The organism is Marinobacter sp. OP 3.4, from assembly GCF_036224885.1.
GTDB lineage: Bacteria > Pseudomonadota > Gammaproteobacteria > Pseudomonadales > Oleiphilaceae > Marinobacter.
The window spans coordinates 1-115343 of record NZ_JAVVLT010000113.1 but is presented as its reverse complement, the minus strand read 5'-3'; the positions used below and the strand labels follow the sequence as shown (position 1 = coordinate 115343).

Sequence of the window (115343 nt, the reverse complement as noted above, 5' to 3'; positions counted from 1 at the left end):
ACAGATCATCACAATGGGAATATCCCCGAGTATATTGCCGATGACGCCGCTCACCACCAGCAGGGGCAGGAACGCCGCCACCGTGGTCAGGGACGACGCCACCACCGGCCATAGCATTCGTTTCGCGGCCCCCTCGGACGCGTACAGGGAGTCCTCCCCCAGCCGGGCGTGGGCGTCGGCATCCTCCCCCACCACGATGGCATCGTCGACGATCACGCCCAGGGCCATGATCAGGGCAAACAGGGAGATCATGTTGATGGAGCCACCCAGCAGCCACAGCACGCCCAGGGCCGCCAGGAATGCCGTGGGAATACCGACCGCCACCCAGAAGGCCACGCGACCGGGCAGGAACAGGTACAGCAACACCAGTACCAGCAGCAGACCGCCCAGGCCATTGCTGATGAGCAGCGAGATACGCTGGTCGATCAGGCTCCAGGTTTCGTCGTAGACATCCAGCTCCACGGTGGGTGGTAGCGTGGGCCGAACGTTCTCCAGCCAATGCGCCAGGGACTCGGCCGCGTGCAGCGAATGGCCCTGCTCCGCCCGCAGCAGTTGCAGCTCCACCGCCGGCATGCCGTCACGGGTCAGGGTCACCTGCTGGTCCCGGGGCTCCTGGCGGATGATGGCAACGTCCCCCAGCCGGATACGCTCACGGTTGTCGGCCACCACCGACAGGTCGGCAAAATCCTCGGGACTGCGTCCCTGGCCGGTGGCCCGCAGCTCACGGGTGGAGTCCTGCTGCCCCATGAGGCCCGCGGGCAGGTCCCGGGACAGCGCCTGTACCCGATCGGCAATGTCGTCCAGCGACAACCCCAGGGCCTGCAATCGTTCCACCGGCACGTCGATGCTCATCTGCAGTTCCGGCAGGCCACGGATCTCCACCCGGTCGATGCCAGCGCGCAGCAACTCGTCCTCATAGCGGTAGGCCAACCGGCGCAGCTCATCCGGAGACAGGTCGCCATAGATCAGTAGCCGGGCCACCGGCTCGTAGCGCCCTACCCGGGCTACCCGGGGCGTTTCCGCGTCCGCCGGCAGGTTGCTGAACTCCGCCACCTGCTGGCGCACATCGTCCACCGCCTGAATGGGTTCGGTGCCCTCCCGGAACTCCAGGGTAATGCTGGCAACACCCTGGGCCGAGGTGGAGGTCATTTTCTTGAGGCCATTGATACTGCGGAAACGCTGCTCCAGGGGATCGGTGATGGCCTGCTCCACGTCCTCCGCGGACGCCCCGCTCCACACCACGCTGACACTCACGATGTCCAGCTCGAAGGTGGGGAAGAACTGGATGTTCATGCGATTGACGGCCAGCACACCCGCCAGCAGCATCACGATCATCACCAGGTTGGCGGCCACCCGGTGATGCACGAAGAATCCGAGCACGCCCCTCTGACGCTCCGTCATTCGGCCAGCGCTCCCGGCGCCTGGGCCACCGAAACCTTCAGCCCTTCGATGGCGTTGGGCAGATGGGTGATGATGATCCGGTCACCCTCGTTGAGTTGGTCACTGCGAACGATGGCGTCATAGTCGCCGTCCTCCCTCAACAGGTCTCCCACGCGCTCGACGTCCAGCCTGCGCATGCGCTGCTCTGCGGTCATCACATACAGGCTGTCGCTGCCGTAGAGGGCGCTGTAGGGCACTGGCACCACGTTTTCCAGGGGAGGTCGGAACACCACCAGTGGCATCATGTCGCCGGGGCGCAGGCCGGGAGGCCCACCAGTTACTCTGAAGATTCCCAGCGGCCCCCGGGGATCGCTCTCGCCAGCAAAGCGGACCAGTCTCAGCTGATATCGGCCATCTTCCGAATCCGCTTCCACCGGTCGCCCCCGCGCCAGTTCGGTTTCCAGTGCCCGGGCGAACCGCGAAGGGATACGGGCCCGGATTTCCAGACCGCCGGGGCGATAGAGGGACAGCAGTGGCGCGCCGGCGCTGACCCGATCACCCACGGCCACCTCCACCCGTGACACAACGCCACTGAATGGTGCCGTGGCACTGGCCCGGTCGGTGTCCCGCTGGGTCGCCGCCAGTGCCGCCTCGGCCCTTTCCAGCCGGGCCTGCAGGCTTTGCAGGGTGGCCGGGTGTTCCGCCAGGCTTTGCTCTCGCAGGGTCACCGACAGTTCCGCCTGCTCAAGGGCGTCCCGTGCATTGTCCACCTCCCGCTGGGAAGCCAGCCTGTTGCCCTGTAGCGACCGGGTACGCTCCAGTTGCCGGCGGGCGCTGTCCCTGACCGCCTGCTCCCGGGCCAGGGCCTTGCGATCGGTTTCGGCACGAATGCGTTCGCTGCGGATCTGGGCTTCCAGATCCGCCACCTCGGCACGGGCCTGGGCCAGTTGTGGTTGCACGTCGGCCGGATCGAGGGCCACCAGCAGATGCCCCTTGCTGACGGATTCACCTTCGCCCACCGGACGCCGGGCAATGCGCCCGGACACCGATGCGGTGATCGTCATCAGGTCGGGGGCGGCAACTTCGCCATACAGCGGCATGGCTGGCCGCAGTTCGCCGGGGTTGGCGCTCATCACCCGCACCGGCCAGGCCCGCTCGGTCTCGCCCACCGGTTCCGGTTCGGGGGCGGTCATGCGGAGGATCTGGAATACGGCAATGCCGGCAACAATGACGAAGATGGGTATGAGGCGTCTGATCATGGCGTGATACATCCAGGCGGCGAACGTACTTGGTCCGCAAAGCGCACAGTATAGTTCAGGATAATGGCTTACCCGCTCTCCGGGATTTGACGCCGGTCATAAAAATGACCCCGCCGCGGAAATCCGCCCGGGGCCGCAAGGGTGCCTGCCTGCCATGGAGACAGGCAACCGCCAGAACCCCCAGTATAGGGTTCCCTCCGCCGCCCGGAATGGGACAGAATGTCGCGGCCCACTGACCGGCAATGGCGATATAATCCCCCCATGAAACTGCATACCATTTCCCAGGTGGGCTTCCGCCAGTCTGCCCGCTACCTGCTGCTGATGCGGCTGTCCATTGTCAGCATGGAATGGCTGGCGCTGGTGGCACTGTCGTTCCTGGCACCGTCCCTGGCCGGCCCCGCTCCACTGCTGGTCACCCTGGCCCATGCCCTGTTTGCCGCCGCAAGCTGGCTGTGGCTGACCTGGCACCCGCCCGGTCGTCCGCTGCCGGTCAGCTTTTCCCTGGGCGCGGATATGGTGGCCCTCGGCATCTGGCTGGCCCTGACCGGCGGCTTTGCCAATCCGCTGGTTTCCCTGCTGTTGCTGCCACTGGTGACCGGGCTGGTGCTGGTCCCGCTGCGGCAGAACCTGGTGATCACCCTGCTGGCCATCGGCCTCTACACGCTGCTGATCCTGTTTCCCGCGCCGCCGCCCTCCGGTCTCTCCCGCAACGATTACATGCACCTGCACCTGATGGGCATGTGGGGGACCTTTGCCCTGACCGCCACCATCATGCTGGTGGTGGTCGGCTCCCTGGCCGGTCGCCTGCGGGAGCAGCAACGGGCCCTGTCCCAGAGCCGTGAAGACCGCCTGCGGGATGAACAGATCATCGCCCTGGGTCTGTCCGCCGCCAATGTCGCCCACCGCCTGGGCACGCCCCTGAACACCATGACCCTGGTGGTGGATGACCTGAAGACCCTGCCCGACGCCCGCCCCTTCCGGGACGACCTGGAACTGCTGGAACAACAGATCGGGCTCTGCCGCAGCCAGCTCCAGACCATGACCGAGGCGGCGATCCAGTGTCGCGAGGCCGCCACCGAGACCATCACCCTCGGCCAGTGGCTGCACCGGCTGCGGGAGTCCGCCACCCTGCTATGGCCGGATGCCCCCATCCGCTGGCCGAAGACGCCACCGGAGCTGACCGTGCAGGTGGATGCCACCCTGGACCAGGCCATCCTCAACCTGCTGGCCAATGCCCTGCGGGCCAGCCCCCAGGGCGTGACGGTGGGAGCGGACGACGACGCCGGTCGGGCCCGCTTGCGGATTGTGGACCAGGGCAGCGGCATCGGCGATACCCTGCCCGGACAGCAGCCGGTGGCATCCGAGCAGGGCCTGGGCGTGGGCCTGTTCCTTTCCAACGCCACCATCCAGCGGCTGGGCGGACAACTCAGCGCCGAGGCCCGCACCAACGGCGAAGACCGTGGCACCACCATGACCATCGACCTTCCCGCCCGGCATCCGGAGCCTGCCCATGACTGAGCCCTGCTGGTTACTGGTGGACGATGACGAGACCTTTGCCCACACCCTGGCCCGGTCCCTGGGACGCCGGGGCATCGGCACCGAGGTCGCCATCACCCCCGAACAGGCCCTGGAACGGCTGGTCCAAAGCTGGGCAAGCCGGTGCGTGCTGGACCTGAATCTGGCCGGCGAAAGCGGGCTGCAACTGCTCCCGGAACTGCTGGCGGTAAGGCCAGGGCTGGAGGTACTGATCCTCACCGGCTACGGCAGCATCGCCACGGCGGTGGAAGCCATGCGCAAGGGGGCAGTGAACTACCTGTGCAAACCGGTTACGGTGGACCAGATCATCGAGGGCTTCCAGCCGGAACGTCAGGAACCGTCGCTACGGCGCCAGCCGCCATCGGTGGAGGAACTGGAGTGGGAGCACATCCAGCGGGTGCTGACCGAACATGACGGCAACATCTCCGCCACCGCCCGGGCCCTCAACATGCACCGACGCACCCTGCAGCGCAAGCTGGGCAAGCATTCCCGCTGGCGGGAGTAAGGCAGGACGGAAGCGCTCCCGTTGACTACCGATACCGTCGTTCGTCCAGGGTGGTCAGCATCTCCGGGTGGAATACCATCAGCCCGGTCACCACGGCGCCGTTGACGAAACCCTCCGGCAGGATGAACAGTGGCAGGTAGCGCAGGTAATCGTGGACCAGGTGGTACCAGTCATAGACGCCGGTGAGCCACAGCAGTGCCACCATGGTCAGCCCCGCAGCGGCCACCGAGGCACCGGCGCCGAAGAAACCACAGAAGAAGATATAGGCAAAGAAGTTACGGAAGTTCACCCACCGCTCCCAGCGCATGATGGCGTGGGTGACCAGGGCCGGCACCATCACCGTGATCAGGCCGTTGATGGCGAACAGGCCCGGCGGCTCCCGCCCGGTGATCACCACGATCACCAGCGCCAGCAGGCCGGAGAAGACCGCCAGGCGCCAGCCCAGCATCAGGGTGACGGCGGTCATGCCGAAGATGTGGATGCTCAACCCCGGTGACAGCCCCGCCCGCAACTGCCACAGGAACCCCAGCACCACGGCGGCACCGAACAGGCTGTGCTGCAGGCGCTGGTTCGCCCTCAGCGCTGTCCAGTCGGTCTGCCGGATGGCCCTGATCAGAATGCCCGCAAACAGCACGCCGGTTATCACCAGCAGCCATCCGGGGAACAGATTGTCAGTCAGGCCCATAGGCAGTTCATCCGCAGTGACAGGAGTGATGGACGGGTTGCTTTGACAGGGGCCAACAGCTTGCCACGAGTGCATCGGCAGGTGAAGTGACGAATAATCCTGACGACGCCAATTGCTTATATTGCACTGCCGTGGTGCAATCACTGTCCCAAAGATTCATATCGTCGCTTACTTCTGGAGACAACTATGGCTGCACGCCTGGACGAAAAGCTTGAACCCATTTTCCAGGATGTCCTGCACCGGAACCCCGGTGAGTCGGAATTCCACCAAGCCGTCCACGAGGTACTGGAAACACTGGGCCCGGTGCTGGTGAAATACCCGGAGTTCGTGGAGAGAAAGATCATCCAGCGTATCTGTGAGCCGGAGCGCCAGATTATTTTCCGCGTGCCCTGGCAGGACGACCAGGGCGAGATCCACATCAACCGGGCCTTTCGGGTGGAGTTCAACAGTGCCCTGGGGCCTTACAAGGGGGGCATGCGGTTCCACCCCTCCGTCTACCTGGGCATCATCAAGTTCCTGGGCTTTGAGCAGATCTTCAAAAACGCGCTCACCGGCCTGCCCATCGGCGGCGGCAAGGGCGGCAGCGACTTCGACCCCAAGGGCAAATCCGATGACGAAATCATGCGCTTCTGCCAGAGCCTGATGACCGAGCTGTACCGCCACCTTGGGGAATACACGGATGTGCCCGCTGGCGACATCGGTGTGGGGGGCCGCGAGATCGGCTACCTGTTCGGTCAGTACAAGCGCATCACCAACCGCTATGAGTCCGGCGTACTGACCGGCAAGGGCCTGGACTGGGGTGGCAGTCGTGCCCGTACCGAGGCCACCGGTTTCGGCACCGTGTTCTTTACCCAGGAAATGCTCCGGGCCAGGGGGGACTCCCTGGACGGCAAGACGGTGGTGGTGTCCGGCTCCGGCAACGTAGCCATCTACGCCATCGAGAAAGCCCACCAGCTGGGTGCGAAAGTCATCGCCTGCTCCGACTCCGGCGGTATCATCGTGGACGAGCAGGGTATCGACCTGGATACCGTCAAGCGCCTCAAGGAAGTGGAACGCCGCCGCATCAGTGCCTATGTGGAAGCCCACAAACACGCCAGGTATGTGGAGAATGGCAACATCTGGAGCGTTCCCTGTGATGTGGCCCTGCCCTGCGCCACCCAGAACGAACTCAACGGCTCCGATGCGAAGACCCTGGTGGAGAACGGCTGCATCGCCGTGGCGGAGGGTGCCAACATGCCCACCACCCCGGAGGGCATTCAGATCTTCCAGGAGGCAAAGCTGTCCTACGGGCCCGGCAAGGCCGCCAATGCCGGCGGTGTCGCCACCAGCGCACTGGAAATGCAGCAGAACGCCAGTCGCGATTCATGGACCTTCGACTACACTGAGAAGCGCCTGGAGGAGATCATGATCAACATCCACAAGAGCTGCTTCGAAACCGCCGGAGAGTTCGGCTCCCCGGACAATTATGTACTGGGTGCGAACATTACCGGCTTCATCAAGGTGGCCCGGGCCATGGATGCCATGGGTCTGATCTGATCATGACCACTGTCACCGACGCCGGGCCCGACCCGGCGGTATCCACCGGTGTCCCGGGTCTTGACCAGGTACTGGACGGACTGCGGATCGGTGACAATGTGGTCTGGCGGGTGACCGACCTGGAGGATTACCGGCGCTTTGTCACCCCTTTCGTGGCGTCAGCCACCGACGCTGGCCGCCAGATCATCTACCTGCGCTTTGGTCAGCACCCACCGCTGCTGGCTGCCGGCCCGGGCATCCGCGTTATCGAAGTGGACGCCCGGGACGGCTTCGAGTCCTTCACCGCCCGCATCTGGGAACTGGTGGAAACCTGGGGCCGCGGTGCCTTCTACGTGTGCGACTGTCTCAGTGACCTGCTCAACGCCTGGGCCACCGACACCATGGTGGGCTATTTCTTCCGAGTGATCTGCCCCTTGCTGTATGAACTGGACACCGTCGCCTGGTTCGCGTTGCTGCCACAACGACACTCCCGCCAGACTCTGGACCGCATACGTGCCACCACCCAGGTCATGATCGACGTGTACCGGGCCGAGGACGACATGCAGGTGCAGCCGGTGAAGGTCTGGCAACGGCAGTCTCCCACCATGTTCCTGCCCCACCGTTACCGCGACGGGGACTTCATACCGGTCACCGACAGTTCCAGTGCCACCCGGCTGCAGGCGGCCATCGAACAGCAGGCCCATGCCTCCCAGCAGTTGCTGGACGGCTGGGACAGACTGTTCCTGGAGGCGGAAGAGCATGCCGGGCGGACCCGTGACGAGACCGGCCACGCCCTGGTTCGACGCATCCTCCGGGTGCTGATCAGCCGTGACCACCGTATGCTGGACCTGGCACAACGCTACCTGACCCTCGATGATCTCACCGCCATCCACAACCGCACTATCGGCAGTGGCTTTATCGGCGGCAAGGCGGTGGGCATGCTACTGGCCCGTGCCATGCTGTTGCAGGACGACCCGGACACCTGGCACACCGCCCTGGACCCCCACGATTCCATGTTCATGGCCTCGGACGTGTGGTACGCCTTCCTGGTGTACAACGGGTTGTGGCCCGCCGTCATGGAACACCGTACCCGGGAAGGCTTCTTTGAGCAGGCGCCGGCATTGGGGGACGCCATCCTGGCCGGCGAGTTTCCGCCGGAGGTGCGACCGGAACTGATCCGGACCCTGGACCACTTCGGCCAGTATCCGATTCTGGTGCGCTCCAGCAGCCTGCTGGAAGACGGCTTTGGCAATGCCTTTGCGGGCAAGTACGAGAGCGTGTTCCTGATCAACCAGGGCGATCCGGAGCACCGGCTGGAGGCGTTGGAAAATGCCATCCGCCAGGTCTACGCCTCCACCATGAGCGATGACGCCCTCAGCTACCGACGCAGCCGTGGCCTGGAAGAGCAGGAGGAGCCCATGGCCCTGCTGATCCAGCGGGTCAATGGACGCTTTCATGACCATTGGTACCTGCCGGATGCCGCGGCCGTCGGCGTATCCCGCAATACCTTTGTCTGGGCCCCGGAGATGGACCCCAAGGCGGGTATGCTTCGGCTGGTGATGGGCCTGGGTACCCGCGCCGTCGACCGGATCGAGGGGGACCACGCCTGGGTTATCGCCCTGGATCAGCCCCTCAAACAACCCTTTCGCAGTCTTGAGGAAAACTACCGGTTCAGCCAGCACCTGGTGGACAGCCTGGACGTAAACGGCCCGGGCCTCACCACCACCGACCTGACCACCCTGGCCCGGGAAGCGCCGGACCTGCCCCTGACCAGCCTGGGGGAAACTGACCGGGCGGCCTCGGAGCGGGCCCGGGAACTGGGGCTGGATCACCCCGTGTGGCGCCTGACCTTCCGACCGTTGATCCGCCAGGGCGAGGTGATCCGATTGGCGAGCCGGATGCTGTCCACCCTGGAGGCAGCCTATGCCCACCCGGTTGACGTGGAGTTCACCATCCACCTGGGCGGGGCGGGTGAGAGCCCCCGGATCAATCTGGTGCAGTGCCGGCCCCTGGCCACCATCGGCGACGCCAGTCCGGTATCCCTGCCACCCCAGCCCGACCCGCACCGGCTGTTGATGGCTACCCGGGGGCACTTCATGGGGGGCAATATCAACCTCGCCATCCACCGGATCATCCAGGTAAACGCCGAGGCCTATAGCGCCCTGGATGTCCACGGCAAGTACCAGGTTGCCACCCTGGTGGGGCGGCTGGCCCGGCAGACCCCGGAGCGTTTCAACCTGATGCTGGCCGGTCCCGGGCGGTGGGGCACCAGCAGCCCGGAGTTAGGGGTACCGGTGGGGTTTGCGGACATCAGCCGGGTGTCGGTGCTGGCGGAAATCGCCGACATGGGCAACGGCATGGTGCCGGACCTGTCCTATGGTTCCCACTTCTTCCAGGATCTGGTGGAAACCGGTATCGCCTATGTTGCCCTGTTCCCCGGTGAACGGGACTGCCTCTGGAATCCGGGCTGGCTGGAACAGCACACCCAGCAACGGACCATCGACTGCCTGCTGCCGGACGACCTGCCTGCGGTCGCCATCCGGGAGTGCGTAGAAGTCATGGAATGCGAGGAGGTACCGTTACGCATTCTTGCAGACATCACCCGTCAGCGGCTCCTGGGCGGCCATCCGTGAGCCAGCCCCGAGGGCCTGCCAGGCCTGGTAGCTGGTCAGGTAGATGTGCCCGGTCAGACGCTCCAGGAAGCGTGTCCCCTCCAGCCGGTCCATCACCGGGCCCTTGACTTCCGACAGGTGAAAACGCACACCACCGGCCTCAAGGCGTTCATTGATGGCCTCCAGGCTCTCCAGCGCGGAGGCGTCGATCAGGTTTACCGCCGGGCATACCAGCACGATATCGGTCAGCTCGGGCTGGCTGCTGACCAGCTCCAGGACCCGGTCTTCCAGGAAGCGGGCATTGGCGAAATAGAGGCTCTCGTCCACCCGCAACATGGCCAAATGGGCACGGGTTTCCACCTGGTGGCGGCGCACATTGCGGAAATGCTCGGTCCCCGGCACCCGACCGACCACGGCGCTGTGGGGCCGACTGGTGCGGTACAGGAACAACCCGATAGACAGCCCCACCCCCGCCAGGATACCGGCCTCCACGCTATAGCCCAGGGTCAGCGAGATCGTCGCCAGCATGGCCACGAAATCCGCCCGGGAGTATCGCCAGGTCCGCACCAGCGCCGGCAGATCGATCAGCGACAACACCGACACGATAATGGTGGCCGCCAGGGTGGCCACCGGTAACAGGGCAATGGCCGGGGTCAGGAACACCGTGGCCAGTGCCACGCCAAGGGCCGCCAGGGCCCCAGCGGCGGGCGTCTCGGCACCGGCGTCCACGTTCACCGCCGACCGGGAAAAGCTCCCGGCCACGGGCATGCCTCCGGACATCCCCGAGACCAGGTTCGACGCCCCCAGGCCCACCAGCTCCTGGTCGGGATCGATACGCTCTCGCCGCCTGGCCGCCTGGGTCTGCGCAATGGACACGGACTCCACAAAGCTCACAATGCTGATCAGCACGGCACTGATCGCCAGCTGTCGCCACAGGGACAGATCGGCGGCCGGCATGACCAGTTCCGGCAGGCCCGACGGCACGTCGCCCACCACCGCCACCCCGGCCCTGTCCAGCCCCAGGGCCCAGGTGACGGCTGTGGTCACCGCCACAGCAAGCACGGGGGCGATCCTGGCAAGGTTGTCCGCAAGCCTGGAACCCACGCCCAGCCCCGTCAGCAACGGCTTCAGGTACCTACGGGCGGCCAGCAAAGCCAGCAGCACACCGCCACCGATGGCCAGCGTCAGCCCGTGGAGTTCGTCCCGGTGCCGGACCAGCGCCATCGCCACCTCGTAGAGGTTCTGGCCGCCGGCCTGTATACCCAGCACGGGCCCCAACTGACTCGCCACGATCACCAGTCCGGAGGCGGTAATAAACCCGGAGATCACCGGATGACTGAGGAAATTGGCCAGGAATCCGAGGCGACATACGCCCATGACCAGGAGCATCAGCCCGGTCATGGCGGTCAACAGGATAGCGCCACCAACCATATCCGCCGATCCCGGCTCGAACAGTTGCCCCAGGGCGGCGGCAGCCATCAGCGCGGTTATCGCCACCGGTCCCACTGACAGGGTCCGGCTGGAGCCGAACACGGCGTACAACACCAGCGGCAGGATACTGGCATAAAGCCCCATCTGCGGTGGCAGACCCGCCAGCATGGCATAGGCCAGGGATTGGGGAATCAGCATGACGGTGACAATCACCGCCGCCAGCAGGTCACGGGCCAGGAAGGCACGGTTATAACAGGGCAGCCACGTCAGTACCGGCAGGAAACGGGACAGTTTCACGATGATCGCCCCTGGAAGCGGTTAGTGGGTAGCGTCAGGGATCGCGCCAGACAAAATGGCATCCCAGGAAACGCGAATACGTTCTAAGCATATACCAAAAGGCAATATATAAGGAAGTCGATGTTCCTAGGAACGGATGGGGCCGGACGCGTCCACCAGGCAGTCCCGCCCGGACCCCTTGGCCTTGTACAGGCGACGATCCGCCTCGGTGATCAGTGCGTCACTGCTCAGGGTCTCCCAGGGCAGGTCCGTCACATGGACCAGGCCGGCGCTGACCGACACCGGAACCGCCTCCCCCTCGAAGCAGACCGGCTGTTCCCGGACCAGCTCCAGTATCCGTTGCAGGGCGCGGCAGGCCTGGTCCGGCGTAACATCCGCCAGGGCGATAACAAATTCCTCGCCGCCATACCGGGCCGCCACATCCGTGCCACGACGCTGGCCCTGGAGGAGACCGGCAAAATGTCGCAGCACCCGGTCACCGGCCAGGTGACCGTGGTTGTCATTCACCTGCTTGAAATGGTCAATGTCCAGCATGGCCAGGGCCAGCCCCTCCCCGGTGCGCTGGTAATGGGCCAGCATCTCTTCAATCCGTGGCTCAAGGTAGCGGCGATTGTGTATCCCCGTCAGCGGGTCGAGGATGGACTGATCCAGGAGTTCCTGCTCCAGGCGGAACCGCTCCACGGCCTGGGCCAGCATGTTGGCCACCAGTACCAGCAGGTCGTCCAGGTCCCCGCGCCAGTGGCGGACGGTGAGGGAATCCATGCCGAAGAACCCCTCCACCACACCCCGGACCTGCAGCGGAGCGCAGAACATGGCGGCCACCTCCTCCTCCTCCAGCAGGGCCCGCTCCTCGACGGCAGTCTCTGGTAGCCGGCTGACATCCTCCACGAACACCACCTGGTTCCGACCCAGCACGTCCCGGATCTGCTGTTGCCACCAGTGAAACCCGGTGATGTCCACATCCTGCTGGCTGTCCTTGAGGGCGGTCACCCCATCGCGGCACCATTCGTGAGTATTGGTCATGTGGGTCAGATCATCGGAAAACTGGTAGATATAGGCCCGATCAAGCTGGAAGAAGTTACCGATACGGGCCAGGAAGTGGTTGATCTCCGCATCGATATCACCAATCGCGGAGTCCATGAATTCCGAGGACAGGCTGGCCAGCAACTGGTGAAAACGTAGCTGATAGTCCGTCTCGGCCTCACTGGCCCGAAGACTGAGCTCCAGGTCCTTGTGGGCCTGGATATTGGTGAACTGGCCGAACCAGAGGGTACTGCCATCCGCCAGGCGCTTGGGCAGGGAATGGCCCTCGAACCATTGGTAACTGCCATCCTTGAGGCGAACCCTGGCCTGGTATTGCCAGGGTTGGAGGGTACGGGCGGATTCATCGGTGGACGGGCGCAGTCCCTCCACGTCGTCCGGGTGTACCAGCTCCGTTAGCAGCAACCCGTCCTGACCCAGTTCCTCGGGCGTCACGTCAAACAGGTCACTGACACGGCTGCTGATATAGGGAAAACGCCGCTGGGTACCGTCGGCACTCACCCAATAGCTGAACAGGACACCGGGCACGCCAGACGCCAGTTCTTCCAGCAGATCTGGAACATGCTTGTCATCCTTCCCGGAAGCAGACTCCAGTGCCATAGCCTATGTCCAGTCGCTAAATGGATCGTTAAAGTCTGGACCACCAAACATGTATTAGTTTAGTACATTAATTCTAATTCACACATGTTCCAACCAAGTGTGGACCACTTTCGCCACTCACGAAACGTGCCGCCGATAGACACTCCCTGGCGAATCCACCCCGGGATCGTCAGAATAGGCCTTTTCAGATGGATACGGATGTAACGTGCAGACACCCTCTTTTCTAGCCTCCCGGGAATGGCAGGCCTTCTGGCTGGCGGTGGGCTTCCTGACGCGGATTCCCATGCCGGTTCGCATCGACTACTCGCAGCGCCTGATGAACCAGAGCAGTCTCTACTTTCCGCTGGTGGGCCTGTTGCTGGGGGCTCTCTATGCGGCGGCTTTCAGTCTGCTGGACGCCTGGTTCCCGCCGATGGTGTCCATCCTGCTGGTGATGGTCCTGCACCTGTGGCTCACCGGGGCCTTCCACGAGGACGGACTGGCGGACAGCATCGATGCCCTGGGCGGTGGCTATACGGTGGAAAAACGTCTGGCCATCATGAAGGACAGCCGTATCGGCACCTACGGCACGGTGGCACTGGTGATGGCCCTGGGGTTGAAGGCGGCATTGCTGCTGGAAAGCCGCCATATCCCGATGGCACTGTTGCTGGCACCGGCGGTGTCACGCCTGACCCCCCTGTTGTTGATGGGCTACCTGCCCTATGTGACCCAGTCCGACCAGAGCAAGAGCAAGCCGGTGGCGGACGGTTTCTCCCGCCGGCGCCTGGCACTGGCCGCCGCCTTCACCACGGTGCTGGGTGTGGTGGCCAGCCTCTGGCACAGCCACCTGTTGCTGTGGTGCCTGCTGGCCACCCTGGGCGTGGCCCTGTTGTGGGGGCGCTACCTGCGATCGCAACTGGGCGGCTATACCGGGGATGCGCTGGGTGCCAGCGTGGTGCTGTCGGAACTGGTGCTACTGTTGCTGATGGCGTCCTGATCCTCCTTTACCGGTGACAGCAGCGACAGGGGCGCATCCTGTGCCAGTCGGGTCACGATCAGATAACGGGCATGGGAGTAACTGCCACCATCGACCCCGTCCGTGAGGTAGACGATGGCATCCTCCAGCCCGTCCCCGTTGTAGTCCCCCCGGGCCAGCACCCGCAGGCGCTGTACCGAACCGTCCTGGCCCCGGTATACCGCTTCATAGTTGCTGACCGGCTCGAACCCCGCCGGCGTTTCCACCCCGGCCCAGGTTTCCATGGCCCGGACCCGTTGCCGGGTGTCGCCGGAAATGGCCAGGGCGAACTCCGCCGGTGCCGCCATGGGCAACTCCCGGTCCAGCAGCGACGGCTCCAGGAAACTGCGATCAAAACCGGTCAGGCTGGCCGATGCCCTCACTGCCTGGCAGAGGGCGGTGCGGGCCTGCAGGAAGGGCTGTTCGAACAGGTTGCGGGCCTCGTAGCCCCGGGTGGTCAGGGCCATCAGTTCCAGGCAGTTGCCGGCTTCCCGATCGTCCTCGTAGGCGTGCACCAGCGGGGCGGGATACTCCCATTCCCAGGCGAGCTGGGCCTGGGCCCAGTCATCGGGAGCGCCCTGCTCCGTTTCAGGCACGGGGATCGGGTGTTCCGGGCTCAGGGTGGCCGGATTCTTGGTGGTGGTACAGGCCACCAGGGCCAGACCGAGGAAGGGCAGCAGTGACTTCAGTTCAGGCATGGGGTGATCCTCCGTGATCCGCTATCGATTGGGCTGCCTGCGGACTGGCTGAATACCCGGATATCTGTCCATGTTTACGCTTGTAACCGGCAAACGTGAAGTATCTTGCCAATAGACAGATCCGTGGATAAGCCGTGAGCCATCCGGGAATCGGGAACGAAGGGAATATTCAGAAAGAGCCACGATCACTCATTTCCCTGAGTCGGATTTCCAGAGTCCTTTCCGCCAATCATTGCGGGGCCCACTGCAGGCACATCATTGCACCCGGGCAACCGGCGTCCAGCCTGGAATCAGGCAAACGCGTAACATGAACTTTACGTCATATTGGCGCCCATGACCAGTGCGGGATTCTCCAGTTTCACTGAGCAATGGGCACCTGAAGCCCCATTACCAACCATGGGGTAGGTAATGGGGCCAGTGTTACGGCCCAACGATTTTGGCGGCCTCTTCCACCGGCGTATGGCGTACGTCCTCGCCCTCCACCATGTAGATCACATTCTCCGCCAGGTTGCAGGCGTGATCCCCCACCCTTTCCAGGGCACGCAACACCCACATGACGGCCATGCAGCGCGAAATATTGCGGGAATCTTCCATCATGAAGGTCAGCAGCGTCCGGGTGGCCGCCTGGTATTCCTCATCCACCCGCTTGTCTTCCCGCATGACCTTCAGGGCCTGCTGCGAATCCAGACGGGAGAAGGCATCCAGGGCATCGTGGAGCATGCTGGTAACGTGGGTGCTGATATGCCGGACTTCCACGTATCCCCGCGGCGCATGGCCTTCCTGGGATAGCGTCAGGGCGAATTTGGCAATTTTCTTGGCTTCATCACCGACCCGCTCCAGATCGGATACCATCTTGACCACGGCGATGACCAGCCGCAGGTCCCGGGCAGCGGGCTGGCGCCGGGCGATCAGCCGGGTGGCTTCCTCGTCCAGATCCTTTTCCATCTTATCCACCAGCTTGTCCCGCGCGCGGATCTCATCGGCGGAGTGGCCATCACCATCAATCAGCGCATTGACCGCATCAATGGTCTGCTGTTCAACCAGACCACCCATCTTGAGAAAGTCATTCTTCAGGTTGGACAGATCTTCGTTGAACTGATGGGAAATATGATCCCCATACATATCATCTTTTTTAGTGGGCATTCTCTGCTCCTCGGAATCGCAACCTGTTTAGCCGAAACGACCGGTGATGTAGGACTCGGTGAGTTCGTGTTCGGGCGCGGTAAAGACCTTGTTGGTTTCGTTGACCTCCACCAGGTGACCCAGATGGAAATAGGCGGTGCGATGGGACACTCGGGCCGCCTGCTGCATGGAGTGGGTCACGATAACGATGGTGTAGCTTTCGGACATTTCCGCAATCAGCTCTTCCACCTTCGCCGTGGCGATGGGGTCCAGCGCAGAACAGGGCTCATCCATCAGGATCACCTCGGGGCTGACGGCGATGGCCCGGGCAATACAGAGCCGCTGCTGCTGGCCGCCGGACATGCCGGTGGCGGTGGCATCCAGCCGGTCCTTCACCTCGTTCCACAGCCCTGCCTTGCGCAGGCTGTTTTCCACGATGTCATCCAGGTCCGACTTGCGGTTGGCCAGGCCGTGGATACGGGGGCCGTAGGCCACGTTCTCATAGATGGATTTGGGGAACGGGTTCGGCTTCTGGAACACCATGCCCACCCGGGCCCGCAACTCCACCACGTCCCGTTTGGGGTCGTAGATATTGTCGTCGTCCAGCATCAATTCTCCCTTCACACGGCAGATATCGATACTGTCGTTCATCCGGTTGAGGCAGCGCAGGAAGGTGGACTTGCCGCAGCCGGACGGACCGATAAAGGCGATAACCTCATTGCGGGCGATGTCCAGGCTGATTTTCTTGATCGCCGGGGTGTCACCGTAGAGCACCTCCACATTGCGAAGCTTGAACTTGGGGTCGTCCGCGAATGGCGAGCCAACCGTCTTGCCCTCTTCGATTAGGGTTTCCGCCGGTTTTTCTTCCGGAATCGGGATAGCAGTTTCCTCCGGCATGCTTGCCTCTTTATCTACTGTCGTATTCAAGGTGTTCATCGCCATTCTCCTTACCACCGGCGCTCAAGACGCTTGCGCATCCAGATCGCCAATGCGTTCATACTGATCAGGAAGGCCAGCAGCACCATAATGGCCGCCGACGCCCGCTCGATAAAGGCCAGCTCCGGACTGCCCGCCCACAGGAACACCTGCACCGGCAATACCGTGGCGGAGTCCAGGAAACCCTCGGGTACATCCACGATAAACGCCACCATGCCAATCAGCAGCAGCGGCGCGGTCTCGCCCAGGGCCTGGGCCATGCCGATAATGGAACCGGTAAGCATGCCCGGCAGCGCCAGGGGCAGCACATGGTGCAGCACCACCTGCATCTTGGAGGCCCCCATGCCTTCGGCGGCCTCGCGAATGGACGGCGGTACACTCTTGATCGCCGCCCGGCTGGAAATAATGATGGTGGGCAGGGTCATCAGGGTCAGCACCAGACCACCCACCAACGGCACCGACCGGGGCATGCCGAACAGATTGATGAAGACCGCCAGGCCCAACAGACCGAAGATGATGGATGGCACCGCCGCCAGATTGTTGATATTCACCTCGATGAAATCGGTCAGCTTGTTCTGGGGCGCAAACTCCTCAAGATAGATGGCCGCCGCCACCCCGATGGGAAACGACAGTAACAGGGTCACAACCATGGTCAGCAGGGAGCCCACGATGGCACCGAGGATGCCGGCCCGGGACGGATCCCGGGAATCACCCCGACTGAACAGGACGTCGTTGAACGAGTTCTGCACCACGCCCTGCTCCACCAGTTGATCCACCCACCGCCGCTGTTGCTCGGTGAGTTTTATGGAGTACTGATCATCGCCAGCGTGCTTGACGTAGACGTCCACATTGGTATGGGACAGGAACGTCATGGTCTGGGTGGTACCCAGCAGGTCCGGGTTTTTCTCCAGGGCATCCCGCAACTGGTTCGAGGCATAGGGGTTGATCAGCCCGCGCACCGCGCTGCGGTCGGATTCCGTGGCGCCGGGAATCTGTTTCATCAACGCCTGGATCAGCGGTTCGACGAAATCCGCGTTCTTCATCTGGCGTTCGTCGCTGGCGTCATCGAGATACATCATCTCACCATCGACATCCACTTCCATGGTGATGGTGGTCTTGACGAAGGCCGTGTGCCCCTTGCCGATAATATCGGTGAAAAGCACCACCAGCGCCGTCAACGCGATGGCAATGGCCACGATGCCATAGGCCCGGAAACGGCGCTCCTTGCGGTAGCGGCGCTTCAGCGACTGGCGGACAATGGCCGCCTGTGACTGTTGATCATTCATACTGTTCCCGATATTTGCGTACGATGTGAAGGGCGAACACGTTGAGGATCAGGGTGGCCAGGAAGAGCATGGCACCCAGGGCGAAGGCCGCCAGGGTCTTGGCGCTGTCGAACTCCTGGTCTCCGGTCAGCAGGGTCACGATCTGCACAGTGACGGTGGTGACCGTTTCCAGCGGATTGGCCGTCAGGTTGGCCGCCAGGCCCGCCGCCATGACCACGATCATGGTCTCGCCAATGGCACGGGACACCGCCAGCAGTATGCCCCCCATGATGCCCGGCAGGGCCGCGGGAAAGATCACCTTCTTCATGGTTTCCGACTGGGTGGCCCCCAGGGCCAGTGAGCCGTCGCGGAGCGTCTGGGGCACCGCGTTGATGACGTCGTCGGAGAGCGACGACACAAAGGGAATGATCATGATGCCCATGACACCACCGGCCGCCAGGGCGCTCTGGGATGAGGCATCAATGCCCAGGGAAGCGGCAAAGTTGCTGATAAACGGCGCCACGGTCAGGGCGGCAAAGAAGCCATAGACCACGGTAGGGATGCCGGCCAGCATTTCCAGCAGGGGTTTGACGACGCCCCGTACCTTCTTGTTGGCGTATTCAGACAGGTAGATCGCCGACAGCAGCCCGACCGGCACCGCCACCACCATGGCAATCGCCGAGATCAGCAGGGTGCCGGTAAACAGCGGGATCATGCCAAAGGAGCCTTCTGCCGCCACCTGGTCCGCGCGCAGGGCGGTCTGCGGACTCCAGCTGGTACCGAAGAAGAACTCAAAGAACGAAATCTTGCCGAAGAAACGAACCGTCTCGAAGAACACCGAGAAAATAATGCCCAGGGTGGTGAGGATGGCCAGGGCCGCGCAGGAAAAGAAGATCCACTTCAGGGTGGTCTCTACCTGAACGCGGGCATTCAGCCGTGGCCGGATACGCACCCAGCCCAGGAAACCGGCCAGCACGGCCACCGCCACAACCAGCGACGTCATGTACCAGCGACTCAGCTCCCGTAGCGTAGCCAGGCGTTCGGCGGCCTCCGCCACCGGCGGCTCGACGAAATCAGCCGGCAACGCTCCGCTGGCCACATTGCTGATCTTGCTCAGCAGCAGGCTGGCGGCACCATCGGAATCCGGGATCATGTCCGGCGGCAGGGAGCCCACCACCAGTAACTGGATGACCTTTCCCTGGAACGCCGCCCATAGCGCCAGTACGATCAACGCCGGAATACCGCACCACAGCGCCGCCCGGGCACCATAGTAGAACGGCAGGGATTTCAGGTGGCGAATACCACCCAGGGGCATGGCCAGCGATCGCGAGCGGGCGTACCCGAGCCCGTACGCCACCAGCGCCATGACCAGCGTGAGTAGGAAAAGATTGGCCGCTTGCATGCAATTGTCCGTCTTCAGAAACTTCAGGACCAGTGGCTCCAGAAGAAGTTTTCTTCCGTTACCAGACTGACCGCCTCACATACGCCAAAGGGTGCGGGCCCTGTTGGACCCGCACCCTCGGTGTCATCCGGTTGAGACCGGACCTTACATCAACTCGTCCTTGCTCAGGTTCGGCATCTCTGCCGCCTTGTCCTGCAGATCCATCAGCGCATCACGGGGAGGCACGATCAGGCCAACGGCCTTCAGGTAGCCGTTCGGGCCCATGGCGCCGGCGCTGGTGAATTCCTCGGTATACTCGGTAATACCCGGAACCACGCCGATGTGAGCCTTCTTCACGTAGAAGAACAGGGAGCGGGCAACAGGGTACTCGTCAGCGGCGATGTTCTCCACTGTCGGCACCATGCCGTTCAGGCGGGCAGCCTGCAGGCGGTCCGAGTTCTCTTCCAGGAAGCTGTAGCCGAACACACCGAACATGTCGGTATCGTCGATCAGCTTCTGGACGATCAGGTTGTCGTTCTCGCCGGCTTCGATGAAGGCGCCGTCTTCACGGATGCTGTGGCATACGCCTTCCATGTCGTCTTCGCTCATGTTGGCAACGGCCGGCAGGTCTTCACAGCCGCCCTGCATGGCCAGCTCGACGAAGGCGTCACGGGTACCGGACGTCGGGGGCGGGCCCATAACCATGATCGGCTTGTTCGGCAGGCTGGAGTCAACATCGCTCCAGTTCTCGTAGGGGTTATCGATCAGTTTGGACTCATCGTCCGGATCCGGAACCTGCTTGCCCAGGGCCAGGAACAGCTGCTCCAGGGTGATGTCCAGGTTCTCGGCTTCGCTGGAGCTGGCGATAACGATACCGTCGGAACCGATACGGAACTCGGTGATGTCCTCAACGCCATTGCTCTGGCACAGGTCGTACTCGGACGGCTTCATGCGACGGGAGGCGTTGGTGATGTCCGGGTGCTGGGTGCCGATGCCCTGGCAGAACAGCTTCAGGCCACCGCCGGAACCGGTGGATTCCAGTTTCGGGGTCGGGAAGTCGGAGTTGGCACCAAAACGCTCGGCCACAACGGTAGCAAACGGGTAAACGGTGGAAGAACCCACGATGCTGATCGTGTCACGGGCCATGGCCGGCGTGGATACGGCGGCAACAGAGCCTGCCAGTGCTGCGGTTGCGAGTGCTGCTCTCAGTTTCATACGTTGCATCTCCATCGGTTTATTCGCTGTCGGGTTATCCGATGGTGGGCAGATTACGGACAGTCTATGACAACTTTGTGACACACGCAGGATTAATTTCCACTTGCGGCGCCTTCAACTAACTGTCGATTTCACTTGCATACAGCGGCGTGATGAATACCATGCTCAGCAAATAATCAGGGAATCCGGAATTGACGGCCCTCCCGATCATGAATATAGGGCTTACCCGACGGCCCCAATCCAAGAAAAACAAGGTAGCGCTCAATGACTGACTTCGACGACGACAGGCCCACTCCCCGTGGGGAACTGGTGATCCAGATAGTGCCCCTGCCCGCCGACACCAATGCCAACGGTGACGTCTACGCCGGCTGGCTGGTGCAGCAGATGGACACCGCCGCCGGCACCCTCGCCGGACGCATCTCCCAGGGCCGCAACGCCACCGTCGCCATGGACCGCATGGAATTCCTCTCGCCCCTGCGCATCGGCGCCCAGGTGGGCTGCTACTGCGAGCTGGTGGACATCGGTCGCAGCTCCATGAAGATCAATGTGGAAGTGTGGACCCGGGACCGCAACAACAAGGGGGCCCGCAAGGTAACCGAAGGCCTGTTTGTGTATGTGGCCATTGATGAGCATGGCCGCATTCGCGAGGTTCCGGAACAGGCCCGCTGAAGCCTCCCGTGGCGTGGCGCGCCGCCGTTCCTTTATATCGAAGGAAGCTCGTCCTGCCATCGATGTGTCGCGTCTGCACCTTGCTGTCATAAAAGCATCATCGGATTGCCTTACTGTCCGGGAGTGAACCTATTCCCAGACAACAAGGAGTCCGACGATGACCATGAAGCCGCTGACGTTACTGGCCTGCCTTCCCCTGATGCTGCCCCTGGCCGGCCACGCCGAGTTCACCCTCGACAGCCGCTATCAGGACCAGGACGGCGACCTGGTGGCCGACATCCCCGCCGATGCCGACCAGCAGGTGGATCCCTCCACCCTCATCTTTGCCTACACCCCGGTTGAAGACCCGGCGGTCTACCGGGAAGTCTGGTCCGAATTCCTGGACCACCTGGCTGACGCCACCGGCAAGCAAGTCCAGTTTTTCCCGGTACAGTCCAACGCCGCCCAGATCGAAGCCATGCGCGCCGGTCGCCTGCATATTGCCGGCTTCAACACCGGTTCCAACCCGCTGGCGGTAGCCTGCGCGGGCTTTCGTCCCTTTACCATGATGGCGGCGGAAGATGGCTCTTTCGGCTACGAGATGGAAATCATCACCCATCCCGACTCAGGCATTGACGAGGTCGAGGACATTCGCGGTGGTGAGCTGGCGTTCACTTCCCAGACCTCCAACTCCGGCTTCAAGGCGCCGTCGGCGATCCTGAAAGCCGACTATGGCATGATCGCCGGCGAGGACTTCGAACCGGTGTTCTCCGGCAAGCACGACAACTCCATCCTGGGCGTCGCCAACCAGGACTATCCCGCCGCAGCCATCGCCAACTCGGTGCTCAACCGCATGTTGAGCCGCGACGTGGTGAGCGAAGACCAGATCAATACCATCTATACGTCCCAGACCTTTCCCACCACCGGCTATGGCATCGCCCACAACCTGACACCGGAGTTGCAGGAAGCCATCCAGGACGCCTTCTTTTCCTTCGAATGGGAAGGCACCGCACTGGAAGAGGAATTCTCCAAATCCGGTGAGGCCCAGTTTATTCCGATTACCTTCAAGGAACACTGGGAAGTGATCCGCAAGATCGACAATGCCAACGGCGTTCAATACAACTGCCAATAAGCGGTGAACCGGCCACGTGCTTACACTCAGTCATCTCTCAAAAACCTATCCCGCCGGAGATACCGCCCTCCGCCAGGTCAGCTTCGAGGTACCGGCTGGCCAGGTGGTGGGGCTGATCGGCCCTTCCGGTGCGGGCAAGTCCACCCTGATCCGGTGCATCAACCGCCTGGTGGAACCGTCCGCCGGGGAGATCCTGCTGTCGGACACCAACCTGGCGACCCTGCGGGGCGGTGCACTGCGACGTGCCCGGCGCCGGATCGGCATGATCTTCCAGGAGTACGCCCTGGTGGAGCGCCTGACGGTGATGGAGAACGTACTGTCCGGTCGGCTCGGTTACGTGCCGGCCTGGCGGTCGTTCCTGCGCCGCTACTCGCCACGGGACGTGGCCCAGGCATTCTCGTTGCTGGATCAGGTGGGGCTGTCCGATCACTTCAACAAGCGGGCCGACGCCCTATCCGGCGGCCAGCGCCAGCGCGTTGGCATCGCCCGGGCCCTGGAACAGGATCCGGAACTGCTGCTGGTGGACGAGCCCACCGCGTCCCTGGACCCCAAGACCTCGCGCCAGATCATGCGCCTGATCGGCAGTGCCTGCCGGGAGAGGAACCTGCCGGCCATCATCAATATCCACGACGTGATGCTGGCCCAGCAGTTCACCGACCGGATCATCGGCCTGAGGGCCGGTGAAGTGGTCTTCGACGGCGCGCCGAACGCCCTGACCGACGAGGTGCTGACCCGTATCTACGGGGATGAGGACTGGACCCGGATGCGGGGCGAGGACACCGGGAATGAGCATACCCAGGCACCGTCGGTCGACCTGGCCGAAGGGGTGTAACGGATGCAATCGCCGACCACCTCCTACCCGACACGCTGGAAGCGACCGCCACTCATCCTCACCCATCCGGTCTGGCGACGGGTTATCTACCTGGGCGCCCTGATCTACCTGGTGCTTGCGGTCCAGAGTATCGAGATCGACTGGCAGCGGGTGTGGCTGGGTCTGGACCGTGGCTGGAAATTCGTGGAAGGCTTCCTGGTGCCGGATTTCGTCACCCGGTGGCGGGATATCAGCGAAGGCCTGATGGAGAGCCTGACCATGACGGTGACCTCAACGGTGGCCGGCATCCTGATTTCCGTGCCCATCGGCATCGGTGCCGCCCGCAACCTGGCACCGGCGCCGGTCTACCTGGCCTGCCGGAGCATCATCACCCTGTCCCGCTCGTTCCAGGAGGTGATCATCGCCATCCTGCTGGTGGCCATGTTCGGCTTCGGGCCTTTTGCGGGCTTCCTGACCCTGGCGTTCGCCACCATCGGTTTCCTGTCGAAACTGCTGGCGGAGGACATCGAGGAATGCGACCACAGTCAGCTTGAAGCCATCCGCGCCACCGGCGCAAGCTGGTGGCAGGTGGTTAACTACGCCGTGCAGCCCCAGGTCATGCCCCGGCTGGTGGGGCTGTCCCTGTACCGCCTGGATATCAACTTCCGGGAATCGGCGGTGATCGGCATTGTCGGTGCCGGTGGTATCGGGGCCACCCTGAACACGGCCATCGACCGCTACGAGTATGACTCCGCCGGCGCCATCCTGATCATCATCATCGCCATCGTGCTGGTGGTGGAATATTCGTCTTCCTGGATTCGCAGGTGGGTACAATGACCGACACCTCCACACCGGTATGGCACTACCGGACACCGAAGCAGACACTGCTGCGGTGGCTGGGCTGGTTCTCGCTGGTGGCGCTGACCGTGCTCTGCTGGCAGTTGATGACCGAGAACACCATCTGGGCGTTCGTCAGCGACGCGCCCGACCAGGCGGCGGACATTGGCGAGCGCATGTTTCCGCCAGCCTGGGGATACATCGGCGAATTGTGGGAGCCCCTCTGGGACACCATCAACATTGCCACCCTTGGCACCCTGATCGGCGTGGCCATTGCGGTCCCCGTGGCCTTCCTGGCCGCCAGCAACACCACTCCCAGCACCCGATTTGTGCGCCCCCTGGCCCTGCTGGTGATCGTCGCCTCCCGCTCCATCAATTCACTGATCTGGGCCCTGCTGCTGGTGGCCATTATCGGGCCGGGCCTGCTGGCAGGGGTGATTGCCATCGGGCTGCGGTCCATCGGCTTTGTGGCCAAACTGCTTTACGAGGCGATCGAGGAAATCGACACAACCCAGGTTGAGGCCGTTCGCGCCACCGGTGCCAGCGGTGCCCAGGTGATCGACTATGCCATCGTGCCGCAGATACTACCGGCGTTCTGGGGCATCAGCGTGTTCCGCTGGGACATCAACATCCGCGAGTCCACCATCCTGGGACTGGTGGGTGCCGGTGGCCTGGGCATACAGCTCAGCGCTTCGTTGGCCACCCTGGCCTGGAACCAGGTGGCCATGATCTTCGTGGTGATTCTGGTCACGGTCATTGCCTCAGAGTGGGTATCCGCCCGGGTACGTCAGGCGGTAATCTGAGGGCATGACCGACAGCCATCCCACCACCTTTGACGGCGTTACCCCGACCCCCGCCTGGGCCTTTGACCAGTACCAGCGGCTGCGGGATCAGCTCCCGGCCACGTCCGCCAGCCGTGGTACTCCCCGGTGGATAGCGTCACTGGAGCCGCTGGCCGGTGAGTTCGACGCCTTTGTGTTCGATGCCTTCGGGGTGCTGAATACCGGCATGGCGGTTATCCCCGGCGCGGTAGAACGACTCGCCAGCCTGCAGGTCAGCGGTAAACCGATACTGGTGCTTTCCAACGCCGCCACTGCCAGCCAGCAGGTCCTGACCGCGAAATACCGGGCCATGGGGTTCGAACTGACCGAAGACAGGATCATCTCCAGCCGCTGGCTGCTGGAAGATTCCCTCGCCCGGGAACCCAGGCACGGCGTGTGGGGCGTGATCGCGCCGGCCCATTCGGACAGCCACTCACTGGGCCCTCTCACACAGCAGCCGGTACGCCCCGGCGTGACCGACCAGGCACTGGATGCCTGCGACGGGTTTATCTTCCTGAGCAGTGAGCATTGGGATGAGTCCCTGCACACGCAAGTGTCCAACAGCCTGAAGCGTCGCCAGCGACCGCTGGAGGTGGCGAACCCGGACCTGGTGGCGCCCCGCGGCGACTGCCTGACCCTGGAACCAGGCTTCTTCGCCCACAGACTGCGGGAGGAGACCGGCATCAACCCGCGCTTCTTCGGCAAGCCTTACGGCCCGGCCTTTGACGCCGCCCTTGAGCGCCTGGCCGGCATTCCCGCCCATCGCATACTGATGGTCGGCGACACCCTGCACACGGATATCCTGGGCGCCAGGGCCAAGGGAATGGCGAGCCTGCTGGTCACCGACCATGGCTCACTGGCGGGTATGGACCTGGACGCCTGCATCCGGGCGTCTGGCATTACGCCGGACTTTGTCACTGGCTCGATCTGACCAGCCGGCCCGCCTTTCGGAATCGTAACCCCCTGATGCGTGACACCACAGGCAGAATAGGGACACCGTTTGCCATAGGAGTCACCCATGGATCGACGTTCCCTGTTGCTTCACCTGGCCGCTGCCGCCGGCGTATCTGGCCTGCCCCTGTCCGCGCTGCTGGCACCCCGCCCGGCGGCGGCCAGCAAGGTTCCGCTGCCCGAGCAGTTCGACTTTGCCTGGCTCAAGGGTCATGCCCGTCACCTGGCCGACCAGCCCCACGCCCCTGCCAGGGAACAGGTGCCCCAGGCCCTGAAGGACATCTCCTGGGATGATTACCAGTCGATCCGGTTCAAGGCCGACCAGGCACTCTGGCATGACCAGGACAATCCCTTCGAGATCGGTTTCTTCCACCTGGGTCTGTATTTCCAGGAACCCGTGCACCTGTACGAACTGGTGAACGGCCAGCCCCGGGAGATCCCCTACAGCCCGGACAACTTCACCTACCAGGGCGAACAATCCCTGCAGGGGCTGCCGGATGATCTCGGTTACGCCGGCTTCCGGGTCCGCTTCCATACCGACCATGAACGGGACCTGGCCGCCTTCCTGGGGGCCAGCTACTTCCGCGCCGTGGGCGAATCCATGCAGTACGGCCTGTCCGCCCGGGGGCTGGCGGTGGATACGGCCCTGGACAGCGGCGAGGAGTTTCCCCGCTTCACCGCGTTCTGGTTCCAGCAGCCGCCGGCAGGGTCTTCACGACTCACCCTCTATGCGTTGCTGGAATCCGACAGCGTTACCGGTGCCTACGCCTTCGACCTCTACCCGGGGCGGAACATGGTGATGGACATCGACGCGGTCCTCTATCCTCGCCGCACCATCGAACGCGTCGGCATTGCCCCGCTCACCAGCATGTACCAGATGGGCGAGAACGACCGCCGCATGGCCAACGACTGGCGACCGGAAATCCACGATTCCGACGGCCTTTCCCTGTGGACCGGGGCGGGTGAGTGGATCTGGCGACCGCTGCGCAATCCCCGCCACCTGCGGGTAAACAGCTTCCTGGACAACAATCCCCGGGGCTTTGGCCTGCTGCAGCGGGACCGGGATTTCGACCACTACCAGGACGACAGCGTGTTCTATGAAAAGCGGCCCAGCCTGTGGGTGGAGCCCAGTAGCGGCTGGGGTGAAGGCTCGGTGATGCTGGTGGAGATTTCCACGGCGGATGAAACCATGGACAACATCGTCGCCTTCTGGCACCCCAAGGAACCACTGGAGCCGGGCCGGGAGCACCTGTTCAGCTACCGGCTGACCTGGGGAGAGAATCCGCCGGTTTCCTATGGCAACCTGGCGACGGTGCAGGCAACCCGAACCGGCATCGGCGGTGTGGTGGGGCAGGAGCGCACCTACTTCTCGCGGCGCTTTGCCATCGATTTTGCCGGTGGCATGCTGGACATGATGGGCGAGGATGCCGAGGTGGAGCCGGTGATCGAGGTCAGCCGGGGCAAGGTGGAAATCACGTCGGCCCGGCCACTGGACGCCATCAATGGCTACCGGGCCATGTTCGACCTGGTGCCGGATGACTCATCCGAACCCATTGATATGCGCGTGTACCTGCGCCTGGGCGACCAGCCACTGACGGAGACCTGGGTGTACCAGTACACCCCGCCGCCTGTGGCGGAAAGGGAGTACTGACACCTAAGTCCGATGCGTCTCGGTGTGGGGAGGTCTTTCCGCCGGGAAAAAGGTGTCTGAGCGAAGCGAGTTCTTTTTCCCAGAGGAAAGGCCTCCCCTCGCCGGGACGCCCCCCAAACCTCAGCAGGCCTCCAAAGGCGCATAGGCCAACACCAGCCATTTGGCGCCATCGTCGAAGTTCACCTGAACGCGGGTATGGTGGCCACTGCCCTCGCTGTTCATCACGATCCCTTCGCCAAACTTGGGGTGGCGCACCCGCTGACCCAGGGTGAACCCGGCCTGTTCCGCCGGGCCCGCATTGTCGAACAGCCCCTCGTTGGGCCGTGACACCATCGCCGGGCGGCTGATGCTGTTGCGTAGTCGCACTTCCTGCAGGCAGTCCGCCGGAATCTCACGCACAAAGCGGGACAGGGCGTGGAACTTCTCCTGCCCGTACAGCCGGCGTGATTCGGCGTAGGTGAGGATCAGACGCTTCATGGCCCGGGTGATGCCCACGTAGGCCAGCCGGCGTTCCTCCTCCATGCGCCCCGGCTCTTCAAGCGACATGCTGTGGGGGAACAGCCCTTCCTCGACACCGGCCAGGAACACCAGCGGGAACTCCAGGCCCTTGGCGGAGTGCAGGGTCATCAACTGCACGCTGTCCTCATGGGTGTCCGCCTGGGCCTCGCCCGCGTCCAGGGCCGCCTGGGCGATGAATTCCGACAGCGCGTCCTCGTCGTCCTCCACCTCATAGTCCGACAGGGCATTGACCAGTTCCTCCAGGTTCTCCACCCGGGCCTGGCCCTTCTCACCCTTCTCGTTGGCGTGGAAATCCTTGAGGCCGCTGAGTTCCAGGGTTTCCTTCATCAAGCCCTGCAGGGACGACTGGTCCACCTTATCGGTCAGGGTCTGGATAATGTCAATAAACTGTTGCAGGCCGGTGCGTGCCTTGCCCTTGACCACGCCGGCGTCCAGCATGCGCTCGGACGCCTCCCACAGGGAGATGCCCTGCTCGGTGGCGTAGGCCCGCAAATCCCCCAGGCTCTTGGCGCCAATGCCCCGGGTGGGCACGTTCACCACCCGTTCGAAGGCGGCATCGTCCCGGCGGTAGTGCACCAGCCGCAGGTAGGCGATGGCATTGCGGATTTCCTGGCGATCATAGAACCGCAGGCCGCCGTAGACCCGGTAGGGAATGCCCTGGCGCATCAGGGATTCCTCCAGCACCCGGGACTGGGCGTTGGAGCGGTAGAGAATGGCCGCCTCGCTGCGCAGGTTGCCCTCGTCCACCCAGGCACTGATGGTGTCGGCAATGTAGTTCGCCTCGTCCATCTCGTTGAACGCGGCATACAGGCTGATGGGTTCGCCGTCGGGGCCATCGGTCCACAGCTCCTTGCCGAGACGCCCCTGGTTGTTGGCGATAACGGCGTTGGCGGCCTTGAGGATCAGTTGGGTGGAACGGTAGTTCTGCTCCAGGCGCACCAGCCGGGAATTGGGGAAGTCCCGCTGGTACTGCTGGATGTTCTCGATCTTCGCGCCCCGCCATCCATAGATGGACTGGTCGTCGTCACCCACCACGGTCAGCGGCACCCGGTTGCTGGCCAGGATCTGCAGCCAGGCGTACTGGATGGTGTTGGTGTCCTGGAACTCATCCACCAGGATGTGCTGGAAGCGGCGCTGGTAATGGGCCAGCAGTTCTGGCCGGTGCAGCCAGAGTTCGTGGGATCGCAGCAGCAGCTCACCGAAATCCACCAGGCCGCCCTGGTGGCACAGTTTTTCGTACTGGCGGTAGATCTGCAGCATGGTGCTGGTGAAGTGGTCGCCCGGGTTCTCCTGGATGTGGCCGGCCCGCAGGCCTTCATCCTTGTGGCTGTTGATGAACCACTGGGCCTGGCGGGGCGGCCAGCGGCCCTCGTCGATCTGCAGCTCCCGCATTACCCGCTTGACCAGGCGCAACTGGTCGTCGCTGTCCAGCACCTGGAAGTTCTCCGGCAGGCCGGCGTCCTGGTAGTGGGCCCGCAGCAGGCGGTGGGCAATGCCATGGAAGGTGCCGAACCACATGCCCCGGGCCGGAACGTCCATCATCTGTTCGATGCGGTAGCGCATCTCCTTCGCCGCCTTGTTGGTGAAGGTCACGGCCAGGATGCCGGTGGGCGGCACCCCATCCACCTGCATCAGCCAGGCCATGCGATGGACCAGCACCCGGGTCTTGCCACTGCCGGCACCCGCCAGCACCAGCAGATGGTCGTTCTGGGCGGTGACCGCTTCACGCTGGGCGTCGTTCAGGGGATCGATGATGGGGGAGACATCCATAATAAAGTCCAATACTGGCTATTTAAACAGGTCCCGAAGTATAACAGGGGCCATGCGCAGATGCGGTTATGGCATCAGCAGGACTGCGAATCGTATCAAAGCGAGGGTCAGCCTCACATCGTTAAAGCCCCCCAAATATGTCGAATAAATTTACATAGATTTGTTCTGATCAAAAAACACTCACATGGAACCAACTGAAATCATTCGCAGTGACACATTCAGGTATGGGTGATGCTTTACCTCGCATCGGAGTCGCAAGACTTCATACCGATAACTGGAAAGGACGAGAAACCATGGACAAGAAACTGACTTGCATGCTGCTGGCAGCGGCGGTCTGGGTGCTACCGTTAAATGCCAACGCTCATACGATAGCGCTCGGATGGGACGTTCTAGGCAATGGTGACGTCATGTTCTACGACGCTCACTGGCACGGGAACCTGGGCGGTCCAAATGGCTCGTTATTTATCGACGGCGATGAATACGCTTTTACCGGCATCGAGAATGACGTGAATTCCCGAACAGGGCTGGAAGGAGCATTGATCAATTCGCAGTACTACTCCTGGGACTCGGGGCCGGGTACCCTGACAGCGATCACTTCGAATAACGACTGGTTGACGGTGTTGGTCTCTGGCCTGGAGCCAGGCTCCCATACCTTTGCCACAACCAATATCGCGCTCACTCAATGGACGCTCGACGATAACCAGAGCAGCGTTACCATTGATCTGCCCCCGCCCCCGACCAGCAATGTGCCAGAACCTTCTTCCCTGGCTCTGATGGCACTGGGATTGCTGGGATTGGGTTTCGCACGCAGGCGGACAAACCGCGCCTGACTCCCTGAGCCTTCCGGGCACTTCTCGGCAGCAGGATCGGATTCGGTCCTGCTGCCTCTATTTTCCCGAAGCACCTTGCTTTCAGAACCCCCGCGGCACCGCCTGCGGCTCCACAAACTCAAACAGGCCCTCGGTGCCGCCCTCGCGGCCGATGCCGGAGGCTTTCATGCCGCCGAAGGGGGCTTCCGGGGCCGGGCCGGTGCCGGTGTTCCAGCCCACATGGCCGAAGCGCAGGCCGCCGGCGACGCGCTGGGCGCGGTCCTCGTCGGCGGTGAACACGTAGGACGCCAGGCCGAACTCGGTGTCGTTGCCCATTTCGATGGCTTCATCCTCGGAGCTGAAGGCCACCATGGGCACCAGCGGGCCGAAGGTTTCCTCCCGGAAACAGGCCATATCGCGCTTGACGCCGGACACCACCGTGGGCGGGAAGAACAGCTTGTCCTTCGGCAGGTCATCCGGCTGGGTGCCCGCCACCAGGCTGGCGCCTTTCTTCAGGGCATCTGCCAGGTGGTCGCGGACCTTGTCGAAGCCGGCCCGGTTGATCAGCGGGCCGATATCCACGTCGCCGTTGATGCCATCGCCCACGGTCATTTTATTGACCCGGTCCGCCAGCTTGCTGGCGAAGGTGTCCATTACCTTCTCATGGACGAAGATGCGGTTGGCGCAGACACAGGTCTGCCCGCCGCCCCGGAATTTGTTGGCGATCAGGTTGTCCGCAGCCTTGTCCAGGTCGGCGTCGTCGAACACGATGAACGGCGCGTTGCCGCCCAGCTCCAGGGCCAGTTTCTTGACCTGGTCGGCGGTGTCGATGATCAGCTTGCGGCCCACTTCGGTGGAGCCGGTGAAGCTGAGCATGGGCACGTCCGGGTTTTCGCATAGTTCCTTGCCGATCACGCTGGCCTTGCCCATCACCAGGTTGATCATGCCTTCGGGCAGGTCCACGTTCTCGTCGATGACGGTGAACATGGCAATCATGGTGAGCGGGGTTTCACTGGCGGGCTTGATCACCGACGGGCAGCCGGCGGCCATGGCGGCGGACAGTTTCTTGGCGATCATGCCGATGGGGAAGTTCCACGGGGTGATCAGCCCCACCACGCCCACCGGACGGTAGTGGATGGTCCAGGTGCAGTCCCGGGGCTTTTCCTCCAGGGTATGGGCATTCAGGTCGCCGATGGTCTTGGAGAAATAGTCGAAGAAACCGGCGGCGTAGTCCACCTCGCCCTGGGCCTCGTTCAGGGGCTTTCCGTGCTCCAGGCAGAGGATACGGCCGATCTCCTCCCGGTTGTCCTTGAGGGCATCGCGGATGCCTTCCAGCCACTGCCGGCGGGTCTCGATGGCGTAAGGTTCGGTCAGCTTGAGGGCCGACTTGCCGGCCTCGATGGCCGCCCTGACATCCTCCACCGGCATCGAGGGCACACTGGCGAGTACTTGCCCCGTCGCCGGGTTGTAAACATCAAAGGTATTGTCGCCGGTGGCTTTCCACTGGCCGCCAATATAGCCTTTCAGGTTTTTCAGCAGGGGTGACTCGATCATGGTGACTCCTCTTTTTGAGAGACAGTGTTTGAGAGACAGCTGCTATCGCTTGTTCGCTGTTGTTCGACGCTGTCCGGGGTGTTGACGAAAACGTCCGGGAGTGAGACTACTGGTGAAACCGCTGACCACCCTGACGATCCGTGAAGGGTTCAGACGTTCTGTGGACATATTGGCTGCCTTTGTGACGTCTGTAAAGGCAATCGGCCAGCCCCTGCAAGAAGCCGGCAGGCATCTATACTGGTCAAAAACGTTGATTCATCAGGAGACCGGAACATGAAAGCGTATTTTCACCCGTCACAGGACCTGCACGCTCCCAAGACGTACTTCACCCGCGGTCAGATGCGCCAGCCCCAGGAGGTGGCGGACCGTACCGGTCAGATGCTGGAGGGCCTGAAGGAACTGGGGGTGGAAGTGCTCCAGCCCGCGGACCAGGGGGCCGGCCCCATCTCCGACATCCATGACCTGGGCTACCTGCGCTTCCTGGAATCCGCCCATCGCCGCTGGATGGAGCAGGAGGACTGGGGCGAGGAGGTAATCTCCAATATCTTCGTGCGCGCCCCCAACCACCTGCAGGGCATTCTCGCGGAGGCGGCCCGCTACCAGGCCGATGGCAGCTCGCCCATCGGTCCGAAAACCTGGGAGGCGGCCTACTGGTCGGCCCAGTCCGCGCTGGGCGCGGCGGACGCCATCAAGGCCGGCGACCGGGTATCCTATGCCGTCTGTCGGCCACCGGGACACCACGCCCGCCGTGATGCCGCCGGTGGCTTCTGCTACCTCAACAATGCCGCCATCGCCGCCCAGCACCTGCAGGACCGGTTCGCGCGGGTGGCGATCCTGGATACCGACATGCACCACGGCCAGGGCGTGCAGGAGATCTTCTACGACCGCAGCGACATCCTCTACATCTCGATCCACGGTGACCCCACCAATTTCTACCCGGTGGTCACCGGTTTCCAGAATGAGCGGGGTGAAGGCGATGGCGAGGGGTACAACATCAACTATCCCATGCCCCACGGGTCCAGCGAGGAGCATTTCTTCGACACCCTGGACCAGGCTCTCACCGACATCAAACTCTACGATCCAGACGTGCTGGTCCTGTGCCTGGGCTTTGATATCTACAAGAACGACCCCCAGGCCAAGGTATCGGTAACCTCCGAGGGCTTTGGCCGCCTCGGCAAACACATCAGCCAGTTGCACCTGCCCACCCTGGTGGTGCAGGAAGGCGGTTACGACCTGGAGTCCCTGAGCGAGAACGTGCAGCAGTTTTTCCGGGGCATCGGCGGGGTCTGAGATTCCGGTTTAAAGGGTCAGCCAGTAGTAGACACGCCCGATCTGCTCATGGAGCAGACGGGTGTTCTGCTGCAGGTAGTAGGTGCGGGGTACCAGTTCGATGCCGTCGTGATCCCCGGTATGGATAAAGCCCATGGGCGCGGGGATCACCTCAAAGCCCAGGCGCTCGAACTCGGGGATGGCCCGGGTCAGGTGGGCGGCGTGGGTCACCAGCAGGATGGTATCCAGGTTGCCGGCGTTGAGGATACGGGCGCTGAACTCGGCGTTCTCCCGGGTGTCGCTGCTCTCGTGCTCCAGCCAGCGGGCCTGGATGTTGAAGGCCTCGTCCAGCATGCGGTTCATCAACTGCGCCTCGGACTCCAGGTCCCGCTCCTCATTTCTGCCACCGGTCAGCAGTAGCGGCAGACCGGTACGACGGTGCCAGCGAGCGGCCTCCGCCAACCGGGCCAGGGGTGCCTCGGCCACCACGTCCCGCCCGGACCACTGGGGCGCATCGGTCTCACGGCCACCGCCCAGGACCACGATGACATCCGCCCGGGACGCCTCCTCCACCGTCGGCACCGGATGGTCTTCCAGACCGATGCTGAGCACCGACTGGGCGGGCGGTATTGACAGCAGGTAGAGGGTGACCAGTCCCAGGATCATCAGTGCCCAGCCGACTCGGGGAAAACGCCTTACCAGCAGCATGCCCGCTGCCATCAGCAGGATATTCAGGAACGGGGGCAACACGGCGTACTTGAGAACGTAGAGCATGGGCAGGAGTCCTTTCGCGCATGGGAGAACTGCCCCGGACGACCGGGGCGCAAGCGGTTATTCTAGCGGCAGATCAGCCCGGCACATACACCTTGATATTGTCGTGCCCCTCGGCCTTCAGGTGGCCGGCGTGCATGCGGCTCATGGTGCCCTTGTCGCAATAGAGCAGGTAACAGCGTCCCCGGTCCAGGTCGTCAACCTGCTGGTTGAGTTCGTAGAACGGGATGTTGATCACCTGGTTATTGGTCAGGGTCAGGGGCGAGCGCTGCTCCTCATCGGGATGGCGCACATCGATGATCACGTCGTCCACGGCCGGGGTACTGACCAGCTCCACGTCCTCGGGAGTCACCTCCGAGATCATCATGCGGGAGACCGGGGTTTCGGTGCGGTTGTCCACCGCCTGTTGCAGGGCCGCCGGGTCCATCAGGGCCTCGTCCGCCTCAACCCGATGCAGTCTGGCCCGGGTGGCGGGTTTCTGGGAGATCACCCCGCAGTACTCGGGCATGTTGCGGGCGTAGGATTCCGTATCGATATCATGGGCGATACGGATGATCTGCTGCTTGTCCATGGCAATCAGGGGTCGCAGCACAATCATGTCGCTGGCCCGGTCCACCACATTCAGGTTGGTCAGGGTCTGGCTGGACACCTGGGCCACCGCGTCCCCCATCACCAGGCCCTCGACCCGCAGCTCTTCCGCCACCCGGTCCGCCGCCTTCAGCATCTGGCGTTTGAGCACCACCCCCCAGTGCCGGTGATTGACCGAGCGCATGATCTCGGCTACTACTCCTTCAAAGGGCACGGAAACAAACTTCACCGAATGGGACGAGCCGTAACGCTGCCAGAGGTGACTGACCACCTGTTTCACGCCCACCTCGTGGGCCTGCCCGCCCAGGTTGAAGAAGAGGAAGTGACTACGAAGGCCCCGGCGCATCATCAGGTAGGCCGCCACCGAGGAATCGTAGCCACCGGAGATCAGCGTCATCACGGTTTCGACACTGCCGATGGGGTAGCCACCCATGCCCTCATGCTTACGGTGGGAGATGTGGAATCGGTCGTCGCGCACGTCGATGCGCACCTCCACATCCGGCTCCTTGAGCCGCACACCGGCGGCATCGGTGTGGGCCAGCAGGTAGCCGCCCACCTGACGCTCCAGCTCGCTGGAGGTGAAATCGTGCTTGCCACTGCGCCGGGCCCGAACCGCGAAGGTCTGACCGGCAAGACGCTGCTGGTAGGCTGCCAGGGCCTTCTCGGCGACATCGTCCAGGTCCTGCAGGGGGTATACGGAAATCTCCTGGATGGACGAAATGCCGGGAATGCGGCTCAACTCGTCCAGCACCGGGCTCAGCAGACCCCGATCCTCCGGAACGTCCACATCGATCCGGTCCCAGGCGCCTTCCACCCGGATGTCGCCATCAAGCCGCGTCAGCAGCTTGCGGATATTCTGGCGTAGCTGGCGCATCTGCTGGCGACGGACGGGCTTACTCTTGATGGCCACTTCGGCGGCCGGGCGAATCAGTAACATCATGGGATTAAAGGATCGGGTCGGGGGTGACTGGCGCTTCTAACGTGAATCACCTAGTTTACCCGGTTCCCGTAATGGCTCAAAATCCGGCCTTGCCGAAATCAGAAAGGATGCCTGGAATGCAGAAACAACCCACGGTCAATGCCCTCGTTTCACCGGAGGGCAGCCTCGAGATCCTGTCCAACCACGAGGTCAACCGCCTCAAGGACCGGAGCGAGGGTGGCCTCTACCAGTTGTTCCGTCAGTGCGCGCTGGCCGTGCTCAATACCGGCGCGGAGACCGACGACTGCAAGGACCTGATGGAGGCCTACGCCGACTTCGACATCCGGCTGGTGCCCCAGCCCCGGGGCCTCAAGCTGGAAGTGGTGAATGCACCGGCCAGCGCCTTCGTGGACGGGGAAATGCTGCGGGCCATCCGTGAACACCTGTTTGCAGTGCTCAGGGACCTGGTCTACTCGAATACCATTCCCTCCTCGGTGGCCGGTTTCCGCCGGGACAACCCGGAAGACATCACCAACCTGATCTTCCACGTGCTGCGCAATGCCCGCGCCCTGCAGGCGGGCCGCCAGCCCGACCTGGTGGTGTGCTGGGGCGGTCACTCCATCAGTCGCGAGGAATACACCTACAGCAAGGAAGTGGGGCACCAGTTGGGCCTTCGTGGCCTGAGCATCTGCACCGGCTGTGGTCCGGGCGCCATGAAGGGTCCCATGAAGGGCGCCACCATTGGCCACGCCAAACAGCGGGTGAAGAATGGCCGCTACATCGGCATCACCGAACCGGGCATTATCGGGGCCGAGGCCCCCAACCCCATCGTCAACGAGCTGGTGATCCTGCCGGATATCGAGAAGCGCCTGGAGGCCTTCGTGCGGGCCGGCCATGGCATCATCGTGTTCCCCGGTGGCGTGGGCACCGCGGAGGAAATCCTCTACCTGCTGGGCATCCTGCTGCACCCGGACAATGCCGATATCCCCTTCCCGGTGGTGTTCACCGGCCTGAAGGAGAATGCCGAGTATTTCGAGATGATCGACCGCTTTATCCGCAACGCCCTGGGGGACAAGGCGGCGGAGAAGTACGAGATCATCATCGACGACCCGGAACGGGTGGCCCAGACCATGAAGAAAGGCGTCACCGAAGTGGAGACCTTCCGCCGGGCCATGCAGGACGCCTACCACTTCAACTGGATGCTGAAAATCGACCCGGTGTTCCAGCTACCCTTCGACCCCACCCACGTCAGTATGCGGGCCCTGGACCTGCACACCGAACAGCCGGCACACCTGATCGCGGCCAACCTGCGCAAGGCATTCAGTGGCATTGTGGCGGGCAACGTGAAAGCGGACGGCATCCGCCAGGTGCAGGCGAAAGGTCCGTTCGAGATTGCCGGCGACCCGGTGTTGCTGGATCCCCTGGAAGAGATGCTGGCGGCCTTCGTGGCCCAGGATCGCATGAAACTGCCTGGTGGCTCCGCCTATATCCCCAGTTACCGGATCGTCAGCGGGGGGTACTGACCGCAGGGAGACAGAAAACCGGCCAGGCAAGGGCCGGTTTTTCATCGGTGAGGGGCTGGTCTATTCGCCCCCGTCCGCTGGCAGGCTGGCATAATAGGCTGCCAGGTTGGCGATATCCTCATCGCTCAGGCCCGCGGCCTGTCCCTGCATGACCACCGCCTGGCCACCACCACGCTCCTTGCTGCGATAGGCTTTCAGGGCGGAAATAAGGTAGGCCTCATTCTGGCCCGCCAGGTTGGGATACCCCGGGATCTGGGCAATACCATTACTGCCATGGCAGGCTGCGCAAACTGCGGCCTTGGCCTTGCCAGCCTCAGGATTACCGGCGGCGGAAACCGCACCAGTCCATATCACGCTCGCCATGAGCGCACCTGCTATTACCACTTTGCCAACATTCATAGGTCTCTCCATCTGTTTTTTGATGTTATAACACAGGTTCAGGAAGTCGCGGTTGAGGCATATCAAGTCGGTCTATCCGCCTGTGACCTGCGACCTTCGTACGCTTTATTTCTGGTAGAGTTATCGCCAAAGTAAGTGATTCGAGCGTTGCAAGACAAACCAGAAGGACTGCGCCAGACAGCATGAGCATCCAGACCCGGGAAATCCCCTGCCGAAGCGGCACCCTCGGCATCCTCACCCTGAATTCGCCGGACAAACTGAATGCCCTGTCCACCGCCATGCTCACCGGACTGCAGACGCAACTGGATGCCTGGGCCGAAAACGATGACATCTGCCTGGTTCTGATCACCGCCAACGGGGATCGCGCCTTCTCGGCGGGGATCGATCTGCGGGAGGTATACCAGGCCACCCGGGCAACAGCACCATCCACGGCCGTTGCAGACATATTCGCCCGGGAGTACCGGGTGGATTACACCCTGCACACCTTTCCCAAGCCGGTGATCACCCTGGCCCAAGGTATTACCATGGGCGGCGGCATGGGCCTGCTGCAAGCCAGCCGCTACCGACTGATCACACCGGAAACGGTCATGGCCATGCCCGAGGCCACCATCGGCCTGTTCCCGGACGCGGGGGCCAGCTGGTTCCTCAACCGCCTGCCCGGCAGCATCGGCCTGTTCATGGGCCTGACCGGGGCCCGGCTCAATGCCAGTGACGCCATGCGGGTGGGACTGGCCGACCTGACACTTGATCGTGAACGACAGGATGAGCTTGTCGAACGCATCAGCGAGCAATACTGGACCGGCGAGATTGCCGCCGACGACAACCGCCTGTTCCGGCTGCTGAACCAGACCAGCGAGGCCCATCCATCGAACCTGCCGGACAGTGAACTGGCCCTCTACGAACAGGATATCGCCCGCCTGTGCCGCCGGGATGAGCTGTCACGTGTAATCGCAAGGCTGCTGGAAAGCCCGCCCGGCGACGACTGGTGGAACGCCTGCATGGACGGCCTCCGCAGGGCCTGCCCGGTATCACTGGGCCTGCTGGAGAGCCAGCTTGCCCATGGCCTGCAGATGTCCCTGAAGGATATCTTCCGGATGGAACTGGCCATGGCCGCCAACTGCGGTTGCCACCCCGACCTGCAGGAAGGTATCCGTGCCCTGGTCATCGACCGGGACCGGCACCCGACCTGGTCCTGTCGTTCATTGGCAGAGGTATCGGAAGCCACTATCGAGGGCTATTTCGAGGCGCCCTGGCCGGAACAGGAATCACCACTGACGGACCTTTGACACGGCACCATAACGTCCGTCGATCTGTAGATTCCGGTCATGCTGACCGTTTATCAATGCCCCGATCAGGCTACACTGGTTATCCGGAACCATCGTGGATGGCGCGCGCTGTCCAGGGCAAAGTAACGACTCCCCGAGAGACAGAGGACGTTCCCGTAACCATGACCAGACAACCGGCACCATCGCCACGACCCCGCGCCCTCACCCTTGGTCTGCTCCTGCTGCTGGCGGCACTGTCTACCGGCCCGGCCACCGCCGCCATCACCGATCTGCTGCCATCCGGCGCCCGGGAAGCCGTGGATAGCGAGGGTAGCCAGGCGGAACCGGGGGAGGTCGAGAACAACGAACAGGGTAACCAGCCGGCAGGCGACGGCAACGGGTCAGCCGACGCTGACGGGGAAAAGGAACAGGCACCACCACCGGAACCCTCCCCCAACCCGGTACAGCCAAGCCTGGAAGACTACGAGGAAGAGCCCGTTGAAAGCCAGCTACAGGCCGCCGAGAATGCCGATATTCGCCAGCAGATCCAGGTGTTGCGCGATTCCCTCGATAAACGCCAGGCAGCGCTGGAGGCCACGAACCAGCGGCTGGCCCACGCCGAGTCCCAACTGGAGCGCCTCAACCAGGAGTACCAGAGTTTCGAGCTACGCCTGGAGAAAGCCGGCCTCAACCTGACCGAGGAGTACGCCCGCCTGCTGCGCCAGCGGCTGGACCGCCTGGAAAGCCAGACCGTTGCCGCCGGGCTGACCCAGGGCATCAGCGAGCAGCTTTCCGCGGCGCGGGAGGAACAGCTTCGCCTCGAGGAATACGGCGCCGTCACCTCCCCCGAGGCCACCAGCCGGGACCGTATGAAGCAGAAACGCACTGACCTGATTGCCCAGCTCCACTCGGCGGTCACCCAGCATATTGAAGCACTCAACGAATATTACAACACTGTCATCGACCTGCAGGATCGGTTCTACGATTACCAGGAACTGCTGCAGCAACGGCTGTTCTGGCTGCCCAGTGCCGACCCGGTCAGTCTCGATCTGTTCCGTCACCTGTACGAGAGTGTCACCTGGTTCCTTTCCGGGTTCCGGGGGCCCGATCTCATGGAAACCCTGGAGCGGTCGGTGTCCGAGCGGGGCCTGCGCATCCTGGCGATGACACTGGGCGTGGTCCTGCTGCTGGCCCGGCGCAAGCGCATCGTCCGGGCGCTGATCGATTCCGGGCAGTATGTGGGCAATGTGGGCCGGGACCGGATACACCACACGCTGGCCGCTGCCCTGTTCAGCGTATTGCTGGCCTTGCCCGGGGTTCTGCTCCTGTCCATCCTGGCCCTGTTGCTGAAGGAGGGTAACGCCTTCTTTGCGGCCCTGGCTTCAGGCCTGACCGGCGCGGCATTCGTGACCCTGCTACTACGGACCCTTCACTCCGTGGCCCGCCGGGAAGGACTGGGTGAACGCCACTTCCGCTGGAACGCCGACTCCCTGCAGGCCATCCGCCGCAATATTCCTCTGCTGCTGGCGGTGCTTGTTCCCGTCACCATCATCATGGCGCCACTGAACACGCCCCAGGGGGCCAGTTTTAACGACAGCCTTGGCCGCCTGTTGTTCGCCATTGCCTCCGCCGCCCTGTCCCTGTTCGCCCACCGGGTGATGTCGTCGGTGCGCCTCCATCATCCCGAACGCCGCCTGCTGAAAGGCGCTTACATCCTCGCCGTTGGCCTGCCGATACTGCTGGCACTGGCATCATTATGGGGCTACCACTACACGGCAGTGGAACTGGAAGGCCTGATGTTTATCAGCATTTCCTGGCTGGCGTTTGTCATGCTGCTGTACTACATGGCCCTGCGGGGGCTGGCGGTCAGGGAGCGTCGGCTGACCCTGGATCGCCTGCGGGAGCAGCGGGCCGCCGAACGCCGGCTGGCGGAAGCCCGGGAGGCGGCGGAATCCTCCGGCGAGGGGGTGCCGGTCGCCCTGGACATGCCGGAGATGGACCTCAAGGACATCAGCCAGCAGAGCAAGGCGCTGCTCAGGATTCTTGCGGTTGTCCTGGCGGTGGCCGTGTTGTGGGTCTTCTGGGCCGATGTCATACCAGCCCTTCAGGTCTTCGACAATATCACCCTGTGGACCATCACCACCGGTGTCGAAGGGGCCGACCCGTTGCCCATCACCCTCGGTGACCTGATGATGGCCCTGCTGTTTGGTGCCGGCACGGTGCTGGCCGCCCGCAACCTTCCCGGCACCCTGGAGGTCATGGTGCTCAGCCGGCTCAAGCTGGAGCCCGGAGCGGGCTACGCCATCACCACCATGGCCACCTACGTCATCGTGTTCATCGGCATTGCCGCGTCGCTGGCAGTGATCGGCCTGCAGTGGTCCAAGCTGCAATGGCTGGTGGCGGCCCTCGGCGTTGGCCTGGGCTTTGGCCTGCAGGAAATCGTGGCCAACTTCGTTTCCGGCATCATCCTGCTGTTCGAGCGCCCCATCCGCGTGGGGGATACCGTGTCCATCGGCACCACCACCGGCACCGTCTCCCGTATCCGCATCCGCGCCACCACCCTGGTGGACTGGGACCGCAAGGAGCAGATCATCCCCAACAAGACGTTCGTGACCCAGGACCTGACCAACTGGACCCTGTCCGACCCCATCACCCGGGTCATCATCCGCGTGGGCGTCGCATTCGGTTCGGATGTGGACAAGGTACGCGACCTGCTCTACGACGTGGCCCTGAAGAACGACCGGGTGGTGGACGATCCGGCGCCAGCGGTGTTCTGCGTGGGCTTTGGGGACAGCAGCGTGAACTTCGAGGTGCGGGTGTTCGTGCGGGATCTGCTGGACTTCATGCCGTTGTCCCACGAGCTGCATTCCGCCATTACCCGGTCACTGCACGAGGCGGGCGTCGAGATCCCCTTCCCGCAGCGGGATATCCACATCCGCACGGCGTCGGGGGCCTGGAATCCCGGCCAGCCCGACGGTGATCAGCAGAAAGGGGATGCCTGACCCGCCGGCAGTGGCGCTACTCCTCCACCCGCCGGGTCAGGCACCGGGCCAGTTGCTCATCGAATGCCACGCTGAGCCGGTCAATGAACTCATCAGCGCTGTCACCGGGCACATGGGCCTCGCCGACGACGACATCGCAGTTGAACGGCACGATCATGGAGCCCCCCTTGGGCATGGCACGGCCAAGCCCGTGCATCACCACCGTGGTCACGTTGACACCGGCCACGCTGCGGGCCAGGTGATAGACCCCCTTGCGCAGGGGTTGCATCTTTTCCGGATCACCCCGACTGCCCTCCGGAAACAGCAGCAGGATCTCACCGTTGTCCAGGGCGGCCTGGCACTCGGCAAACAGTTCCTCCCTTGACGCGCCACCCTGCCGGTCCAGGGGAATAATGCCGATCACCCGAAGGGCGAACCAGGCCAGCAGCCGGTTGCGCAGGAAATAATCGGCCGCCGCCACCGGTCGCACCTTCGGCAACTGGCGGATGGGAAACAGCGCCATCAGCACCATGGTGTCCAGGTGGCTGTTGTGATTGGCCGCAATGATGGCCGGGCCGGAGCGGGGAAGGCGCTCGCGGTTATACAGGTTGAGCCCCAGCACGATGAACACCACCGGCTTGACCAGCAGCAGGAAGAACAGTTTTTTCAGGCTGTTGCCAAACATGACGCCCCCTTCAGTACTTGAGGTAGTAGATGAAGTGGAAGAACAGCGGCGCCGTGTACATCAGGCTGTCGATGCGATCGAGGATGCCGCCATGGCCCGGAATCAACTGCCCGGTGTCCTTGATACCCAGGTCCCGCTTGGTGGCCGACACCGTCAGGTCCCCCACAAATCCCGCCACGCCAATCAGCAGGCCGGCCCCCAGCCCTTCGAACCAGGACAGTGGCGTCAGCCAGGTGGACAGCAGCATCGCCAGTACCATGGTGGTACCCACGCCCCCCAGGAAGCCGGCCCAGGTCTTGTTGGGGCTGATCTTCGGCACGATCTTGCGCTTGCCCAGGGTCTTGCCCCAGAGGTACTGGGCCACGTCGTTGAACTGGGTCAGGAACAGCAGGTAGAGCACCAGCCCGATGGGCCCACCCGCCGGGTTGCGCTCCCCGGGCAGGATCAGCAGGTAGGCAATATGGCTGATGGCGAACACCGTGGTCATCACCGCCCATTGGTAAGAAGTGGCGGACCGGATAAAGCCCCGGGTTTCCCCCAGCATCAGCAGGGCGAAGGGAATGAACAGGAACAGGTAGACCGGGATGAAGATGATGAACACCCCGTACCAGTCCAGGGCGACCCAGTAGTACTGCACCGGGATCATCAGGTACAGGGCCAGGATCACGCGGCGGTCCGTATGGCGAACGGGGAGTATGGAGAAGAACTCCCGCAGCGCCAGGAAGCTCAGCACAGCAAAGAAGGCCAGCGACGCCCCACGACCGATGATCAGCACCACGAACACCACGCCCACCATGATCCACCAGGAGTTGATACGCTGGCGCAACTCCCGGTGGGCCTCCGCCGCCATGCGGCTTGCCAGTAACCGTTCCGCCACCGAGCCGATGACCAGCAGCAGGAACACCGCCAGCATGGCATACTGGATACTGGCGGGTAGCGACAGGATCAGCAGGAAGGACAGGTCCATGGTTTATCCCTCCCCCCGGCTGAGTGCGTCATGGATGCCCATCAACCGCCGGGCACAGGTGGCCACGCTGCCCACGGCAATCAGCACCAGGGCCAGCCACATGGCCATGCCCGGCACCGCCCAGGTAACGTCGAGGACAGACAGCACACACGCAACGGTGAGCACCGCCATGCGATGCTGCTTCGCCATGGGTCCCCGGAAATCCGCCGGCACCCCAAGGGAACTGCCCAGCACCCGCACATAGGCGGTAAGCACCGCCAGCAATGCCCCCAGCCAGCCGAGCCAGGGCGCGGAGTCGAACCCCGGCAGTGAGTACCCCAGGGCCACCAGCAACAGGGCGTCACTGACCCGGTCCGGCACATCGTTGAACAGTTCGCCGGCGGGCGTACTCTTGCCCCCCTCGACCGCCACCATGCCATCAAACAGGTTGCACAGCAGGCGGCCCTGGATCATCGCCGCCGCCAGCAGCAGGAACAGCCAGCGCCACCCGCCATCAAGCAGGCCACTGACCAGGAAGGCACCGGCCCCCAGCAGCGCAAACAGGACGCTCGCCAGGGAAATCTGGTTGGGGGTGATCTCACGCTGCGCCAGCCAACGGGCGAACCGGCCAGTCCACTGTTTCTGTCGAACCTTGAGCGGCCTTCTCTGGCCTTGTACATCATTCCTTTCCATGGTCTCCCGTCCCTGGAATAACGGCCTTTGGATGACACGAATGTAACAGTGAATGCGGCCAAAATCACCCGGCACATTGTTCCATCGACCCGTCGCAAACGCCACGCGGCGATCTCCGGGAGCCACCGGAAAAGTGAACCGGGTTCATAAACCGGAAGGCTTTTACATCAATTGACAATGTGAAGCTCCGCCCCTGACAGCCTCTCCGATAAACTTTCCCCCACTCCAACAAACCCGGCATGGCCCACGTGGTTCGGCCTGATCCTGTAAGGACACTGTTCATGACACGACGGAATTTGCGGCCGCTGGCCCTGATCATCCTGCTGGCCACGTCTTCCCTGACACAGGCCGGCGTCTACAAGTGCGAGATGACCGATGGCCGGATCGCCTACTCCGACAAGCCCTGCATGGACGGCAAGTCCAGCGAGATGCGGGTAAGCACCCGTTCCGGTTCCGGCCACTCCAGTCACAGTCCGTCCATGGCTTCGTCCGGAGCTGGTGAAGGCCTGGACTGCCCGACATCGGTGTCCAATGGCCAGGACTGGATCGACAGCATGAGGGAAGTGGGTCAACGCAACCTGGATACCGGCCACATGTCGCGAGAGGAGTACAACAACGGCATGAAACAGATCGACGATATGGCAGGCAATATCACGGTCGGCAACTGCCAGCGCTCAACCGGCGATACCCGCAAGTTCTTCGAGTGCCTGGGAGACATCTCCAACCACCTCGCCCGTTGCGGGCAGCGTCATAATCCGGTGTTCTGACCGGATAGACACGGCCACTCAACCGGATTGATTCAGCCTGGCCCAATTTGGCCCGATCCCCATGCCATTCCCGTGGATGTGTCATGGATGGCAGAACTGATCATGGATATCCGTTAATGTCAGTCTGATTTCAAGCAGAGCAGGGAAAGCCTGGACCCATGATGCAGACTGTTATCATCGCCGTACTCCTGGTGGCCGTCGCCTTCGGAGCGATGTTCGTAACCGCCTATCGCCAGATCCGAAGCATGCGCTGGAAGCAGGCCCCTGTTTTCACGCCCATTGATGCCCATCGTGTCCCCTTGGACGAAAAGTCCCTTGTGGAGGAGAAAGCGCGCGAACTGGAAGCCCTGGGCTTCGAACCCCGCTTCTGGCTGGTAATCAACCCGCCGCTGAGTCACCCGGACAACACCCTTCACGCCCTCGTGCTTTTCCATCCCGATACCGGTAGCTACGGCGAAGTCACCATTCACCCGCAGCCCGAACCCGGCCATGAGTTCAACGTGGAATTCCTCCACTTCCCCGGCAGCGGTGACATCCTCTACACCACCAACCGCATTCGCCATGTCCTGGGCGCAACACCCCAGGGCTACCAGTGGGAAGATCCTTACCTGAATACCCTGGACGAACTCTGGGACTACCACCGGAACCGTGTTTCCGGTCAGGCAGCCAACGCAAGGGAAGTGTCCGCCAGCGATTTCTGCCGACATGGTCATGGCTTCTTCGACGGCCTGGCGGTCGAACTCAGCCACCGTGGAGACCTCACCAGGGACAATCGGGAAGCCGGCCACCGATTCAGCCACCTGGGAGCCTGGCGCCTCATCCGACGTATCCAGAAGGCAGGACGCAAACTCGCCCGGTCAACGGCAAGCAGTGATCCACAGGCGCCGCGGTTTCCCGATCCCCGGGTTTCCGTGATTGCCCACGCGAACAACGAAGCGGATATGGCCCGCAAACCCGCGCCCGCTTCCCACAAGCTGGGCCTGCTACTGGTTTCCCTGGTGCTGTTCATGATCAGCTTCGGTATGCGGCTGGACCTGACCGCCGTAATCGTCCTTGTCGCAGTCCTGTTCTTCCACGAAATGGGCCATATAGCGGCCATGCGGCTGTGTGGATTCCAGCGTTTGCAGGTGCTGTTCATCCCGTTCCTGGGCGCCATTGCCCGGGGCGAAAAAGAGGGCGCCTCGCCCCTGCAGGGCACCTTCATCGCCCTGGCAGGACCGGTGCCCGGTATCGTGCTTGGGGCTGCACTCTGGCTCACCTACCCCGAGTGGAGCCCGGAGTGGATGAGTACATTGATTTTCATGTTGCTGTTCATCAACTTCTTCAACCTGCTGCCCATCTACCCCCTCGACGGCGGCCAGGTGGCCAATCTCCTGGTGTTCCAGCGCTGGCCCGGACTCCAGGCCGCCTTCGGCGGGATCAGTATGCTGGCCTTCTTCGGGCTGGCCTGGTGGCTGTCCGAGCCGTTGCTGGCCGGTATCGGCATACTGCTGGCGTTCGGCCTGGTTCACCAGTACCGGGAAGCACAGGTACTCGCCCATATCCGGCGTAGTGCCCGGGATGGGCGGAAGACCGGAGAGACACCTTCCCTGCATGACATCTACCAGGGCTTCGAGGCCACGCGGACCATCCTGCCCTTCCATGGCCGCTTCCAGCTTGCCAGGGGGTTGGCCAAGCGGATCAAGGAGCCCACACCAACACTGCGGGACAGCGTTATCGGGCTGACCCTGTACCTGCTCTTCCTGCTGGGAACACCGGTAGCCGCCGCCTACCACGGTATCGTGGACTGGCCGTTCAATGACTACGAGACCGTAGACTGGGAAGCCCGCATCGCGGAGACGGAGGACGACGCAACGCGGGCACAGTTGCTTCACTCCGCCGCCCGGGACGCCTATTACATGGACCACTTCCAGAAAGCTCGGGAGTATCTGGACGACTCCCGGGCATTGCTGGCCAGACTGGACCAGTCGGAATCACTGTTGATGGCCCGGAACCTGCACCTGTCGGCCGAGATCGCCCACTACTACGACGAGGAACTGGCAGGCGACGATACGGAAGCCCTTGAGCAGTTGCGGAAAGACGTCATCAAGGATCTGCACCAGGCCGTGGAGCTCTATCAGCTCAATGAGCCAACGGTTGAAGCCATTGACGGCCACGCCGAAGTGCTGGACCAGCTCGCCAGCATCGCGGAAGCAGACGATGCGCCCGAAAAGGCACTGGCGCATCTCAAGGACGCCGAAGCTCTCTGGCGGCAACTGTCGGCGGGCGACAATGACTACGGCCTCGCCTACAAACTGATCTATAACCTGAACCATCAGGCCCGGATCTACTCCAAACTGGAAAACCCCTCTGCGGCCGTAAGCCGGCTGCAGGAAAGCATGTCGGTGGCCAGGGACATGGACGAATTCTCCCGCCCTTACCTGCTGCAGACATCCGCCAATCAGCTGATCGACCTGTACCTTGACCAGGGCGAGCACACCAGGGCCCTGGCACTGGCGGACGAACTCCTCGACCCGCCGGACACGGAACCCGACCTGTCGGAACGACGCGCCTGGGCCCACTTGAAGCTCAACGACCATGCCAGCGCCAGGGCCGACCTGGAGGCCGCCATTGCCACGCTGGAATCCGATGAAGGCGAAGACTACCGCTACTATTACGACAAGGAGAAAGCGGATTATCTGGCCCAGTTACTGATGGTGCACCGTGAGGAAAGCCAGGAAGGCCTGACCCGCGAACCACCCACCCGGGATACCGAACGTTTGCTGGCGGAGCTGGAAGCCATCGACCTGAGCCCCGAAGACTACAAGGCCCACCTGCAACGCAGGTGCGAGTGTCGCGACAAGTCCGGCTACCGATACCAGCGTAGCCTGCTGATGCGCGACGCGGTTCACGAATATTTGCCCTAGTTCGGTACCCGTCCACCTGAACTGCGATAGGCTGGTTAGCCTGGATGGAACGCAATGTAAAAGGAGCTTACATGTTCTCGAACCGACAGATCACCTTTACCAGAAAGGCCGGGCGCGTTTTCACACTGCTCGGCTGGCTCAGTCTCATCATGACCGCGCTGATTGGAGTAGCGGTAGCTATACCGATGATGGCTGAAGGGGCCGGCAGGGTCGGCTCAAGCGAAATCACCCTGCTTGTGTCCATTACCGGCGTGCTGTTTTTGCTCTCTGTTCTCTACCTGTGGGTAGGCAGTGCCCTGAAGAAACACCGACAATGGGCACGCAATGCTGGCGCTCTCCTGGCATTCCTTTCGCTGGTCAACGTGCCAATTGGCACCCTGATCGCGTTTGCGGTGCTCTATTACCTCCACAAGGGATGGAACGAGGCCCCGCTACTGACATAGCCGGCATGGATCATTCCGCCTTCGCGGAAACACCTTCCACCAACCATTGCTGGAAGTTCGTGCCAAGATGGTACTGGGGATAGGACCAGTCATCCTCCTCCATACCGATCTCTTTCTCCCACACCCTGATCTGCTTGCTGATCTGGTCGAACATGGCGTCCGGGTCGGTGAGTGACAGGCCCACGCTTCGGTACACCGCCTTGGTAAACCAGGTCATTTTCGAGTCATCGCCGCACCCGAACGAGGTGCGGTCTTTGCGAGCGGAGGTCATGATCAACGTGTTGCTGTCCTCGAGCTGATCCACCCAGTGGCCGGAGTAGCAGGCCGACACCACCAGTAGCTTCCGGCGGACCTCCAGCGACTCCAGCATCGTTGCAAACGCTTCCGGCGACAGGTCCGGCAGATCGATGCCGGGCTGTCGCAACACCAACTGCCCGTCGCTTCCGCCATGGCTGACCAGGTGGATGACCAGCAGATCCTCGTCCGGATTCATGTGCTGGTCCAGAGCCTCCAGTGCCGTTTCAATGGAAGGCCTGGTTGCCAGGGGAAGGGATTCGTAATCCCGGTGGTTGAGCAGCATGATGGCGCGATTCTCAGTATCGAACAGCGCCTGCACGCCTTTCCTGGCGACCTCGATGTCGCGCATGAAAACGGACTCGGTGCCGTCGCCACCCACGGCAAGGAAGTAAGCGTCCGTCACACCCGGACGCTCCGGTGCCAGGTTATCGATCTGCTGGTCCAGGCGCTGACGATCCTCGGCCAGAATCGTTTCGGTGAGCGCTTCTGCGGGTTCCTCCGGAACCGGTGCTTCGGGGATGTATTCATCCCCTCCGACAAACTCACCCTCTTCCCAGGTGCCCGAGAGGCTGCCCATATCCGCCGATTCCCCGGAATAGTAATAGGTTCCCTCACCGTGGTAATACCAGTCACGGAATTCCCCCTGGTAGGTCCCGTACTCGTCGATATGCATGCCCTTCAAGGGGCTGCCATCGGCAAACTCCGCCACGTAAACGCTGTGACCGGACTCGTAACGACCATGGCCGTGGAAGTTATCCTTCCGGAAACCACCCTCATAGCGGCTGTGCAAATCCTCAAGCACACCCTGGCCCGACATCATGCCTTCCCTGAAACTGCCCTCGTAGCGCCAACCCGCCGGGGATTCCAGCACACCCTGACCATGCCAGTACCCATTCCTGAATTCACCGCGGTACACCATGCCGCTGTTGAATTCCTGGACGCCCTCGCCGTGGAAACGGCCCTCTTCAATATCGCCAGTGAAGGTGCTGCCGTCGGGGAGGCCGGCATCAGGGGGGAGCAGTTGCGCGGTGTCGCAGGCTGCGAGTAGAAGAATTGCGATCAGTGGTAGGGGCAGTCGCAGGGAACGTGATAATACAGTCTTCATCTTGTCTTCTTTGCTTGTAGGATATGCGCCAGTTTGCCAGTGTATCGGTTGACCGTCATCCGAACAGAGCACCTCAACGCCTGTTCGTTCACATCAGGCCATGTCTGTATTTAAAACCATGCGCTAATCCAGAGCCAACTCCCTGACCCCAGCTCCATAAAATCAAGGATTACCACATAATGAAAAAGTTACGCACAAAGTAAGCTGACAAGAAGATGAAAATCAGAGCAGATAAACCATCCAATACCGCCTTACCCGAGAAAAGCCTCAGAAGCTCAAACCCTAAATAGGCGATCGAACCCCATCTCACCAGAGATGAAGCCAACTCCAGATCGAAAATGGCCTCAAGCCTTCCATTTTCCGGGATTAGCATCATACCCGGCCGAATCACTTCAGAGCCCAACAATAAAAATATCGTCAATGAGAAGATTTTCAATATGTGCATGACAACCACAAAATTCCTGTTCGTAAAAAATAGGCTCAAATAGATATCCTTATCAAACCAAAATCATTAGTCATGATTTCTCTTGGAGTCCCAAGGATGTTTGATCAGATGCTCATTAATCCGGGCGCTTCACTTGATGCTGGAGACCGCCGCGCATCAATACTCCCATTTTCGTTATTAAGAGGACCAGACTATGAGACCGGCCATTACCTGACCTAGAAATAGCCATTACAAACCAATCAACCCCACCCACCCAAAACAATAGTCGTCACAGAAAATACAAAGACCAAGAAAATAGATAACAATATAGAAACAATAAACAAAAGAAGGCCCACCTTAGAGCCAGAAACTTTGACCTTACCCCGCCAATATAGGAAGCCAAAAACGTATAGAGGAAGTAGCACTATCAAAAGCACTGACAACCAATAGCCCATAAACTTAATGGCACACCATGAAAAAGTGAAGATTGCCTCCATAATATTACCAGACACCCTTAAAACCCATTTATGACTTCCCAGCGCCGCTTGATCAGGCAGCCGTAGCGGTCATGGATCTGGGCCCTGGTTATCCAGGATGCGGCGGATAGACCTTCTCCTGACATAAGGCCTGTCGGTTACGGCCTCTTTCTTACCACTGCCAGTCGTTAGTTCGTACCTCTTCCACCCAGAACTCATAGAAGGTCAATGTCCGGATCTATATCCCCCAACCCCATTTGATCTGGATCGATACCAAAAGCATCTGCTTGCTGCTTCATGAGCGAAACCACCTCATAAAATGCCATAAGATAACCAAGATCATACCCTGCACTTTCCTGGCCAATAGACCGTTCCTTGGAGACTTTTGCATCAAGTGCCTTCTCTTTTATAAGCACGCCCAAATCATGAAGGTAGTTTCCATACTGATCGTCATTCATATAACTAACCTCTCTCACTCAAAATACCCTCAAGTATATTTTTTTGCTCTCGTTGCCGCTTGATATCAGATGGCCATTTCTTTTCAAGCAACGCTCTTTGCTGCCTCGGATCTAGAGAATCCCAATCTCCTTTCCCAAGCTCTTCCATCATTCCAGAGGGCCGCCCATCAGATATCCAATCTTCTTTAGTACCATTTCCACCATTAGCCAACCAAGTCCTGTAGCCTATGTCATCCTGAGGATTATCCGTCTGCCAAGTAGCCCCGTCCGGCCCCGTAGCATTAAAGATACGCTCACTGCCGTGTTTCTGATAAACCGTTCCATCAGGACCAACAACGCGATCTATACCGCCGCCCAGTGAAGGACTGTACAGCATACCCGTCACAAACGTTCCCAGTGTTCCCAGCACCGGCGTGACTCTGGACAACAACGACCGTTCAGCAGCATACACCGCATCATTCGCCGCTGCGCCTGTTGCCACACGGGTAACGGTTGTTGTGGTTGGCGTCGGGGACGGCGCGGGGGCACGGGCCAGTGCCGCAGCACCTGCCAGTTCAGTGTTCTGGAAGGCTGGACCTTCATCTCCGACAAGCCCGTCTTCACCAAGCGCAGCCTGCCCTAGAGTTACGCCGGACGTATCACAGCCACTCAAACCCAACGGGTCGATGTAATCGAGCGGGTTCCTGGTGTAGCGATACGAACTGAGCCCCCCTTGCAGTCCAAGCGGATCAGGATTGAGATATCGCCCTGATCCCGGGCTGTAGTCCCGGAACCGGTTCTGGACGATGCCCGTCAGTTCGTCCTCAAACTGGCCCGGTAGTCGTATCGGTTGATGGATCGAAGTTTCTGTCTTATGTGGCTGGACACCGCCCCAGGCATCAGCATTGCCCTGCCACACGAGGTTTCCGTCCTCGGACCACAGGCGCAGGGGCATCATTCGATGATCAAGCTCGTAATAGAACCGGTTGTCATTGGCGATGATTAGCAGAGGGGCGTCATCTTCCGGATCCCGGATGTACCAGGGACGACCACCTACTCGTAAATCGATGAAATAAATAAGATGCGAAAATTAACTGACCCAAACCTAAAAAATCCATGTAGTCAACGAACGTAAAAACATAAACGCCGTAAGCCACCTCCGCCAACATCATAAGCACAACAAATGTGTAGCCGGCTCGGTAAAGCTTTCTCTTCTTTATAAGGAAAAACTCACCCACCCCGTATTGTACAGCCAGAACCAGAATAAAAGGCAATGACCAAAATATCAATAATAGAATCATTCAGATACTCCAGATTTAACGGAGTTCCCTATCTGAACTGCATCATGCACAACCACAGTACGGTTCCCTGTAGTAAAAGCAGGCACAGCCTTTTCACCTGTAATGGTCATAGGCCCCACTACTTTGACATTCACCGGTGACAGCAAACCGCCTACTCCTAAACCAGCATCAGTTAAATGGAAGGCGGTAGTACCCAAACTTGGATCTTGTCCTGCAAAGCTGAAAATATTTTCGTAGCCTTGGCGCGTTAGATTCCAATCTCGAGCTCCATTATCAAAAATGTTCAGATAGTCGCCCACCCCTCCAGACAAGTTTCCAGCCGCATGCACACCAATAAATGCGCCCGCAGCTCCTCCAGTTGCATACATTAAAGCCCCTTCAGCTATCCCAGCCGCAATCGAGAGCTCAGCCTTAACCGCTTCGATGATACGGTCTCTTACAACTCCAGTCTTTACATCTTCCCAAAACCAAGCGCTAAACTGTTTAGTGTGCCCCCAAAATCCGGTAGGAGCCGATGGAATCTCAGAGAGGGCAGGCGTTTCCTCTGGAAAAGGCGGAAGCTCCCCACATGTTAACAAAAGCATGCCAGGCTTAATCTCACTAGCGCATAGCCCCAAGGGATCAATAAGGTCTAATGGGTTTGAAGTATATCGGTAGGAATTGACGCCTCCACCAACACCAAGCATATCAGCCGAAATATACCGCCCACTATCTGAGGCGTAATCCCTAAACCGATTCTGCACGATACCAGTGAGTTCATCCTCAAACTGTCCAGGCAGCCGAATCGGCTGATGAACATAGCCCTTAGGCACTTCCGACTGGCAGAGTCCCCAAGCATTTACGTTGGCGAGCCAGACCAGCTCACCGTCTTTGTCCCACAACCGAATCGGCATCATCCGCCAGTCCAGTTCGTAGTAGTGGGCCTGTCCGTCGATCAGGGTGAGCAGAGGCTCGTCAGTTTTGGGGTCTCGGATGTACCACTGCCACTGTCCTTCCGGGGTCTGTTCGCCCATCAGCACATCGTTGTACCACAGGTAGGTGGTAGTACCCGCTTCGCTCTTGCGCCAGGCTCGTCTGCCCAGGGCGTCGTAGCCGTAGGTGACGTGGATGCCCGGCTTCTTCACTTCAATGAGCTGGCCTTCGGCGTCGAATTTTCGGTGCTCGGTGGTCTTTCCGATGACTCGGATTTCGGCGCCCAAGGTGTCGTACTCGCGCTTGTCGTTTTCCGTTTCGACCAGGCGGTCATTCTCGACCTTGCCGCCTTCCGGGATTCGGTTGCCGCCCAGGTCGTAGCTGTAGATCGTATCGTTTTCTTTGATGAGCTGGCCCTGGGGGTCACGCTCGTAGTAGGTGTCGCCGGTGAGGCTGTCAATGGCCGCTTCCAGTCGGGATTCGGCGTCCCAGCGGTAACGCCGGGTCGCCGGGATCTTGCCCTGCCAGCGACGTTTGATCAGGCAGCCGTAGCGGTCGTAGATCTGGGCCTGCTTGTTGCGGCCGGCTTCCCGGTCGGTTTCCCGACCCTGGTTGTCGAGGGTGCGGCGGATGGCGGATTGGCCGTTGAGGTCCAGGTGGGTCCAGTGGCCGTGCTTGTCGTAGCGGTACCGGACTTCCGTGCCATCCGGGAGGGTGATGGTTTCCAGGTTACCGCCGGTGGTGTAGGTGTATTGGACGGTGTGCTGGTCCTGGTGGTGTTCGGTGACCTGGCCCTTGTTGTTCCAGCTCCAGCGGACCTTGCGGTCGGCACAACTGGCGTGAGTGCGGCGGCCAAACCTGTCGTACTGGTAGTGGCGGGTGACCGGGGCACGATCCTTGCCCTGGCTGGTCTGGGTAATGACGCGGCCGCCCTCGTCCCGTTCCACGGTCTGCACCCAGGCGCCTGGGTGCTCGCGGCGGATGATTTCGCCGGCTTCGTTGTAGTGGAAGTGGATATCCCGTCCGTCCGGCGCCTGGCAGCGGTCCACCTTGCCCCGGGCGTTCCAGCCCAGTTGCCACTGGTTGCCGTCGGCCCGGGTGACGCGGGTCAGGCGTTCTTCCAGATCGTAGTCGTACTGGACGCTGTGGCCGTCCGGGCGGCGATAGGCTTCCGGGCGGGCGAGTTTGCCGTAGTCGTAGTGGTGGGTGTCGCCCACGGCGTTGGTGTAGCTGGTCAGCAAGCCGGCGTCGTTGTAGCCGAACTGGCGGCTGCGGCGCTGCTCCGGGGCCTGTTCCGGGTACTGGTGGAGGGCGAGGAGTTTGGCACCCTCGTAGTCGTATTCGGTGACCAGGTCCTGTTGCAGGTAGCCCGCGACGCGCCCCTGGGGGTCGAACGCAAAACGGCGGAGGTTGCCCTGGCGTTCGTCCGCCAGTACGTCGCCGTTGGCGCTGTAGCCGATCCGGCGGACTTCGCCGGTGTCGCTGGTGGCTTGGGTCATCCAGCCGTTGGCGTCGTACTGGTAACGCCACTGGCTGCCGTCCGGGCGTTCCTCGCTGAGCAGGCGACCGACGCTGTCGAACTGGCGGCGGGTGGTGAGGCCATCCGGGGTCTGCTCGGCGGTACAGAACCCCATGGCGTTGTAGTGCCAGCGGTGCTGGCGACCGTCCGGCAGTTGTTCGATGACCTTGCGGCCCCAGGCGTCGTAACCATATTGGGTGGTACGTCCATCCGGCAGGCGGTAAGCCACCAGCAGGCCGCTGTCGTCGTCATAGGCCCATTGGTAGGTGGCGCCATCCGGCTCCTGGCGAGCGGTGATACGACCCTGGTCGTCGTAGTGGAAGACCTGGGTGTTGCCAAAGGCGTCAGTGACGGTGGTCTGGTATTGGTCCGGCTGGTAGTCGAAGTGGAATTCGTGGTGGCCGTCGTCGCCCCGGCTGTGGAGGCATCGGGCGGCAGGCCCATGGCCCTGCCATTGAAAGTTGATGCCATAGCCGGTTGGCAACTCACGGCGCGTGAGCAAATGGTCCTGATACCGATAGGTCTCCCGGCCATGGTGACTGGCACTGGCGACCAGGTCGCCCGCCTCGCTGTAGTCATATCGGGCCAGTTCCGAGCGCTTGTCATCCTGGCAGAGCAACACCTGAACAAGCCGCTCCCGGGACTGCGGCGTCGTCCGTTTCCAGACCAGTTGAAGGTATCGTTCCGGTGCCACTTCGATGCGGAACAGGCGGTGCTCCCGGTCGTACTGGAAGCGCCACTGTTGGCCTCGCAGGTTCTGGACCGAAACGGGGTGCCACAGATGATTGTCGGCGGTGGAAAAACGCCACGCGGTGCCATCCTTCTCCGTCAGCACCATGCGACTGTCGCGCATGTACTCCAGACGCATGCCGGCGCTGACCTGGACGCTGATTTCCCCCGGGGACAGGGGCTTGAAACGGACCACCCGCCCCTGATGATCCAACACCCGTATGCCTTCTTCCTCCATCCAGATAGTGCGCAGGCAATCGACGCTCCAGCCCGCGCCGAACCCCAGGTCCCGGTCGCAGTTGCCCGAGCGGTAACGGCGTTGCCAGGTCAGGGGCATGGCGGCGGGGACGGTGAAGTCTTCCAGGGTCAGGACTTCCTCGCCGGTGGCGGGGGCTACCGGGTCGCCGACGCGCTCATCATGCTCATCGTCATTTCCAACGGCGGTATCGCTGATGCCCGCAGATTCAGACGCGCCGCCACTGTCAGGGACGGAAGCCACCTTGGGCTCCTGAGTCCGGGATTCAGACGAGCCTTCCATACCTTCGGTAGACGGCGTGGTTGCCGGGGCTTCCGATGGCAATTGGTAGGCAAGCAGTTCGCCCGACTCAAGTCGCTGCCCAAGGCGAATGTAGTAGTGGCTGGCCGAGGCATTGCGCGCCATTTGCCCGGTAGGTCTGCCACCCAACCTGCCCCAGCGCTGTCGGTAGTCATCGAAGTACCGATTGAATGCGCGGTTCAGCCACGCGGCATAGTCCTGGGCGGAGGTCTTTTCGATACGGGTACCGGTGCCTGCACCAATGTCGCCTTCGGCGGCACCAATGGCGTACATCGTTCCATCGATCGCGGTGAACTTCTCCATGCTTTCCCTGTTTCCCTATGCGTTGTAGTCAACCACCGATAACCCCACCAGCGGGCTCGTATCCATATCCAGAATCACTGTGGGTGCCTGCCAGTCCCCCAGCCGGTACCCCTCGTGCATCCAGTACCAGTTAAACAGGCTGCCAACCGTGCCCAGCGGCCCGATACGGGCTTCGGCGAACTCCCAGCGCACATCCCGGCCCACCCAGTTGCCCATGGCGGACAGGCCGGGCATCAGCCGGTCGAGGCTGCCGTCACTGCCGGTGCCCGGCAGGAAGATCACTTCCGGGTCCGGTACCACGGCCCGGGCCTGGTCCAGCAGGGAGGTGAGATCAGTGTCGCCATCCAGCCGGCCGTCCACCAGGTTGAGCATCAGGCCCAGGCCCGTCTGCGACGATTCCAGGTCCACCTGCAGCCGGCTTTCCACCACGGTCTGCGGTTGCGGGCCGGGCATCCGGTCCAGGGCCACCAGGGTGGCCGGGGCCTGCAGGCGGTTGATCTGGCTCAGGGCCAGGGTGATGCCGGAACGGCCGAAGCCTACTTCCACCTGGCCGGCGGCCAGGTCCTGCCAGAGATGCCGCTCACTTCTTTCCCGATCCGGGAGGACAACCCAGGTGGGGCGGTCGCTGCCCAGGTAATCGCGAAACGATTGCTCCAGGCAGGCCTGCTCGCCGGCCCGGTCATCCTTTTGCGGTACGACCTCCGGAACGCCTGCCAGTACACCGCCGTTGTCCAGGATATCGTCCAGGGAGGCCCCCGCGAGGACGCCTTCAGCCCGGGTCAGTCGCCAACGCACCACTGGCCTCCGAACAACGACCAGGGGGATCCGTTAATCTGCTGGCCACTCCAGTACCAGCAGCGCTCTCGAAAGCCCATGGGCAGAGCCGTGAACCGTTTCTGCCAACTGGCGGGCTTCAGGCCGTGGCCATCCCTGAGGATCTCGCCCCAGCACTGGTAGCCGAAGGGGGATGGCTCCTGCTGACGACCGCGACGGTCTCCCATAAGCCAGCGCAGTTCCCGTTCAGCGGCGTCGGCCACGTCCTCGTTCCCGTCCAGGCCGGTACCGGCACCAATGGCCTCCAGCCAGGACAGGAAGCGACGGGCACAACTCACGCCCATGGCCTCGACGGTGGTTGTGGTGTCCACCTCGGCCAGCAGCCAGTTCACCATCCATAATTGCCAGTCGTCGTGGGCGCCGACCATCAGCGGGTAGAACCAGTCCTTCCAGCTGGCGAAACCCTCGACCCGGGCATCGGCGGGCAGTATGTCCCACAGGGTTTCCACCAGTGGCCTGGACAGCTCCTTGTGGCCATCCACCACTGCGGCCCACTCCTTCCAGGGCTGGGGTAGCTTGTCGTTCTGCCCCCTGCGCCAGTGGGCCCGTGCCGCCAGCACCTGTAACTCGGGTGCCTCCGGGAATTCACGGGTGACCGACAGGCCCGGATAGTTGGCCGCCAGCCACCAACTCAACGATTCACCGCCGGGTTCCTTCGCCAGGGCGTCCAGCGCCGGGCGCACCTGGACACCGCCGATGGACACCGCAACCTCCAGCCAGAGCGTGGCTTCGTCCACCGGCAGGGACGCCAGGGGCAGCAGGCTGCCTTCCGTCAGGTTGTCCGGCAAAGGCGATGCGGCGTCTCCCCGCTCGGCCCGGGTCAGCAGGCGGCGGTCCACCTGGCGCAGCTGTTCCAGGGAGGCGTCGTCGCTGGCCAGCAGGGCGCGACGGGTGGCGATCAGTTCGTCGAGTGTCTGTTGCATCATGCGACAGCCATCAGTTCAGGTTGATTTTCGGCGCTTTGAGGTTAATGGCCGAGGAGCCTTTGACATTAATGGCGCTGCCTTCGATGTTGATCAAACCGGAGCTGTACATGGTAATGGAGGCCGCACCGGTCTTGATGGTGATACTGTCGCCGGCTTCCAGTACGTGGTTCTTGCCGACGTTGACGGTCTGGTTGTTGCCGACGGTCTCGGTATCATCGTTACCTATGGTGGTGGTGCGATCGACACCCACATCGTCGGTCTGGTTGTTCTCCACCGTCAGCTCGTGGTCCTTCTCGGCATGGACCCGCAGCCACTCGCTGCCCAGGGTGTCGTCAAAGCTGATCTCGTTGTAGTTGGCACCGCTACCCTTGGTGGTGGAACGGGACTTGATGCCGGAGATGTTCTTCTGGGACTCCGGGTCATAGGGCATCTGGTTCTTGCCGTTGTAGACGGAGCCGGTGATCAGGGGCTGGTCCGGGTCGCCGTTGACGAACTCCACCAGCACTTCCTGGCCCACCCGGGGGATAAACTGGGCCCCCCAGCGCTCGCCCGCCCAACTCTGGGCCACACGGATCCAGCAGGAACTCTTCTGGTCGTACTGGCCCTCACGGTCCCAGTGAAACTGCACCTTGACCCGACCATGCTCGTCCACGTGGATTTCTTCCCCGGCGGCGCAGGTCACGGTAGCCGTCTGGAGGCCCGGCATAACCGGCTTGGCGATGCGCGCCGGCACGTAGGGCTGGTTGGCGGGCCGGCACAGGAATTCGTTGTGGTAGGCGATGGTGCCCATGGACGGCTGATTGTCCGCGTTCAGGGGCACTTCCGCCTGTATGAGGATGTCGGTAATCAGGAACTCGTTGGGGTCCTGGGGACCGTCCTCGTGGGACTGGAAGCTGAAGGTGAGGCCAGCGCCAAAGGATCGATAGGTAGAGATGGCCTCCAGGGTTTCCGCCTCCATGGCCAGGGCCTGCAGGTGTTTCTTGGTCAGGTTGGCCTTGTCTTTCAGGGGCCGGTCTTCGCCATGGTATTCAAACAGTTCCCGCTGCCCGAACAGGTCACCGGGAACCTTTTCCTGGCTTTGGGTCAGCACCCGGTCGTCCGGGCGGGTAAAGTCGAAACCGTGCTCCATCATCCGGTCGGACATGGCACGGTAACCCCGTTCCCAATGGGATATACGGGCGGAACCAGTGTTGCGCGAGCTAAACACCACCTGATTCTCCAGTGCGGGCTGGAAAGCCGTATCACTGTCGGTAATCACCATGGTGTGGGCGCTGTCGGTGTGCTCGAAGAAGAAAGTCAGGCCTTCGTTGGCCAGCACACGACTGATAAATTCCCAGTCCGTCTCGTTGTACTGCACGTAGTAACGGTGCGTATAGAGTGCGCCATTGAGCACCTTGCGGTGGTCAACGCTGTGTTCACCCAGCAGGATTTCAACGATGTCCAGGGCGGTCTTGTCCTGGAATATGCGGCAGTTGGTGCGACTGGTGGCGGACCAGGCACGGGGGACAATCCGCGCTTTGTAGCGCTGTCCGTCCTTGTTGTGCATGGGTTTGCCAAGCTCGCTGATGTCGAGAAAATGGCCGTGGAAATAACGTTCCCTGGATCCCAGCTTGTCGGTCATGGCGAGACTGATGACAACTTCCTCGCCGATGTGCTGTTTCATATCACTGATCCGCTGATTGGCGGTGAAGCCAACCTGGATATTAAACAGTCGTGACATACCCTCGCTGACCGTGAGTCTTTCGAGGATCAGCTCATCCTCGCCCAGCGAACTGTGAATCTTGAGAAAATGATGCTGAGTTTCCTTGCTCATGAACGTCCACGCCATCCTGAATGAATCGGGGAAGGAGGGCACCCGAAGGTGCCCTCCCGGAGACAGAGAACCCTGGTTTAGAGCTTCTGACCCTTGACACCGCTGTAGCCGTAAACCTTCGGCTGAGTGATGTCGTTCTTGTCGTTGCTCGGGCTGGCCGTCATGGTCAGCTCGGTGTAGGAAATGGTGATGCACTCGGTCGGGCGATCACCCTGTACAGACAGGCTGTAGTTGGAAATCATGGCGTCGGTCAGTTCGATCTTCATGATTTCTTCGATTTCATCACCCTGCTTGGTGATGAAGAAAGTGGCTTTACGGCCCTTGCCGATGGTGGCTTCACGGAACAGGTCAGGAGACGCGTTGTCCTGCAGCTTGGTGATAGTGATATCGCCCAGGCGGGTTGCAGAGGCTTCGCGGTCCATCGCGGTACCGGTGTAGGCAGTGATTTCCCGATGAACGTTAAAGTCCATGGAAAGCACGGTGATCATGTCTTTGTACTGGTTTGCAGTCGCTTCACCAGAAATGCCTTCATAGTCCAGATAGGTATTAGCTTGCATGTGTATCTCCTTAGGTTTTTTGTACGTCCTGTAACAAGGACATGGTCATCCTGGCCGCCGCTCAAGCGCCGTCCATGGATTCGGTCTGGCGTTCGGATACCATCCGTGTACTGACAACGACGTCCAGGTCGCCATCATTTACGGTGATATCCACCGCCGTAATCGGGGTTTCATCCGCCAGGCATTCCAGGATTTTCCTGGAGGCGGCGGGCAGCACATCCCGGTGCAGGATCTGCTGGATATTACGGGCGCCGGAGCTGGCTTCGGTGCAACGGTCCACCACGGCGTCCACCACACCATCGTCGTAGCCCAGTGCGACATCGTGATGACGCAGCAGGCGCTGGTTGATACGTTCCAGTTGCAGGCGGGTGATTTCCGCCAGCTGGTCCCGGCCCAGGGGCCGATAGGGCAGCACGGTGGTGCGCCCCAGGAAGGCCGGCTTGAAGATCTCCAGCAACTGGCCCCAGATGGCCGTCTTCAGGGTCTTCGGGTCTTCCGGCGCGGTCATTTCATCCGCGTACAGATCGGCAATCTGCTCGGAACCGGCGTTGGAGGTCATCAGGATCACGGTGTTGCGGAAGTCCACGTCCTGGCCCTCGCCATCCCGCAGGGAGCCCTTGTCGAACACCTGGTAGAAGATGTCCTGCACCCCCGGATGGGCCTTCTCCATCTCGTCCAGCAGGATCACGCTGTAGGGCTTGCGGCGCACGGCTTCGGTGAGCACACCGCCTTCGCCATAGCCGACATAACCGGGGGGCGAGCCCACTAGCTGCGACACCTTGTGCTCCTCCTTGAACTCGGACATGTTGATCACGGTGAGGTTGGACTCGCTGCCGTAGACCTGTTCGGCCAGGGCCAACGCGGTTTCGGTCTTGCCCACGCCGCTGGGACCCACCAGCAGGAACACGCCCAGGGGCTTCTTCTCGTCCGCCAGGTCGGCACGGGCCACACGGATGGTTTCGGCGATATCGTCCAGGGCGTGGTCCTGGCCTTTCACCCGGGTCTTGAGGTTCTGGTCCAGCTTCAGGATGCCGGCCACCTCGTCTGCCTGCATGCGACCCATGGGGATACCCGTCCAGTCGGACAACACTTCCGACACCAACTGACTGTCCACCTGCCAGTGCACCATGGGCTGCTCACGCTCGGCGAGCTGGGCCCGCAGTTCGTTGAGCTCCGAGCGCAGTTCCTCGTCGGCTTCCTCGCTGAGCTTCTCGCCCAACTCGGACGCGGAGGCCACCAGGGTCTGCTCGGTCTGCCAGATTTTCTCCAGGCGTTCGACCTTCTCCTCCGCCTGCTGGCGACGGTCGGCCAGTTCCTCCAGGCGGCGACTGTGGTCGGCCCCGGTGCGGCTTTCCCGGGCGAGGATTTCGTCCTCCAGCTCCAGGGCCGCCAGCTCGGCACGGGCCTTCTCCAGCAGCGTGGGCATGCTGGCCTGGCTCATGGCCACCCGGGCACAGCAAGTGTCCAGCAGGGCCACGGCCTTGTCCGGCAGCTGCCGTCCGGCCAGGAAACGCATGGACAGTCGTACCGCGGTACCGACAGCTTCGTCGGTGATGATGACACCGTGGTGTTTCTCCAAGGTGGGGGCCAGCCCCCGCAGGATCTGGATGGCGATGTCCTCGGAGGGCTCGTCCACCTTCACCACCTGGAAGCGGCGGGTCAGGGCGGCGTCCTTCTCGAAGAATTTCTTGTACTCGGCCCAGGTGGTGGCGGCGATGGTACGCAGTTCACCCCGGGCGAGGGCCGGTTTGAGCAGGTTGGCGGCGTCGTTCTGGCCCGCCTGGCCACCGGCACCCACCATGTTGTGGGCCTCATCGATAAACAGGATCACCGGGTCGACGGAATTCTTCACTTCCTCGATCACGCCCTTGAGGCGATTCTCGAATTCCCCTTTCACACCGGCACCCGCCTGCAGCAGCGCCAGATCCAGGGTCAGCAGCCGGGCCTTTTTCAGGGCCTCGGGCACGGAGCCGTCGGCGATGCGCTGGGCCAGGCCTTCCACCACGGCGGTCTTGCCGACCCCGGCTTCACCGGTGAGGATCGGGTTGTTCTGGCGGCGACGGGTGAGGATGTCGATCATCTGACGGATTTCGTCGTCACGGCCCAGCACCGGGTCCAGCTTGCCTTCCCGGGCCTGACCGGTCAGGTCGATGGTAAACTGGGACAGGTGCTCTTCCTTACCCCGGCCCGCCGGACGACGGGGCTCGGCCGCCTCACTGCCACCCAGCTTGTCCCGAAGTTGGGCCCAGTTGGACAGCAGTTGCTGCGGGTCCAGGCGCTCCAGTTCCCGGGCATGGCGGGTGGCCAGCGCGGCCATGGCGGTATCGTTCAGCAGGGTGTACAGCAGGGTGGCACCGCGCATGGCGGGTTCACCGAACTCGATGGACGTGTCCAGCCAGCACTGTCGCAGCAGGTCCACCAGCCGTGGGGACAGACTCGGCGTGGCGCCACTGCCGGTGCGGAAGCTCTCCAGGCCTTCGTTCAGCTGGTCTTCCAGACGATCGAGGCTGAGGCCGAAGTGGTCGAAGACCAGTGCAAGGTCTTCGTCCCGGGACTGCAACAGGGCCTTCAACAGGTGTTCGGTCTCCACGGTGTGGTGGGTCCGCTGGAAACATTGCCCGACAGCGCCTTCCAGGGCCTGACGGGTGCTGTCGTTCATTTTCTCTACCAGTGACTTCAGAGTCATTGAGGACATCGCGCTTATTCCTTTCCTTGGCTTGGCTTGAAGCTGACTTCCACCTGCCGGTCAGAAGTCGGCCCAGCGGCTATAAAACTGTCGGCACCGAGGCGACCCTGCTGGCCGAGGCGCGCACCGGTCAGGTCCCGGGCCTTGGCCACCAGCAGGTAGCGGACCCGGGTCTGCCCCCCCACCAGGCGGTGGGCCATGCGGGCGACAGCGGCGCTACAGCGCCCCTTGGGCAACACATCCTTCACCTGCTGGCGATTACGGGGATAGAACACCACGTCGGCGCCCCGGTCCGCCATCCAGGCCCGGCTGCCCAGCATGGCGTCTCCCAGCCGGGCGTACTGACCCTCGGGATCCCGGCGGGTCGGCAGCCTGCTCTGGTCTTCCGGAGCCACCCGCACCCAGCCACCCTGCAAGGTACGCACCGCTACCGGCATGCCGGAGACATCCGACAGCACGGCCTTCAACGTGGCGGCAGAGCGGGCGCCCCGGGACATGGCGCCGCCGTACCAGATCTCCCACTGCTGTTCGCTGCCGGTCAGTGACTTGAGGATCCGGGTGAAATCGTCCTCCCCCTTGCGTTCCTGGTGGACCGCCGGCTGGGTCTTTTCCCAGCTTCGGTAGTACAGGGACAGCAACCGGTGGTTGAACAGGTCGAAGAAGTCCCGCATCGCCGGCGATTTCTGTTTCAGTTGCGCCAGCACCATTTCCGAGTAATGGGCCGGCAAGGCACCGCGGGCCCCCGTGAGCCCCATGGTGTCCACCGTCAGTTCCGCCTGTTGCAGGCCGTTGTCGAGCCGGTTCACCTTGCGCTCCACCACATCCTGGCCGGCAAAGCCCATATGCTGGCTCGACCGGAAATGCACCAGCTCCCGATCCGGCCAGCCGTCGTGGCCAATGCGGTGGTAGCCGGCCTTCTCGCCCGGCAACTGGCGTTCGGTGCGCCAGACTTCACGGAAGAAGGTTCCCAGGGGCTGCTTCATACCAGCTCCCTCTCCCCTGCCCGGGCCGGCCAGGCGTGATAGTCGCGGCTGTGTCCGCTAAGGCGGATGCGCAGACGGGTGAAACTGTTAAGCTGGGCAAACTGGGCCAGGAAACGGTCCAGTACCGCCGAGAACAGGTAGATGCTGGTGCCGGCATACCGGGGTCGGGAAAAGGTGATCCGGAACTCGGTGCCCTGGGTCAGGCCGCTACGCACGCCCTTGCCCACCCGGGCGGCCACCCGGCGTACCTCGACCTTTTCGATACCTTCCACCATGGCCCGGGATTCCGGTGTCTGGCGGAAGTCGTACAGCTGCAGCACCGCCTTGAGGCGTTCACAGGCGTCGTCGCCGGTGAAGTATTCCAGGTTCAGGTGGCGGATAAACTGCCACCGGCTAGCCCCGGAGAGTTCCGGGCGCACCGTGGAGGTGGGCGCCAGCAGCGCCACCGCCCTGTCGATCAACGGTTCGGAGACCGCCTTGAAGGTGGGATCACCACCGCCGAACGGCAGCCGGTCCGGCACGTTGCGGTTGCAGCACTGGGCCTTGATGACCAGTGCCTCGTCGTCGGGGATGGCATCCAGGTCGCGGTTCTCGTAGCGGTTGTCCACCAGGCTGAGGACGGTTTCCGTGCCCGGCTCCAACTGACCGCCCACCCAGTCCGCCGGGCGCCGCTGCAAGTGCCAGAACAGGTCCAGGTCGGTTTGCCAGCGGGGATGCCCCAGGCCGTAGTAGGGGGCCATCTCGCGGATCTTGCCGCTGTTCACCAGGGACACGGAATCCACGTTAACCACCTCGAAGGCATCCGCCTTGCGGTAGCGGGACACCAGCCGGTGCTCATGGCGGGTATCATCCAGCGGCGAGGGTTCCAGGGTTTCCTCGAACAGGTTGACCACCGGCACGCACCAAAGCCGCATATGATCCGACTGGAAGCTTTTCTCCAGCTCGGGGGAGGTTTCCGACAGATAGAAGGTGATGTCGATTTCCGTCGCCTCCGGCCAGCAACCGGTCATGTCATCAAGCTGGGTAAACAGGAACTTCTCCGGGAACAGGAAGAACTCCGTCAGCAGACGGTAGCCCGCCATACTGCGCTTGCTGTAGGGGACCAGCGCCTCGTTCTCATCGAAGCCCACCGGACGGATGCGATTGGCCGGCAGGAACGTCGACTGGCGTCGGTCACTCACCGGCGCGATGGCCACCCCCAGGCCGGTGCGGTGGATCAGGTCATAGAGCTCGTTGCTCAGGTGGGCCTGACCGTGGAGGAAGAACCTCAGCCATGGCAGGTCAATCTCACTGAACGGGGTCGGCGCCGACAGTCGCAGCGTGATCACGCTCTGGGCGCCTTCGGTGCCCGGCGGGCGCGGCGCATCGAACGGCGCGTTCTGGAAATCGGCGCTCTCCACGGTCACTGGTGCGATGTAGTGGTCACCGGGGGCGCGGAACTCGCAGTCCGGCATCTTTTCCACCCGGGTCTCGAAGGCCTGTCCCTCGGTCAGTGGCGAGCAGTGGGTCTGGGCCCGGGAGGCCGTCAACTGCAGTACCGTCATGGACGGGATCGGTGCCTGATAGTCGGGATACAGGCTGCCCATCAGGATATCCGTCAGTTCCGGAAAATGGCCGTCCAGGCGCTGGCGGATCTGGGACGTCAGGAACGCCACCCCTTCCAGCAAACGGGACACATGGGGGTCTTCCACGGCTTCATCACTCACCCGCAGCCGACCTGCCACCTTCGGGTAGGCACGGGCAAACTCGGCACCCTGACGTCGCAGGTAGGCCAGCTCGCGGTTGTAATACTGAAGAAGCTCTTCACTCATCAGGCACACTCCTGAAGGGTCACTGCCAGGGTGACCGGTTCGACTTCCGAATCAAATGCAACCGGTTCGGGCACTGGATCCACCAGCAGTACCGCATCGATACGCAGCCTTAGCTGACGGTCCAGGGGCGCCTCCGCATCCCGCATGGCAACCTGGACACGGGTCAGGCGGGGCTCGAACCGGTTGATGGTGTTGCGGACCTCATCGCAGAGCCACTGGCGGCCATCTTCCGTACTCAGGTCCATGACCGTGAAGTCCGGCAGGCCGTAGCCCAGTACCGAGGTCTGCAATTCCCTGCCCCCCTGATCCAGCGGTAACCAGGACCGGCGGGCGTTCAGCAGACACTCCAGATCGCGACGGACAGCCTGGCGGATACGGGCGAGGGTCGGACGGCTGTCGTCCCCCTCCGCCAGTCTGTCGAGCACGCTCATCTGGAGTTTGGTGTTCATCCGTTGGCCCCTGCGTCCGCGGTCTCACTGGTGGCCGGTTCGTCACAACACTCAAGGAGGCGGACGCTCTCCAGGGTGACGGCGTCGTCACCCAGCAGGAAGGTTTTCAGGCCGAGGCCGGTGACCAGACCGCCATCGTGCTCCTGCCAGTCGGTTTCACGACCCAGTTTCTGGTTCGCGGTCTGGCTGCGCAGGTAAGTCAGCGGTACAAATACCTCGCCCTGGCGGCCATCCTTCAGGGTGACGCTGGCGCGGCGCCAGATCATTTCCACCGGCGAGGTGGCGGCGTGGAACTCCACTTCCTGGATATCACTCCACAGCCACAGGTAGTAATGGCCATCGGTGCCCAGGCCTTCGAAAAAGCCGGCAAGACTGTCGTCGCAATCGCGGAAACCCCCTTCCTGGTCGCCAACCCGGTAACGGGTGTCGGTGCGACCGGCTTCCAGGTTGCGGGCTGCCTCGGATGCGGCTTCCGGGTTGCCTTCGGTCAGGTTCAGGTTGACCGCCAGCAGGGCTTCAAGCTGCTCACCCGGGGTGGCCACCACGTCGTCGGCGAGCTTGCCGTCAGCCAGGGCCAGGCGGGCGTGCTGCGCCCGCATCAACTGACGCAGGTTGGCGGCGCCGGCGAGCCAGTCCGGCTGGTGTTTGGCGAGGGACATCAACATCTCGTCGGCCCGTTCCAGCTGGCCGTCCAGGCACAGCAGTTCGATCAGGCAGGCGCGCACATCGGTGGCTGAGGGATCCTTGCGGAGTATGTCCTGGGCTTGGGTAATGGCCTCGTCCAGTTGGCCTGAAGACAGCAGTTCCCTGATCGCTTCCATTCTCGGTTTCCTTCTTCCGTGGCCGGCAAACCGGCCAGTGGTTTGTCCTTTTGTCCAGCGTCCTGGCTGGATGGCCTGCCTCGGCAGGCCAGCGCATTATATCCGGTTAACAGGCGTTAACTCGGTGATCAGCTTCATACCCGTGACCAACTGATCAATCTGGAAATGGGGTTGCAGGCGAATGACCGAGTAGAATTTGCCAGGGTCACCCGCCCTGGCCTTCACCGACACATGGGCATCCCGTAGCGGGAAGCGGGCCCGCATCTCGTCCGATGCACCCTCGGTGGCCATGGTGTAGCCCCGCAGCCACTTGCGCAGCTGTTCCTCGCAGTCCTCGGGAGTGCGGTAGCCGCCCACCCGGTCGCGCCCCATCACCTTGAGGTAGTGGGCAAAGCGGGAAACACAGAGGGTGTAATGGAGCATGGCGGAGAGCCGCGCGCTCATTTCCGCTGACGGTTTCTCGTAGGCCGCCGGCTGTTGCACCGAGGGTACCGAGTGAAAGGCCAGCATCTCGGTATTGGCCAGTGGCGACAAGGGCAGGAAACCTTCGTCCGCCAGTGCCCGTTCCATCCTGTCGGTGATCTGCCAGTCCACCGCGTGGCGACTGGGAAAGAGCACCCCGGTTCTGGTGTTTGCCTGGATGGAGGGCAGGTTGTCCACCACCCCATGGGCCACCTGGCCCGCCCGGAACCCGCGGATCTGGGCAAACCAGCCGGATTCGCAGAAGGCACGGATCGCCACGGTGCCAAATCCGAAACAGGCCGGCCCCCACAGGTAGTCGGTGGCGGCCTGGCTGCCGGACTCCCGGAACCGGAAACCCTCGACGCCCTGCCCCGGCCCCAAGTGAGGAGCCCGCAGCATGATCCGGGGCATGGCCAGCCCCAGGAAGCGGGCATCCTCTTCCTGTCGCAGCGACTGCCACTTCACCAGCTCCGGCTGGCTGAAATGGCTCTCCAGCTCGCTGACGGCGGTGAGGTCGGCAAACTGATCGACGCCAAAGAAACTGGGATCGGCATTGACGATCACCGGTGCAAATGCCGCGGCACCCACCCGAGCCAGCTCCTTGAGGGTATCCATATTGGACTGGCCACCCTCGGTGCGGTGGCTGACCGTGTAGGTTCCGAGCAACAGACCAAAGGGCTCACCACCCGGGTTACCGAACTCCTCGGAGTAGATCTTGGCAAACAGGCGGGAATGGTCGAACTCAATGGACCGGGTCAGGTCCTTGCGCAGCTGGTTCCAGCTCAGGTCCAGGAAACGGACCTTCACCAGGCCCTCACTGTCGCTTTCCACCACCTGGTCCGACAGCAGTTGCAGACCACGCCAGTTGGCTTCCAGGGCCTGGAAGTCCGGATGGTGGAGGATCGCATTGATCTGGTCGTTGAGCAGCCGGTCCAGCTTGACCAGCATCCCAGCCAGCAGTGCCGTGATATCCGGGCGTGTCCACTGCCTTTCCGGATCCGTCCGGCCCAGCAGCAGCAACAGCGCCTGCATATCGTCGGCCTCGGCCACCAGCCGCTCGGCAAAGCCCCGATCCGGTACGATCGGGGCCTTCGCCGGTGGCTGGCGATCAAGGTAATCCTTGTCAACGAAGCTCAGCGCTGCGCCCATAAAGCATCCCTGCTTATCGTTCATTCCTGATTCCCGTTGGGGGTGTCACCCGCCAGGATCAGTTCCCCATTTCCGGAATCTTGGCGACCATACGGAGGGACGTGGTCAGTTCCTCCATCTGCAGCCAGGGCCGGAGCCAGGCGATGGCATTGTAGGAACCGGGACGACCCGGAATCTCACGCACCTGTACCCGGGCATCCGCCAGCGGGAACTTGGCACGGATTTCCTGACCACCGCCTTCAGAGGCGTTCACGTAGTTCAGGATCCAGCGGTTCAGCCAGTGTTCCACGTCCTCGGCTTCCATGAAGGAGCCGATCTTGTCCCGGGCCATCACCTTCAGGTAGTGGGCAAAACGGGAGGTGGCCATCATGTACGGCAGGCGTGCGGAAATGGCCGCGTTGGCGGTGGCATCCGGGTTGTCGTAGATCTTCGGGCGCTGGCAGGTCTGGGCCCCGAAGAACACGGCGTAGTCGGTGTTCTTGTAGTGACACAGGGGCAGGAAGCCCAGCTTGCTCAGTTCCGCCTCACGACGGTCGGTAATGCCGATCTCGGTGGGGCACTTCAGGTCCGGGTCGCCATCGTCGCTCTGGAAGATGTGGGCCGGCAGGCCTTCCACCTTGCCGCCGCCCTCGGCGCCACGTATCGCGGTGCAGAAGCCGTACTTGGCGAAGGCGTTGGTCATGCGGCTGCCCATGACATAGGCCGCGTTCATCCAGCAGTAATCCTCGTGGTCGGGTTCGACCGCCATGCCGGTATCCGAATCCACCTCGAATTCCTCGAAGCCGAACTCCTCCACCGGACGGGTGGCCTGACCGTAGGGCAGGCGTGCCAGCACCCGGGGCATGGTGAGGGTCACGAAGCGGGAATCCTCGCTCTCCCGGAACGAACGCCACTTGGTGTATTCCAGGGACTCAAATACCTTCTCCAGGTCCCGGGGCTTGGACAGCTCTGTCCAGTCATCAAACCCGAACAGGCCGGAGCCACCGGCGGAGATGAACGGGCAGAAGCCGGCCGCCGCCACGTTGGACATCAGGCTCAGGGTCTCGATGTCGTTCGGGTGGTTGGTGAACTGGTAGTCACCAATCATGGCGCCGTACGGTTCACCACCGGCGGTACCGAACTCGGATTCGTAGATCTTCTTGAAGACCTGGCTCTGGTCAAATTCCACCGCCTTGGACAGATCCTTATGCAGCTCTTTCTTGCTCATGTTGAGCATGCGGATCTTCAGGGTGGCGCTGGTTTCGGAGTTCATCACCAGGTGATGCAGGCCACGCCAGGTGCCTTCCAGCTGCTGGAACTCCTCCTGGTGCATGATTTCCGACAACTGGGTGGAGATCAGCTTGTCGATCTGGGCAATGGCCTGACGGAAGGTGATGGTCAGGTTCTTGTTCCAGGTCACCGTGCCTTTCATGGCCTCGTCCGCCAGCGTGCGGATCAGCTCCCGGGCGCGGTCGCTCTCGGTCTGCTTGGTGGCGCCAATGGCCTGGTCCAGCAGACTCTGTGATGCTTCTTCGGCTAGCGCGGCTTCGTTCTCCGCCGCCTGGGTTTCGGCACTCATTCCTTGTCCCCCTCGGTCTCACCAAGATCGGCGTTCAGTTTCTGCAGATCGTCGGAATTGTTCAGGACCCGCTCCAGCAGCTCTTCCAGTTCCTCGGAACGGTCCACCTTGGTCATCAGGTCCCGCAGTCTGTTCCGGGTTTCCATCAGTTCCCGCAGCGGCTCCACCTGGTTGACCACGGCCGCCGGCTGGAAGTCGTCCATGGAGTTGAACGCCAGGTCAACGGCAATCTGGGAGTCGTCATCGGAAAGCTTGTTGTCGACCTTCAGCTTCAGCTTGGGTGCCATCCGGCGCAGGACGTCGTCGAAGTTGTCCCGGTCGATCTGGATGAACCGACGGTCTTTCAGCGGCTTGGGACTGTCACTGTTGTTGCCCGAGAAATCCCCCATGACACCAACCACAAAGGGGAGCTCTTTCTTGACCATTGCCCCTTCGGTTTCAACATCATAGGTAATGTGTACCCGGGGTTTCCGGACCCTGGATAATTTGTCGTGAATGCTGTCCATGTCTCTGTCTCCTGTAGCGCTTCACTGGTTGGGGAGCGTCTGAATAGATCCTGTCTGTGTCTGTTCCCAGAGCCGTTCAGGGCCTATTCAGAGGCTCCTTAGGTGCCGCTGTCACTCCCGCGGCTCGGGGGCCGGCACTCCGGTCAGACGGTAGAAACCATCACGGGCACCACCATCGTCAATCAGTTCCTGCATCAATTCCGGCAATGACATGTCGCTCCAGCGCACGGCCTGGCGAATGGCATAGGACACCGGGGAATGGGGTTCGGTCTTAAGGAAGAAATCCGACAACCGGCGCAACTCCGCCAGGGCCTCGGCCCGGCTTTCAATGGCCACCTGCACCGGATCCACCTTGCGGGCCGGGGCCACGCCATCGGGCGATTCATCGGAGGACTCGATGCCGCCGTCCTCGTTGCTGTCGGCAACGGGCTCGGGGGCATGCTGCCGGGTCCAGTCATCGATACGTGCGCCGGCGTGATGGGACAACACGGCCAGGCAACGGTCCAGGGCCTGACGGACATTGGTGGTGGGCTGCGGCTCGCCCATTACCTCATCCATCACATCGGACAACTCACTGAAAGCCTGCTGGGCGCGATGGATGGCCTCGCGGGTAGAGGCCAGTTCCTCGACCGGTGTCGTGGCAACCGCTGCCGTAAGTTCATCCGGGGACGCAGCACCCGCCTTGATACGGTTCAGGGCCCGCTCTTCGTCCAGGCGACCAACCTCGGCAGCCTGCTCGGCGTGCCAGGTGGCAAAGGAGCCACCATCGTCGGACTGAAACAGGGGCACCGAGAGGATCGGCTGGATCAGGGTACCTTCGGCATCGAGACCATTCAGGCCCACCAGCGGCGCAATGCGGGTGGCCAGTCCTTCCTCGTCGGGGGCGGGATAGAGGTTATCCCAATGGTTCAGGAGCAGCTCCCGGGCCAGCATGAAGCCGTCCGCGAGCCCGACGAAGCCGTGCTCGCGGCACAGGGCTTCAATCAGCCAGGCCACGTACTCCAGGTCCTTGGTACGCTCGGTCAGCAGCACGGGGATCTCCCGGGCCATTTCACGCCATTGCGGAACCTGGACCACTTCATCGTCGGCGAGTACCTGGCGCTCCAGGGCCCGGGCCTGACTGCGCAGATCCTTCAGGGTGAAATAGGGTGATGCGGGTGATGCGTCCTCACGGGTGTCGTCGCCACAGGGTTGATCCTGGGAGATGTCAGCCAGTAGTGAGGAGATGTCCAGAAGATGGGCGGTTTGATCTGTCATGAGGCTTCCTGCCGTCGTACTCCATTGATCCTTCAATCGTGTTCCTTCACGTTACGGTAACCGGAGTCTCATCGGGATCGTCTCGTCATCCCCTCCAGTCACGTCGCCTGGACTATAGCAACGATCGGGCACTTTAACAATGATACAGGTGATGTTGTCATTGCATTTCTTGATAAGCAGTGAGTGCATCATTGCCTGACTGACGTCGTGGATCGGACCGCCGTTCAGGAACGCCCTGATCTCGGCATTTTCCAGCTCCTTGCTGACACCGTCACTGCAAAGCATGAAGGTGTCGCCGGGTTCCACCTGGCCGGACCGGTAGTCCAGAGTCAGGCTGTCATCCACCCCGAGGGCCCGGGTAATCACATGGGCCAACGGGTGACGTTCCGCTTCACGCTCGTCCAGCACCCCCTGTTCCACCATATCAGCCACCTGGCTGTGGTCACGGGAAAGCTGGTTCATCTCATTGTCCCGGAGCCGGTAACAGCGACTGTCGCCAGCCCAGAACAGGTGGTACGCGTCCCCTTCGATCAACAGCGCCACCACCGTGGACCCCAGGGTCTGGCCATCCAGCTCCTCACGACCGAATAGCCGGATACGCTGGTTGGCCTGCTGGATTGCCTGCTCCAGCTCAACTTTGCCCAGCATACCGTCATGTCGTCGCCGGGCACTGGTAACCGTGTCACAGATCAGTTGACTGGCCACATCCCCGGCGCGATAACCGCCCATGCCGTCCGCCACCACCCAGAGACCGCTGTCGGTGAACTCAACGAAAGCATCTTCGTTGTGCTCACGGACCGCTCCCCGATGGGTAAACGCCACGGACTCCGCCTGCATGGTGTTATTGCTCCTCAAGTTCTGCCTGCTGCCAACCATGATTTTGCCACTTTCCCACCATCATCGCTGCAAATTGCCCGACCTTGGGCAGGCCATCGGTCAGCAGGGTGGCCGGCTCCACGAATGCCGAACCCTGTGTCCACCACACCGCCAGCCCGTTCTGCCGCCGCAACAGGGCATCCAGCCATTCGGACTCCCGGGCCGCGCCCGGAATCATCAGGTTGCCCTCGGTAACCGGCCACGCCAGACGGCTGCTGTCGGATGCAGGCAGCGCCACATCCACCAGTTTCTGGCGCCAGGGTTCCTCTTCCCAGCCGTCGTCCAGCACCGCCAGGATGCAGTCCTCCATGGCCGCCGCCCAGTCCGGGTGCCGCCAAGCGTCCATGGCCACACCATCGTAGTCCGCCACCGCCAGGAACGGGAAATGGCGACCCACCCGATCCACGGAGGGGATCATGGTACCCACCACACCGGTTTCCGCCATACCGCCAGGCCCGGCACAGAAATGCCAGATGGGCGCGGTCAGATAGGCGTCCATCCAGTTATCCCCCAACTGGTCACGACTGACCGCCAGACTGGCCTGACACCACTCGAAGAACAGGTCGCGGATTTCCGGGTGCACATTGTGGGTGAGGAAGTCTCCCCTGCCCGGCACCTTTCCCATGTATCCCCAACTCATGATGGCTTGTCCTCGTTATTATCAGAGTCTCGACGGCAACCGGAAGTTGTTCAGCACCGACAGGTCGAACGGATGCTTCACCGAATCCGGCGTCATCTCCAGGGTGGCCAGGTAACCGTCGGACAGGATGTCCACGTTGCGGCTGCGGCCGGCCCCCGACAGGCCGCCATAGGCACCGAGGAAGCGGAACAGGGCCCAGTCGCCATCGAAGTTTGCCTGGATGGCGGTATCGGTTCCCGTGCCACGGGTCATGGTCACCCGCACGCCCGCCCCGGACTGCAGCGGCCAGTCGAAGGCCATGGTCCGTGGGGGGCCATGACGGTAGCCGAGGGTCCGGTCGCCAATCCTCAGCTGGAGCCTGGCCACCCGGCCATCCAGGTAGGCCGGTCTGAGCGTGAAGGACGCCTTCAGGGTCTGGGTGCCACTGACAAAGAAGGCCTCGCGGATGCGTCTTGCCTGCAGGAACACCTGCAGGCTGGACTGGCGGATACCCGCCGCCGGCGACAACGACCAGGGTGATGTGCTGGTGTCCACATGTTCGGCCACATGGTCCTGGAAGAAGGTGTCCAGCACGCCTCCATAGCCGAAGAAGGCGGCGAAATCCGCCAGGGCAACCTCCGAGTCCGCCTGCGGGGCCAGCGGATACTGCCCGGCGATGGCATCCTGGTACTCCCGGTAGACATTGGCCCGCCAGATGTCGTTCACCCGACGGGTGGAGGACACTTTCACCAGCCGCCGGGCGTCCCCGGGAACTTCACCCAGCCAGGTCTGCAACTGGGGCGACTGGCTGTTGCCAATGGCCGCGTGGAGGGTTTTCACCGCATTGTCGAAGTCGGACCGGGACACCGTGGCATAGGCCTCGGACATCCCCTGATCCTGCTCCGCCAGGTAGCGGGACATGGTCCGCGCCCGGTCCTTGATGGTCCCCAGGGTTTCCTCGCTCACCTCGTGGAGGGGGCGGAAGGCCCGGTCCACCGGCGTCAGCGTGTGCTCGGCGACCATGTTCTCCGGCATGATACGGCTCATGCGATCGAAGGCGCGGCTCTTGCGACGCAATTCTTCCTGCGCCATGTCGCTGGCGTTGCCCATCGCCTCCCCGGCCGCCGGGTCCATTTCCTCTTCCACGGACAAGAGGGTATTGAAACGGATAGCCTCTACCAACCGGTCAATGGGCGCCTCCGGGCCGGACAACAGGCTCATCAGGTAACGGCCCTCACGGGTACTGTCGAAACGACGTACCTGTAGGTCGGCGAGCAACTGCTCCCAGGCATGGATGTAATCCCGGAAGTAACGGTCCTCCACCAGCTGCTTGATGCGACCCTCGTCCAGGTTGCGGAAGTCTTCCGTCTCTTCTCCGTAGACCCAGGAATCCTCCAGCAGGTGGCCAACCACCTGGTCCCGCTCCGCCTCGAACAGGCCGCGGTAGCCGTTGGCGGTATAGAGCCCGGGGATACCCTCCCGCATGGGTGTTCCGGACCGCCGTTCAAAGACCTCCTCGGCCACGGTACCCAGCACCTTGTTCACGGTGAACTCCGGCAGCCCCGCGCCCAGGGCATCGGCACGGATGCGCTGGTAAGCCCGCTCGTCCAGGGGCATGGCGGTCAGTTCACCGCGGGCCCGGGAGACCAGTTCCCGGTCTGCCGGGATAGTGTGGTTCAGGGCCAGGTACTGCCCCAGGTGCTGGTCAAGTTCCTCCCGGGATGGCCGGTTGACCTCACCGGGAATCTGCCGCGACAGCATGAACTCGAACCAGGCTTCCACCTGTACCTGCTCAAAGTGCTCCCGGTTGCTGACCATCAGGTAGGTCTTCAGGCTTTCGTAGAGGTAGTCCAGGTTACCCAGGTTGACGGCGATCTCGTCTTCCATGGACTGCCGGAAGCTGTCCGCAAAGCGATACTGCAGCAGCCGCCCGTAGGCCCCTTCCGCCGCCTGGGCCAGGGCGCCGTTATGGAAGAACCCCAGGGGATAGTTGCCCCCTTCCGGCAACGGCGTACCCATTACACCCGGCATGTGGGCGGCGGTATTGAGCGTGTCGTTGAGCACCAGCCAGTTGCCGTCACTGGTTTCCAGGCGATTCATATCATCCCGGAGTTGATCCATGTCGCCACGGTAGGTGGCTATCAGGTCCCGGTTCCACTGGTATTCCAGGTACCAGGACGCACCGATACCCGCGGTCACCAGCACCATGGCCGCCACCGCCACCTGACGCAGGCGTCGATACCGACGGTCCTTGGCGCCATCGGCCATGGCCAGGCCGTATTCGGAGAAGATAATGCTGTCGAACAGGCGATGCAGGAAGAAGCCATCGCTGGGAAGACCATTGCTGCCGGGACGACCGTGGCTGGGCACGTTCAGCCGGAGCTGGCGGTCCACCAGGGAGGACACCTTGTCGCTGGTGCGACCGTCCTGCTCCGATGACACCAGGTAGATGCCCCGCAACAGCGGCACGTCCTCATAGGCGGAGGGGAAGAACACTTCCTTCATCAGGTTCCACAGCGGTGCCTTCAACAGGGCCACCTGCTTGGGGAACTGGTAGATACGCCGGCGGGTTTCCGGCGTGCGTTCCTGTTGCAACCGGTGCAGCAGGAAGTGACTCAGGCGCTCCTGAAGGCCATCGAACTCCTGCTCGAAGCTGGCAGGCAGTTGCTCCGGATCACGGACCGAATGCAGATCGAAGGTGATGCCGAACACTTCCTCCCGCTCCTGCTCCGAGAGCATGGCGAAGGTATCCGAAAAACCCTCCAGCAGGTCGAACTTGGTGAGCAGCACATAGACCGGGAACACCACGCCCAGGCGGTTGCGCAGTTCCTGCACCCGCTGTTTCAGGGCCCGGGCATGGAGCTGGCGTTCCGTGGGCGTCTGCTCCAGCAGGTCGGCCACGCTCACCGACAGGATCACGCCATTGATGGGCTGGCGGGAGCGGTACTTGCGCAGCAACCCCAGGAACGACTTCCAGCCCTTGGCATCCCGCTTGTCGCCGGATTCCTGGGTGGTGTAGCGGCCAGCGGTATCGATGATGACGGCGCGATTGGTGAACCACCAGTCGCAGTAGCGGGTACCGCCAACGCCCTTCACGGAATCCAGCCCCATCTCGCTCTTGAGGGGAAACTCCAGGCCGGAGTTAAGCAGTGCGGTGGACTTGCCGGAGCCGGGGGCACCGATAATCATGTACCAGGGCAGCTCGTAAACGGAGCGGAAACGCCCCGGCTTCCACTGTTTCATCAGCGCCAAGGCCTTGCGCAGGTTGTTGCGCTGGGTTTCCATCTCCTCCTTGAGCAACTCGTCCTGCTCGTTGCCCGCCATCATCTCGGTGACAACCTTCTCGTTGTCCTTGCGCTGACGACGTGCGCGCCACAGGCTGACCGCCAGGAACACGATGACCAGACACAACAGAAATACCAGCCGTGCCGTGACCGAGGCCAGGGGCTTGTAGTCGGCGATGGCCAGCAACGGGCCACCGAACCAGATCAGCAACACCAGGGCCACTAGGCCCAGGAACAGGAATACCCTGCGCCAGGTGATAAAACCGGTTATCCGGCGAATCCATGCCATAACTCAGACCTCTTCCTTAAGTTTCCGGTACCAGGAGGATTTCCACGCGACGGTTGCGGGCGCGATTCTCGGCGGTGTCGTTCTTGAACAGCGGCTCGGCCTCACCCCGGCCTTCCGGCCACAGACGGCCCGTGAGGTTGCCGTTGCGCCCCAGCATGTCCGACACCGAGGTGGCCCGGGCCAGCGACAGGTGCCAGTTGGACGGATATTGGCTGGTGGCGATGGGCCGGTTGTCGGTATGGCCGGTCACCAGGATGGAACCGCTGGTGGATTCCAGGGCACGGGCAATCTTGCTGATCACCGGGACCATATCTTCACTGACATCGACTCCGCCGGGTGCGAACAGGGATTCATTGCCGATACGCAGGCGGGTACCGGATTCTTCCCCATCCAGCTCCACCAGACCGCGATCGATCTCGGTCTGCAACATCTGCCGCAGGTAACGCAGATCATCCGGATTGCCAGGCCCCTCCTGGGCGGGGCGCTCGGGAATGCCAACCTGATTCAGATCCGCCAGCACCGGCTCGGCAAAGGTATTGAGCTGGTGGGTCAGCCACAGGTAGCCCAGCAGCAGGGCCACAGCGCAGATGGCGGCCCCCACCCACAGGGGCACGCCGTGGGTCAGACCGGTTCCGGGGGTCACCCGGCCTTCCCAGCCACGGTCGAACGGGGTGGTGAAACGGCCCTGGTCGGCGCAGATCTCGTGGTAGAGACAGTCCCGCAGGATATCCAGTTGCTCCTCGCCGCGTTCCTCCACCCGGTAACGCCCCTTGAACCCCAGGGACAGGCACAGGTACTGCAGCATCATCAACGGGATGTTGGAGGTGCGACGAGCCTTGTCCACCAGTTCGAAGAAGTGGGTGCCGGACCAGGTCTGGGAGTGGAACTCCGACAGCAGCGAGGCCGCCGCCCACTGACCGCTCTGCCCCCAGGTGCTGTTGAGCACGATCTCGTCCAGCAGGGCGCAGACGCAATAGGAGGCCACGTCGACGGTTTCCGGACTCTGGTCCGCCGCCTTCAGCGCCGCCCGGTACTCCCGCACCAGGTCCATGCACTGGCGCCTCAGGTGGGTCATGTCCTCCACACCTTCCGCGCGGGACAGGCGGTTGGCCACCGACAGCAGTCGCGAGGCCTCATCGCACACCGGCCCCAGCTGCGTGGTGGGTAACCGGAAGCGGCCGGCGGACTCGGTGGGATAGCCCCCATCGGTGGCGCCCCCGGACGGTGATGACAGCAGGGTGCGGTCATCGTCGGCGGACGGCCGGTCAGGCCTCGGTTCTACCTGCCGGGCCCCCGGCCTGGGCTTGATTACGGTACTGTCGTTCATGTCATCGTCCCTGTCTGATGCTCAACGTCCCTGAAACGGGCTACTGCCTGATGGCCCAGAGTTCCAGCTTGAGTCCGGGATAGTTGCCGGACACATGCAACGCCAGGCCACCACTCTGCTTGAGCTGCTCCCAGCGGTCGCTCTTGTTGTCCAGCAGGAAGTAGTGATAACCGGCGTGGAACGGGATCTGGCGCGGTGCCACCGGCAGTGCGCTGATACCGATACCCGGCAGGTGGTTGTTGACCAGGTCGCGGATATGCTCCACCGGCCCCAGCTTGATCTGGGCCGGCAGACGACGGCGGATATCCTCGGTGGTGAGGTCGGCCTGCACCGCCAGCACGAACTGGGCGGACTCCAGCATGGACTTGTCGGTGAGCGGCGCCACCTTAATGCCGAACTGGGCCTCTTCCAGCTTGAGGGCCACGGCCGTCTGCTCCAGCACCGTGCTCAGGGACTGGCTCAGGGCCGCCGCCAGGTCACCGAAGGTTTCCGTGAGCCGGTCGTGGCGGTATTCCGGCAGCTTGGGGGGCACCTTCTCGGCGCGGGTAAAGGTGGCCAGCTCCCCGATCAGGGTGACCACCAGTTCGTAGAACCGCTCGGGGTGGACCAGCGGGCTGTCCTTGACGTGCTCCAGGGTGGGCTGCCAGCGGTTGAGGGTCTGCAGCATCAGCACGTCGAACAGGGTGGTGGACTGCTCGGCCCCCTTCTGCATGCGCCCCGCCAGGGCCTTGCCCCGCTGCTTGACCATGGCCAGGGACTCCCGCACCAGGGAGGACAGCGGCGCGATGCGCTCCACGTCCAGGCAGGGCGGCATGAAATTACGGTCCAGCCGCACTTCCTTGTCGGCGATGACTTCCACCACCCGGGCCACCGGAATGGCGGCGTAGCCGGACAGGTCCTCACGGCCCATGCGCAGGGTGGGATTCAGGCGGGCCAGGCCCAGGGTTTCCTCTTCACCGCTCTCGTCGGAGTCGTCCTGCACGCTGCTTTCCTGGAACATATACCGGGCCACCTGGCCCTGGTCCTGCACGGCGATATTGACGCCGGCCTGGCGCTCCGTGGGCACCGCCAGCCAGACCAGTTCGTCCCGGGCGTCACCGGGTATTTCCAGCTCCAGGCCGTCACTCTGGTCGAACGCGAAGGGCATGCCGTCGGGAAAGATGCCGGTGACCTTCACCAGGCTGATCTGGCCCAGGGCCGGGGCCTGCTGGTCCATGATCAGCTCCCGCACCCCGTAGCCGTGGGGGTTCATCAAATTGTGCCGCTGGCAGGCAGCGTGATACAGGAACCGGTCCTGCTGCTGGAAATGCTGGGGCCTGAGCAACATGCCCTCAGACCAGGCGACCTTGGCCAATCGTTCCATGATGTGCTGTCCTTTCGTGTGTAAAACTTCGCGGTTCTGGTGGCGCGACTCAGTCGCGGACCCGGGTCATTTCCAGACCGTCAACGGCAATCCGGATGTCCTTGTATCCCTGGGGGTTTGCATCCAGGACCATTTTCCACTCGGCTTCATCGATGTTCTGGAAGGCTGCCACGATGCCGATATAGCGGGTGTTCTCATCCAGCCTCTTTTCCGGCAGCTTCTCCACCAGTTCCGGCCGCAGTACCACCTCATCCATGGAAAGCAGGTCCTGGTCGAGGACGCCTTCGGGCTCGTCGTACAGATCAAAGAAACCGGCACTGCGGAAGGTATCCACGGACCGCAACTCATAGATCCGGATCACCAGGGGCGACGCCCGCCCGGAACCATCCGGGTTGATGTCGTCGCTGGCCTGGAAGCTCATCCGGGTATACGGGTCCACCACATAATTGGCCACCGTACAGCCGCTCAAAAGCACCACACTGACAAGGAACAAACACTGAAACCATCGCATTGTCTGACTACTCCCTTTCACTACGACTCACCGCCACTTCATAGGCGTCCACAAAGGTATCGCTGCGCAGCATACGGTCGGCATCACCGTATTCCTGCAGGTGCTGTTGGCGCCGCTGATGCACCGCCGCCAGTGCCTTGCGTTTCTGGAACAATCCGCCCTCCTCACTGCCGGATGGCGGTTGCAGGATGTCCCGGATCACTTCTTCCACGCCCACGAGCAGGGCGCGTTCATGATTGACCACATCACTGAAGGCCTGGGACACGGCTTCCTCGGGACCAAGGAAAGACGGGTGCCGTCGGAACAGCAGGCTTTCCAGGGCATCGCTGGAGGTGGCCGAGAATTTCAGGGGATTGTTCTCGCTACGCTGGAACAGCGTCTGCTTGACCCGAAGCTGCTGCTTCTGACGGGCCCGCATATGCAGCAGATCCAACAGCCGGTCCAGCAGGGTCCGGGTCAGGTTCCCCAGGGCACGGCACTGGTCTGGTGTCAGCGAGGCGGATTCCATGCCCCCCAGGCCCAGCCCGTCCAGCAGGGCCTGAAGCTGGTCAACCTGCTTTTTGGTGGTGCGTTCCCGTTCCTCGTCGGGTCCAGACACAGCTCCCCAGTCCCACTGGTCGGGAATTTCCGCCTTGGGCATATCCACGTGGCTGTCACCCAGGAAACGTTCGTTGAGCCCGGAGGCCAGGACCGCGTTCATGTCACTATTGTCCTGCTCCGGCTTGGCCGGCCCGACAATGGGGTCCGACAGCCCACCGGCCAGGGGCGACGGCGAGGACCCAGGCTGCCGGCGGGCAGCGGGTGGCGCCTGTACGGCGTTATCCGACGGACTGTCTTCACCGGCAATACTCACGGCAATCTCGTAATCGCCAAAGCGCAGGCGATCGCCGTGCCGGATCGGTGACTCGGCATCACGACCCAGGGGTTCCTGGCCGTCGTTGACAAAGACGCCATTGGTGGAGGTGTCGCGAATCAGGAAACGCCCGCCTTCGGAACGGATCTCGGCATGACGGGAGGAAATCACCTTGCCGGGATCCGGCAGGTGCCAGTCGCAGGATTCCGAACGACCGACCACCCAGGTCTGCCCCGGCGAGAATCGTCTGGTGGAGGTAACGGCGGGTGAAAGCCGCTGATAGCTGGTGATGGCGAGCTCGAGTTCCATGAGCCAATCCTTCCTTTGACATCTGTCCTGGCCCGACAGCCTGGCGGCTGGCGCGCATTCCCGACCTGCAACGCAGGTACATCCTGGGTGAACCGGTGACACCGGAAGGGCTCCGGGTAACCGACCGCACAGAGATTATTCAGTGTCCCCGCCAATGTCAATCACGGTGATCCCGGGCTGGGATCGCCAGACCACACATAACCGGAGACGCGTCACATTACCGACCTTTAAGGAAAACAGGCCGCTTGACTTGATGCACACAACCTGAATAGCATTCGACCTTCAGGAAGTTTAATCCTCAGGGAGCATGAGGAACCGTTACCAGGCCATTCAAGACCCCGTCTGCGTGACCATGCCGACTCAGTATGCTGGCCCGGCCCCTCCTTGCAGTCTCCCTGATTGACATCACCAGCAACAACCGGAGCAAGTTGTCCGGCCGGCATAAATAATACGCCGGACCACGGCAGCGCCCGGGCAGTTTCAGGCGCCGTGGCGGTCTGCCACCTTAATGTCGCAGGCCCCGGCGCTAATCCATGGATGAAGAGCGGTAAGGATATCCGGATGGACGCCAACGACACCATTCTTGACGACAGCACCCAAACCCATAACCCGGGCTTCCAGCCCCCCGGGGAACGGGACCAGGACGCGCCGGAAGGCCCTCGCCACAAGCGCCTGGGGCTGGTCCTGAATGGCCGCTACCGGATCGTGTCGCTGATCGCCTCCGGCGGCATGAGCGATGTTTACAAGGCCGTGGACCAGAACCTGGAGAAGTCCGGCTCCCGGGACAGTCTGGTGGCCCTGAAGATCCTGCGCACCAGCCTTACCCGCGATCCCGGCGCCCGCAGCCTGCTGGCCCGGGAGGCCGCCAAGTCCAAGCGTCTGTCGCACCCCAATATCATCCGCATCCATGACCTGAACCACGACGGCGACACCTGGTTCCTGGTCATGGAACTGCTGGAGGGCGAACCCCTGTCCCGCATCATCCAGCGGGCCAAGCCCAACGGCCTGAAATGGAAGGGCTGCGTGGCGGTGCTGCGCCAGGTGGCCGAGGCGCTGGAGTATTCCCACAGCCAGGGCATTGTCCACGCTGACCTGAAGCCCTCCAACATCTTCTTCACCCGCGAGGGGCGCATCAAGCTACTTGATTTCGGCGTTTCCCGCGCCCTCCAGGCCCAGCAGCCTGAGGACTACCTGAACCCCCGCGCCGAGGATGAGACCTCCATCTACGGCTACACACCGGCCTACGCGTCGCCGGAGCTGATCGAGGGCAAGGACCCGTCGCCCCAGGATGACCTCTATGCCCTGGCCTGTATCAGCTACGAGTTGTTGTCGTCCCGGCACCCCTTTGACCGGCAGAAGCTGAGCCTGGAGGAACTGGGCAGCTACAAGCTCAAAAAACCCAAGAGCATGCCCCGCCGCTTCTGGCGCGTGGTGAAACGCAACCTTCGCTACGATCCCCGCTACAGTTCCCTGGAACTTCTGCAACGGCGCATGGACCCACTTCGCTGGCAGCCCTGGGCGGCCTCGGTACTGGTCGTCGCTGCTGCTGCCGCGGCAAGTTTCCTCTGGTACCAGCAGTACACCCAGACAATGGCCGCTGAGCAAGCGCTGGCGGAAAAGGACGAGCACCAGGCCAATGTCCGCCGGATCCTCGGGCTGCCACCGGAACAACTGCTACAGGAGGTGAATACCCTGCCCTCCCTGGAACGCAACGGAATCCTGCGTCAGCAGTCCGGCAGCCTGCTGGAATGGTATCTGTCACAGATCAACGGCATCCTGGTAGGAGGCCGCAGCGGGCAGGAACTGCCGGATATTCCCGCCGCCCTGGACCTGCTGGCGGAGGCCCAGAGGGTCTACCCCCGGGACCACCAACTGGCGGAACTGGAAACACGCATTATCCGACGCCGCCAGTCCCTGGAGGCAGCCCTGGGTGACGAACTGGCCACCCGTCTGGACGAGGGGAATTACCGCAGCCAACAGGCCTGGGAGGATGTCACCGAGCTGACCAGGGACCTGCAGCTGATCGGAGCGGCCCCCGCTGCGCCCTCGGAGCAGGCCACGGAGCATTTCGACCAGCAGCTCACGGAAGCCCTGGACTCCGACAACGACGCCGCCCTGGCCCGTCTGCTGATCCTGGGTGAACAGCTGTTCGCCGGCCAGCCCGGGGTGGCCGAAAAGCTGGCCCGCGCGGAATCCATGGAGTCATCCATCAAGGAGTTAGGCACCTATTACGCGGAAATCGCCAATGGCAACGACCAGGCGGTGTTCCCGGCCAAGGCGGCGGAAGACTTCTACGCCGACCGCTTCGAACGCTGGCGCGACGAGATCGCCAACGCCGGCAGCCGTGATCAACTGGACAAGGTCTACGAGGAAATGATCGCGGTACTCAACCGCCTGCCGCCCACCTTCGAGCCCCTGGCCAACGTCCGCCAGCAACTCTCGGACGCCTACCTGGCCATGGCCGACAGCATGTTGGCCCGCAACCGGACCCGACAGGCGCAGCCGTTGTTGTCGCGGGCCAGGGAGTTGATGCGGTCGCCTTGAGGGGCGGACTGCCGGAGTTGTGTCAGGATTTCCTGCTGGTTGCCAACAGGCCGGCAACCAGCGGTTTCAGCCTGGACTCACCATTCCGCTTACCGTCACACAGTCCGTCATTTCGGACTGCGTTCCAGGACGCATTCTGAAGCACAACACGTACCCATAACGCCGCCTCGGTGAAGTCGGGCAACCGATGACAGGCCTCAACCTGGAAGGCCAGCCGCTTCAAGGCCGGCAAGGTCAGTTCGAATCCCCGATGCCCATGAGCAAAGGCCTCCAGCTCGATGATCTCCTGCCCGGTCAGGGGCGGCGCCGATGGCAGATTCACGCTGATTGCCAACACCAACTCCGAAGACAGCGAAGGCCATACGACAGGCAGCAGGACCGGCCACTGCTCGGCGAACCTTGAAGACAAGCGCTGTTGGGCGGCCTTTCCGGCCTCTGACAGCCCCCGCAGCATCTGCACCGCATACTCACCAGAACTCGCCTCCCGGCTGATCCCGAGCCGGACGGTGGAAAAGCCCACGGATTGCCAGAACGGCAGCAGGTCAACAGCGGCGCCGAAACTGGTGCCGATGGCATCGAGCCCGGCGGCTTCGGCCTTGTCCGTGGCAGCTGCCAGCAGCCGCTGGCCGACCCCATGGCGACGGCAGCCATCATGAACAGCCACCCGCACCACCCGCATCATGCGCAGAGTGGCGGCCTTCGCGTCGCCGCCGTGGTTGGCCAGGGACTGGGGCAGCAGGTGACCTTTCAGCCGACGTTCGCCCCGGAGCACCTGGTCCGCCAGGGCCGGCTCCAGGCCGCCCTCCACCGTGGCCCACAATACGCCGACGATAGTGCCCTGCCGCCTGGCCACAATAGTCACTGCGTCCGGATCATCCATCCACTGGCGCAGGTCAGAAGGTGTGGTGCGGTAGTGGGCGTCCACCAGCAGGCCGAACGCCTGGGCCAGCGTTGCCTCGCTGGCTTCATCCGGACGCCATGACTCAATGGTGATGTCTTCCCCGGCTTCGGCCCCGGGGTTTTCCGCATCCAGCATGAACAGCCGGTTCACCAGCGGCTCCAGGGGATCACTGGTGGCCCAACGCACCGGTTGCCTCAGGGTCAACCACTGCCAGTGGGGCGTCTCCCGGTCCAGCACCGCGCGGAAACGCAGGTTGAAACCGCGACCGGAGCCTTCGTAACCATGCACGGTGGTGGAGAACACCACCCGGGGCCAGCCCAGCAGGATCTGCCTGAGCAGGGGCGCGGGGATGGCGGCGGCTTCGTCCACCATGACCAGTTCCGCCTCCGGTCGACGGGCCAGCAGGTCGTCGATGGGGAGCCACTCCAGGGTTGCGCCGGATTGAGGCTGAAAACGGGTCTGCTCCTGATGATCCAGCCCGGCCTCCCTGGCGGCATGACGGAACAGCGTGGCCACATTGTCCTTGCGGGGCGACACCACCAGGATTCGCTCACGCCCACCCTGTAACAACCGGGTGGCAGCCATCCCCAGGGCGGCAGACTTGCCCCGGCCCCGGTCGGCGGTGATCACCAGGGGGCGCCGGCGGCGGCCCTGGCCGGTGCGCACGATGGCGTCGATGGCTCGGTCCTGATCCGGTGTTGCCGTCACCCGAAACGGGGTGTTTTCATGGTTCTGGGACAGCGGCGGCGGTATAACATCGCCGTTCGCATCACACCGGATCACGGATGGGGAGGCTTCAATGATTCCCGCCAGGCGGGCCAGGAACGGATGATGCCCCTCCTCCGGCAGCCCCATTCGGGCATGGTCCGGGTCAGGAAAACGGCCCCACTGATCCAGCGGCGGCATCAGCCAGAACCAGAGGCCGCCCGCAACCAGGGTCCCGGCGACGGCGGCCAGGGCGTCCGGTGGATTGCCCTGCCACCCGTCCCATACCACCACTGGCGTTTCGGTGCCGAGTCGCTGACGGATCTGGCCGGCGGCCAGGGGCTCAAGGGAGACATGGGGATTGTGTCCGGCATTACCCACCCACACTCCTGCTGACGGCCCAAGCCGGTCCATGATTCCGCGCACGCAGGCAAGGGTCTGATCGCGGTCACCCTCGATCAGCACCAGTCGCCGCTCGCCCCGGACGGCCAACTGTGCCGCCAAGGTCTGCCAGGGATCCTGGGACACTAGCTGAGGTCCACCGCGAACCGCTTCAGGTCGGCCAGGTCGCAGGATTCCAGGGCACCCCGATGGGTGGCCCGCAGCCGGACCCTCGGCGCACTTCCCGCTTCAAACGCTTCCTGCCAGCGCGGCGCGCACAGACACCAGCCATCACCGGCCCGCAGCCCCGGGAAACCAAACTCCGGCCTGGGCGTGCTGAGGTCGTTGCCCCGTTCCCGGGAGAACGCCAGGAACTCCTCCGTCATCACGACACAGACGGTATGACTGCCAAGATCGTCAGGACCGGTGTTGCAACAGCCGTCCCGGTAGAAACCGGTGACCGGGTCGTTGCCACAGGTTTCCAGGGCTTCGCCCAGTACGTTCACCGACTCGTCCAGTGCCACTGCCATCGCATCGCTCCTTATCTGAAATGAGCCGCCATTATGGGCTAGTGTCAGGGGGCGTCAAAGTCTTGCAGAGACCGTTCGGGATTTGTCCGCCGGTTCTATACAATGACGGCCATGACCAGCCAACTCCCCGACTTTCTCACCCAGGAACAGCGCGACATTATCACCGCGGGCCACGAGCACGCGCTGATCACCGCGGTGGCCGGCAGTGGCAAGACCACGACCCTGGCCTGGCGCCTGCGCTGGCTGCTGCAGCAGGGCCATGACCCCCGCCGTATGCTGGTGCTGATGTTCAACCGTAGCGCCCGGGTCGACTTCGAGCGCAAACTGCGGGACATTACCCGGGACCTGGGACTGGCTCTGCCGGAGGTGCGCACCTACCACGCCATGGGGCTGCGGCTTTACAAACGCTTTGTGCGGGAGGGTGTGCTGCCAGGGTTCTCCGAGAAAATTCTCGGCGAGCAGGAAGTCAGCTACCAGGCCTGGTTACTGACCCGGCAACTGGCGCCGGAGGACCTGGCGGACGAGATCCGCCGCAACAAGAAAGACTATGTGGAAACCGCCACTAGCTTCATCGACCTGGTGAAGACCACCCTGTCGCCGGCGGAGGTGGTGTTCGAGGAACTGGGCTACAGCGACCATCACCGCTACCTGATCGACCTGTTCCATGGCTTCGAGCAGTGGCGCAAGGAGCGCAGCCAGATCACCTACGCCGACATGCTCTACGAACCGGTGATGGCCATCCACCAGGACACCGCCCTGCAACGGCTGGTGGGCAACAAGATGGACCTGATGCTGGTGGACGAGTACCAGGACACCAACGAGATCCAGCACCTGCTGTTGCGCTACGTGGCCGGCGAACGGGCAAAGGTCACCGTGGTGGGGGATCCGGACCAGACCATCTACGAATTCCGGGGAGCCAAACCCGAATTCATCCTGCGACGTTTCCGGGAGGAATTCGACGATCCCCTGCAACAGACCCTGAGCTACAGTTTCCGCTACGGCCACCGGGTGGCGTTGCTGGCCAACCACCTGATCACCCATAACCAGGGCCGCAACGACGTGCTCTGCCATGCCCATCCGTCCACACCCGCCACTCGACTCCAGCTCCATGAGAGTGAACAGGATGGTGGCGTGGTGGTGAAACTGCTGGAGGGACTGCCGGAAGGCGAGCAACAACAGACCGCGATCCTGTTCCGGGTCTGGAGCCAGAGCGTGCCCATCGAGCTGCGCCTGCTGGCCCGACAGATCCCCTATCGCATCGATGCCGGCAAGGGCGCCCTGTTCAGCCGTGAGGTGGAGGCCATCACCAGCCTGCTCCAAGTCGTTACCGGCCAGCTTCCCAGGATGACGGCCCAGGATCGCCTGGAAGCCGCCCGCAATCTGCTGCGCTTTCCCCATGTGGGGCTGAAGGAACAGGAACTGGGGCATATGGCGCAGATGCTGGCCGGGTTCGAGTCCGACTGGGGCAACTGCCTGCTCAACCTGGATGACTCCGCCATGGGGCCGATGCCCGCCCGCAAACTGCGCCGCCTCGGTGAAGCCCTGGTGGCACTGCATGGCTTTTCCGGCCCGGTGGCCACGTTGCTGGGACGCTATGCGGAACAGACCGAACTGTACGACGGTATCCGCAGCCTGGCCCTCACCCATGACACCGCCAACGAGCGCATCGACACCGTGCAGGGCTTCCGGGCCTACCTGGCCAGCCTCGACATCCCCCCGGCGGAGGCCCTCACCCATCTGCAGACGCTTCGCCACCAGGCACTCCAGCGCCAGGACACGAGCAGCGACGACACCCGGGGTGTGCTTCTGTCCACCATCCACCGCACCAAGGGACTGGAGTGGCCCCGGGTGATCGTCCCCGGCCTGCAGGAAAAGTACCTGCCCTACAGCCCCCGCCAGCAGGATGACCTGAAGGCCTTCATGGAAAGCGAACGACGCCTGCTCTATGTGGCCATCACCCGCACCCGCAACGAACTGCACCTGATTACCCGCCCCGGTGGTCCCCGCCCCGCCGTGGATGCGGACCTGGCCCCCAGCCGTTTTGTGGCGGAACTCTGCCACGACCTGAGCGACCAGTTCGGCCGCTGGCTGGACCAGAAAGACAGGGAAGATGACGAAGGCTTCAGCACCGACCTGCCACTGACCCCGGTGAGCCAGCGCTACGCCAGCCGGGAAGGCGTGCAACTGTCCGGGGAACCTGCCCGGGCGGAGACCGGCAACCAGCCCCTGTGGGCCTGCCAGCGGCTCAGCCATGCCATCTTCGGGGCTGGCTCCGTCACCGGCGAAGAGGAATCCTCCTTCGATGTGACATTTGATGACGGCCGCACACTGACCTTCAGCAAGAAGAGCGCCCACCTGTATTTCCGTGCCATCATGGAGCAACAACACTCAGGGGACGGACCATGACAGCACCGGATGCGATCAGCGGCTTGCGTCAAGCGGCCATCCTGTTGTGCGCGATCCTGGGAGGCTTCCCGGCGAGCGGCTCCGCCGACACCGCCACCTTCTACAAATGCGAGGGACCGGACGGCGTTCAGTTTTCCGACCGCCCCTGTAGCGCGGACCCGGATACCGTAACGGTCAGGGACACCCGGGTGGGCGGCAGCGTCGGGGACAACCTGCCTGAGTATGAACCGCCGAAGGAGCCAGCCGACCAGGAAGAAGAACCCGCCCCCCAGGAGGAAGAGGATGCCTGTCGCTTTATTAACTCCACCGACCTTCGCACCTACCTGGCCCGGGAACAGGTGGTACCCGGCATGACCCGGGAACAGGTGGAACAGGCCTTCGGCCGCACCTCGGAAGTCTATCCGGTGCCCCAGGAAACCTGGGTTTACCAGACTAAATATTACGGCGCCATTTATGAACTAACTTACGTTTATTTCAGGAATGGCTGCGTGGAGCGGGTGGAATACCGCAAACCCTGAGCCAAATTCTCCAAGGGTTTCAAAGGATTGAGACTCACGTCACATCAAATCAGCATCCAGCCTTCCGTAACCACTATCTGTACATCCCGAAATATCGTTAATTTTCACTTGCATAGGCGCAGTTACAAAACTTAACTTACGGCAAAGCGTCGGGAACAAGACGCCCCACTTGCCAAGGAAAGAGGATTTTTCATGAACACACTGCGCCCCCTGTCAGCGGCCATCATCGCTGCTGCCATCAGCACACCGGCACTCGCTGATGACGACCTGCAGACCATCTACATCAATCCGTTTGCCGGGTACCAGTACTTCGACGACAAGCGCGACCTGGACGAGGAAGCCACCTACGGCTTCGGCCTGGAATACCGTTTCCTGCCACAGTGGGCCGTCGAGGCGGTCTACTCCACCGCCAATCCCGACATCAAGGACGGTGGTGGCGACGTGGACTTCGATGAGGTGCGGGTGGATGGCCTGTACTACTTTGGCAGCCAGGAAGACCGCTGGAACCCCTACCTGGCCGCCGGTGCCGGCCACGCGGATTTCGATGGCGGCACCATGAAGACCCCGGGCACCAACCATGACGAGACCCGCGTCAACCTGGGCGGCGGTGTGCGCTACAACGTGACTGACCTGCTGTCACTGCGCGGTGACCTGCGTGCCTTCCACGGCATCGACGAGAGCACCTTCGATGCCCAGGCCTCCCTGGGCCTCAGCCTGGCCTTCAGTCGCGGCAGCAGCGAACCCGAGCCAGCCCCGGCGCCGGCTCCCCGGCCGGAACCGGATGCCGACAGTGACGGCGTACCGGACAATCAAGACCAGTGCCCGGGCACCGTGGCCGGCGCCATGGTTGACCAGAACGGTTGTGAGCTGGACACCGATGGTGACGGCGTGGTGGACCGCCTGGACGACTGCCCCGGAACCCCGCCGGGCAGGGAAGTCGGCGACCGGGGCTGCGAACTGGTCACCCTGGAAACCATCACCCTTTACATCACCTTCCCGCTCAACAGTGCCGAAATCGGTAACCAGTACGACGATGACATCCGCGAAATCGCCGATGCCCTGGAAGCCGATCCAGACGTGACCACGGAAATCGCCGGCCACACCGACAGCAGCGGCCCCAGCGCCTACAATCAGGAACTGTCCCAGCGTCGTGCCGAGGCAGTGGCGGACCGCCTGGTTGAGCTGTACGGCATCGACAGCAGTCGCGTGTCGCCGGTGGGTTACGGCGAATCCGACCCGGTGGCCACCAATGAGACCGCCGAGGGCCGTGCCCAGAACCGTCGGGTTGAGGCCCGTATCCAGGTCCGCCAGTAGTTCCGGCCTGACCTGCATCCACAAGGCGCCTTCGGGCGCCTTTTTTCATGGCCGTGTGATCACCGCATCCACCAGCAGATTGCGTGGGGTGAGGGTGCGGTCGCAAAAGGTGCCCAGACGGACCTGGTAGCCGGACTCCTCCAGGAACAGCCCGTAGTCCAGCACCAGCCACAACTCCAGCGGCCGGCGGAACAGGTGGCGCACCAGCTCATGCCGGCGTACCCGGGTGGCACGGTCAACGCCGTAATCCAGCCACTGCCCATAATCGATGCCAACCGCCAGTACCAGGCCCCTGTGGTCGGCCGCCCAGCGACAGAAGGCCTCGAAGCCTTCGCCCATCAGTCGCTTCGGATGGGGTGGCAATGGCAGGTAGTCATCCACACCCCGGAGCCAGCGCTGGAGGCCATCAAAGGCCAGCCGCCACTGGCTTGTCCGGGCTGACTGCTTGCGGTCCCGGGTCGGCGCGGTGACGGTTTCCTGGACGGCCAGTCGCAGGTCGTCACGGGTCAGCGACAGGGCATTGGCGTCGGTTCGGGTGCGTTCGGATAGTAATGTGAGATGGCGGTTATCGGTCAGGTGATAGCAGCAGGGGGAGAAGCTGATGCGGGGCTGTCGCCGGGTCGTCACATCGTGGATCAGCTTGCGATGGAGGTCACCACAGGCATGCAGGGCCACGCCGTGGGCCCCTTCCGGCCAGGGCAGGTCGGACGCCATGACATCCTGACACTGGAGCGTAACTGCATCGCCGTAGCGCCGGACCAGGCGGTTACCGTCTTCCACCAGCCCGGCATTCCATTCATAGCCGGTTACCGGAACCCGACCCTGTCTGGCCAGGGTGCGGGACAGATGCCCCTTGCCACAGCACCAGTCCAACGACGGCCCTGCCAGGGGCAAAAGGGCGGCGGCAAAGGCGCCCGACTGCAGGCGCTTGCGTCCGGGCATATCGACGGCGTCCCTCTCCGCCAGGGTCATCCCATCCACAGCCTCCGGCCCCGGACTGAGATCCGGCACCGCCACCAGGGTCGGGTAGTCCGTCAGTCCCGGCAGCCAGTCACCGAGCCGGGCGGCCAACCGTTCCGGATGCTGTTCGTAGAGATCGCACTGCGGTTCATCCAGGCCGTCCAGCCAATCCGACAGTTCCGGATAGCGGAGAGTCCATGCCGGTTCAGGCTCCGTGAAGGGAACCGGGCGCCACAGCGACTGGTACTCGTTCAGCCAGTCATTGAGTCGCCGCCAGTGCTGGTACAGGCCCTCGCCAGTATCGGGCCGATGCCCCTCGGGCGATGGGGTCATGGCGCTGGCCTTTGTACTGGTCGGGTCCATGATAACGACTTTCCTCAGGGTGAATCGGACGCTGGCCGCAGCAGTCCCTGGCGCGGCACCCTGGCAATCAGTTCGTCCCGGGCCAGTGGCCGGCTGAACAGGAACCCCTGGCCGATGTGGGCGCCCATGCCCAGCACGCAACTCAGTTCCAGCTCGTTCTCGATGCCCTCCACCACCACGGACAGGTCCAGACGCTCGCACAGGGTCAGGATCATTTCCAGGATCGCCCGTTTCTCGTCATCGCGGTCGACCCCGGATATCAGCGACCGGTCGATCTTGAGCTGGTCCAGGGGCAGTTGCCGCAGGTAACCCAGGGACGAATAGCCGGCCCCGAAGTCATCCAGGGCCACGGCAATCCCATGACGCCGCAGCTCTTTCATCACCGACAGGGCGATGTCCGCGTCCGCCATCACCGCCGTCTCGGTAATCTCCACCTTCAGCCGGCGCGGATCCGCCCCCGCATGGTGCAGCATCGCCAGCAGGTTCTCGGCGAGCCGGGGATCATGGAGCTGGGCGGGCGACAGGTTGACGCTGATCGTGAATGCCGGCCCGTAGGCATCCACCAGTGCCGGATCGTTGAGCAGCGGCAGGGTCAGCTTCAGCATTTCGTCGGACAGGTTGCGGATCAGGCCGGTCTCTTCCGCCACCGGGATGAACAGCCCTGGCGAAATCAGACCCATCTCCGGGTGGCGGATCCGGCACAGGGCCTCGAAGGCATCCACTTCCCCGGTCTGCAGGTTCACCAGCGGCTGCAGGAACGACTCCACCCAGTGCAGGCGTAGGGCGTTCCGCAGGGTCTGCTCGGCGTCCAGGCGCTCCCGGTTCCGCTGCCGCATGTCGTCGTGGTAGACCAGGAAGCTGCCGGTACCCACCGTCCGGATCCGCCGCAACATGGTGCGGCTTGCCTGCAGCATGTCCGTCGAGCCTTCGAAACGGGTCTCCCCCGATGGCACCGCACCAATGACCAGTGACAGCCAGATCCTGCGATCGTCGACCAGCAGGGGCTCGTCGAACTGTTGCATCACGGCTTTGGCCCGGTCCCGCAGGCCACGTTCACTGTCGTCCCTGAGCAGCATGACCGGCGTGTTGTCCGCCAGCAGGGCCACCAGTTCACCGGGCTGTATGCAGCGGTCCAGCCGGTAGCGGACTTCCCGGGCCAATTTCCGTTCCTCATGGGGTCGCAGGGAATCCCGGACCAGGGCCAGATTGGAGATCACCACCATCAGCAGCCCGACACCCTCCCCCACCCGGCTGTCCAGTCGCTGTGACAGCATCAATTCCAGGTAGGCGGCATTGGGCAGTCCCGTGCGGGGGTCGATAAACTTGCGCCGGGTGATATCGGTCTGGGTGCCGGCCATCATCCTGGGTTCGCCGGTATCCGGGTGGCGGTCGCAGATGCCCCGGGCCACCATGGCACGGTACCCGCCCCGGCCGTCCTCCAGCAGGTATTCGCAGTGGAAGCGCTCCTCCAGGCCATTGGCGTGCTGCAATACCGCCTCGCTGAAGTGGTCCCGGTCCTGGGGATGAATTCGCTGCTTCCACTGTTCGGGTGAAATCCGGGTGCCCAGGTGTTCGCACCCGGACATGGCCAGCCAGCGCCTGGAGACATGCAGCTCGTCGGTCTGGAAGTCCCATTCCCAGACCCCGTCGTTGGCGCCCCGGATGATCAGGTCCAGGCGCCGGGTGCGTTCCTCCACCCGGTCCTCCAGCAGGTCACGGGTCCGTTCCAGTTCCAGGATATTGCGCCTGACGGATTCCAGTACGAAGTTGGAGAGGACGGTCAGTTTCTGGATGTCCAGATCGTCGGATTCCGTGTTCACATGGAAGTCGTAACGTCCGTCGATGGCCATGCAGAGCTGGTCGGCAACGCGGTTGATGCTCTGTCTCAGGCGCTTCTCGGAATCACTCATCTCCGGCGGCTCCCAGCTTCAGACAGAAGCGGCAAGCATCATCGCCCCGCTTCTGGCAGGCCAGTATCTCCATGCTGCCGGTATCGCCGAACTCTTCAAGGACCCGATCGAACAGGGCCTCATAGAGTCCGCAGAGGCGGTTCGGGGAACGGTAGGTGACCATAAGGTCGTCCCCGTCCCGCTCGATATCAAACTTGTCGCGGACGCGATCCCGGGATTCCTCGCCACGCAGCCCCGCCGCCAGCACGGTATGCACCCGGGGCTGACGCTCCAGGAAATCCCGTGCCGAATTCGCCATCTGGTAGAACATGGGGAAACGTCCCCGGGACTCCCGGATAAACCGGTCCGCGTAGAGCCGGAAAAGGCTGTCCTCATCCAGCCCGAAATAGGCGCCGGTCTCCGCGATCATCCGCAGGCATTCGTCGTCGGGATAGTCCTGATCGATGCGAAAGTCCGGGACGCCCTCAACGCCGGCCCGTTGGCAGATGGTCGCCAGGGCCTCATCGCCCCCTTCCGCACGGATCGTGTCCACCAGAACTTTCTGGATATATCCAATCATGGTGTGGTTCCTGTCTTATTCGCGCCCTAGTGTCAGCGCGGGGGCCCGGAACCTATCCCTGTTCAAGCAGGCCCCGGTACTGTTCAATCACTCCCTCGTCGTAACGGGGATATTCCGGGGCCAGGTCCACCAGTTGCTCGGCAAGCACTTTTGCCACCAGTGCCCTCGCAACCGGCTTACGGTCCCCCGGAATAACGAACCATGGTGCCTCTGGCGTATGCGTCGCCGCAATAGCTTCCTCTACAACTTTCAGGTATTCCTCCCGGCGCTGCCAGGCATCGATGTCCGAACGATCAAACTTCCAGCGTTTACGGGGTTTGTCCAGACGTTTGAGCAGGCGCCTCCGATGCTCCTCCGGCGACAGGCCAAGCCAGAACTTGATGACCCTGGTGCCCTCCTGTACAAGGTGCTGCTCGAAGGACTGAATGGCGCTATACCGTGCCTGCCAGTCGTAATGGGCCGCTTTTCGGACCGGCCACAGCCGTTCCGCCATGACCGCCTCGTGGTGACTGCGATTGAAGACCACCAGTTCCCCCAGTGCGGGCAGAAAGGGCACTACCCGCCACAGGAAATCATGGGCACGTTCCGTTGCAGTGGGGCGACCGAACGACCAGGCATGAAATCCGGCCGGGTCCATGTAGGTCGCCAGGGTCCGGATCAGGCTGTCCTTGCCGCTGGCATCCTGACCATGAAAGACCAGCAGGCAGGCCTGCTCTCCATTGGCCCACAACCGCCGCTGGTGTTCACCAATCAACTCAAGTTCCGGCTCCAGGGCCGGCACCCGGGCGTCATCGATATCCGTCGGGTAGTCCCGCAACCGGGGTCGCTGGGGATCATAGAGCCAGGTTTCGTTGAACGCGGTCTTTACCATGGCAGGCAACACTCCGAACGTGGCGGGTTGATGGTCAAGGTCTATCGGGGCGATGGTTCGGAACCCCAGGCATTGATGATAAACTGAGCACCTTTTGGAACAGGTTAGCAACTATGAGTCGCAAGAGACGCGAGATTCCCGTTTTCGACCAGCCACTGATCGAGACCCACTGCCACCTTGACTACCTCAAGGACCGGCCGCTGGAGGAAACCCTGGAACAGACCCGGGGCGTCAACATCGAGCGGGTCATCACCATTGCCGTGTCACCGGACAACCTGGCCACGGTGCGCGACCTCAGTGGCCGGCAGCCGTGGCTCTACGGCACCCAGGGCGTCCATCCCCATGAGGCGGAAACCTATACCGATGCCTGCGAGGCCGAGATCCGGCAGCACGGTGGCGATGACAAGATCGTCGCCATCGGTGAAATCGGCCTGGACTACTTCTACGATAATGCCGACTGGGAGGTTCAGAAGCAGGTATTCCGACGCCAGTTGCAGATTGCCGCGGACCTGGACCGGCCCGTGGTGATCCACAGCCGCGAGGCGGACGAAGACACTATTGATATCCTTTCGGATTTCGAGGATACCCTGAAGCGCCGGGGCGTGATCCACAGCTTCACCTCCGGCCCCGGACTGGCGCGCTATGCCCTGAACCAGGGCTGGTGCCTGGGTTTCAACGGCATTACCACCTTCAACAAGGCGGAGAATGTCCGGGACATCGTGCGCATGGCCCCCATCGGGCAGATCCTGCTGGAAACGGATTCGCCGTTCCTGACCCCGGTGCCCTATCGCGGTCGCGAGAACGCGCCGTTCTATCTGCCCTTCGTGGCGGAGAAAATTGCCGAGGTCAAGGAGCTGGACCTGGATGAGGTACTGGCCCAGACTTACCGGAACAGCCTGCGCACCTTCTTTCCGGCGGGCTGACAGAGAGAGTTGGCACGGCCATCGGCAACATGAATCCCGTGCCCATGGTTACGCCGGAGCCCTGGCGCTCTCGGCGTCCATCCCCAGTCGTCCCAACAGACGCACACATTCCTCGCTGCGCTCCAGGCCGTTACAGAGCAGCCAGGTGGCCCTAATGACCACCTTGGAACGCTCGCTGGCGCCCCGGGGCAGCATGTAGCAGGCACCGATCAGGTTCCGCAGTGGCAGCGGCAGTCGCCAGGCGACCTTGAGCTGATTGCCCAGGGGCCCGCTCCACTGGCGCAGGGCCAGTTCGATCTCGTCATCGTCAAGGGCCCCGTCGGAGGCGATGAACTGCTGGGCCGTGCTGATCACCGCCAGCTCACCAATGCGGTGGAGCAGCCCGGCCGTGAAGCACGGGGACGGGTCCAGCCCCAGCTTGCGGGCCATGGTGCTGGCCAGTTCCGCCAGTTCAAGGGATTTTCGGCTTTGTTCCGTGGCCTGCTCCCGGAGGTAAGGATCCGATAGCTGGTGGGCGATATCCAGCGACTGGGCCAGGGCATGGTTGAGACTCATGCGCACCCCCAGCAGGGTGATCGCCTCCCGCAGGTTGCTGCAGGGCTCCCCGGTGCGGCGAAAGGCACTGCTGTTGGCCACATCCAGCAGGCGCACGGTCAATGCGGTCTCGGTTCGCCACTCCCGGGCCAGGTCGGCGGTCGACAGGGTATCCGCCTGCTCCACCAGGGCCATCACGCTGTTGGGGTCCAGGCCCGTGGGCAGGTAGACCTGGGTGTCCCTGGCCTTGCGGAGCATGGCCTCGAAACTGGCATGGGGACCATCAGGCAGCGTCCGGGGCAGCAGCGCCTGCAGGCGTTGCTGCATGGCGTTAGCGCTGAACGGCTTGGGCACGAACCCCTGGATACGGAACCGCGCCGCCGCCATCACCTTGTCCCGATCCGCCCGGGCAGACAGCATCAGCACCGGAACGTCACGGTCACGCTGGCGCACCGCACGCACCAGGTCCAGACCACGGCCATCCGGCAAGTCCCACTCACAGACCACCAGGTCCGGGCTTATCTGATCGAGACTGGCGCGGGCATCGGCAAGATTGCGGAACGTTTGAATGCGGGCGTGGGAGAACAGACCGGAAACAAGGGTTTCCATCAGTTCGGCCACGGGCACATCAGCATCGAGAATCAGCACATCCATACGGCTACCGTCATTCGCTCCTGTCCAACTGGCGGATAATCCGCTGCACGCGATTGGCCGCCTGACGATACAGTGTCAGCAGACGCGGGTCCCACGCCTCCAGATCCCGCTCCATGGCGACATCGTGTTCCATGATCACCGCCAGGCGCAACAGACGCCCAAGCCGGCCCTTGCGGTGAAGGACGGCCTTACGGACATCCTCTTCCAGTTCCAGGCGGTCGATAAACTCCCGCACCGGCACCCCCAGCATGATGTCGGTACCCGATATCAGCCCGGCCAGGAAGGCCTTGTCCGGGGCTGGCGCATTGGTCTTCATACGCCCCGCCAGGGCCTCACAGACATGGGCCCGCACCAGTACCACCCGGGCGTGCTCGGTGTTCACCACCTGCAGCGAACTGAGCAGGGCCGCCCAGTGCCGGAGGTTGGTAATACCCAGCCGGATCACCACCTCCCGGATGGACGAAATCTTGCCCTGCCCCCGATAGAGCGGGCTGTTGACGATGCGTATCAGGTTCAGGGACAGTTCCGGGTCCTGGGACAGGATCGCCGTGAGTTCACCCACTTCCGGATCAGGCCGGTAGAGGGTGGCCAGCAACTGGGTCAGCCTCAGCCCCGACGGTGACAGCTTCTGCCCGGAGATAATCCGGGGGTGGGCCATGTAGTAGCCCTGGAAGAGGTCAAACCCCATCTCCAGGAAACGATCCCGGGTAGCCTCATCCTCGACCCGTTCCGCCAGCCAGAAGACATCCAGGTGCTCAAGGCCAGCCTTGTGGTGGGCCACTTCCTCCGGCGTGAACTGGGTGACGTCCACCTTGATCACGGAAGCCATGGGCAACAGGGGGGCCCAGCTTGGCTGGAAGGCGAAGTCGTCAAGGGCAAAGCGAAACCCCTGGTCGTACCAGTGCTGTACGGCAGCCACCAGGTCCGGGGTGGGGTCGATACGCTCCACCAGTTCGATCATCACCCGTTCCGGATCCACCGGCAGCACCATTCCGGACAGCAGCAGGTCGCCGGACACATTGATGTAGGCCCGGGCATTGTAGTGGGCGGCATGATCCGTGATACCCGCGCAGAAGTTGAACAGCACCTCGCTGGTGGCGCGGTGCTCGCCCACGGTAAGGGCACTCTCCCCGGCATCGTTCCGGTAGAGCAGTTCGACAGCCTGCATCCGGCTGTCACGGTCATAGATCGGCTGGGCGGCCAGTAGCGTCTGCGAGGACATCAACGGTCGATTCCCTTCTCCTTGGGGGGGTACGGGCCGGGCTCTCCTGCCCCGGAACCCCCTCATCGCAACATCAGTGGTTATCCAATAATGCGGCACGGAACGATCAGAAAACAAGCGATCGCTCTCGCTCTCTACACCAGCGACAGGAACAGCCCCATCAGTACCGGTGAAATAAACGACAGGATAAAGCCGGAAGCAATGGCCACCGGCACACAGTCCAGCCCGCCACTGCTGCGGATCACCGGCAGGGTGAAGTCCATGGCCGTGGCCCCGCCGTAGCCAATGGCCAGGGCCGGGCGCCGGAGGATCACCAGCGGTATCAGGGCCAGGGCGATGATCTCCCGGAGCACATCGTTGAGGAAGGCCACACCACCCCAGGCCGGCCCCAGGGCATCGCCGATCACGATGCCGGAGAGGGAATACCAGCCAAAGCCGGACGTCAGCGCCAGCGACTGGAACACCGGCACCTGCAGCAACGGCGCCAACAGCAGACCCGCCAGCAATGAGCTGACCGCCAGCGAGAGGGCGATGCCCAGGCCCTGCCGGTTGAACAGCAGACGACGCAGGGACAGGCCGGCGTTACGCAGTTGCAGGCCGATCAGGAACAGCAGCAGCATCAGTGACCAGGTGGCCAGGTCCTCCACCCAGGGCAGCGCCGGCAGCAGGAACCAGCCGGCCAGTAGCCCCGCCAGCACCGAGGCCAGGGGCTTTGCCGCCGCCAGGAACAGGCGCCGGTAACTGGTGATGCCTTGCCCGTCTGCGTGGTCTACTGTCATCGGCTGCCAGCGATGCCATAACCACAGTGCCACCACATTGAGCAGCAGCAGGCCGGCCACCAGAATCCCCACCTGGACCGCCATGGCCGCCAGTTGCTGGCCCAGCCCGTCCATCTGGCCCAGTCCCACCCCCAGCAGGGCAAGGATGAAGTACACCAGTGCATCGACACCGTAATGGACCACGGTCATCAGCGGGCGGTAACGGATCGACAGGGCAAAGCCGAGAAACAGCGGCACCAGGATCAGCAGGGCATCGGCCAGCATCAGAACCTCAGAATGGGGGAATGGTCAGGGCGTAAAAGGTCAGAGGGTAGGTTCGAACTGGTCGGGATCAAACACGTACTTGCCCTGATTGGCCTGTGCCTTCTGGCGCAGGTCCCGTGCCAGCCGCTGGGCCCGTACCGTCCACTGGGCGGTTTCCTCACGGCAGGGTTCATAACCCCGCTCCAGCAGGTTGCCGGTCAGCGCCCGCAGGGCGGACCCCGCCCGCTCCTGGTCGTGGTAGGGGCCCCGGCAACGGGTGATATCCGGGTGCCCCTCCGGTTCGCCGGCCAGGGCCACCACCGACCAGATACCGCTGTCCACCTTCTTGATGTGCAGTTCCACACGACGTTCGCCCCGCCGGAGCACCAGCGTGTGCAGGGGATCGCGTCCGTGGAAGTAGTGGAGTTTCATGACAGGCTCAGTGCAGGTTCTGGTCGTTGCGGTCCTGGACCAGCACCCAGGGGGCCACCACCACGGCCCAGAGCTCCGCCTCCCGGTCGTACCAGGCACGGGCCAGGTCCGGGCTGACATCCCCGACCTGATCCTGGCTCATCCAGTGCTGGAACTGGGCTTTGTTGTCGGTGGTCAATTCCGCGGCCACATCCAGCAGATCCAGTTCCGGCGCCACGCGGACCACATGCCCCCGGGCGTAGTAGGTTTGCAGTTCGCGCCAGCCAATGCGGGAGGTTTCCAGGTTGAGTCTGGTCTTGATTTCATCGCGGGATTGGGGGGATGACATGCACGTCCTCGGGAACACGTTCAGCTTCAGCCAAGAGCGTCGCATGAAAGACCGCCGGCGGCAAGTGCACCGCCGGCGTTTCAGGGGTGAAGGCAGACCGTTTTATGAGGCCTGTTTGATCATCTCCCGCACCACGTAGTGCAGGATGCCGCCGTGGCGGAAGTACACCGCCTCGTTGGCGGTATCGATGCGTGACTTGAGGTCACAGCTTTCGGTACTGCCGTCCGGGTAGGTGACCTTCATCGTCAGGGTCTGGCCCGGCTCGATATCGCCGGACAGGCCCTCGATGCTGATGGTTTCCTCCCCGGTCAGCTTCAGGCTCTTGCGGTCCACACCCTCCGGGAACTGCAGGGGCATCACGCCCATGCCGATCAGGTTGGAGCGGTGGATGCGCTCGTAGGACTCGGCCACCACGGCCTTTACCCCCAGCAGCCGGGTGCCCTTGGCCGCCCAGTCACGGCTGGAGCCGGTGCCGTATTCCTTGCCGGCGATGACCACCAGCGGGGTACCTTCCTGCTGGTATTGCATGGCCGCGTCGTAGATGGCCATCTGCTCACCGGAAGGTACATGCTTCGTGTAGCCGCCCTCGACTCCGTCCAGCATCTCATTACGGATACGGACGTTGGCGAAAGTGCCCCGCATCATCACCTCGTGGTTACCCCGGCGGGACCCATAGGAGTTGAAGTCATGGGGTTCCACGCCATGCTCCTGCAGGTACTTACCGGCAGGGGTGTCCGCCTTGAAGGAGCCGGCCGGGGAGATATGGTCGGTGGTCACCGAGTCCCCCAGCAGCGCCAGGATGCGGGCGTCGCGGATATCCTCGATGTCATCCGGCTCCGGCCCCAGCCCCTCGAAGAAGGGCGGATGCTGGATGTAGGTGGACTTGTCGGACCACTCGTACACCTTGCTTTCCGGCACCTTGATGGACTGCCAGATTTCATCACCGTCGAAGACCTCGGCGTATTCCTTGCGGAACATGTCGGTCTTGACCTTCTCCACCGCCTCGGCGATTTCCGCCTGACTGGGCCAGAGATCCTTCAGGTAGACCGGTTGGCCCTCCTTGTCCGTACCCAACGGATCCCTGGTCAGGTCCACCCGCACGTTACCGGCCAGGGCATAGGCCACCACCAGGGGCGGCGAGGCCAGCCAGTTGGTCTTCACCTGCGGATGCACCCGGCCCTCGAAGTTGCGGTTGCCGGAGAGCACCGAGGCCACGGTCAGGTCACCGTCATTAATGGCTTTTTCCACCGGCTCCGGCAGCGGGCCGGAGTTGCCGATGCAGGTGGTGCAGCCGTAACCCACCAGGTTGAAGCCGAGTTTGTCGAGGTCTTCCTGGAAGCCCCCCACCCGCAGGTAGTCGGTGACCACCTTGGACCCGGGGGCCAGGGAGGTCTTGACCCAGGGCTTGGTGTCCAGCCCCCGCTCGACGGCTTTCCTGGCAATCAGCCCGGCGGCCATCATCACACTGGGGTTGGAGGTGTTGGTGCAGGAGGTGATGGCGGCGATCACCACCGCGCCCGGGTCCAGACGGGTCACCTGGCCGTCCAGGGTCAGTTCCTGGCTGGCATGGTGTTCGTAGCTGTCCTCCACGCCGACGGCGGTCTGGCCACCCTCGGACTCCCATTTTTCCTCCCGCAGGCCGTTGGGACCTTCGGCGGTTTCCATCAGCAGTTCGAAGGACGCCTTCATGTTCCTCAGGGCCACCCGGTCCTGGGGCCGTTTGGGGCCGGCCAGGCTGGCTTCCACCTCGCCCATGTCCAGTTCCAGGGTGTCGCTGTACAGCGGCTCGTGGCCGGGTTCCCGCCACAGCCCCTGGGCCTTGGCATAGGCCTCGACCAGTGCAAGTTGATGGTCGTCACGACCGGTGAGTTTCATGTAGGCGAGGGTCTGCTCGTCCACCGGGAAGAAGCCACAAGTGGCGCCGTATTCCGGTGACATGTTGGCGATGGTGGCCCGGTCGGCCACGGGCATGTCCTTGAGGCCGTCGCCATAGAATTCCACGAACTTGCCGACCACGCCCTTCTTGCGCAGCATTTCGGTGACGGTCAGCACCAGGTCGGTGGCGGTGATGCCTTCCCGCAGCTTGCCGGTGATCTTGAAGCCGATCACCTCGGGAATCAGCATGGACACCGGCTGGCCCAGCATGGCGGCTTCCGCCTCGATACCGCCCACGCCCCAGCCAAGGATACCCAGGCCATTGATCATGGTGGTGTGGGAGTCGGTACCCACCAGGGTGTCCGGGTAGGCGAAGGTCTTGCCCCCTTGCTCCTTGTGCCACACGGTCTTGCCCAGGTACTCCAGGTTTACCTGGTGGCAGATGCCGGTACCGGGCGGTACCACCCGGAAGTTGTCGAAGGCCTGCTGGCCCCAGCGCAGGAATTCGTAGCGCTCCTGGTTGCGCTCCATCTCAATGGTGACGTTGTCCTTGAACGCGGACGCATCGCCGAAATTGTCCACCATGACGGAATGGTCGATGACCAGATCCACCGGCGACAGGGGGTTGATCAGGGCCGGGTCCTTGCCCGCCTTCCTGACCGCCTCACGCATGGCTGCCAGATCCACGACCCCGGGCACACCGGTGAAGTCCTGCATCAGCACCCGGGCCGGCCGGAACTGGATTTCGGTGTCGGAGCGGCGGTCCTTCAGCCATTGGGCCATGGCCTCCAGGTGCGTTTTCTCCACCGTCACTCCGTCTTCAAAACGCAGCAGGTTCTCGGTCAGCACCTTGAGGGAGAACGGCATCCTGTTGAGGTCACCCAGGGCTTCCCCTGCCTTGGGCAGGCTGTAGTAGTGGTAGGTCTTGCCGTCGACCTCCAGGGAAGAGAGGGTGTTGAAACTGTCGTCGCTGGTACTGTCGTTCGACATGTGTTGCCTCCTTTTCAGGATCGTCAAATGCGTGAAGGCTGGTGCCCGATAACAGGGTGCCCGCTATCGGCGGAATTGACTATGCTTTACGGGAGTGTGCCCGGAAAGTTCTGTCTGCAAAAATCTCTATTAACTATCGCACCAATTGCCGGGACTTCAACCCCATGACCTGATATACCATTTATGTGCTGCAGTAGACACTTTGGCAACTAACATTACGTTACCTTTATTTACATGTTTGGGTCCCAACAAAAGCCACAATAATTACAGGGAGCCTTTGAAAAATTTCGGATTTCCTCCGCCAACGGGCCTGGTGGCATCCGGAACTTTCGTCGGAGACTCCCCTAACCCAACAGGAGCGTCCCCCACATGGCGGCCACCCCAAACGCCACCATACAATCGGTCGAAGCCCCCACCGGTTACCGGCTGACCGAGAAAATCGCCGAAGGCGGCGCCACCCAGATTTTCCGGGCAATCCGGGTATCGGACCAGCAAACGGTGGTCATCAAGACCCTGCGGCCCGACGACGCCACCCGCGAAGACATCGCCATGCTCCAGCATGAGGCCGATATCCTGTCCGGCCTCGACGGCGACAACATCATCCGGCTTGTGGAACAGACACGGGTCCGTGACCTGCCGGCCCTGGTCCTGGAGGACACCGGCGGCCAGTCCCTGGATCGCCTGATTCCCCACCGGCGCATTCCCCTGAAGACCTGCGTCGGCATCGGCCTCGCCGTGACCACCGCCCTGAAGGATGTCCATCGGGGGGGCGTTATCCACAAGGACATCAACCCGGCCAACATCATTGTCAACGCGAAGACCAACACCGTGCGGCTGGTGGATTTCGGCATTGCCTCCCGATACGGCACGGAGAAGACCACCATCAAGGCCCCCACCTCGGTACCGGGCACGCCGGGTTACATGTCCCCGGAACAGACCGGCCGCATGAACCGGTCGGTGGATTACCGCTCCGACTTTTATTCCCTGGGCGCCACCCTTTACGAACTGGTCACCGGTCGCCCGCTGTTCACCGCAGAGGAGCCGATCGAATGGTTCCACTGCCACATCGCCCGCACCCCCGTCGCCCCCACCGACGTTAACAGCAGTATTCCGCGGGTACTGTCCGACCTGATCATGAAACTGCTGTCCAAGACCGCGGAACAGCGCTATCAAAGTGCCTCCGGCCTGCTCCACGACCTGCGGGAATGCTACCGCCAGCTCAATGCCCAGGCCGCGATCGAGGATTTTCCGCTGGCATCCCGGGATGTGCCGGACCACTTCCGGATTCCCCAGAAGCTCTATGGCCGCGAAAAGGAAGTGGGCCAGTTACTGCAGGCGTTCGAGGCCGCCTATGACCAGGTTTCCCTGGCCCTGGTGGCCGGGCGCTCGGGCATCGGCAAGAGCAGCCTGATCAACGAACTCCATAAGCCGGTGACGGCCCGCCGGGGCTACTTCATCGTGGGCAAGTTCGACCTGGTCCACCGGGATGTCCCCTACAGCGGTCTGGTCGTCGCCCTGCGGGACCTGGTCCAGCAGATCCTCACCGAAAGCAATGACCGCCTGGCGGACTGGAAACGCAAACTGGAAGAGGCCCTGGGGCCCAACGGCGCCCTGATGACCGAGCTGTTGCCGGAGCTGAAGCTGATCATGGGCCCGCAACCGAAGGTGGTACCGGTGGGCGCCGCGGAATCCGAACAGCGGTTCCGCCTGACCCTGTTCAACTTCATCCGGGTATTCAGCCATGCCGACCACCCCCTGGTGCTGGTACTGGATGACCTGCAGTGGGCCGATAGCAGTACCCTGCGGCTGGCGGACCTGCTGGTGGACCAGGTGGAGGGCGACCGGCTGATGGTGGTGGGCGCCTACCGGGACAACGAGATCACGCCGGATCATCCACTGATCCAGACCCTGCAGCAGATGCAGGGCACCGATGTCTTCCTGACCCATATCGACCTGACTCCACTGGAAGTGCCGGACATCTGCCGGCTGCTGGCGGATACCCTGATGACCAGCAACTCCGAGGTGGAACCGCTGGCTCGGGTGATCCGCCAGAAGACCGAGGGTAACCCCTTCTTCGTGGAGGAGTTTCTGAAGGACCAGCACGCCCGTGGCCATATTACGGCCAACCCGGATACCGGCAAGTGGGTCTGGGATATCGCGCAGCTCACCCAGCAGCAGATGACGGACAATGTCGCGGCACTGATGACCCGCAAGCTGGACCGCCTGCCCGAAACCAGCCTGCGCCTGTTGCGACTGGCCTCCTGTGCCGGCAACCGTTTCTCCCTGGCCATGCTGTCGCTGATTGCCGGGATGTCCCCGGCCAAGGTGGCCGAGGCCCTCCATGTTCCCATCGAGGAAGGGCTGATCACCCCCATCAACGACGCCTACCAGCTCACCGAACTGGAACAGGACACCGACCCGGGCAGGCTCACCGTGCGTTTTGCCTTCAACCATGATCGCATCCAGGAGACCGCCTACAACCTGGTGGACCAGGACACCCGGCTGGCGGCCCACCTGGAGATCGGCCGGCAACTGCTGCATAACCTGAACGCGGTGGAGCGCAAGGAAGGCCTGTTTGCCATTGTCACCCACCTGAATCTGGCGGTGAGCCTGATCACCGACGACCAGGAAAAGCGCGAGCTGTGCCGGCTCAACCTGGAAGCCGGCCACAGGGCCCGTCAGGCGGCGTCCTATCCCATTGCCTACGGGCACTTCCAGCGAGCTATCCTGCTTCTTGGCAAGACCCCCTGGGACAATGACTATGCCCTGGCCCTGAGCGCTTTCTCCGCCGCCGCCGAGGCCGCCGCCTACGTGGGTGACCACAAGGCCCTGCGCTCCTTCCTTGACGCCGGCCTGGCCAATGCCCGGGACCTGCTCAGCCGGGTCACCTTCCATGAAATCGAGATCGGCCACCTGATTACCCTGGGAGAGCTGGAACAGGCCATCGACGTGGCCCTGCCCCTGCTGAAGGAGCTCGGGCACCCCTATCCGCGGCACCCACGCAAGTGGTACGTCACCCTGCGTTTCCTCAGGCTCCGCAGCCGCCTGACGTCCATGAACCTGGAGGCCATCAAGGAACTGCCGGACATGACCGCCCCGGAGCACCGGGCGGCCATGCGCATCGGCGCCAGTATTGGCAGCGCCAGCATGTTCGCCGAACCCATGCTGTTGCCGCTGCTGTGCATCAACGGTGCCGAGATTGCCCTCCACCATGGCCACACACCGGAGACCACCACCACCTTTTCCATCCTGGGGATGATGTTCGCCCAGTCGATGAACGACCCGGACACCGCCGTGGCCCTGGGGCGGCTGAGCCTGGAGTTGAGTGAACGCTTCAACAGCCGCCGGGGGCGAGCGCAACACCTGTACGGCTCGCTGATCCAGCACTGGAAGGAGCCGGTCCAGAACACCTACGACAGCCTTCGCCTCGGGGCCCGTTACTGCATGGAGAACGGTGACTTCGAGTACGCCGTGCATGCCTCCAACATACTGGAGGACAACATGTTTAGTGGCGGTGAGGAACTGTCCAGGCTCGAGAACCTGTGTCGGCTACATCTGAGTGAGTTCCGGGCCCTGCACATGGGTGCCATGCTCTACCATCAGGAAGCCCGGCTACAGATGATCTGCAACCTGCGGGGGCTAGGCAAACACCCTTCCCGACTGGTGGGAGAGCACTACAACATCGAGGAATTGCTGCCAAGGCATCGAGCGGCGAAGGACCTTCCCCTGGTGGATCATGTGGTCTCCAAGGCGGTGTTCCTGAACTACCTGTTCAATATGGACAGCACTCCCCACGGGATGTCGGGTACCGGCAGGTACGAGTTGTCGCCAGGGTCCGGTGCCGACGGTTTTTTCGGTGGCCGGCGAACCCAGTTTCTCGATACCCTGGTATCACTGCGGGCCGCCGGTAATGCCGGGAACCGTCGCGACCGCCGGCAGGCACTCAAGCGCGGCCAGCGGGGCCTGAAGCGCCTGAAAGTGCGCCTCAAGACCGACCATTTCAATGTTCCCAACAAGTACCATTTGTGCCAGGCCGAACTGCTCCGGGTCCAGGGCCGGGAGTTCGAGGCCCACGAGGCCTTCGACCGTGCCATCGAGCTGGCCAGTGAGAACCGCTTTTTAAGTGAGCAGGCCATGGCCTGTGAACTCTGCGGCCTGATGCACATGCGTTCCGGGCGCAATACCATTGCCATGCCCTACCTGATGAAAGCGCGGGACCTGTACCGGCGCTGGGGCGCAAACGCCAAGGTTGACCAGCTTGAACACCAGTACCCGGACCTGTCCCGGGAACCCCAGTCCACCACCTTTAGCGGCACCCGTGCCATGGCCATGGGGGAGGTGGACATGACCTCGCTGATGAAGGCACTGAGGGCCATTGCCGATGAACAGATCCACAGCCGGATGGTGGAGGCCATTATCAATATTGCCATCGAGTTTGCCGGCGCCCAGCGGGGTATCCTGGCCCTGCGGGATGGTGACGGCAAGCTGCGCATCGAGGCGGAGGCCTCGGTGGATGATGATGAAACGGTGATCCTGCAATCCTCGCCCCTGGACCAGTGCGAGTCGGTGTCCCGGACCACGGTGAACTATGTCAGCCGTACCCGGGAGAGTGTGGTGGTGGCCGACGCCCTGGCGGTGAACAGCCCGGTGCCGGGGCTGGATCGCGAGGAGTACATCCTGCGGGAGCGCATCCGTTCGATCCTGTGTCTGCCCATCGCTATCGGCAAGGGCAAGGAGCGGACGCTGACCGGGTTGTTGTACCTGGAGAACAACCACATCAGTAACTGTTTCACCGAGGCTCGGATCGGCGCGCTGGAGATCATCGCGGTGGCCGCCGCCGGGCGTCTGGAGCTGTCCCGCAAGGCGGCGGTGGATGGGTTGACCAATCTGTTCAACCACGACTATTTCCAGAATATGCTGCGCCAGGAGTTGGCGGGGGTGTTGCGCTATGGTCGGGAGATGTCGCTGTTGCTGATTGATGTGGACCATTTCAAGCAGTTCAACGATACCTGGGGGCACCAGGTTGGCGATCAGGTGCTGCGGGAGGTGGCGGACCTGATCAGGGATAGCTCCCGGGAGAATGATACGGCCGCCCGATATGGTGGCGAGGAGATGGTGGTGATTCTGCCCGGTGCCGGTCAGGATGAGGCATCGGAGGTGGCTGAGCGTATCCGCCGGGCGATCGAGCGCCATGAGGTGCGGGTGGACGATGAGGTGCTGAGTGTGACGGTGAGTCTGGGGCTGGCCACGGCCAATCCGAAGGACTGCGACCCGGAGCGGTTGATCAAGCGTGCGGATACGGCTTTGTACAAGTCCAAGGCCAGTGGGCGGAATCAGCTTACTGTGGCGGACTGAATAGGCTAGGGCTGGTTTGGGAGGCGGGAAAGCATTCCTCGCAGCAATTCAGAGGCCATCCCTGTGTTACGTGCCTTGTGGGGCTGGCTTATGGGGCGAGGGGTGTTTTCTTCGCCGCAATTCAGGGGCCTTCCCTGGCACCCGCCTTGCTCCGGGCCATCCATGGCCCTGCTACGAAAACACCCCTCACCCCATAAGCCGTCAAACGTTGGTGCCGGATTCCGTTGGAACCAGATAGGCTTTTTTCTTGATCAAAAGCCCACTTTTACACCTGCGTAGAACGTTCTTCCCGGCGCCGGTTCGTAGTATCGGTCGAAGCTGGCGTTGATGCGCACGTTTTCGTAGTAGTCCTCGTCAAACAGGTTGCGGATGCCCCCGTAGAGTTCGATGGTGGTGTCACGCCCTACCCGCCAGCTGTCACCGCCTTTCAGGTCGAACCGCCAGTGGCTGTCCACTTCCTCGGTGTTGGCGTCGTCGGCGTAGAAATCGCCGACATAGTGAGCGCCCGCTTCGGCGAAGCGACCGCCCAGCCCCTGCCAGGAGAGATAGCCGTGCCAGAGGGTTTCCGGCAGGCCCGGCAGGTCGTTGCCGCTGAGGTCGTCACCGCCGTCGGTGGTGTAGCGGTCGAAGCGATAGCGGGCCAGGGTCAGGCTGCTGCGGGCTTCCCAGGCGTCCAGGAAGGGGTAGCGGACCGCCGCCTCCAGGCCGTCCCGGGAGGTGCGGCCAGCGTTGCGGTAGAAGGTGCGGCCGCCGGGGCTTTCGAAGGGGATGAGTTCGTCGTCGACGTTGACGGAGAACAGGGCCAGGTCGTATTCCAGCCCCATGTCGAACAGGCCCCGGGCGCCCAGTTCGACGTTCCAGGCCTGCTGGGGGTCGATGTCGGGATTGAAGCCGCCGCTGCCGTCGGGGCGGGCGAATTCGGTGAAGGTGGGGGTTTCGAAGGCGTTGCCGACAGTGGCGTACCACTGGTGGGCCGGCTGGTAGCGGTAGCTCAGGCCCAGGCTGCCGGACCATTCCCGGAAGGTGCGGTCGCCGCTGTCGTCACTGCCGTCGGCGAGAAAGTCGTCGTCGATTTCCATGCTTACCCGGTCATGACGGACCCCGGCGCTGAGTGCAAGCTTTTCCGTCAGTGACCACTCACCCTGGGCGAAGACCCCGGTGCTCTGGGCCTGCTGGAACTCATCGCCGGTGGTGCCAGTGATTTCTCCGGTAGCGCTGACACCGCGGCGGCCCCGGTCGTCCTCCTGCCAGCCCAGATCGGTGCCCACCACCCAGGTAAACGGTCGCCCGGCCAATTGGTTGTCGCGGCTGTATTGCACGCTGCCACCGTAGTAGTCCCGCTGGTAGTTGATCAGGCTCGAACCGGGGAACGGCAGTTGCTGCTCGAAGTCGCGCCAAGTGTAGAACACCCGGGCATCCAGGGTGCCGCCTGCCAGGCCCTGATCCTGATAGTGGGTGCCCACCAACTGCTGATCGACGGTCTGGCCGGCGTCGAGGATGTCGGAGAAGCGCCAGGCCTGGCGTGGGTCTTCATCGGCGGCTTCCCGGGTCAGGCCGCCAGGGTCTTCGGCCTTGGGGGTGTCCAGCAGGTTGAGCAGTACGGTGATGGAGCGCTGGCTATCCAGTTGGTAGCCCAGTTTGCCATTGAACAGGTACTTCTCCACCTCGCTCTGGTCCCGGTAGCCGTCGGATGTCAGTGCCGATGCACTGGCGGAATAGAACCAGTCGCCCTGCTCGCCGCCGACCCGCACCCCCGCCTGCCACAGGCCGTAGCTGCCTCCCTGCAGGTCGATCACCGGAGACTGCCGCATGCGGCGGCCATCGGCGGTGGTGATATCGATAACACCGCCGGCGGCGTTGCCATAGAGAACCGAGGACGGCCCCCGGATGACTTCGATCTGGGTGGCACTGGCCAGGTCCACGGCGTCGATCTGGGCCTGGCCGTCCGGCAGGGTATAGGGGATGCCATCCACGCGGATGTGGAGCCCACGGATACCGAACGGTGCCCGGGCCCCGAAGCCCCGGCTGGAGATACGTTGGCCCTGGGCGTAGTTCTCCCGGTTCTGCAGGAACAGCCCGGGCACGGCTTCCAGGGATTCATCCAGGTGGACCCTCTGCTCGCCCTGCTGGATGTCCCGCTGGTTAACCACCGTCACCGCCGCCGGGGTGTCGTAGATATCCCTCGATAGCCGGGGAGCGGTAACGGTAATGTCCGGTACGCTGTCAACCGATGTCGTTGTGCCTTCCTGCGCGACCACGCCATTGCCCCATCCCAGCAACAGCGCCACGACCGGAAGCGTTCCCTGCCTGTGAACAACCCGCATGCCTGCTCCTGTGTCTGTATTTTTCTTATCGATGTCTGACAGAACGTTACAAGAATAGCAGGTCAGGTCAATGTCGCCGCCTTCCCTGGCGACCGGCGCCCGGGTCAGGCCAGGAAATGGTTTACGTCCCGAGCGAAACGCTCGTGGTGCTGGAACAGAAACCCGTGACCCGATGCGGGGTATACCGTGCAAAGGCCATCAGGCAACGCCTCAACCGCTGCGTAGGAGGCATAGGCATGAACCATAATGTCGTGGACACCGTTGGCCATGAACACTGGCTGGTGAATCTGCCCCAGCCGGGATCTCAGTTCGGTGCCGCCAGCCAGGGTCTGCAGGGCCTGGAACTGGGCCCGCACGGTGACCTCCTCCACCGGGGGCAGGGGGGCTTCCTGTCGATGCCCCAGGCGTGCCAAGTGTGCCCGGCCCGCATGCCTGCCGGCCTCGGTCTCCGGGAAAAACAGGTAGAGAAAGTCCTCGTCGGTATTCACCGGTTTGCCGGCTACCTCCCAGACCTTCGACGGGGCTGGCCGGGTGCCCTCAATACCACCCGGGGTCGAACCGGCCACGATAATCCGGCGCACCAGGTCCGAATGCTCCAAGGCCAGCGCCAGCGCGACCATGCCGCCCATGGACCAACCCAGTACGTCCACCTGTTCCGCCCGAGTATGGATGAAGCGGCCGGCGATAACCGCCATTTCCGCAATACTGGCCGGTGTGCGCCCGGTGGATCCCCCGACGCCAGCGTTGTCGAAAAGGATAAGCTGGCGCTGCTCGGCAAGTGCGTCCAGTAGCACCGGATCCCACTCATCCATAGTGGCCCGGAACCGGTGGCACAGTACCAGTGGCGGTTTGTCGCTGGCACGGCCGAATGTCCGGAATGCAATACGGGCACCGTCGATATCCACCCATTGGGTCGGGGCAGTGTTCGCTGAATACTCCATGGTTGTCTCCTGTTTTCAGTGTGAGGTCACCAGATCAATGGCAACTGGCCGCACCAATATTATGGACATCATATTATAAACGCAATATGATGAGTGTAATTCAAATCAAAAACACGTAAGGAGAACGACCATGACCAATATCGTGATTGCCGGCTATGCCCGCTCCCCCTTCCATTTCGCCCGCAAGGGCGGGCTGGTCAACCTGCGCCCGGATGACATGGCGGCCCAGGTGATGCGGGGGCTGGTCAACCGGCTGGACCTGGACCCGTCGCTGCTGGAAGACGTAATCATGGGCTGTGCCTACCCGGAGGGTGAGCAGGGCAACAACCTGGCCCGGATCGCCAGCTTCCTGGCCGGTTTCCCGGAAACCCCGGGGGCCGCCACCATCAACCGGTTTTGCGGGTCGTCCATGGCCGGCATCCATTACGCTGCCGGCCAGTTGATGCTGGGGGCCGGCGAGGCCTTCCTGTGTGCCGGTGTCGAATCCATGACCCGGGTGCCCATGGGCGGCTTCAGCAACAGCCCCAACCCGGAACTGCTGGAACACTATCCCCAGGCCTACATGCCCATGGGCCACACCGCCGAGGAGGTGGCCAGGCGCTATGGGGTCAGCCGTCTTGAGCAGGAGGAGATGGCCGTGGCGTCCCATGCCGGGGCCGCTGCCGCCAGGGAGGATGGGCGTCTGGCGGATGAGATTGTCGCCATGACCACGCCGGATGGCGAGGTTCGGGAGGATGGCTGTATCCGACCGGGCACCAACCTGGAGACCCTGGCCGGCCTGCCCCCCGCCTTCGACGGCTCGGTGACGGCGGCCACCTCGTCGCCCCTGACCGATGGCAGCTCGGCGGTACTGGTCTGTACCGATGCTTTTGCGGATCAGCATAACCTGCCGATCCTGGCCCGGATCCGGTCGGTGGCGGTGGCCGGTTGTCCGCCGGAAATCATGGGCATGGGGCCGGTGTACGCCACCCGCAAGGTGCTGGAACGCGGTGGGCTGACCATCGATGACATCGACCTGATGGAAATCAACGAGGCATTCGCCAGCCAGGCCATTGCCTGTCTGCGGGAACTGGGCATGCCCCGCGAACGGGTGAACCTGGATGGCGGCGCCCTGGCCATCGGACACCCACTCGGTGCCACCGGTGCCCGTATCACCGGCAAGGCCGCTTCCCTGCTGCAACGCACCGGCGGGCGCTACGCCATTGCCACCCAGTGCGTGGGCGGCGGTCAGGGCGTAGCCACGCTGCTGGAACGGGGCTAGCAGGCAATGCCCACATTGCACATTGGGGACTGCTCCCCATAGGCCCATGGTGTAACATAGCAAGCAAATAAAGCCGCAGGCTCGCGCAGTACTGCGGCGTCGATACTCCAGGAGGCACCCCGATGCGTTATTCTCCCGACCAGAAGGAGAAGACCCACCAGCGAATCCTTGACGAAGCCGCCCGGCAGTTCCGGGAGAAGGGCGTCAGCAACACTGGTCTGCAACCGCTGATGAAGGCCCTGGGGCTGACCCATGGCGGCTTCTATGCCCATTTCCGGTCCAAGGACGACCTGGTGGAGTCTGCCCTGCAGGAGGCCGCCCGGCAGATGGACGAGGAAACCGCCCGGTTGCACGATACCGAGACGCCCCTGGCAACCCTGATACTGCAGTACCTCTCCCGCCGGCACCGTGACACTCCAGGCCAGGGTTGCGCATTGCCTACGGTATCGGCGGAACTGGGCCAGCTCGGCAAGCCCAGCCAGACCACGGACCGGATCGTAAAGGACCGTCTGGCGCTGATCGACGGCGAACTGGGCCACGACGAGACCAGCGACCGCAGCATCATGATCCTCTCCGCCATGGTTGGCGGGCTGCAACTGGCCCGCAGCGTCAACGATCCCGAACTGTCCGACCGGATCCTGCAAGCCACGCGCGCTCAACTGCTGGCCCTGATCGGAGCGGATACCGGCGCCTGATCAGCCGTCGCGGCTGCGGCATAGTGACCAGCCGGTATGGCCGGGCCCGGACCGCAGGGGCTATACTCAGGTTTACGGATGTCACCAGCCACCAAGGGAACGGCCATGAGCGATCTCGAAACCCGCTTCAACGACGCAGTTGACTACATCCAGAACGGTCGCGGGGACACCAGCCCCTCCAATGACCTGAAGCTGGAGTTCTACGCCCTCTACAAGCAGGCCACGGAAGGGGACGTCGGCGGCAAGCGCCCCGGCATGATGGATTTTGTCGGTCGCGCGAAATTCGACGCCCGGGAAAAGGTCAAGGGCATGTCCAGGGACGAGGCCATGCAACGTTACATCGACCGGCTGGATGAGTTTCGCGGTTGAACCGTGTCACGTTTCCACTCGTCATTACCCGGGAAACCTGGAAGTGCCTGAACGGGTTTTTGCGGTATTAAAACGATTGTCATATGATGCCGCCATCATAACAACAAACGGGCCCGCACCCCCGGTGTAAGGCCCATGCATCGCCATCAGGAAAACTTCCATGCATCTGACCGAAGCGCTTGAACAAAGCGAACCCGGCCTGTTCAAACGAGTGCGGAACGCCATCCGGAACCGGCAACTGAACCAGAGGACCGAGCAGACGTACCTTCACTGGATTTCCCGGTTCGTCCTGTACCACCAACCGAAAACCCCGGAGACGCTGGAAAGTGCTGATCAACAACTCTTCCTCCTGTACCTCCAGGACCGCATACAGGTGTCCCGCGCCCGCCTTAACCAGGCCAGGCAGGCACTTGCCTTCTTCTACACCGACGTCCTCCAGAAGCACGACCCGTTGGCCGAATCCGCCTGAGTGCCCATGCGCGCCAAACTGATCACCCGCGCCGGTTTCGAGGCACTCAAGGCGGAAATGGACCACCTGTGGCGCGTGGAACGCCCGGAAGTCACCCGCAAGGTGACCTGGGCGGCCAGCCTGGGGGACCGGTCCGAGAACGCCGACTACCAGTACAACAAGAAACGGTTGCGGGAGATCGACCGCCGTTTCCGTTACCTGGAGCGGCGCTCCCGGGAACTGCAGGTGGTGGACCCTGCCCCCGAGCAGGAAGGGCGGGTGTTCTTCGGCGCCTGGGTGGAAGTGGAAAACGAGGACGGGGAGACCCGGCGTTTCCGGATCGTCGGCTACGACGAGCTGGACCTGGACCGGCGTTACATCTCCATCGACTCGCCCATGGCCCGGGCGCTGCTGAAAAAGCAGGTGGACGACGAGGCCGTGGTCAGGACACCCGAGGGCCCCGTCACCTGGTACGTCACCGATATCCGGTACGAGACACCGCCGGCCAATCCGTAATCGCCCAATCGGGATAGGGGGGAGCCATAAGGCACCGCCCCTCCCACACCACCCGGCAAG

At 62.7% G+C, this 115343-nt stretch carries 90 protein-coding genes (1 of these 90 running past the window's edge); 32 read left to right on the top strand and 58 right to left on the bottom strand.

What is annotated here, in order from left to right; all coding sequences use genetic code 11:
- Positions 1 to 1401 carry the beginning of an efflux RND transporter permease subunit gene (locus RO069_RS19475; protein WP_328189726.1) on the bottom strand. 1713 nt of this gene lie to the left of the window's left edge, so the window shows 1401 of its 3114 coding nt (coding positions 1–1401); the start codon lies at positions 1399 to 1401; its stop codon lies off the left edge, out of view.
- Positions 1398 to 2639, bottom strand: coding sequence for an efflux RND transporter periplasmic adaptor subunit (locus RO069_RS19470; RefSeq protein ID WP_328189725.1), 1242 nt, complete (start codon positions 2637 to 2639; stop codon positions 1398 to 1400). Before RO069_RS19470 ends, RO069_RS19475 begins: the two co-directional genes overlap by 4 nt.
- 261 nt (positions 2640 to 2900) lie before the next feature.
- Here RO069_RS19470 and RO069_RS19465 point away from each other — a divergent pair, with 261 nt between their 5' ends.
- The gene (locus tag RO069_RS19465; protein WP_328189724.1) at positions 2901 to 4157 is read left to right on the top strand and encodes a sensor histidine kinase; all 1257 of its coding nucleotides are present in this window, start codon (positions 2901 to 2903) and stop codon (positions 4155 to 4157) included.
- Positions 4150 to 4680 (top strand): response regulator transcription factor, encoded by a 531-nt coding sequence (locus RO069_RS19460; protein WP_328189723.1) that lies wholly within the window; start codon positions 4150 to 4152, stop codon positions 4678 to 4680. Before RO069_RS19465 ends, RO069_RS19460 begins: the two co-directional genes overlap by 8 nt.
- Positions 4681 to 4705: 25 nt before the next feature.
- On the opposite strand, the gene RO069_RS19455 is transcribed toward RO069_RS19460, so the two are convergent.
- Positions 4706 to 5365, bottom strand: coding sequence for an energy-coupling factor ABC transporter permease (locus tag RO069_RS19455; protein ID WP_328189722.1), 660 nt, complete (start codon positions 5363 to 5365; stop codon positions 4706 to 4708).
- 198 nt (positions 5366 to 5563) lie between these two features.
- Between RO069_RS19455 and gdhA the strand changes: the two genes are divergently transcribed.
- Together gdhA and RO069_RS19445 are read left to right on the top strand one after the other, a co-directional pair.
- Positions 5564 to 6901, top strand: coding sequence for an NADP-specific glutamate dehydrogenase (gene gdhA / locus RO069_RS19450; RefSeq protein WP_442915397.1), 1338 nt, complete (start codon positions 5564 to 5566; stop codon positions 6899 to 6901).
- Between the two features lie 2 nt (positions 6902 to 6903).
- Entirely contained in the window at positions 6904 to 9513 is a 2610-nt protein-coding gene (locus RO069_RS19445; RefSeq protein ID WP_328189720.1) for a PEP/pyruvate-binding domain-containing protein, read from the top strand.
- Here RO069_RS19445 and RO069_RS19440 read toward each other — a convergent pair.
- Both RO069_RS19440 and RO069_RS19435 read right to left on the bottom strand, forming a co-directional pair.
- Positions 9460 to 11220 (bottom strand): SulP family inorganic anion transporter, encoded by a 1761-nt coding sequence (locus tag RO069_RS19440; RefSeq protein ID WP_328189719.1) that lies wholly within the window; start codon positions 11218 to 11220, stop codon positions 9460 to 9462. The genes RO069_RS19445 and RO069_RS19440 overlap by 54 nt on opposite strands.
- 126 nt (positions 11221 to 11346) lie before the next feature.
- Positions 11347 to 12861 carry a sensor domain-containing diguanylate cyclase gene (locus RO069_RS19435; RefSeq protein ID WP_328189718.1) on the bottom strand — a complete coding sequence of 505 codons (1515 nt, stop codon included), beginning with the start codon at positions 12859 to 12861 and terminating at the stop codon, positions 11347 to 11349.
- A 205-nt stretch (positions 12862 to 13066) separates the two neighbouring features.
- Between RO069_RS19435 and cobS the strand changes: the two genes are divergently transcribed.
- The gene (gene cobS, locus RO069_RS19430; protein ID WP_328189717.1) at positions 13067 to 13837 is read left to right on the top strand and encodes an adenosylcobinamide-GDP ribazoletransferase; all 771 of its coding nucleotides are present in this window, start codon (positions 13067 to 13069) and stop codon (positions 13835 to 13837) included.
- On the opposite strand, the gene RO069_RS19425 is transcribed toward cobS, so the two are convergent.
- From RO069_RS19425 to RO069_RS19400, 6 genes are all read right to left on the bottom strand, one after another.
- Positions 13765 to 14553 (bottom strand): hypothetical protein, encoded by a 789-nt coding sequence (locus tag RO069_RS19425; RefSeq protein WP_328189716.1) that lies wholly within the window; start codon positions 14551 to 14553, stop codon positions 13765 to 13767. The genes cobS and RO069_RS19425 overlap by 73 nt on opposite strands.
- 420 nt (positions 14554 to 14973) lie before the next feature.
- Entirely contained in the window at positions 14974 to 15696 is a 723-nt protein-coding gene (gene phoU, locus RO069_RS19420) for a phosphate signaling complex protein PhoU (protein WP_328189715.1), read from the bottom strand.
- A gap of 27 nt (positions 15697 to 15723) precedes the next feature.
- On the bottom strand, positions 15724 to 16611 hold the full coding sequence (gene pstB, locus RO069_RS19415; protein WP_328189714.1) for a phosphate ABC transporter ATP-binding protein PstB: 888 nt from the start codon (positions 16609 to 16611) through the stop codon (positions 15724 to 15726).
- 11 nt (positions 16612 to 16622) lie between these two features.
- Positions 16623 to 17897, bottom strand: a complete 1275-nt coding sequence (gene pstA / locus RO069_RS19410) for a phosphate ABC transporter permease PstA (protein WP_328189713.1) — start codon at positions 17895 to 17897, stop codon at positions 16623 to 16625.
- Complete coding sequence (gene pstC, locus RO069_RS19405) at positions 17890 to 19278, bottom strand: phosphate ABC transporter permease subunit PstC (RefSeq protein WP_328189712.1); 1389 nt, start codon at positions 19276 to 19278, stop codon at positions 17890 to 17892. Before pstC ends, pstA begins: the two co-directional genes overlap by 8 nt.
- Before the next feature lie 144 nt (positions 19279 to 19422).
- On the bottom strand, positions 19423 to 20472 hold the full coding sequence (locus RO069_RS19400) for a substrate-binding domain-containing protein (protein ID WP_328189711.1): 1050 nt from the start codon (positions 20470 to 20472) through the stop codon (positions 19423 to 19425).
- A gap of 264 nt (positions 20473 to 20736) precedes the next feature.
- On the opposite strand from RO069_RS19400, the gene RO069_RS19395 reads away from it, so the two are divergent.
- From RO069_RS19395 to RO069_RS19365, 7 genes are all read left to right on the top strand, one after another.
- Positions 20737 to 21141: an acyl-CoA thioesterase gene (locus tag RO069_RS19395; RefSeq protein ID WP_328189710.1), complete on the top strand. Its 405-nt coding sequence runs from the start codon at positions 20737 to 20739 to the stop codon at positions 21139 to 21141.
- 157 nt (positions 21142 to 21298) lie between these two features.
- Positions 21299 to 22252: a phosphate/phosphite/phosphonate ABC transporter substrate-binding protein gene (phnD, locus tag RO069_RS19390; RefSeq protein ID WP_328189709.1), complete on the top strand. Its 954-nt coding sequence runs from the start codon at positions 21299 to 21301 to the stop codon at positions 22250 to 22252.
- A gap of 16 nt (positions 22253 to 22268) precedes the next feature.
- Positions 22269 to 23084, top strand: coding sequence for a phosphonate ABC transporter ATP-binding protein (phnC, locus tag RO069_RS19385; protein WP_328189708.1), 816 nt, complete (start codon positions 22269 to 22271; stop codon positions 23082 to 23084).
- 3 nt (positions 23085 to 23087) lie between these two features.
- On the top strand, positions 23088 to 23900 hold the full coding sequence (gene phnE, locus RO069_RS19380) for a phosphonate ABC transporter, permease protein PhnE (RefSeq protein WP_328189707.1): 813 nt from the start codon (positions 23088 to 23090) through the stop codon (positions 23898 to 23900).
- On the top strand, positions 23897 to 24703 hold the full coding sequence (gene phnE, locus RO069_RS19375; protein WP_328189706.1) for a phosphonate ABC transporter, permease protein PhnE: 807 nt from the start codon (positions 23897 to 23899) through the stop codon (positions 24701 to 24703). The genes phnE (RO069_RS19380) and phnE (RO069_RS19375) overlap by 4 nt, the downstream gene beginning before the upstream one ends.
- 4 nt (positions 24704 to 24707) lie before the next feature.
- Positions 24708 to 25652 (top strand): HAD-IIA family hydrolase, encoded by a 945-nt coding sequence (locus RO069_RS19370; protein WP_328189705.1) that lies wholly within the window; start codon positions 24708 to 24710, stop codon positions 25650 to 25652.
- 87 nt (positions 25653 to 25739) lie between these two features.
- Complete coding sequence (locus RO069_RS19365) at positions 25740 to 27323, top strand: glucan biosynthesis protein (RefSeq protein ID WP_328189704.1); 1584 nt, start codon at positions 25740 to 25742, stop codon at positions 27321 to 27323.
- 120 nt (positions 27324 to 27443) lie between these two features.
- Here RO069_RS19365 and uvrD read toward each other — a convergent pair whose 3' ends face one another.
- Positions 27444 to 29612: a DNA helicase II gene (uvrD, locus tag RO069_RS19360; protein ID WP_328189703.1), complete on the bottom strand. Its 2169-nt coding sequence runs from the start codon at positions 29610 to 29612 to the stop codon at positions 27444 to 27446.
- Positions 29613 to 29905: 293 nt separating this feature from the next.
- Here uvrD and RO069_RS19355 point away from each other — a divergent pair, with 293 nt between their 5' ends.
- The gene (locus RO069_RS19355) at positions 29906 to 30442 is read left to right on the top strand and encodes a PEP-CTERM sorting domain-containing protein (RefSeq protein WP_328189702.1); all 537 of its coding nucleotides are present in this window, start codon (positions 29906 to 29908) and stop codon (positions 30440 to 30442) included.
- An 81-nt stretch (positions 30443 to 30523) separates the two neighbouring features.
- Here the strand turns inward: RO069_RS19355 and RO069_RS19350 are convergent, their stop codons facing one another.
- Positions 30524 to 31975: an NAD-dependent succinate-semialdehyde dehydrogenase gene (locus RO069_RS19350; protein WP_328189701.1), complete on the bottom strand. Its 1452-nt coding sequence runs from the start codon at positions 31973 to 31975 to the stop codon at positions 30524 to 30526.
- 112 nt (positions 31976 to 32087) lie between these two features.
- Between RO069_RS19350 and RO069_RS19345 the strand changes: the two genes are divergently transcribed.
- Entirely contained in the window at positions 32088 to 32252 is a 165-nt protein-coding gene (locus RO069_RS19345) for a hypothetical protein (RefSeq protein ID WP_328189700.1), read from the top strand.
- On the top strand, positions 32249 to 33265 hold the full coding sequence (locus RO069_RS19340; RefSeq protein ID WP_328189699.1) for a histone deacetylase family protein: 1017 nt from the start codon (positions 32249 to 32251) through the stop codon (positions 33263 to 33265). The genes RO069_RS19345 and RO069_RS19340 overlap by 4 nt, the downstream gene beginning before the upstream one ends.
- Before the next feature lie 9 nt (positions 33266 to 33274).
- Here RO069_RS19340 and RO069_RS19335 read toward each other — a convergent pair whose 3' ends face one another.
- A complete protein-coding gene (locus tag RO069_RS19335) occupies positions 33275 to 34018 on the bottom strand; it encodes a YdcF family protein (protein ID WP_328189698.1) in 744 nt (247 codons plus the stop codon).
- A gap of 73 nt (positions 34019 to 34091) precedes the next feature.
- The gene (gene thiI, locus RO069_RS19330; protein WP_328189697.1) at positions 34092 to 35543 is read right to left on the bottom strand and encodes a tRNA uracil 4-sulfurtransferase ThiI; all 1452 of its coding nucleotides are present in this window, start codon (positions 35541 to 35543) and stop codon (positions 34092 to 34094) included.
- Positions 35544 to 35659: 116 nt separating this feature from the next.
- Here thiI and ppnN point away from each other — a divergent pair, with 116 nt between their 5' ends.
- The gene (gene ppnN / locus RO069_RS19325) at positions 35660 to 37045 is read left to right on the top strand and encodes a nucleotide 5'-monophosphate nucleosidase PpnN (RefSeq protein WP_328189696.1); all 1386 of its coding nucleotides are present in this window, start codon (positions 35660 to 35662) and stop codon (positions 37043 to 37045) included.
- A 60-nt stretch (positions 37046 to 37105) separates the two neighbouring features.
- Here ppnN and RO069_RS19320 read toward each other — a convergent pair whose 3' ends face one another.
- Entirely contained in the window at positions 37106 to 37408 is a 303-nt protein-coding gene (locus RO069_RS19320) for a c-type cytochrome (RefSeq protein WP_328189695.1), read from the bottom strand.
- Positions 37409 to 37626: 218 nt separating this feature from the next.
- Between RO069_RS19320 and RO069_RS19315 the strand changes: the two genes are divergently transcribed.
- Both RO069_RS19315 and RO069_RS19310 read left to right on the top strand, forming a co-directional pair.
- The gene (locus RO069_RS19315) at positions 37627 to 38730 is read left to right on the top strand and encodes an enoyl-CoA hydratase/isomerase family protein (RefSeq protein ID WP_328189694.1); all 1104 of its coding nucleotides are present in this window, start codon (positions 37627 to 37629) and stop codon (positions 38728 to 38730) included.
- A gap of 161 nt (positions 38731 to 38891) precedes the next feature.
- Positions 38892 to 41711, top strand: a complete 2820-nt coding sequence (locus tag RO069_RS19310) for a mechanosensitive ion channel domain-containing protein (RefSeq protein ID WP_328189693.1) — start codon at positions 38892 to 38894, stop codon at positions 41709 to 41711.
- A 16-nt stretch (positions 41712 to 41727) separates the two neighbouring features.
- On the opposite strand, the gene RO069_RS19305 is transcribed toward RO069_RS19310, so the two are convergent.
- From RO069_RS19305 to RO069_RS19295, 3 genes are read right to left on the bottom strand one after another with little or no spacing between them, the layout of a single operon-like run.
- A complete protein-coding gene (locus RO069_RS19305; protein ID WP_328189692.1) occupies positions 41728 to 42375 on the bottom strand; it encodes a lysophospholipid acyltransferase family protein in 648 nt (215 codons plus the stop codon).
- Positions 42376 to 42385: 10 nt separating this feature from the next.
- Complete coding sequence (locus RO069_RS19300) at positions 42386 to 43342, bottom strand: phosphatidate cytidylyltransferase (RefSeq protein ID WP_328189691.1); 957 nt, start codon at positions 43340 to 43342, stop codon at positions 42386 to 42388.
- A 3-nt stretch (positions 43343 to 43345) separates the two neighbouring features.
- Positions 43346 to 44014, bottom strand: coding sequence for a CDP-alcohol phosphatidyltransferase family protein (locus RO069_RS19295; protein ID WP_328189690.1), 669 nt, complete (start codon positions 44012 to 44014; stop codon positions 43346 to 43348).
- 281 nt (positions 44015 to 44295) lie between these two features.
- Here RO069_RS19295 and RO069_RS19290 point away from each other — a divergent pair, with 281 nt between their 5' ends.
- The 3 genes from RO069_RS19290 (at position 44296) to RO069_RS19280 (ending at position 48130) form a co-directional block, all read left to right on the top strand.
- Positions 44296 to 44781: a DUF4124 domain-containing protein gene (locus tag RO069_RS19290; protein ID WP_328189689.1), complete on the top strand. Its 486-nt coding sequence runs from the start codon at positions 44296 to 44298 to the stop codon at positions 44779 to 44781.
- Between the two features lie 158 nt (positions 44782 to 44939).
- Positions 44940 to 47687, top strand: a complete 2748-nt coding sequence (locus tag RO069_RS19285) for a site-2 protease family protein (RefSeq protein ID WP_328189688.1) — start codon at positions 44940 to 44942, stop codon at positions 47685 to 47687.
- 71 nt (positions 47688 to 47758) lie between these two features.
- A complete protein-coding gene (locus RO069_RS19280) occupies positions 47759 to 48130 on the top strand; it encodes a hypothetical protein (protein ID WP_328189687.1) in 372 nt (123 codons plus the stop codon).
- Between the two features lie 10 nt (positions 48131 to 48140).
- Here the strand turns inward: RO069_RS19280 and RO069_RS19275 are convergent, their stop codons facing one another.
- The 25 genes from RO069_RS19275 to tagH all read right to left on the bottom strand — a co-directional run bounded on the left by RO069_RS19275 (position 48141) and on the right by tagH (position 81432).
- Entirely contained in the window at positions 48141 to 49532 is a 1392-nt protein-coding gene (locus RO069_RS19275) for a C13 family peptidase (protein WP_328189686.1), read from the bottom strand.
- A gap of 169 nt (positions 49533 to 49701) precedes the next feature.
- Positions 49702 to 49977, bottom strand: a complete 276-nt coding sequence (locus RO069_RS19270) for a hypothetical protein (RefSeq protein ID WP_328189685.1) — start codon at positions 49975 to 49977, stop codon at positions 49702 to 49704.
- A 670-nt stretch (positions 49978 to 50647) separates the two neighbouring features.
- The gene (locus RO069_RS19265) at positions 50648 to 50890 is read right to left on the bottom strand and encodes a hypothetical protein (RefSeq protein WP_328189684.1); all 243 of its coding nucleotides are present in this window, start codon (positions 50888 to 50890) and stop codon (positions 50648 to 50650) included.
- A 4-nt stretch (positions 50891 to 50894) separates the two neighbouring features.
- Positions 50895 to 51869: an RHS repeat-associated core domain-containing protein gene (locus tag RO069_RS19260; RefSeq protein WP_328189731.1), complete on the bottom strand. Its 975-nt coding sequence runs from the start codon at positions 51867 to 51869 to the stop codon at positions 50895 to 50897.
- 297 nt (positions 51870 to 52166) lie between these two features.
- Positions 52167 to 56189: a DUF6531 domain-containing protein gene (locus RO069_RS19255; protein WP_328189683.1), complete on the bottom strand. Its 4023-nt coding sequence runs from the start codon at positions 56187 to 56189 to the stop codon at positions 52167 to 52169.
- A 15-nt stretch (positions 56190 to 56204) separates the two neighbouring features.
- Positions 56205 to 56984 (bottom strand): hypothetical protein, encoded by a 780-nt coding sequence (locus RO069_RS19250; RefSeq protein ID WP_328189682.1) that lies wholly within the window; start codon positions 56982 to 56984, stop codon positions 56205 to 56207.
- Positions 56969 to 57949, bottom strand: a complete 981-nt coding sequence (locus RO069_RS19245; RefSeq protein ID WP_328189681.1) for a hypothetical protein — start codon at positions 57947 to 57949, stop codon at positions 56969 to 56971. The genes RO069_RS19250 and RO069_RS19245 overlap by 16 nt, the downstream gene beginning before the upstream one ends.
- A gap of 10 nt (positions 57950 to 57959) precedes the next feature.
- On the bottom strand, positions 57960 to 59762 hold the full coding sequence (locus tag RO069_RS19240) for a type VI secretion system Vgr family protein (RefSeq protein WP_328189680.1): 1803 nt from the start codon (positions 59760 to 59762) through the stop codon (positions 57960 to 57962).
- Between the two features lie 77 nt (positions 59763 to 59839).
- Positions 59840 to 60319, bottom strand: coding sequence for an Hcp family type VI secretion system effector (locus RO069_RS19235; protein WP_328189679.1), 480 nt, complete (start codon positions 60317 to 60319; stop codon positions 59840 to 59842).
- A gap of 61 nt (positions 60320 to 60380) precedes the next feature.
- Positions 60381 to 63005, bottom strand: coding sequence for a type VI secretion system ATPase TssH (tssH, locus tag RO069_RS19230; protein WP_328189730.1), 2625 nt, complete (start codon positions 63003 to 63005; stop codon positions 60381 to 60383).
- Between the two features lie 14 nt (positions 63006 to 63019).
- Complete coding sequence (gene tssG / locus RO069_RS19225) at positions 63020 to 63988, bottom strand: type VI secretion system baseplate subunit TssG (RefSeq protein WP_328189678.1); 969 nt, start codon at positions 63986 to 63988, stop codon at positions 63020 to 63022.
- Complete coding sequence (gene tssF, locus RO069_RS19220; RefSeq protein WP_328189677.1) at positions 63985 to 65799, bottom strand: type VI secretion system baseplate subunit TssF; 1815 nt, start codon at positions 65797 to 65799, stop codon at positions 63985 to 63987. Before tssF ends, tssG begins: the two co-directional genes overlap by 4 nt.
- Positions 65799 to 66248: a type VI secretion system baseplate subunit TssE gene (gene tssE, locus RO069_RS19215; RefSeq protein WP_328189676.1), complete on the bottom strand. Its 450-nt coding sequence runs from the start codon at positions 66246 to 66248 to the stop codon at positions 65799 to 65801. The genes tssF and tssE overlap by 1 nt, the downstream gene beginning before the upstream one ends.
- Positions 66245 to 67069, bottom strand: a complete 825-nt coding sequence (locus RO069_RS19210; RefSeq protein WP_328189675.1) for a type VI secretion system accessory protein TagJ — start codon at positions 67067 to 67069, stop codon at positions 66245 to 66247. Before RO069_RS19210 ends, tssE begins: the two co-directional genes overlap by 4 nt.
- 96 nt (positions 67070 to 67165) lie before the next feature.
- Entirely contained in the window at positions 67166 to 68704 is a 1539-nt protein-coding gene (gene tssC / locus RO069_RS19205; protein ID WP_328189674.1) for a type VI secretion system contractile sheath large subunit, read from the bottom strand.
- Between the two features lie 34 nt (positions 68705 to 68738).
- Positions 68739 to 70238 (bottom strand): type VI secretion system contractile sheath large subunit, encoded by a 1500-nt coding sequence (gene tssC, locus RO069_RS19200; RefSeq protein WP_328189673.1) that lies wholly within the window; start codon positions 70236 to 70238, stop codon positions 68739 to 68741.
- Entirely contained in the window at positions 70235 to 70744 is a 510-nt protein-coding gene (tssB, locus tag RO069_RS19195; protein WP_328189672.1) for a type VI secretion system contractile sheath small subunit, read from the bottom strand. Before tssB ends, tssC (RO069_RS19200) begins: the two co-directional genes overlap by 4 nt.
- 111 nt (positions 70745 to 70855) lie before the next feature.
- The gene (gene tssA / locus RO069_RS19190; protein WP_328189671.1) at positions 70856 to 72001 is read right to left on the bottom strand and encodes a type VI secretion system protein TssA; all 1146 of its coding nucleotides are present in this window, start codon (positions 71999 to 72001) and stop codon (positions 70856 to 70858) included.
- Between the two features lie 51 nt (positions 72002 to 72052).
- Positions 72053 to 72838, bottom strand: coding sequence for a PP2C family protein-serine/threonine phosphatase (locus RO069_RS19185; RefSeq protein ID WP_328189670.1), 786 nt, complete (start codon positions 72836 to 72838; stop codon positions 72053 to 72055).
- A 4-nt stretch (positions 72839 to 72842) separates the two neighbouring features.
- Entirely contained in the window at positions 72843 to 73517 is a 675-nt protein-coding gene (tagF, locus tag RO069_RS19180; RefSeq protein ID WP_328189669.1) for a type VI secretion system-associated protein TagF, read from the bottom strand.
- 21 nt (positions 73518 to 73538) lie between these two features.
- Positions 73539 to 77069 (bottom strand): type VI secretion system membrane subunit TssM, encoded by a 3531-nt coding sequence (gene tssM / locus RO069_RS19175; RefSeq protein ID WP_328189668.1) that lies wholly within the window; start codon positions 77067 to 77069, stop codon positions 73539 to 73541.
- Positions 77070 to 77085: 16 nt separating this feature from the next.
- The gene (gene tssL, locus RO069_RS19170; RefSeq protein WP_328189667.1) at positions 77086 to 78396 is read right to left on the bottom strand and encodes a type VI secretion system protein TssL, long form; all 1311 of its coding nucleotides are present in this window, start codon (positions 78394 to 78396) and stop codon (positions 77086 to 77088) included.
- Positions 78397 to 78436: 40 nt separating this feature from the next.
- Positions 78437 to 79759, bottom strand: coding sequence for a type VI secretion system baseplate subunit TssK (gene tssK / locus RO069_RS19165; RefSeq protein ID WP_328189666.1), 1323 nt, complete (start codon positions 79757 to 79759; stop codon positions 78437 to 78439).
- Positions 79760 to 79808: 49 nt separating this feature from the next.
- A complete protein-coding gene (gene tssJ, locus RO069_RS19160) occupies positions 79809 to 80270 on the bottom strand; it encodes a type VI secretion system lipoprotein TssJ (protein ID WP_328189665.1) in 462 nt (153 codons plus the stop codon).
- Positions 80271 to 80277: 7 nt separating this feature from the next.
- A complete protein-coding gene (gene tagH, locus RO069_RS19155; protein ID WP_328189664.1) occupies positions 80278 to 81432 on the bottom strand; it encodes a type VI secretion system-associated FHA domain protein TagH in 1155 nt (384 codons plus the stop codon).
- 561 nt (positions 81433 to 81993) lie between these two features.
- Here tagH and RO069_RS19150 point away from each other — a divergent pair.
- On the top strand, positions 81994 to 83976 hold the full coding sequence (locus tag RO069_RS19150; protein WP_328189663.1) for a serine/threonine-protein kinase: 1983 nt from the start codon (positions 81994 to 81996) through the stop codon (positions 83974 to 83976).
- A 22-nt stretch (positions 83977 to 83998) separates the two neighbouring features.
- Here RO069_RS19150 and RO069_RS19145 read toward each other — a convergent pair whose 3' ends face one another.
- Complete coding sequence (locus RO069_RS19145; RefSeq protein ID WP_328189662.1) at positions 83999 to 86086, bottom strand: tRNA(Met) cytidine acetyltransferase TmcA; 2088 nt, start codon at positions 86084 to 86086, stop codon at positions 83999 to 84001.
- Positions 86087 to 86109: 23 nt separating this feature from the next.
- Positions 86110 to 86493 carry a DUF2237 family protein gene (locus RO069_RS19140; protein WP_328189661.1) on the bottom strand — a complete coding sequence of 128 codons (384 nt, stop codon included), beginning with the start codon at positions 86491 to 86493 and terminating at the stop codon, positions 86110 to 86112.
- 111 nt (positions 86494 to 86604) lie between these two features.
- Between RO069_RS19140 and RO069_RS19135 the strand changes: the two genes are divergently transcribed.
- The 3 genes from RO069_RS19135 (at position 86605) to RO069_RS19125 (ending at position 90731) form a co-directional block, all read left to right on the top strand.
- On the top strand, positions 86605 to 88899 hold the full coding sequence (locus RO069_RS19135) for an ATP-dependent helicase (RefSeq protein WP_328189660.1): 2295 nt from the start codon (positions 86605 to 86607) through the stop codon (positions 88897 to 88899).
- Entirely contained in the window at positions 88896 to 89417 is a 522-nt protein-coding gene (gene bamE / locus RO069_RS19130; RefSeq protein ID WP_328189659.1) for an outer membrane protein assembly factor BamE domain-containing protein, read from the top strand. Before RO069_RS19135 ends, bamE begins: the two co-directional genes overlap by 4 nt.
- 192 nt (positions 89418 to 89609) lie before the next feature.
- On the top strand, positions 89610 to 90731 hold the full coding sequence (locus tag RO069_RS19125; protein ID WP_328189658.1) for an OmpA family protein: 1122 nt from the start codon (positions 89610 to 89612) through the stop codon (positions 90729 to 90731).
- A gap of 45 nt (positions 90732 to 90776) precedes the next feature.
- Here the strand turns inward: RO069_RS19125 and RO069_RS19120 are convergent, their stop codons facing one another.
- From RO069_RS19120 to RO069_RS19105, 4 genes are read right to left on the bottom strand one after another with little or no spacing between them, the layout of a single operon-like run.
- Complete coding sequence (locus RO069_RS19120) at positions 90777 to 92054, bottom strand: methyltransferase (RefSeq protein WP_328189657.1); 1278 nt, start codon at positions 92052 to 92054, stop codon at positions 90777 to 90779.
- A gap of 14 nt (positions 92055 to 92068) precedes the next feature.
- On the bottom strand, positions 92069 to 93964 hold the full coding sequence (locus tag RO069_RS19115; protein WP_328189656.1) for a putative bifunctional diguanylate cyclase/phosphodiesterase: 1896 nt from the start codon (positions 93962 to 93964) through the stop codon (positions 92069 to 92071).
- Positions 93957 to 94523 (bottom strand): heme NO-binding domain-containing protein, encoded by a 567-nt coding sequence (locus RO069_RS19110; RefSeq protein ID WP_328189655.1) that lies wholly within the window; start codon positions 94521 to 94523, stop codon positions 93957 to 93959. The genes RO069_RS19115 and RO069_RS19110 overlap by 8 nt, the downstream gene beginning before the upstream one ends.
- 52 nt (positions 94524 to 94575) lie before the next feature.
- Positions 94576 to 95394 carry a polyphosphate kinase 2 family protein gene (locus RO069_RS19105; protein WP_328189654.1) on the bottom strand — a complete coding sequence of 273 codons (819 nt, stop codon included), beginning with the start codon at positions 95392 to 95394 and terminating at the stop codon, positions 94576 to 94578.
- Between the two features lie 113 nt (positions 95395 to 95507).
- Between RO069_RS19105 and RO069_RS19100 the strand changes: the two genes are divergently transcribed.
- Positions 95508 to 96317 (top strand): TatD family hydrolase, encoded by an 810-nt coding sequence (locus tag RO069_RS19100; RefSeq protein WP_328189653.1) that lies wholly within the window; start codon positions 95508 to 95510, stop codon positions 96315 to 96317.
- Positions 96318 to 96365: 48 nt separating this feature from the next.
- Here the strand turns inward: RO069_RS19100 and RO069_RS19095 are convergent, their stop codons facing one another.
- From RO069_RS19095 to acnA, 6 genes are all read right to left on the bottom strand, one after another.
- Positions 96366 to 97505, bottom strand: coding sequence for an HDOD domain-containing protein (locus RO069_RS19095; RefSeq protein ID WP_328189652.1), 1140 nt, complete (start codon positions 97503 to 97505; stop codon positions 96366 to 96368).
- A gap of 10 nt (positions 97506 to 97515) precedes the next feature.
- Complete coding sequence (locus RO069_RS19090) at positions 97516 to 98727, bottom strand: EAL and HDOD domain-containing protein (RefSeq protein WP_328189651.1); 1212 nt, start codon at positions 98725 to 98727, stop codon at positions 97516 to 97518.
- Positions 98728 to 98861: 134 nt separating this feature from the next.
- Positions 98862 to 99770 (bottom strand): lysine exporter LysO family protein, encoded by a 909-nt coding sequence (locus RO069_RS19085; protein ID WP_328189650.1) that lies wholly within the window; start codon positions 99768 to 99770, stop codon positions 98862 to 98864.
- A 39-nt stretch (positions 99771 to 99809) separates the two neighbouring features.
- The gene (locus tag RO069_RS19080) at positions 99810 to 100181 is read right to left on the bottom strand and encodes a PA4575 family protein (RefSeq protein WP_328189649.1); all 372 of its coding nucleotides are present in this window, start codon (positions 100179 to 100181) and stop codon (positions 99810 to 99812) included.
- A 7-nt stretch (positions 100182 to 100188) separates the two neighbouring features.
- On the bottom strand, positions 100189 to 100509 hold the full coding sequence (locus tag RO069_RS19075) for a DUF2288 domain-containing protein (protein WP_328189648.1): 321 nt from the start codon (positions 100507 to 100509) through the stop codon (positions 100189 to 100191).
- A gap of 102 nt (positions 100510 to 100611) precedes the next feature.
- On the bottom strand, positions 100612 to 103374 hold the full coding sequence (gene acnA, locus RO069_RS19070) for an aconitate hydratase AcnA (RefSeq protein WP_328189647.1): 2763 nt from the start codon (positions 103372 to 103374) through the stop codon (positions 100612 to 100614).
- Positions 103375 to 103743: 369 nt separating this feature from the next.
- Here acnA and RO069_RS19065 point away from each other — a divergent pair, with 369 nt between their 5' ends.
- Positions 103744 to 108729, top strand: a complete 4986-nt coding sequence (locus tag RO069_RS19065; protein ID WP_328189646.1) for a diguanylate cyclase — start codon at positions 103744 to 103746, stop codon at positions 108727 to 108729.
- Between the two features lie 251 nt (positions 108730 to 108980).
- On the opposite strand, the gene RO069_RS19060 is transcribed toward RO069_RS19065, so the two are convergent.
- Together RO069_RS19060 and RO069_RS19055 are read right to left on the bottom strand one after the other, a co-directional pair.
- Complete coding sequence (locus RO069_RS19060) at positions 108981 to 111053, bottom strand: TonB-dependent receptor family protein (RefSeq protein ID WP_328189645.1); 2073 nt, start codon at positions 111051 to 111053, stop codon at positions 108981 to 108983.
- Positions 111054 to 111157: 104 nt separating this feature from the next.
- Complete coding sequence (locus RO069_RS19055) at positions 111158 to 111994, bottom strand: alpha/beta fold hydrolase (RefSeq protein ID WP_328189644.1); 837 nt, start codon at positions 111992 to 111994, stop codon at positions 111158 to 111160.
- A 130-nt stretch (positions 111995 to 112124) separates the two neighbouring features.
- Between RO069_RS19055 and RO069_RS19050 the strand changes: the two genes are divergently transcribed.
- The 5 genes from RO069_RS19050 to greB all read left to right on the top strand — a co-directional run bounded on the left by RO069_RS19050 (position 112125) and on the right by greB (position 115283).
- Complete coding sequence (locus tag RO069_RS19050; RefSeq protein WP_328189643.1) at positions 112125 to 113255, top strand: thiolase family protein; 1131 nt, start codon at positions 112125 to 112127, stop codon at positions 113253 to 113255.
- A 122-nt stretch (positions 113256 to 113377) separates the two neighbouring features.
- Complete coding sequence (locus RO069_RS19045) at positions 113378 to 113950, top strand: TetR/AcrR family transcriptional regulator (RefSeq protein WP_328189642.1); 573 nt, start codon at positions 113378 to 113380, stop codon at positions 113948 to 113950.
- Positions 113951 to 114055: 105 nt separating this feature from the next.
- Complete coding sequence (locus RO069_RS19040) at positions 114056 to 114319, top strand: acyl-CoA-binding protein (protein WP_328189641.1); 264 nt, start codon at positions 114056 to 114058, stop codon at positions 114317 to 114319.
- Positions 114320 to 114479: 160 nt separating this feature from the next.
- Complete coding sequence (locus RO069_RS19035; protein ID WP_328189640.1) at positions 114480 to 114788, top strand: site-specific integrase; 309 nt, start codon at positions 114480 to 114482, stop codon at positions 114786 to 114788.
- A gap of 6 nt (positions 114789 to 114794) precedes the next feature.
- Positions 114795 to 115283, top strand: a complete 489-nt coding sequence (greB, locus tag RO069_RS19030; protein ID WP_328189639.1) for a transcription elongation factor GreB — start codon at positions 114795 to 114797, stop codon at positions 115281 to 115283.
- Positions 115284 to 115343: the final 60 nt, after the last annotated feature.

Excerpts from the sequence above, each read along its gene's own strand:
- RO069_RS19470 (WP_328189725.1), bottom strand. The coding sequence starts at position 2,639 with ATGATCAGACGCCTCATACCCATCTTCGTCATTGTTGCCGGCATTGCC.
- RO069_RS19465 (WP_328189724.1), top strand. The coding sequence starts at position 2,901 with ATGAAACTGCATACCATTTCCCAGGTGGGCTTCCGCCAGTCTGCCCGC.
- RO069_RS19460 (WP_328189723.1), top strand. The coding sequence starts at position 4,150 with ATGACTGAGCCCTGCTGGTTACTGGTGGACGATGACGAGACCTTTGCC.
- RO069_RS19455 (WP_328189722.1), bottom strand. The coding sequence starts at position 5,365 with ATGGGCCTGACTGACAATCTGTTCCCCGGATGGCTGCTGGTGATAACC.
- RO069_RS19445 (WP_328189720.1), top strand. The coding sequence starts at position 6,904 with ATGACCACTGTCACCGACGCCGGGCCCGACCCGGCGGTATCCACCGGT.
- RO069_RS19435 (WP_328189718.1), bottom strand. The coding sequence starts at position 12,861 with ATGGCACTGGAGTCTGCTTCCGGGAAGGATGACAAGCATGTTCCAGAT.
- RO069_RS19425 (WP_328189716.1), bottom strand. The coding sequence starts at position 14,553 with ATGCCTGAACTGAAGTCACTGCTGCCCTTCCTCGGTCTGGCCCTGGTG.
- phoU (WP_328189715.1), bottom strand. The coding sequence starts at position 15,696 with ATGCCCACTAAAAAAGATGATATGTATGGGGATCATATTTCCCATCAG.
- pstB (WP_328189714.1), bottom strand. The coding sequence starts at position 16,611 with ATGAACACCTTGAATACGACAGTAGATAAAGAGGCAAGCATGCCGGAG.
- pstA (WP_328189713.1), bottom strand. The coding sequence starts at position 17,897 with ATGAATGATCAACAGTCACAGGCGGCCATTGTCCGCCAGTCGCTGAAG.
- pstC (WP_328189712.1), bottom strand. The coding sequence starts at position 19,278 with ATGCAAGCGGCCAATCTTTTCCTACTCACGCTGGTCATGGCGCTGGTG.
- RO069_RS19400 (WP_328189711.1), bottom strand. The coding sequence starts at position 20,472 with ATGAAACTGAGAGCAGCACTCGCAACCGCAGCACTGGCAGGCTCTGTT.
- RO069_RS19395 (WP_328189710.1), top strand. The coding sequence starts at position 20,737 with ATGACTGACTTCGACGACGACAGGCCCACTCCCCGTGGGGAACTGGTG.
- phnD (WP_328189709.1), top strand. The coding sequence starts at position 21,299 with ATGACCATGAAGCCGCTGACGTTACTGGCCTGCCTTCCCCTGATGCTG.
- phnE (WP_328189707.1), top strand. The coding sequence starts at position 23,088 with ATGCAATCGCCGACCACCTCCTACCCGACACGCTGGAAGCGACCGCCA.
- phnE (WP_328189706.1), top strand. The coding sequence starts at position 23,897 with ATGACCGACACCTCCACACCGGTATGGCACTACCGGACACCGAAGCAG.
- RO069_RS19370 (WP_328189705.1), top strand. The coding sequence starts at position 24,708 with ATGACCGACAGCCATCCCACCACCTTTGACGGCGTTACCCCGACCCCC.
- RO069_RS19365 (WP_328189704.1), top strand. The coding sequence starts at position 25,740 with ATGGATCGACGTTCCCTGTTGCTTCACCTGGCCGCTGCCGCCGGCGTA.
- uvrD (WP_328189703.1), bottom strand. The coding sequence starts at position 29,612 with ATGGATGTCTCCCCCATCATCGATCCCCTGAACGACGCCCAGCGTGAA.
- RO069_RS19355 (WP_328189702.1), top strand. The coding sequence starts at position 29,906 with ATGGACAAGAAACTGACTTGCATGCTGCTGGCAGCGGCGGTCTGGGTG.
- RO069_RS19350 (WP_328189701.1), bottom strand. The coding sequence starts at position 31,975 with ATGATCGAGTCACCCCTGCTGAAAAACCTGAAAGGCTATATTGGCGGC.
- RO069_RS19340 (WP_328189699.1), top strand. The coding sequence starts at position 32,249 with ATGAAAGCGTATTTTCACCCGTCACAGGACCTGCACGCTCCCAAGACG.
- RO069_RS19335 (WP_328189698.1), bottom strand. The coding sequence starts at position 34,018 with ATGCTCTACGTTCTCAAGTACGCCGTGTTGCCCCCGTTCCTGAATATC.
- thiI (WP_328189697.1), bottom strand. The coding sequence starts at position 35,543 with ATGATGTTACTGATTCGCCCGGCCGCCGAAGTGGCCATCAAGAGTAAG.
- ppnN (WP_328189696.1), top strand. The coding sequence starts at position 35,660 with ATGCAGAAACAACCCACGGTCAATGCCCTCGTTTCACCGGAGGGCAGC.
- RO069_RS19320 (WP_328189695.1), bottom strand. The coding sequence starts at position 37,408 with ATGGCGAGCGTGATATGGACTGGTGCGGTTTCCGCCGCCGGTAATCCT.
- RO069_RS19315 (WP_328189694.1), top strand. The coding sequence starts at position 37,627 with ATGAGCATCCAGACCCGGGAAATCCCCTGCCGAAGCGGCACCCTCGGC.
- RO069_RS19310 (WP_328189693.1), top strand. The coding sequence starts at position 38,892 with ATGACCAGACAACCGGCACCATCGCCACGACCCCGCGCCCTCACCCTT.
- RO069_RS19305 (WP_328189692.1), bottom strand. The coding sequence starts at position 42,375 with ATGTTTGGCAACAGCCTGAAAAAACTGTTCTTCCTGCTGCTGGTCAAG.
- RO069_RS19300 (WP_328189691.1), bottom strand. The coding sequence starts at position 43,342 with ATGGACCTGTCCTTCCTGCTGATCCTGTCGCTACCCGCCAGTATCCAG.
- RO069_RS19295 (WP_328189690.1), bottom strand. The coding sequence starts at position 44,014 with ATGGAAAGGAATGATGTACAAGGCCAGAGAAGGCCGCTCAAGGTTCGA.
- RO069_RS19290 (WP_328189689.1), top strand. The coding sequence starts at position 44,296 with ATGACACGACGGAATTTGCGGCCGCTGGCCCTGATCATCCTGCTGGCC.
- RO069_RS19285 (WP_328189688.1), top strand. The coding sequence starts at position 44,940 with ATGATGCAGACTGTTATCATCGCCGTACTCCTGGTGGCCGTCGCCTTC.
- RO069_RS19280 (WP_328189687.1), top strand. The coding sequence starts at position 47,759 with ATGTTCTCGAACCGACAGATCACCTTTACCAGAAAGGCCGGGCGCGTT.
- RO069_RS19275 (WP_328189686.1), bottom strand. The coding sequence starts at position 49,532 with ATGAAGACTGTATTATCACGTTCCCTGCGACTGCCCCTACCACTGATC.
- RO069_RS19270 (WP_328189685.1), bottom strand. The coding sequence starts at position 49,977 with ATGCACATATTGAAAATCTTCTCATTGACGATATTTTTATTGTTGGGC.
- RO069_RS19265 (WP_328189684.1), bottom strand. The coding sequence starts at position 50,890 with ATGAATGACGATCAGTATGGAAACTACCTTCATGATTTGGGCGTGCTT.
- RO069_RS19255 (WP_328189683.1), bottom strand. The coding sequence starts at position 56,189 with ATGGAGAAGTTCACCGCGATCGATGGAACGATGTACGCCATTGGTGCC.
- RO069_RS19245 (WP_328189681.1), bottom strand. The coding sequence starts at position 57,949 with ATGATGCAACAGACACTCGACGAACTGATCGCCACCCGTCGCGCCCTG.
- RO069_RS19240 (WP_328189680.1), bottom strand. The coding sequence starts at position 59,762 with ATGAGCAAGGAAACTCAGCATCATTTTCTCAAGATTCACAGTTCGCTG.
- RO069_RS19235 (WP_328189679.1), bottom strand. The coding sequence starts at position 60,319 with ATGCAAGCTAATACCTATCTGGACTATGAAGGCATTTCTGGTGAAGCG.
- tssH (WP_328189730.1), bottom strand. The coding sequence starts at position 63,005 with ATGACTCTGAAGTCACTGGTAGAGAAAATGAACGACAGCACCCGTCAG.
- tssG (WP_328189678.1), bottom strand. The coding sequence starts at position 63,988 with ATGAAGCAGCCCCTGGGAACCTTCTTCCGTGAAGTCTGGCGCACCGAA.
- tssF (WP_328189677.1), bottom strand. The coding sequence starts at position 65,799 with ATGAGTGAAGAGCTTCTTCAGTATTACAACCGCGAGCTGGCCTACCTG.
- tssE (WP_328189676.1), bottom strand. The coding sequence starts at position 66,248 with ATGAACACCAAACTCCAGATGAGCGTGCTCGACAGACTGGCGGAGGGG.
- RO069_RS19210 (WP_328189675.1), bottom strand. The coding sequence starts at position 67,069 with ATGGAAGCGATCAGGGAACTGCTGTCTTCAGGCCAACTGGACGAGGCC.
- tssC (WP_328189674.1), bottom strand. The coding sequence starts at position 68,704 with ATGAACGATAAGCAGGGATGCTTTATGGGCGCAGCGCTGAGCTTCGTT.
- tssC (WP_328189673.1), bottom strand. The coding sequence starts at position 70,238 with ATGAGTGCCGAAACCCAGGCGGCGGAGAACGAAGCCGCGCTAGCCGAA.
- tssB (WP_328189672.1), bottom strand. The coding sequence starts at position 70,744 with ATGGACAGCATTCACGACAAATTATCCAGGGTCCGGAAACCCCGGGTA.
- tssA (WP_328189671.1), bottom strand. The coding sequence starts at position 72,001 with ATGACAGATCAAACCGCCCATCTTCTGGACATCTCCTCACTACTGGCT.
- RO069_RS19185 (WP_328189670.1), bottom strand. The coding sequence starts at position 72,838 with ATGCAGGCGGAGTCCGTGGCGTTTACCCATCGGGGAGCGGTCCGTGAG.
- tagF (WP_328189669.1), bottom strand. The coding sequence starts at position 73,517 with ATGAGTTGGGGATACATGGGAAAGGTGCCGGGCAGGGGAGACTTCCTC.
- tssM (WP_328189668.1), bottom strand. The coding sequence starts at position 77,069 with ATGGCATGGATTCGCCGGATAACCGGTTTTATCACCTGGCGCAGGGTA.
- tssL (WP_328189667.1), bottom strand. The coding sequence starts at position 78,396 with ATGAACGACAGTACCGTAATCAAGCCCAGGCCGGGGGCCCGGCAGGTA.
- tssK (WP_328189666.1), bottom strand. The coding sequence starts at position 79,759 with ATGGAACGATTGGCCAAGGTCGCCTGGTCTGAGGGCATGTTGCTCAGG.
- tssJ (WP_328189665.1), bottom strand. The coding sequence starts at position 80,270 with ATGCGATGGTTTCAGTGTTTGTTCCTTGTCAGTGTGGTGCTTTTGAGC.
- tagH (WP_328189664.1), bottom strand. The coding sequence starts at position 81,432 with ATGGAACTCGAGCTCGCCATCACCAGCTATCAGCGGCTTTCACCCGCC.
- RO069_RS19150 (WP_328189663.1), top strand. The coding sequence starts at position 81,994 with ATGGACGCCAACGACACCATTCTTGACGACAGCACCCAAACCCATAAC.
- RO069_RS19140 (WP_328189661.1), bottom strand. The coding sequence starts at position 86,493 with ATGGCAGTGGCACTGGACGAGTCGGTGAACGTACTGGGCGAAGCCCTG.
- RO069_RS19135 (WP_328189660.1), top strand. The coding sequence starts at position 86,605 with ATGACCAGCCAACTCCCCGACTTTCTCACCCAGGAACAGCGCGACATT.
- bamE (WP_328189659.1), top strand. The coding sequence starts at position 88,896 with ATGACAGCACCGGATGCGATCAGCGGCTTGCGTCAAGCGGCCATCCTG.
- RO069_RS19125 (WP_328189658.1), top strand. The coding sequence starts at position 89,610 with ATGAACACACTGCGCCCCCTGTCAGCGGCCATCATCGCTGCTGCCATC.
- RO069_RS19120 (WP_328189657.1), bottom strand. The coding sequence starts at position 92,054 with ATGGACCCGACCAGTACAAAGGCCAGCGCCATGACCCCATCGCCCGAG.
- RO069_RS19115 (WP_328189656.1), bottom strand. The coding sequence starts at position 93,964 with ATGAGTGATTCCGAGAAGCGCCTGAGACAGAGCATCAACCGCGTTGCC.
- RO069_RS19110 (WP_328189655.1), bottom strand. The coding sequence starts at position 94,523 with ATGATTGGATATATCCAGAAAGTTCTGGTGGACACGATCCGTGCGGAA.
- RO069_RS19105 (WP_328189654.1), bottom strand. The coding sequence starts at position 95,394 with ATGGTAAAGACCGCGTTCAACGAAACCTGGCTCTATGATCCCCAGCGA.
- RO069_RS19100 (WP_328189653.1), top strand. The coding sequence starts at position 95,508 with ATGAGTCGCAAGAGACGCGAGATTCCCGTTTTCGACCAGCCACTGATC.
- RO069_RS19095 (WP_328189652.1), bottom strand. The coding sequence starts at position 97,505 with ATGGATGTGCTGATTCTCGATGCTGATGTGCCCGTGGCCGAACTGATG.
- RO069_RS19090 (WP_328189651.1), bottom strand. The coding sequence starts at position 98,727 with ATGTCCTCGCAGACGCTACTGGCCGCCCAGCCGATCTATGACCGTGAC.
- RO069_RS19085 (WP_328189650.1), bottom strand. The coding sequence starts at position 99,770 with ATGCTGGCCGATGCCCTGCTGATCCTGGTGCCGCTGTTTCTCGGCTTT.
- RO069_RS19080 (WP_328189649.1), bottom strand. The coding sequence starts at position 100,181 with ATGAAACTCCACTACTTCCACGGACGCGATCCCCTGCACACGCTGGTG.
- RO069_RS19075 (WP_328189648.1), bottom strand. The coding sequence starts at position 100,509 with ATGTCATCCCCCCAATCCCGCGATGAAATCAAGACCAGACTCAACCTG.
- acnA (WP_328189647.1), bottom strand. The coding sequence starts at position 103,374 with ATGTCGAACGACAGTACCAGCGACGACAGTTTCAACACCCTCTCTTCC.
- RO069_RS19065 (WP_328189646.1), top strand. The coding sequence starts at position 103,744 with ATGGCGGCCACCCCAAACGCCACCATACAATCGGTCGAAGCCCCCACC.
- RO069_RS19060 (WP_328189645.1), bottom strand. The coding sequence starts at position 111,053 with ATGCGGGTTGTTCACAGGCAGGGAACGCTTCCGGTCGTGGCGCTGTTG.
- RO069_RS19055 (WP_328189644.1), bottom strand. The coding sequence starts at position 111,994 with ATGGAGTATTCAGCGAACACTGCCCCGACCCAATGGGTGGATATCGAC.
- RO069_RS19050 (WP_328189643.1), top strand. The coding sequence starts at position 112,125 with ATGACCAATATCGTGATTGCCGGCTATGCCCGCTCCCCCTTCCATTTC.
- RO069_RS19045 (WP_328189642.1), top strand. The coding sequence starts at position 113,378 with ATGCGTTATTCTCCCGACCAGAAGGAGAAGACCCACCAGCGAATCCTT.
- RO069_RS19040 (WP_328189641.1), top strand. The coding sequence starts at position 114,056 with ATGAGCGATCTCGAAACCCGCTTCAACGACGCAGTTGACTACATCCAG.
- RO069_RS19035 (WP_328189640.1), top strand. The coding sequence starts at position 114,480 with ATGCATCTGACCGAAGCGCTTGAACAAAGCGAACCCGGCCTGTTCAAA.
- greB (WP_328189639.1), top strand. The coding sequence starts at position 114,795 with ATGCGCGCCAAACTGATCACCCGCGCCGGTTTCGAGGCACTCAAGGCG.